This window comes from Mammaliicoccus sp. N-M50, from assembly GCF_022386995.1.
Classification (GTDB): Bacteria; Bacillota; Bacilli; order Staphylococcales; family Staphylococcaceae; genus Mammaliicoccus; species Mammaliicoccus sciuri_A.
In genome coordinates this window covers 115,343-230,198 of the sequence record NZ_JAJNJA010000005.1, presented here as the reverse complement: position 1 = coordinate 230,198, position 114,856 = coordinate 115,343, and the positions used below count along the sequence as shown (strand labels likewise).

The 114,856-nt window shown below is 32.7% G+C and carries 103 protein-coding genes and 1 pseudogene (1 of these 104 only partly in view); 71 read left to right on the top strand and 33 right to left on the bottom strand.

Going from position 1 to position 114,856, the window contains the following annotated elements:
- Positions 1–1,416, bottom strand: a 1,416-nt coding sequence (locus tag LQ622_RS09860; RefSeq protein ID WP_239775065.1) for a YSIRK-type signal peptide-containing protein, incomplete at its 3' end; no start/stop codon positions are given.
- A gap of 308 nt (positions 1,417–1,724) precedes the next feature.
- Here LQ622_RS09860 and LQ622_RS09855 point away from each other — a divergent pair.
- A complete protein-coding gene (locus LQ622_RS09855; RefSeq protein ID WP_239775063.1) occupies positions 1,725–2,765 on the top strand; it encodes an NAD(P)-dependent alcohol dehydrogenase in 1,041 nt (346 codons plus the stop codon).
- Positions 2,766–3,288: 523 nt separating this feature from the next.
- Here the strand turns inward: LQ622_RS09855 and LQ622_RS09850 are convergent.
- Positions 3,289–4,269, bottom strand: a complete 981-nt coding sequence (locus LQ622_RS09850) for a tRNA dihydrouridine synthase (protein WP_196307560.1) — start codon at positions 4,267–4,269, stop codon at positions 3,289–3,291.
- Positions 4,270–4,489: 220 nt separating this feature from the next.
- Between LQ622_RS09850 and LQ622_RS09845 the strand changes: the two genes are divergently transcribed.
- From LQ622_RS09845 to LQ622_RS09720, 26 genes are all read left to right on the top strand, one after another.
- Positions 4,490–5,887, top strand: a complete 1,398-nt coding sequence (locus LQ622_RS09845; protein ID WP_239775061.1) for an MDR family MFS transporter — start codon at positions 4,490–4,492, stop codon at positions 5,885–5,887.
- A 186-nt stretch (positions 5,888–6,073) separates the two neighbouring features.
- The gene (locus LQ622_RS09840) at positions 6,074–6,250 is read left to right on the top strand and encodes a hypothetical protein (RefSeq protein ID WP_191092304.1); all 177 of its coding nucleotides are present in this window, start codon (positions 6,074–6,076) and stop codon (positions 6,248–6,250) included.
- A gap of 2 nt (positions 6,251–6,252) precedes the next feature.
- Positions 6,253–6,870, top strand: a complete 618-nt coding sequence (locus LQ622_RS09835; protein ID WP_037589660.1) for a DUF6036 family nucleotidyltransferase — start codon at positions 6,253–6,255, stop codon at positions 6,868–6,870.
- Positions 6,871–6,948: 78 nt separating this feature from the next.
- The gene (locus tag LQ622_RS09830; RefSeq protein WP_239775059.1) at positions 6,949–7,818 is read left to right on the top strand and encodes an alpha/beta hydrolase; all 870 of its coding nucleotides are present in this window, start codon (positions 6,949–6,951) and stop codon (positions 7,816–7,818) included.
- A gap of 83 nt (positions 7,819–7,901) precedes the next feature.
- Complete coding sequence (locus LQ622_RS09825; protein WP_239775057.1) at positions 7,902–8,315, top strand: MerR family transcriptional regulator; 414 nt, start codon at positions 7,902–7,904, stop codon at positions 8,313–8,315.
- Complete coding sequence (locus tag LQ622_RS09820) at positions 8,308–8,871, top strand: NAD(P)H-dependent oxidoreductase (RefSeq protein ID WP_239775055.1); 564 nt, start codon at positions 8,308–8,310, stop codon at positions 8,869–8,871. The genes LQ622_RS09825 and LQ622_RS09820 overlap by 8 nt, the downstream gene beginning before the upstream one ends.
- Before the next feature lie 138 nt (positions 8,872–9,009).
- Positions 9,010–9,540, top strand: coding sequence for a GrpB family protein (locus tag LQ622_RS09815; RefSeq protein ID WP_239775053.1), 531 nt, complete (start codon positions 9,010–9,012; stop codon positions 9,538–9,540).
- A gap of 157 nt (positions 9,541–9,697) precedes the next feature.
- Positions 9,698–10,396: a hypothetical protein gene (locus LQ622_RS09810; RefSeq protein WP_239775051.1), complete on the top strand. Its 699-nt coding sequence runs from the start codon at positions 9,698–9,700 to the stop codon at positions 10,394–10,396.
- A gap of 857 nt (positions 10,397–11,253) precedes the next feature.
- A complete protein-coding gene (locus LQ622_RS09805; RefSeq protein WP_239775049.1) occupies positions 11,254–12,336 on the top strand; it encodes a hypothetical protein in 1,083 nt (360 codons plus the stop codon).
- 25 nt (positions 12,337–12,361) lie between these two features.
- Positions 12,362–13,876, top strand: a complete 1,515-nt coding sequence (locus LQ622_RS09800) for a class I SAM-dependent DNA methyltransferase (protein WP_239775047.1) — start codon at positions 12,362–12,364, stop codon at positions 13,874–13,876.
- A complete protein-coding gene (locus tag LQ622_RS09795; RefSeq protein WP_239775045.1) occupies positions 13,866–15,140 on the top strand; it encodes a restriction endonuclease subunit S in 1,275 nt (424 codons plus the stop codon). Before LQ622_RS09800 ends, LQ622_RS09795 begins: the two co-directional genes overlap by 11 nt.
- A complete protein-coding gene (locus tag LQ622_RS09790; RefSeq protein ID WP_239775043.1) occupies positions 15,124–18,246 on the top strand; it encodes a type I restriction endonuclease subunit R in 3,123 nt (1,040 codons plus the stop codon). The genes LQ622_RS09795 and LQ622_RS09790 overlap by 17 nt, the downstream gene beginning before the upstream one ends.
- Before the next feature lie 167 nt (positions 18,247–18,413).
- Positions 18,414–21,557, top strand: a complete 3,144-nt coding sequence (locus tag LQ622_RS09785) for a DEAD/DEAH box helicase (RefSeq protein ID WP_239775042.1) — start codon at positions 18,414–18,416, stop codon at positions 21,555–21,557.
- A gap of 188 nt (positions 21,558–21,745) precedes the next feature.
- Entirely contained in the window at positions 21,746–23,827 is a 2,082-nt protein-coding gene (locus LQ622_RS09780) for a DUF262 domain-containing protein (protein WP_239775040.1), read from the top strand.
- A gap of 150 nt (positions 23,828–23,977) precedes the next feature.
- Positions 23,978–24,295 carry an ArsR/SmtB family transcription factor gene (locus LQ622_RS09775; RefSeq protein ID WP_037589651.1) on the top strand — a complete coding sequence of 106 codons (318 nt, stop codon included), beginning with the start codon at positions 23,978–23,980 and terminating at the stop codon, positions 24,293–24,295.
- A 78-nt stretch (positions 24,296–24,373) separates the two neighbouring features.
- On the top strand, positions 24,374–25,297 hold the full coding sequence (locus LQ622_RS09770; protein ID WP_239775038.1) for an NAD-dependent epimerase/dehydratase family protein: 924 nt from the start codon (positions 24,374–24,376) through the stop codon (positions 25,295–25,297).
- Between the two features lies 1 nt (position 25,298).
- Positions 25,299–25,994, top strand: coding sequence for a type 1 glutamine amidotransferase domain-containing protein (locus LQ622_RS09765; RefSeq protein ID WP_239775036.1), 696 nt, complete (start codon positions 25,299–25,301; stop codon positions 25,992–25,994).
- A gap of 173 nt (positions 25,995–26,167) precedes the next feature.
- Positions 26,168–26,587, top strand: a complete 420-nt coding sequence (locus LQ622_RS09760) for a MarR family winged helix-turn-helix transcriptional regulator (RefSeq protein WP_239775034.1) — start codon at positions 26,168–26,170, stop codon at positions 26,585–26,587.
- A gap of 90 nt (positions 26,588–26,677) precedes the next feature.
- On the top strand, positions 26,678–27,424 hold the full coding sequence (locus LQ622_RS09755) for an SDR family NAD(P)-dependent oxidoreductase (RefSeq protein WP_239775032.1): 747 nt from the start codon (positions 26,678–26,680) through the stop codon (positions 27,422–27,424).
- Between the two features lie 41 nt (positions 27,425–27,465).
- Positions 27,466–27,807 carry a DoxX family protein gene (locus tag LQ622_RS09750; RefSeq protein ID WP_204257181.1) on the top strand — a complete coding sequence of 114 codons (342 nt, stop codon included), beginning with the start codon at positions 27,466–27,468 and terminating at the stop codon, positions 27,805–27,807.
- Between the two features lie 234 nt (positions 27,808–28,041).
- On the top strand, positions 28,042–28,731 hold the full coding sequence (locus LQ622_RS09745) for a class I SAM-dependent methyltransferase (protein WP_239775029.1): 690 nt from the start codon (positions 28,042–28,044) through the stop codon (positions 28,729–28,731).
- Entirely contained in the window at positions 28,731–30,287 is a 1,557-nt protein-coding gene (locus tag LQ622_RS09740; protein ID WP_239775027.1) for an ABC transporter substrate-binding protein, read from the top strand. The genes LQ622_RS09745 and LQ622_RS09740 overlap by 1 nt, the downstream gene beginning before the upstream one ends.
- Positions 30,287–31,237, top strand: coding sequence for an ABC transporter permease (locus LQ622_RS09735; RefSeq protein WP_239775075.1), 951 nt, complete (start codon positions 30,287–30,289; stop codon positions 31,235–31,237). The genes LQ622_RS09740 and LQ622_RS09735 overlap by 1 nt, the downstream gene beginning before the upstream one ends.
- Complete coding sequence (locus LQ622_RS09730; protein ID WP_481817265.1) at positions 31,234–32,001, top strand: ABC transporter permease; 768 nt, start codon at positions 31,234–31,236, stop codon at positions 31,999–32,001. Before LQ622_RS09735 ends, LQ622_RS09730 begins: the two co-directional genes overlap by 4 nt.
- Entirely contained in the window at positions 31,968–32,735 is a 768-nt protein-coding gene (locus LQ622_RS09725; protein ID WP_239775071.1) for an ATP-binding cassette domain-containing protein, read from the top strand. The genes LQ622_RS09730 and LQ622_RS09725 overlap by 34 nt, the downstream gene beginning before the upstream one ends.
- On the top strand, positions 32,728–33,357 hold the full coding sequence (locus tag LQ622_RS09720) for an ABC transporter ATP-binding protein (RefSeq protein ID WP_239762778.1): 630 nt from the start codon (positions 32,728–32,730) through the stop codon (positions 33,355–33,357). The genes LQ622_RS09725 and LQ622_RS09720 overlap by 8 nt, the downstream gene beginning before the upstream one ends.
- Before the next feature lie 429 nt (positions 33,358–33,786).
- On the opposite strand, the gene LQ622_RS09715 is transcribed toward LQ622_RS09720, so the two are convergent.
- The 8 genes from LQ622_RS09715 to LQ622_RS09680 form a co-directional block, all read right to left on the bottom strand.
- The gene (locus tag LQ622_RS09715; RefSeq protein ID WP_239762781.1) at positions 33,787–34,683 is read right to left on the bottom strand and encodes an ABC transporter permease subunit; all 897 of its coding nucleotides are present in this window, start codon (positions 34,681–34,683) and stop codon (positions 33,787–33,789) included.
- Positions 34,680–35,534, bottom strand: coding sequence for an ABC transporter permease family protein (locus LQ622_RS09710; RefSeq protein WP_239762785.1), 855 nt, complete (start codon positions 35,532–35,534; stop codon positions 34,680–34,682). The genes LQ622_RS09715 and LQ622_RS09710 overlap by 4 nt, the downstream gene beginning before the upstream one ends.
- 164 nt (positions 35,535–35,698) lie before the next feature.
- Positions 35,699–36,178 carry a GNAT family N-acetyltransferase gene (locus LQ622_RS09705; protein ID WP_239775026.1) on the bottom strand — a complete coding sequence of 160 codons (480 nt, stop codon included), beginning with the start codon at positions 36,176–36,178 and terminating at the stop codon, positions 35,699–35,701.
- 883 nt (positions 36,179–37,061) lie between these two features.
- On the bottom strand, positions 37,062–37,421 hold the full coding sequence (locus LQ622_RS09700) for a hypothetical protein (protein WP_239775025.1): 360 nt from the start codon (positions 37,419–37,421) through the stop codon (positions 37,062–37,064).
- 49 nt (positions 37,422–37,470) lie between these two features.
- Complete coding sequence (locus LQ622_RS09695) at positions 37,471–37,653, bottom strand: hypothetical protein (protein ID WP_037589639.1); 183 nt, start codon at positions 37,651–37,653, stop codon at positions 37,471–37,473.
- A 169-nt stretch (positions 37,654–37,822) separates the two neighbouring features.
- A complete protein-coding gene (locus tag LQ622_RS09690; protein ID WP_239775024.1) occupies positions 37,823–38,734 on the bottom strand; it encodes a hypothetical protein in 912 nt (303 codons plus the stop codon).
- 16 nt (positions 38,735–38,750) lie between these two features.
- Complete coding sequence (locus tag LQ622_RS09685) at positions 38,751–39,335, bottom strand: hypothetical protein (RefSeq protein WP_239775023.1); 585 nt, start codon at positions 39,333–39,335, stop codon at positions 38,751–38,753.
- 19 nt (positions 39,336–39,354) lie between these two features.
- Complete coding sequence (locus LQ622_RS09680; RefSeq protein WP_204188515.1) at positions 39,355–39,645, bottom strand: LptF/LptG permease family protein; 291 nt, start codon at positions 39,643–39,645, stop codon at positions 39,355–39,357.
- Between the two features lie 363 nt (positions 39,646–40,008).
- On the opposite strand from LQ622_RS09680, the gene LQ622_RS09675 reads away from it, so the two are divergent.
- Both LQ622_RS09675 and LQ622_RS09670 read left to right on the top strand, forming a co-directional pair.
- The gene (locus tag LQ622_RS09675; protein WP_239775022.1) at positions 40,009–40,839 is read left to right on the top strand and encodes a CPBP family intramembrane glutamic endopeptidase; all 831 of its coding nucleotides are present in this window, start codon (positions 40,009–40,011) and stop codon (positions 40,837–40,839) included.
- Positions 40,840–41,061: 222 nt separating this feature from the next.
- Positions 41,062–41,184: pseudogene (locus tag LQ622_RS09670) on the top strand (hypothetical protein); the annotation flags it as partial.
- Between the two features lie 373 nt (positions 41,185–41,557).
- On the opposite strand, the gene LQ622_RS09665 reads toward LQ622_RS09670, so the two are convergent.
- The 8 genes from LQ622_RS09665 to LQ622_RS09630 form a co-directional block, all read right to left on the bottom strand.
- A complete protein-coding gene (locus LQ622_RS09665) occupies positions 41,558–41,749 on the bottom strand; it encodes a hypothetical protein (RefSeq protein WP_196307744.1) in 192 nt (63 codons plus the stop codon).
- 383 nt (positions 41,750–42,132) lie between these two features.
- Positions 42,133–43,017: a GNAT family N-acetyltransferase gene (locus LQ622_RS15175; protein ID WP_239775021.1), complete on the bottom strand. Its 885-nt coding sequence runs from the start codon at positions 43,015–43,017 to the stop codon at positions 42,133–42,135.
- Between the two features lie 88 nt (positions 43,018–43,105).
- Positions 43,106–44,074, bottom strand: coding sequence for a hypothetical protein (locus tag LQ622_RS09655; protein ID WP_239775019.1), 969 nt, complete (start codon positions 44,072–44,074; stop codon positions 43,106–43,108).
- 238 nt (positions 44,075–44,312) lie between these two features.
- Positions 44,313–44,984 (bottom strand): hypothetical protein, encoded by a 672-nt coding sequence (locus tag LQ622_RS09650; protein WP_239775017.1) that lies wholly within the window; start codon positions 44,982–44,984, stop codon positions 44,313–44,315.
- A gap of 39 nt (positions 44,985–45,023) precedes the next feature.
- Positions 45,024–45,419: a hypothetical protein gene (locus tag LQ622_RS09645; RefSeq protein ID WP_196307729.1), complete on the bottom strand. Its 396-nt coding sequence runs from the start codon at positions 45,417–45,419 to the stop codon at positions 45,024–45,026.
- Positions 45,420–45,421: 2 nt separating this feature from the next.
- On the bottom strand, positions 45,422–45,964 hold the full coding sequence (locus LQ622_RS09640) for a hypothetical protein (protein WP_224658848.1): 543 nt from the start codon (positions 45,962–45,964) through the stop codon (positions 45,422–45,424).
- Positions 45,965–45,979: 15 nt separating this feature from the next.
- Positions 45,980–46,321: a hypothetical protein gene (locus LQ622_RS09635; RefSeq protein ID WP_126477135.1), complete on the bottom strand. Its 342-nt coding sequence runs from the start codon at positions 46,319–46,321 to the stop codon at positions 45,980–45,982.
- A 3-nt stretch (positions 46,322–46,324) separates the two neighbouring features.
- Positions 46,325–47,194, bottom strand: a complete 870-nt coding sequence (locus LQ622_RS09630; protein ID WP_037589627.1) for a hypothetical protein — start codon at positions 47,192–47,194, stop codon at positions 46,325–46,327.
- Positions 47,195–47,652: 458 nt separating this feature from the next.
- On the opposite strand from LQ622_RS09630, the gene LQ622_RS09625 reads away from it, so the two are divergent.
- The 22 genes from LQ622_RS09625 (at position 47,653) to LQ622_RS09525 (ending at position 73,375) form a co-directional block, all read left to right on the top strand.
- Positions 47,653–49,428 carry a CapA family protein gene (locus tag LQ622_RS09625; RefSeq protein ID WP_239775015.1) on the top strand — a complete coding sequence of 592 codons (1,776 nt, stop codon included), beginning with the start codon at positions 47,653–47,655 and terminating at the stop codon, positions 49,426–49,428.
- A gap of 15 nt (positions 49,429–49,443) precedes the next feature.
- Positions 49,444–50,451 carry a YheC/YheD family protein gene (locus tag LQ622_RS09620; RefSeq protein WP_126477138.1) on the top strand — a complete coding sequence of 336 codons (1,008 nt, stop codon included), beginning with the start codon at positions 49,444–49,446 and terminating at the stop codon, positions 50,449–50,451.
- Between the two features lie 164 nt (positions 50,452–50,615).
- A complete protein-coding gene (locus tag LQ622_RS09615; RefSeq protein WP_126477139.1) occupies positions 50,616–51,374 on the top strand; it encodes an SDR family NAD(P)-dependent oxidoreductase in 759 nt (252 codons plus the stop codon).
- 59 nt (positions 51,375–51,433) lie between these two features.
- The gene (locus LQ622_RS15080) at positions 51,434–51,556 is read left to right on the top strand and encodes a hypothetical protein (protein ID WP_275589930.1); all 123 of its coding nucleotides are present in this window, start codon (positions 51,434–51,436) and stop codon (positions 51,554–51,556) included.
- A gap of 113 nt (positions 51,557–51,669) precedes the next feature.
- Entirely contained in the window at positions 51,670–52,248 is a 579-nt protein-coding gene (locus LQ622_RS09610; protein ID WP_204253152.1) for an MptD family putative ECF transporter S component, read from the top strand.
- Positions 52,245–52,976 carry an energy-coupling factor transporter transmembrane component T gene (locus LQ622_RS09605; RefSeq protein ID WP_239762813.1) on the top strand — a complete coding sequence of 244 codons (732 nt, stop codon included), beginning with the start codon at positions 52,245–52,247 and terminating at the stop codon, positions 52,974–52,976. Before LQ622_RS09610 ends, LQ622_RS09605 begins: the two co-directional genes overlap by 4 nt.
- A complete protein-coding gene (locus LQ622_RS09600; protein ID WP_239775013.1) occupies positions 52,969–54,423 on the top strand; it encodes an ABC transporter ATP-binding protein in 1,455 nt (484 codons plus the stop codon). Before LQ622_RS09605 ends, LQ622_RS09600 begins: the two co-directional genes overlap by 8 nt.
- Positions 54,424–54,452: 29 nt before the next feature.
- On the top strand, positions 54,453–56,207 hold the full coding sequence (locus tag LQ622_RS09595; protein WP_239762824.1) for an ABC transporter ATP-binding protein: 1,755 nt from the start codon (positions 54,453–54,455) through the stop codon (positions 56,205–56,207).
- A gap of 34 nt (positions 56,208–56,241) precedes the next feature.
- Positions 56,242–57,975, top strand: coding sequence for an ABC transporter ATP-binding protein (locus tag LQ622_RS09590; protein ID WP_239762826.1), 1,734 nt, complete (start codon positions 56,242–56,244; stop codon positions 57,973–57,975).
- 210 nt (positions 57,976–58,185) lie between these two features.
- Complete coding sequence (locus LQ622_RS09585) at positions 58,186–58,851, top strand: ribulose-phosphate 3-epimerase (RefSeq protein ID WP_239762921.1); 666 nt, start codon at positions 58,186–58,188, stop codon at positions 58,849–58,851.
- Between the two features lie 2 nt (positions 58,852–58,853).
- A complete protein-coding gene (rpiB, locus tag LQ622_RS09580) occupies positions 58,854–59,303 on the top strand; it encodes a ribose 5-phosphate isomerase B (protein ID WP_239762828.1) in 450 nt (149 codons plus the stop codon).
- 80 nt (positions 59,304–59,383) lie between these two features.
- The gene (locus LQ622_RS09575) at positions 59,384–61,246 is read left to right on the top strand and encodes a beta-glucoside-specific PTS transporter subunit IIABC (RefSeq protein ID WP_239762831.1); all 1,863 of its coding nucleotides are present in this window, start codon (positions 59,384–59,386) and stop codon (positions 61,244–61,246) included.
- A gap of 39 nt (positions 61,247–61,285) precedes the next feature.
- The gene (locus LQ622_RS09570; protein WP_239762834.1) at positions 61,286–62,293 is read left to right on the top strand and encodes a LacI family DNA-binding transcriptional regulator; all 1,008 of its coding nucleotides are present in this window, start codon (positions 61,286–61,288) and stop codon (positions 62,291–62,293) included.
- Between the two features lie 456 nt (positions 62,294–62,749).
- Positions 62,750–64,567, top strand: coding sequence for an ABC transporter ATP-binding protein (locus tag LQ622_RS09565; RefSeq protein ID WP_345773282.1), 1,818 nt, complete (start codon positions 62,750–62,752; stop codon positions 64,565–64,567).
- Entirely contained in the window at positions 64,564–66,306 is a 1,743-nt protein-coding gene (locus tag LQ622_RS09560) for an ABC transporter ATP-binding protein (RefSeq protein ID WP_239762838.1), read from the top strand. Before LQ622_RS09565 ends, LQ622_RS09560 begins: the two co-directional genes overlap by 4 nt.
- Positions 66,307–66,382: 76 nt before the next feature.
- Positions 66,383–66,961, top strand: coding sequence for an MptD family putative ECF transporter S component (locus tag LQ622_RS09555; protein ID WP_196307735.1), 579 nt, complete (start codon positions 66,383–66,385; stop codon positions 66,959–66,961).
- Positions 66,958–67,692, top strand: a complete 735-nt coding sequence (locus LQ622_RS09550) for an energy-coupling factor transporter transmembrane component T (protein WP_239775011.1) — start codon at positions 66,958–66,960, stop codon at positions 67,690–67,692. Before LQ622_RS09555 ends, LQ622_RS09550 begins: the two co-directional genes overlap by 4 nt.
- 4 nt (positions 67,693–67,696) lie before the next feature.
- A complete protein-coding gene (locus LQ622_RS09545; RefSeq protein ID WP_239775009.1) occupies positions 67,697–69,139 on the top strand; it encodes an ABC transporter ATP-binding protein in 1,443 nt (480 codons plus the stop codon).
- A 343-nt stretch (positions 69,140–69,482) separates the two neighbouring features.
- Positions 69,483–70,604 carry an NAD(P)/FAD-dependent oxidoreductase gene (locus LQ622_RS09540; RefSeq protein WP_239762844.1) on the top strand — a complete coding sequence of 374 codons (1,122 nt, stop codon included), beginning with the start codon at positions 69,483–69,485 and terminating at the stop codon, positions 70,602–70,604.
- Positions 70,598–71,941, top strand: a complete 1,344-nt coding sequence (locus tag LQ622_RS09535) for a nucleoside recognition domain-containing protein (protein ID WP_239762847.1) — start codon at positions 70,598–70,600, stop codon at positions 71,939–71,941. Before LQ622_RS09540 ends, LQ622_RS09535 begins: the two co-directional genes overlap by 7 nt.
- A complete protein-coding gene (gene dcd, locus LQ622_RS09530) occupies positions 71,938–72,474 on the top strand; it encodes a dCTP deaminase (protein WP_239775007.1) in 537 nt (178 codons plus the stop codon). The genes LQ622_RS09535 and dcd overlap by 4 nt, the downstream gene beginning before the upstream one ends.
- A gap of 13 nt (positions 72,475–72,487) precedes the next feature.
- The gene (locus LQ622_RS09525; RefSeq protein WP_239762850.1) at positions 72,488–73,375 is read left to right on the top strand and encodes a CobW family GTP-binding protein; all 888 of its coding nucleotides are present in this window, start codon (positions 72,488–72,490) and stop codon (positions 73,373–73,375) included.
- A 520-nt stretch (positions 73,376–73,895) separates the two neighbouring features.
- Here the strand turns inward: LQ622_RS09525 and cobA are convergent.
- The 5 genes from cobA to LQ622_RS09500 are packed head-to-tail and all read right to left on the bottom strand — an operon-like array spanning position 73,896 to position 78,737.
- The gene (gene cobA, locus LQ622_RS09520) at positions 73,896–74,846 is read right to left on the bottom strand and encodes a uroporphyrinogen-III C-methyltransferase (protein WP_239775005.1); all 951 of its coding nucleotides are present in this window, start codon (positions 74,844–74,846) and stop codon (positions 73,896–73,898) included.
- Positions 74,837–75,154, bottom strand: a complete 318-nt coding sequence (gene nirD / locus LQ622_RS09515; RefSeq protein ID WP_037590293.1) for a nitrite reductase small subunit NirD — start codon at positions 75,152–75,154, stop codon at positions 74,837–74,839. Before nirD ends, cobA begins: the two co-directional genes overlap by 10 nt.
- 2 nt (positions 75,155–75,156) lie before the next feature.
- Positions 75,157–77,562 (bottom strand): nitrite reductase large subunit NirB, encoded by a 2,406-nt coding sequence (nirB, locus tag LQ622_RS09510; protein WP_239775003.1) that lies wholly within the window; start codon positions 77,560–77,562, stop codon positions 75,157–75,159.
- Positions 77,555–78,016, bottom strand: coding sequence for a precorrin-2 dehydrogenase/sirohydrochlorin ferrochelatase family protein (locus LQ622_RS09505; RefSeq protein ID WP_239762859.1), 462 nt, complete (start codon positions 78,014–78,016; stop codon positions 77,555–77,557). The genes nirB and LQ622_RS09505 overlap by 8 nt, the downstream gene beginning before the upstream one ends.
- Positions 77,997–78,737 (bottom strand): sirohydrochlorin chelatase, encoded by a 741-nt coding sequence (locus tag LQ622_RS09500; protein WP_239762862.1) that lies wholly within the window; start codon positions 78,735–78,737, stop codon positions 77,997–77,999. The genes LQ622_RS09505 and LQ622_RS09500 overlap by 20 nt, the downstream gene beginning before the upstream one ends.
- Positions 78,738–79,033: 296 nt before the next feature.
- Here LQ622_RS09500 and LQ622_RS09495 point away from each other — a divergent pair, with 296 nt between their 5' ends.
- On the top strand, positions 79,034–80,407 hold the full coding sequence (locus LQ622_RS09495) for a YfcC family protein (RefSeq protein ID WP_204255612.1): 1,374 nt from the start codon (positions 79,034–79,036) through the stop codon (positions 80,405–80,407).
- Between the two features lie 607 nt (positions 80,408–81,014).
- Here the strand turns inward: LQ622_RS09495 and LQ622_RS09490 are convergent.
- On the bottom strand, positions 81,015–82,634 hold the full coding sequence (locus tag LQ622_RS09490) for a PucR family transcriptional regulator (protein WP_239762869.1): 1,620 nt from the start codon (positions 82,632–82,634) through the stop codon (positions 81,015–81,017).
- 291 nt (positions 82,635–82,925) lie between these two features.
- Here LQ622_RS09490 and allW point away from each other — a divergent pair, with 291 nt between their 5' ends.
- The gene (gene allW / locus LQ622_RS09485) at positions 82,926–84,416 is read left to right on the top strand and encodes an allantoin permease (protein ID WP_239748769.1); all 1,491 of its coding nucleotides are present in this window, start codon (positions 82,926–82,928) and stop codon (positions 84,414–84,416) included.
- A complete protein-coding gene (allB, locus tag LQ622_RS09480; protein WP_126477155.1) occupies positions 84,406–85,767 on the top strand; it encodes an allantoinase AllB in 1,362 nt (453 codons plus the stop codon). The genes allW and allB overlap by 11 nt, the downstream gene beginning before the upstream one ends.
- A gap of 784 nt (positions 85,768–86,551) precedes the next feature.
- Here the strand turns inward: allB and LQ622_RS09475 are convergent.
- Together LQ622_RS09475 and LQ622_RS09470 are read right to left on the bottom strand one after the other, a co-directional pair.
- Entirely contained in the window at positions 86,552–87,799 is a 1,248-nt protein-coding gene (locus tag LQ622_RS09475) for a Zn-dependent hydrolase (protein ID WP_239739985.1), read from the bottom strand.
- A 3-nt stretch (positions 87,800–87,802) separates the two neighbouring features.
- Positions 87,803–88,642: an alpha/beta hydrolase gene (locus LQ622_RS09470; protein WP_239762871.1), complete on the bottom strand. Its 840-nt coding sequence runs from the start codon at positions 88,640–88,642 to the stop codon at positions 87,803–87,805.
- Positions 88,643–88,815: 173 nt separating this feature from the next.
- Here LQ622_RS09470 and allC point away from each other — a divergent pair, with 173 nt between their 5' ends.
- From allC to LQ622_RS09425, 9 genes are all read left to right on the top strand, one after another.
- Entirely contained in the window at positions 88,816–90,048 is a 1,233-nt protein-coding gene (allC, locus tag LQ622_RS09465) for an allantoate deiminase (protein WP_204258783.1), read from the top strand.
- Between the two features lie 42 nt (positions 90,049–90,090).
- Positions 90,091–90,879, top strand: a complete 789-nt coding sequence (allE, locus tag LQ622_RS09460; RefSeq protein WP_204258782.1) for a (S)-ureidoglycine aminohydrolase — start codon at positions 90,091–90,093, stop codon at positions 90,877–90,879.
- Between the two features lie 15 nt (positions 90,880–90,894).
- Complete coding sequence (gene allD, locus LQ622_RS09455) at positions 90,895–91,926, top strand: ureidoglycolate dehydrogenase (RefSeq protein WP_037590278.1); 1,032 nt, start codon at positions 90,895–90,897, stop codon at positions 91,924–91,926.
- A 154-nt stretch (positions 91,927–92,080) separates the two neighbouring features.
- Positions 92,081–93,130, top strand: a complete 1,050-nt coding sequence (allD, locus tag LQ622_RS09450; protein ID WP_239762875.1) for an ureidoglycolate dehydrogenase — start codon at positions 92,081–92,083, stop codon at positions 93,128–93,130.
- Between the two features lie 15 nt (positions 93,131–93,145).
- Positions 93,146–94,906, top strand: coding sequence for an acyl-CoA synthetase FdrA (gene fdrA, locus LQ622_RS09445; protein WP_204254915.1), 1,761 nt, complete (start codon positions 93,146–93,148; stop codon positions 94,904–94,906).
- A 1-nt stretch (position 94,907) separates the two neighbouring features.
- Entirely contained in the window at positions 94,908–96,173 is a 1,266-nt protein-coding gene (locus LQ622_RS09440) for a YlbE family protein (protein WP_049320214.1), read from the top strand.
- Positions 96,170–96,961, top strand: coding sequence for an oxamate carbamoyltransferase subunit AllH family protein (locus tag LQ622_RS15170; protein WP_204188493.1), 792 nt, complete (start codon positions 96,170–96,172; stop codon positions 96,959–96,961). The genes LQ622_RS09440 and LQ622_RS15170 overlap by 4 nt, the downstream gene beginning before the upstream one ends.
- On the top strand, positions 96,954–97,916 hold the full coding sequence (arcC, locus tag LQ622_RS09430; RefSeq protein ID WP_107576585.1) for a carbamate kinase: 963 nt from the start codon (positions 96,954–96,956) through the stop codon (positions 97,914–97,916). Before LQ622_RS15170 ends, arcC begins: the two co-directional genes overlap by 8 nt.
- Positions 97,917–98,659: 743 nt before the next feature.
- On the top strand, positions 98,660–99,874 hold the full coding sequence (locus tag LQ622_RS09425; RefSeq protein ID WP_126477162.1) for a CynX/NimT family MFS transporter: 1,215 nt from the start codon (positions 98,660–98,662) through the stop codon (positions 99,872–99,874).
- Between the two features lie 64 nt (positions 99,875–99,938).
- On the opposite strand, the gene LQ622_RS09420 is transcribed toward LQ622_RS09425, so the two are convergent.
- Positions 99,939–100,229, bottom strand: a complete 291-nt coding sequence (locus tag LQ622_RS09420) for a hypothetical protein (RefSeq protein ID WP_037590268.1) — start codon at positions 100,227–100,229, stop codon at positions 99,939–99,941.
- Positions 100,230–100,400: 171 nt separating this feature from the next.
- Positions 100,401–101,627: a pyridoxal-phosphate-dependent aminotransferase family protein gene (locus LQ622_RS09415; RefSeq protein ID WP_126477163.1), complete on the bottom strand. Its 1,227-nt coding sequence runs from the start codon at positions 101,625–101,627 to the stop codon at positions 100,401–100,403.
- 221 nt (positions 101,628–101,848) lie between these two features.
- On the opposite strand from LQ622_RS09415, the gene LQ622_RS09410 reads away from it, so the two are divergent.
- A complete protein-coding gene (locus tag LQ622_RS09410; protein ID WP_239762876.1) occupies positions 101,849–102,787 on the top strand; it encodes a TDT family transporter in 939 nt (312 codons plus the stop codon).
- Positions 102,788–103,029: 242 nt separating this feature from the next.
- Positions 103,030–104,520, top strand: a complete 1,491-nt coding sequence (locus LQ622_RS09405; protein WP_239762879.1) for an MFS transporter — start codon at positions 103,030–103,032, stop codon at positions 104,518–104,520.
- Between the two features lie 90 nt (positions 104,521–104,610).
- Here LQ622_RS09405 and LQ622_RS09400 read toward each other — a convergent pair whose 3' ends face one another.
- Together LQ622_RS09400 and LQ622_RS09395 are read right to left on the bottom strand one after the other, a co-directional pair.
- Positions 104,611–105,594: a tagatose 1,6-diphosphate aldolase gene (locus LQ622_RS09400; protein WP_239762894.1), complete on the bottom strand. Its 984-nt coding sequence runs from the start codon at positions 105,592–105,594 to the stop codon at positions 104,611–104,613.
- 11 nt (positions 105,595–105,605) lie between these two features.
- Entirely contained in the window at positions 105,606–106,532 is a 927-nt protein-coding gene (locus LQ622_RS09395; protein WP_239762899.1) for a 1-phosphofructokinase family hexose kinase, read from the bottom strand.
- Between the two features lie 161 nt (positions 106,533–106,693).
- Here LQ622_RS09395 and LQ622_RS09390 point away from each other — a divergent pair, with 161 nt between their 5' ends.
- From LQ622_RS09390 to LQ622_RS09370, 5 genes are read left to right on the top strand one after another with little or no spacing between them, the layout of a single operon-like run.
- Positions 106,694–107,479, top strand: coding sequence for a DeoR/GlpR family DNA-binding transcription regulator (locus LQ622_RS09390; RefSeq protein WP_232173986.1), 786 nt, complete (start codon positions 106,694–106,696; stop codon positions 107,477–107,479).
- Complete coding sequence (locus tag LQ622_RS09385) at positions 107,472–107,942, top strand: PTS sugar transporter subunit IIA (protein ID WP_232173985.1); 471 nt, start codon at positions 107,472–107,474, stop codon at positions 107,940–107,942. Before LQ622_RS09390 ends, LQ622_RS09385 begins: the two co-directional genes overlap by 8 nt.
- 12 nt (positions 107,943–107,954) lie before the next feature.
- Entirely contained in the window at positions 107,955–108,230 is a 276-nt protein-coding gene (gene gatB, locus LQ622_RS09380; protein WP_232173984.1) for a PTS galactitol transporter subunit IIB, read from the top strand.
- Between the two features lie 23 nt (positions 108,231–108,253).
- Entirely contained in the window at positions 108,254–109,609 is a 1,356-nt protein-coding gene (locus tag LQ622_RS09375) for a PTS galactitol transporter subunit IIC (RefSeq protein ID WP_239762901.1), read from the top strand.
- On the top strand, positions 109,609–110,643 hold the full coding sequence (locus tag LQ622_RS09370) for a galactitol-1-phosphate 5-dehydrogenase (RefSeq protein WP_239762904.1): 1,035 nt from the start codon (positions 109,609–109,611) through the stop codon (positions 110,641–110,643). The genes LQ622_RS09375 and LQ622_RS09370 overlap by 1 nt, the downstream gene beginning before the upstream one ends.
- A 320-nt stretch (positions 110,644–110,963) precedes the next feature.
- On the opposite strand, the gene LQ622_RS09365 is transcribed toward LQ622_RS09370, so the two are convergent.
- The 3 genes from LQ622_RS09365 to LQ622_RS09355 all read right to left on the bottom strand — a co-directional run bounded on the left by LQ622_RS09365 (position 110,964) and on the right by LQ622_RS09355 (position 114,190).
- A complete protein-coding gene (locus LQ622_RS09365; protein ID WP_239762907.1) occupies positions 110,964–111,692 on the bottom strand; it encodes an NAD-dependent protein deacylase in 729 nt (242 codons plus the stop codon).
- A 24-nt stretch (positions 111,693–111,716) separates the two neighbouring features.
- Complete coding sequence (locus LQ622_RS09360) at positions 111,717–112,868, bottom strand: ArgE/DapE family deacylase (protein WP_239762910.1); 1,152 nt, start codon at positions 112,866–112,868, stop codon at positions 111,717–111,719.
- Positions 112,869–113,446: 578 nt separating this feature from the next.
- Positions 113,447–114,190, bottom strand: a complete 744-nt coding sequence (locus LQ622_RS09355; protein WP_037590256.1) for an amidohydrolase family protein — start codon at positions 114,188–114,190, stop codon at positions 113,447–113,449.
- Between the two features lie 327 nt (positions 114,191–114,517).
- Here LQ622_RS09355 and LQ622_RS09350 point away from each other — a divergent pair, with 327 nt between their 5' ends.
- Positions 114,518–114,856 carry the beginning of a MucBP domain-containing protein gene (locus tag LQ622_RS09350; protein ID WP_275590381.1) on the top strand. The gene runs 4,473 nt beyond the window's last position, so the window shows 339 of its 4,812 coding nt (coding positions 1–339); its start codon is at positions 114,518–114,520; the stop codon falls past the right edge of the window.

Genomic DNA, 114,856 nt, shown 5'->3' with positions numbered 1-114,856 from the left:
CGGCGTGTCCGGGGTCTGCGGGGTGTCCGGGTTGTCTGGGTTGTCCGGGTGGTCTGGGTTTTCAGGGTTGTCTGGTTTCTCTGGGTTATCTGGGTTATCTGGGTTGTCCGGGTTGTCCGGATTGTCCGGGTTATCCGGATTATCTGGGTTGTCCGGGTTGTCCGGGTTGTCTGGGTTGTCTGGGTTATCAGGATTATCCGGGTTATCAGGATTATCTGGGTTGTCTGGAATTTCACATACTTCATTGATATATTCTACTTGTTTAGGTGTTAAACTTGATTTGATATAATCTAATTCTGCTTTATTAATCTCTTCTTCAGACATACCTTGTGCACGCATAGCTTCTTTTTTAAGTTCTAATTGTCTGCGTAAGTCTTCTTCGTTCCACTCTCCACTAACATTGACACTTGTAGTAAGCGGTCCGCCACTAAAGTCTTGTGGTGTATCAAATTGTTTATTAAATACAATACCGTAAGCACTATTTGCTACTACGTTACCTAAGTTAATGATTGCGATATTACCATCAAATGTGATGTTTTCAGGTGTAATGATATTCGTATATGAACTCTTACCATCCTTTGAAACAGCAGGATAATATCTATTCACTAACCAATCAGACGCATCAGAAGTTGTGACATTATCATAAGGCAACGTCACACGCATAACAGCATTATCAATTGCATAGTCAGTCGCAAAGACAATTCTCCAATTTTGTGCTGTTGTCGCTTCATTTGGACCACTTTGCCAATGGTGAACTTCTAAATTTCCCGGGCCATAATTATGAGCGTCAGTTGCATTTGGATGGTTATTTGGATTTTTCACTTTTTCTTGAAAACCATTGTTAGAATAGTCATCTAAATTTGTATCCATAACACTTTTAGCATTAAGATTAACTTTATTTGTATATTCAGTTGTCACTTCATCAGCTGTACAATGCTCGCTTGTTTTCACGCCGTTTTTAACAGTTTGTGTTTGTTCAGGCACATAACCATTTTGCGCATTGAAATACGTCAAAGTACCATCTTTATCTGTATCCTTTTTAGCATCAGCATCATTGTTTACTGCAATAGAATTTGTGTCTTGATCAGGATATTGCTTTGCAGCATAAGAAGTAGCTTCATCGTTATTATCTACAGGCGTCTCACTTGCTTCATTTGTTGTAACGTCTGTGTTCTCGTTCGATTCATTAGTCGTTTCTGGTTGTGTAGCATCGCTTGGTTGTTCCACAGCAGTATTTTCTGAATCTGTATTTGTAGTTTCACTATTGATGTTTGTATTGTCTGTTTCTACTGCGCTATTTTCACTCGCTTGTGCTTCATGTTGAATACCCATGACTAATAAAGTTCCCAATAAAATAGATCCCGTCCCGATTTTGAACTTCCTTAATGAAAATCTTTGATAAGTGTTCCTTTGCATTAAAATTCAACTCCATCCCGTATTATGTTACATATTACATCTATCTAATATATTTATACCTCACGGATATTAATAAAACAATAGGTTTTTTCATAAATATGTAACTGTTTACAAAATATTGAAAAATAAAGTTTATATATATAACAAACATTTTTGTTTTAAAGTAATTTTTAATATTTATAACAATGCATAATATGCAATAAAGTGCGTAAGTCATATGAATTGACGATGATTCCACACGAGTCTAATATAAGCAAAGAAGAATACAAATATAGTATTCTATCCAGTAAGTAACGGAGGAATTTATGATGCTAAATGCTAAAGCGAGAGCAGTAAGTAGTCCGGATTCTAATTTTTTTGCGACAGAAATTACGAGAAGAGATTTAGATAAACATGATATTTTGATAGAAATTAAATATGCAGGAATATGCCATTCAGATATTCACACTGCACATGGAGAATGGGGACCAGTGAACTATCCTTTAGTACCAGGTCACGAGATTGCAGGTATTGTTAAAGAAGTTGGTTCTGATGTAAGTAAATATCAAGTAGATGACCGTGTTGGTGTTGGTTGTATGGTTGATTCATGTGGCGAATGTGAACATTGTCAAAATGGAGAAGAACAATACTGCGTAAAAGGAATGATTGGTACTTATGCAAGTACTGACAGATATGGCGAACCTACTCAAGGTGGTTATTCAACACATATCGTCGTACATGAAGATTTCGTACTACGTATTCCAGATAATATTCCTTTAGATGAAGCGGCGCCATTACTTTGTGCAGGTATTACAACGTATTCACCTTTAAATCATTGGAAAGCATACGAAGGTAAAAATGTAGCTGTTATCGGTATGGGTGGACTTGGTCATATGGCCGTTCAAATTGCACATGCAATGGGCGCTGACGTAACAGTATTATCACGTACATTAAATAAAAAAGAAGACGGCTTGAAATTAGGCGCTTCTCATTATTATGCAACAAGTGATGAGTCAACATTTGAAGAACTTGCGAACTCATTTGATTTAATCATTAATACCGTAAGTGCTAATTTACCAATAGACGATTATCTTAGATTATTAAGATTAGACGGTACACTTGTAAACGTAGGAGCACCAGCAGAACCCGTATCATTACGCGTTGCTAATTTAATCGGTCACCGTAGATCATTTGCAGGTTCAGCAATTGGTGGTATAAGAGAAACACAAGAAATGTTAGACTTCTGTTCAGAACATAACATTCGACCACAAATCGAACTAATTTCAGCAGATCAAATAGACGAAGCATATGAAAGAGTCTTATCATCAAACGTTAAATATCGTTTCGTTATAGATACAAGCACAATGTAATAACGTAGAAAGTGTCCATATGATGGGCACTTTTTTTGATTTAAGGAGGGGGTTAGTAACAAATTAGGCGAGTTTTGTAATTAAGGCACCCGTTAGTAACACTTCGGTCGAGATTTGTAACTAAGGCGCCCGTTAGTAACAGTTTGGGCGAGTTTTGTAACTAAGGCGCCCGTTAGTAACACTTTCGGCGAGTTTTGTAACTAAGGAGGCCGTTAGTAACAGTTTGGGCGAGTTTTGTAACTAAGGGGCTCGTTAGTAACAGTTTGGGCGAGTTTTGTAATTAAGGAGGCTGTTAGTAACAGTTCGGTCGAGTTTTGTAACTAAGGATGCTGTTAGTAACAGTTCTACCGACTTTTGTAACTAAGGCGCCTGTTAGTAACAGTTCGGGCTAGTTTTGTAACTAAGGCACCCGTTAGTAACACTTTGGCAGAGTTTTGTAACTAACTCACCCAACAATCCCACACTACCAACACAAAAAATCCCCTGCTAACTCCAACGTTAACAGGGGATTCCTTTATTCTCTTTAAGATTCTACGACGTCTTCCATTTGGGCTTCGAATTCATCTAGTAATGCGCGTACTTCGTCTGTTGTTTCTGTACTCATTAATTGATGTCTTAATTCGCTAGCGCCTCTCATGCTACGTACGTATATTTTGAAGAATCTACGTAAGCTTTTGAATTGTCGTGTTTCACTAGTTGCGTATTTATCGAATAATGTGAGATGTAATCTAAGTAGGTCCAATAGTTCTTTACTTGTATGCTCACGAGGCTCTTTCTCAAATGCGAATGGATTATTAAAGATACCTCTACCGATCATAACACCATCGATGCCGTATTTTTCAGCAAGCTCAAGACCTGTCTGTCTATCTGGAATATCACCGTTTATCGTTAACAATGTATTTGGTGCGATTTCATCACGCAAATTCTTAATAGCTTCAATTAATTCCCAGTGTGCATCTACTTTACTCATTTCTTTACGCGTACGAAGATGAATAGATAAGTTTGCGATGTCTTGTTCGAAGACGTGCTTTAACCAATCTCTCCATTCTTCTATGTCATAATATCCAAGGCGTGTCTTAACACTTACCGGTAGACCACCAGCTTTAGCTGCTTGAATAATTTCAGCGGCACGTTCAGGTCTTAATATTAAGCCAGAACCTTTACCTTTACCTGCAACGTTTGCTACAGGACATCCCATATTCAAATCAATCCCTTTAAAGCCCATTTCTGCCATTCCGATACTCATTTCTCGGAAATGGTCTGGCTTGTCGCCCCATATATGTGCGACGATAGGTTGTTCATCTTCACTGAATGTTAAGCGTCCGCGAACACTGTGTATTCCTTCAGGGTGACAAAAACTTTCCGTATTTGTAAACTCAGTGAAAAAGACATCTGGTCTAGCTGCTTCACTGACTACGTGACGAAAGACGATATCCGTAACGTCTTCCATAGGTGCCAAAATAAAAAATGGACGTGGCAATTCACTCCAAAAATTTTCTTTCATAATATATTTTAACCTTCTTATTTATTAATTTATTAAATATTTATCCATGATGATATTACCATAAAAGTGCAACTTATACAAAAGGATATTTACTCATTTTAATTCAGATTACTTGTCATAACATTTAAACATTTTAATACGTAAAGCATGCATTTTGACTTTCTCGTGTGGCTTTGTATAACATGATGATATTAGAGAAAGATTTCGAGGAGATGTCGTCGTGGAAGAGTTGAAACACCGGGATAAGACTTTGCTTATTACGATTTTGATGGTAGGGTCATTTGTGGCCATTTTGAACCAGACACTCATGACTACAGCCTTACCAAGTATTATGAAAGAAATGCATTTAACGAGTAGTACAGTACAATGGCTAACGTCTATATTTATGTTAGTGAATGGTATTATGATTCCGATTACGGCATATTTAACACAGCGATTTACAACTAGAACGTTATACTTTGCAGCTTTAACATTCTTTATAGTAGGTTCTATAATTTGTGTTATAACGGATCAATTCACAGTCATACTCGCAGGCCGTGCAGTTCAAGCAATGGGTGCAGGTATTATGATGCCTTTAATGCAAACAGTATTATTCCTTGTATACCCAGCAGATAAAAGAGGACAAGCAATGGGGATGTTTGGATTAGTCGTCGGTTTCGCACCAGCAATCGGTCCAACATTATCAGGTTGGGTCGTATCTCAATACAGTTGGAAAGTAATATTCTACATTCTATTAGTTGTAGCTATTGTAGATTTATTATTTGCGATGAAGTTCGTTAAGAATGTAACAGATGTTACGAAACCTAAACTTAATAAACTATCTGTCACATTGTCTACATTAGGCTTTGCGGCATTGCTATTTGGCTTTAGTGAAGCGGGTAATTTAGGCTGGCATCATCCATTAGTGTATTCAATGATCATTGCAGGTATTGTCATCTTAACAATGTTTATCGTGAAACAATTAAGTATGACTGAGCCGTTTCTTAACGTACGTGTCTTCACCTATAAATCCTTTACGATCAATATGATTATCGTTTGTATCGTCTTTGTTTCATTTATAGGTAGTCAAACAGTATTGTCATTCTACTTACAAAATCTACACGGATATTCACCATTGATGTCAGGATTAGCACTTATGCCAGGTGGAATTATAACAGGTCTACTTTCACCATTCACAGGTAAAATATTCGATAAATACGGTGGTAAGTTATTATCCATCATAGGCGTTTCAATCGTTGTAATTACATCATTTGCTTTCACACAACTTGATGCACACACATCATTCGCTTATGTCACAATATTCTTTGCTATCTCACTCGCAGCAAATGCGATGGTATTCAATCCATTAACAACAGCTGCGTTAAACAATTTATCACGTGAATTAGTACCACATGGAACATCGATGAATAATACAATGCGACAAGTCGGCGCAGCAATGGGTTCAGCAATATTAGTAACAGTTATGAACACAGCCATCTTAAATCCACATGAATATGGAATAGAAGGATTAGTCCACGGCGTACGCATCGCATATGTTGTTATCTGTATCGTAGCAATACTCGGATTAATATTAGCAATTATCAACCCAACATCTAAAAAAGGCTATAAAGAAGCATAGCGAAATGAAGCATGGGAGCGGGACATACATAATGTCCCAGTCTTATGCTTATTTTTATAGGTCGAGCAGTGTGATATCAGACAACCCTCAGACTGACCCTATAGACCAGAAGTATATTATTGTAAAATTATCCTCGTTACTGTAAAATATAATTAATAAAATAGGGATAGAGGATGGTGAAAATCTATGAGTACTATATATTTGAAGGATTTACAGAAAGATAATAAAAAAAATAAAAGTAGGAATATTGATTTTATTAGAAAAAACTATGATCCAGATTTCTATTTAGGGAAAAGAGATTTTGATAAACCTCGTAAAAACCCTGAAAAACAAAAAGCAGTATTGAGATATGGAAGAAAGTAATTATGAGTTATACGTTAGAACAAGCACAGAAAGATTTGAAAAATATTTCTAAATCTGAGATTTTATATTATAGAATGATTAAGGTTGCAAGTATAATAACTAGATTAATAGATTCAAAAACAACAAATATATATAATAAGCCAATAGTTGTTGGAGGATTAAGTGTCGAGATATACACAGACAGTGATTATACAACTAGAGATATTGATTTTGTTACAAGTGCAAGTAAAGAATTGAATTGTATTTTGGAAGAATTGGGATTTATTAAAGACTCAAGAATGTATTTATATAAACCTTTAGAGATATATGTTGATGTGGTGAGTTCATCATTAGAACCATTAGAAGGTTATAAGCAGATTAATACATTACAAATTGATGAGGACAATTATATATATGTTATATCACCTGAAGATATCATTATTGATAGGACTTTAGATTATGCTTATGCTGATAATGAAAAATATATAAATTATATTTTGATAAATAGGTATGATGAAATTGATAAAGAATATATACGGAAAATTCTTAAAAGAGAAGATCCGGAAACATTAGAAATATTTGATGAATGGAATAAAAGAGCAAGAGATTATTTAAATAAAGATAAAGAGAGCCATAATTAAATTTATGGTTCTTTTTATTGGTTAGAAAAACTGATTACTTTATACTTAAATCAAAATGACAGAATAGAGGTTATCGTAGTGAAGAAGTTATGGATTTTAGGGTTAGGTATCATTGTTGTAATGATTGTTGGAATTATGATTATGACGAAACCATCTAACGAACACCATTCAACAACAGTTAAATCAACAGACTCAACTTATATAAATAGCCAAATACCGACATTATTTCTACACGGTTATGCAGGAAGTGCGAACTCTGAGAAATATATGGTTCAACAAGCAAAGAAAAAAGGTGTCACAAAAGAAATCATCACAGCATATGTATCTGGAGATGGAGAAGTTGAATTAAAAGGCAAACTTAAAAAAGATGCGACTAATCCTATTGTACAAATAGAACTAGAAAATAATAAACAAGGCGATCTAGATCTTAATGCAGAATGGTTTAAAAACGTACTAGCGAAATTACAAAGTGAATATGGTATTAAGAAATTTAACTTTGTCGGACATTCAATGGGGAATTTATCATTTGCTAAATATATGTTGAAATATGGTGATGATGAAACATTACCTCAGTTGAATAAAGAAGTGAACATTGCTGGTACATTTAATGGTGTATTAAATATGAATGAACAAGTAAATGAAATTAGTGTGGATAGAAGCGGTAAACCAAGTCGCATGAATCCACCATATCCAGAACTTCAACAATTGAAAGACATCTATAAAGGACAAGAAATAGAAGTATTAAACATATATGGTGACTTACAAGACGGCACCAACTCAGACGGCCGCGTATCCAACAGCTCATCGAAGTCTTTAAAATATTTACTAGGAAATAGTCCGAAAAGCTATAAAGAATCCAAATACGAAGGCAAAACAGCCCAACACAGCGAACTACACGAAAACAAACAAGTCGCGAATGAGATAGTGGAGTTTCTGTGGGGGAGGTAGGGAGATTGAATAAGTAAATCGAAAAAGTATTTGACCTTAAAGTGTGGTTTAATGATAGGTTTTAAATGAAGGGGGTATATTGTATGAGAATTGACGATGTTTCCAAAAGTTTAAACATTACTAAATCACAAATTAGGTATTATGAAAAAGTAGGTTTACTAAAGATTCCGAGAGATGCGAACCAATATCGTTACTTTGATGAACAAACGGTGATTGATCTCAAAATGATTATGAACTTAAAAGCATTAAATATTGATTTAGAGGATATCAAATATATCATTCAACTATTTCACGAACCAGCTACAGAAGCATGTAACGAGACTTCTATGGACTATATCAATAAAGTTATTCAAGAAAAAGAAGAAGATTTAAATAACCAAATATTTATCCTTAATAAACTAAAGAACATTCATGACTTATCTAAAAATAATCAGTATGCCTTAAATAAAGAATTGATTTTAAATGAGCTCAATCAAAGGAGAGGATCTGATGATTAGTGTCATTTATGGCGGTAATCAATCTGGGGTATGTTTTAAAGTGTATGAATCTATTATAAAGAATATTAATCAAAGTAATCGTTACGTGTTTAATTTACAACAAATGAACTTACCTCTTATATTAGAGAATGGCTATCATTCAACAGTCACAGATGAACATCAAGAGATACTTAATAAACTAGAACAGTCTGATACATTGATATTTATATATCCACTTTATTGGTTTAATGTCACACCAATCATGAAAAGTTTTATAGATTTAGCATTTTGGCCAGAATATGCATTCAGCTTTAAGAAGAAGCGGTATTTCAGAAAAGGATTCTGGAAAGGTAAAAAAGCAATTATTGTTTACACACAAGGCGGACCAGAAGTATTTCATAGAATGAAAAAAAGAATGGGGTACCATGTACTCAAATATCCATTAAACCTATCAGGTATTTATACAATATCTACTTATCATATTGATAATTTAAATAGAAGTAGAAATAAGAATAAAACTATGGATAAAGTGATAGATGAAATTGCGAAGAAAGTAATGAAAAAGCTAGAAGAATAGTTAAAAAATAAACTGTGTAAGTTGTGAAGTTGAGTACTAGTTGCACAGTTTTTTTAATTTGAATGTACTTTAATTTAATAAAAAAGAGCAAAAACTTCTATGCTATGATAATACAAAATACTCTTAGGAGGCATGACTATGAATTTAGGATTAAAGAATGATGAAATTAGGTTAGAAAAATATACAGATAAATGGCAAGATGAATTTATTAAAGTCAAAAATGAATTATTAAAACAGACTCAGCTTGAAGAATGTCGCATTGAACATATCGGAAGTACATCAATTCAGGGGATGTCAGCTAAACCGATAATAGATATTGTCGTAGGTGTTGATAATCTTAAGACAGTAGACGAAGAACTATTTAATAGTTTTAGTAAGGCTGGTTTTTTAAGACTAAGAGTTGAAAAGCCAAATGAGATCGTACTTGCGAAGTTTACAGATGAAACATACCAAGTAAAAACCCACTTTATTCATTTAGTTGAGTATCAACAAGAAATATGGAATAATCTTATCTTTTTTAGAGACTACTTGAATTCAAATGAAGAAGCAAGAAAAGAATACTTGGATATAAAAACGTCTTACTTAAAAAATACTTCTTCAGGTATCAAAGAATATACGGATTTTAAAGAGGATTTTGTTAAGAATATTTATAATAAGAAATCTAAGTAAGTATATAGAAAATTGATAATGGTTTATTAATTAATGTTGATGTAATAACAATTTAATATAGTCGCATTTTTAATACAGTCGATCTTATAGATTAAGAAAAACTTTAATCATACTGTTAGAAGTAAAGTTAAATAAAATATATTTTTAGGGTGATAAAATGGATTTTCAGTTTGATAGTTCAATAATTTCAGCAATAAGTGCTATATTTTCTGCAGTAGCTGCTATATTTTCTCTATTAATTGCGAGGAGTAATTTGTCTCACATTAAAAATAAAGAAGCACCAAATATAGCTATTACAAGTAATTTCAAATACTTTAATACATTCATTGACCAACCAGACATGTATTACAAAGAGTTTATTAAAAAGCATCAATTTAATATACAAAACTTATCACTATTGCAGATTGACTTACTTTCAATAGAGATTACAGACGTAATTGACAGAGGAAAAAAAGAGCTGTATAAAAATTCTAGTGATAATCCAGAATTTTCATTTTTAGGTGGTGCCTCAGATTTAAACCCAATTATTAAAAACATGCAATCTTATCAACCTTCTTTACACCAAAAATTTAACTCTATAGAAGCAAAATCAGCAGAACGATATGATATACCATTGTTTATACTACAAGATTTTGTTCAAGCTACATATAAAATGAAAATTGATGAAAGAATTAAAATAAAAAGAAGAGCTAATTTAAATATAAGGTTTTATGATATTAGTAGAAATAAAATAGTGAAAAAGAAATCTAAGTTAATATATTATCTAGAGTATCAAGGAACTATCGGCAGAATAAGCTTTAATTTAGAACCAAAAATTATTAAACTCAGTAAATCTTTCTTCTTTAGAGGTTACTAAATTTTCAATTCAATTTGTATTAAATCTTTACAATAGGTAAATATCAGGTTCACTAGGAATTGATAATATATATCGCATACATGAATTAAAAGACCTACAAAGTAGCTTGTGATATGTTGTAGGTCTTTTATAATAAATATTATTGATTGAAATTATAGTATTATCAATAAAACATATTTAAGATTTTATAAATATTAAGCATTTTTACATAGTCTAATACTCTTTGCATTACCATATAATATTTGAGGCAGTTATTAAATTATTAACATCATATTCAATATAGAGTATGCTCACATTTTCTTCATGGTCTAGATTAAAATAAGTTGTTTTGTATACTACCTATGTTGCCAAATAACGATTAAATTAAAAATTATAATTATTTTCTTATCCTGATATATAGGCTTTTTATCGTTAGAAGATTTAAGTAATCTCAATTCTAAATTTACTTCATCATTTACTATAATTAAATGCTTATTTAAAGCAAAAGTCTATCAAATCCATAAAGATTATAATCATTACCAGTAATATTGTTGTTTGTATTTTCTATGAGAAAATTTTGGTATTGGATATTCTTATAAAATTTCAACTTTATAAATAATTTGCAGAATGTATAATTCAGCATAACTATCATATTTATAGTTTATATGATTATAGTTCCTTAATCTAAAAACTTACTTTTCAATAACTAATTTTTTTATAAAATTCGTTATCCCTGATAGCGTAATACTCATATTCTTATCAATATTTTTGAAAAAATTCATAATTTTATTAATATTCCCGATATTATATATGCAAAGTAACAATTTTCAATATTTTTCTGATATATTAAAAGAAAACTCTTTTTTCAGGAGGATATTATGGAACTTAATGAAATTAATAATAATGAATTTGAACTTGATACTGATAATAATGATGTGGTGTTAAATTCATTAAATATAGCTTTAAAATCATATTTTAGTAGTTATAAAAGTATAAGGGAAAAATTTGATAAAAGAACTTATGAAGATAGTCATACACGAGATTACTATGAAAATTTTTCAGAAACTATTCTACATTTTCATCACTTTTTTGAATTAACTTTAAAGAATCTATTAAGGAATGAAAATAAATTATTACCATTAGTTTTGTCTGATAATACAGAGTTGGTAGTGAAACTTATACAAAATACACCAATTTCAGATGAAGAATATAAAACACTCAAGAGCTTAAGTTTTAGTCAATTACTGGATAGGGTTTGTAAATTAATTAAATTAAAGCCAGAAGTGAATTTCAAATTCATAAAAGAATTTGAAAATGAATTAAAAGAATTAAATCGTTTAAGGAATAAAATATGGCATCAAGGAAAAGTAATGCTTAAATATAATGCATTTGACTTTTTTATAGGTAAGCATATATTACCTATTGTTTTAATGTGCTTAGATGTTTCAGAATATAGAGAAAAATATAGAAGTCGTCAAATTTGGAAATTTAATAAGAACAGTTTAAAAATCAATCCTTTGCAAGCTCTTTTAGAAGAATTTCAAAATGAATCTCCGGCGATTGATAAAATAGCTGTTCTAAAAGAACTTGGTAGGGCATCTTATTATAGTCATTATGATAAGGGGTTTGGTTCTTATATTGATAATAAAAATAAAAGTGCAAATGAACTGGCACAAGCAGAGTTAGAAAGTATTTTTACAAATACTAATGGAATATTAAAATGTCCATGTTGTGGGGCATTATCGTTAGTTACATATAAAAAAGATATAATTACTGATTTTAATGAACAAGAATATGAGGATGAAAATGGAAATATTCGAATCTTTCGTCAAGAAGAAGGGTATCAATGTATATATATGGTAAAATGTGCAAATTGTAGTTTCCAGTTAAATAAAAATGGTATTAAAAACTTGAAAGAATATGGTTTGAATATTGAAGATTACTGGTTAAAATTAGATTAATATTAATGAGATGGAGTGTATGATCATGGCAACTATAGGATTCGAAGAAAAGTTATGGCAAGCAGCAGATAAATTACGTGGCAGTATGGATGCAGCAGAATATAAAAATGTAGCATTAGGTATTATATTTTTAAAATATGTTTCTGATTCTTTTGAGGAAAAATATGAAGAATTATTGAATGATGAATATGCTGATGAAGAAGATAAAGATGAATACTTAGCAGAAAACATTTTCTGGGTACCTAAAGAATCAAGGTGGCAATACATAAATGATAATTCTAAGAAGCCAGAAATTGGTCAAATTATCGATAAAGCTATGATAGCAATTGAAAGAGAAAATGAGTCTTTAAAAGGTGTATTACCTAAAGATTATGCAAGACCAGCTTTAGATAAGGAAAAATTGGGAGATATTATTGATTTATTTACTTTCAAAGTCGGAGACTCTGAAAGTAAGAAGCAAGATGTCTTGGGACGTGTTTATGAATACTTTATTGCAAAATTTGCGAGCGCTGAGGGTAAAAATGCTGGGGAATTCTACACACCAGCTTCAATAGTTAAATTACTTGTTGAAATGATTGAACCTTATCAAGGTAGAATTTATGACCCTTGTTGTGGGTCGGGCGGAATGTTTGTACAAAGTGAACATTTTATAGAACGTCATCAAGGCCGTATAGATGATATTGCTGTTTATGGTCAAGAATCTAATCCAACTACTTGGAAATTAGCAAAAATGAATTTGGCTATTCGAGGTATAGATAATGATTTAGGTGATCATCATGCAGATACATTTCACAATGATTTACATAAAGATTTGAAAGCTGATTTTATATTGGCTAATCCACCATTCAATGCAAGTGATTGGGGACAAGAAAAATTATTAGATGACTATCGCTGGAAATTTGGTATTCCACCTAAAGGTAATGCCAACTATGCATGGATTGAACATATGATTTCTAAGCTTGCACCAAGTGGTACTGCAGGATTTGTATTAGCGAATGGTTCAATGTCTACAAGTAGTAAAGATGAATTAGAAATACGTAAAAACTTAATTGAACAAGACTTAGTAGAATGTATAGTTACATTACCAGGGCAACTATTCTATTCAACTCAAATTCCAGTATGTTTGTGGTTCGTGACAAAAAATAAAGCTAAAAACGGCAAGAATGAACGACGTGGAGAAGTACTATTTATAGATGCAAGAAATATCGGAAGCATGGTATCAAGAACATTAAAAGAATTTTCAGATGATGAAATAAAAGATATAGCAAATGTCTATCATTCATGGCGTGGAACAAACGATAATCAATATGAAGATAAAGCAGGTTTCTGTAAAGTAACAAAGACAGAAGAAATAAAAGATAACGAATATATCTTAACACCAGGACGTTATGTAGGTTTAGCAGAAGTAGAAGAAGATTCAGAACCATTTGAACAGAAAATGGAAAGAATCACAGCAGATTTAAGTGAACAATTTGCAAAATCAAAAGAACTCGAGGATCAAATCCGCAAATCATTGGAGGGTTTAGGTTATGGAGTTTAAAAAATATAAGATACAAGAAATTGGGGAAGTAATAGGAGGTGGAACACCTTCAACAAAGAAAAGCGAATATTACGGAGGTAATATACCCTGGATAACACCTAAAGACTTATCTAATTTTAAAGAGGTATTTATATCAGAAGGAGAAAGAAATATAACTGAAGAAGGTTTGAAAAATTCGAGTGCAAGAACACTACCTTCCAATACAGTCCTAATGACTTCTCGAGCACCTATAGGATATTTAGCTATAGCTAAAAATGAAGTAACTACTAATCAAGGGTTTAAAAGTATAATTTGTAATGAATCACTGGTAAAACCGTTATTTCTTTATTACTCATTAAAAAATGACATGGATAAAATAAAGTCCTTAGGTACTGGGTCGACATTTAGTGAGATATCAGGAAAAGTTGTAAAAAATATTGAAATAAATATACCCAGCATAGAATATCAAACTATTATCGAATATATTCTAGGTAACTTTGATAAAAAAATTGAGTTAAATCAAAAAATCATAGCAAACCTTGAAGAACTTTCACAAACACTATTCAAACGGTGGTTTGTAGATTTTGAATTCCCAGATGAAAATGGAAATCCATACAAATCAAGCGGTGGAGAGATGGTTGATAGTGAAATAGGGAAGATACCAAAAGGATGGACAGTAAAACCTTTAAATGAATTTATTGATATTATTGATAATAGAGGGAAGACACCTCCCCTAGTTAATGAAACGAGAGCACATCCTATAATTGATGTAAAAGCACTTAGCGGAGATACTAGAGTTATTGATTATAAAAAATGCTTGAAGTTTGTTAGTAAGGAAACATATGATACTTGGTTTAGGAGTGGTCATCCTAAAAAAGGGGATACATTATTATCAACTGTAGGAAGCATTGGAGAAACAAAAATGTTTTATCATGATATTGGTACAATAGCTCAAAATGTCGTTTCATTAAGGAGTGAAAATTCATATTTCACTTATGATTTAATTAATAACGTTAAAAGTTCTTTTTTAACTTTTAATATAGGTTCCGTTCAACCTAGTATTAAAATTACTCATATAAATAAGATTAAAGTAGTTTACCCTTCCAAAATAGTCATTGAAAATTATGAAAAAATGGTTAAAAAATTTATTTCTAATTTATATGTAAGAGATTTAGAAAATCAAAATTTAATCCAACTCCGTGATACATTACTACCAAAATTAATGTCAGGTGAAATTGAGATACCTGATGACATCGAGGTGAATGAAGATGAGCTTTCAATTTAGTGAAGATGATTTAGAACAGGTTGCATTGAAATGGTTTGAGGGTCTTGGTTATTCTGTTAAGAATGGTCGAGATAGTAGTGACAATGGGATTATGAATGAACGGGAGAGCGACAAAGATGTTTTGCTTGATGATCGTTTGGAAGCGGCTTTGAGACGTATTAATCCTGAACTAAATAATAGTGCAATTGAACAGGCAATTCGTGAAATTTCCATTGAGAAGTCTCCTAGTTTATTAGAGAATAACCGTTCTTTCCATGAAATGATTACAAATGGTATTGAGGTTGAACATTATAATGATGATGGTGAAACGATTAATGATTTGGTGTATGTATTCGACTTTGATAACCCGGGAAATAATGATTTTTTAGCGGTTAATCAGTTAACTGTTGTAAATGGAGATTATAAAAAGCGACCTGATATTGTGTTATTCATAAATGGATTACCGGTAGTGGTAATTGAACTGAAAAATTCTACAAATGAATCTGTTGGTATTGAAGACGGATATCATCAGTTAGAAACTTATAAAATGAGAATTCCGCAATTATTTAATCATAATGCAATATTAGTAACGAGTGATGGTGTTAATACAAAAGCTGGTTCTTTAACTGCTGATTATGATCGTTTTATAACTTGGCGTACTAAAGATGGAAAAACTGAAGATTCATCAACATTTCGTAGTTTAGATATATTGATTCACGGTATGTTAAATAAGGAAGTACTATTAGATTTAATACGTCATTTTGTTTTGTTCCAAGATGATGGTAAAGGAAATATAGTTAAAATATTAGCTGCATATCATCAATATTATGCAGTGAATAAAGCTGTTGATCGTGCTATGGAAGCAACATCTGAACATGGTGATGGTAAAGGTGGTGTTATTTGGCACACACAAGGTTCTGGTAAGAGTTTGACAATGGTCTTCTTCTCAGGAAAGTTAATTCAAAAATTAAATAATCCAACATTAGTGGTCGTAACAGACCGTAATGACTTAGACAATCAATTGTATGGTACTTTTGTTAAGTCCAAAGGACGTTCAGGTAAAGGATTACTAAGACAAACACCTAAACAAGCAGAATCACGAAAAGAATTGAAAGAACTATTATCTGTAGAATCAGGTGGTATCGTATTTACAACTATGCAGAAATTCGAACCTGAAGAAGGTCAAGTGACAATGGATGCATTAACAGAACGTAAAAATGTAGTAGTTATGGCAGACGAAGCACACCGCACACAATATGGTTTTAAAGCAACTTACGATGAAAAAGGTGAAGGTATCAAATATGGGTATGCAAAATATTTAAGAGATGCTCTACCTAACGCTTCGTTCGTTGGTTTTACTGGAACACCTGTATCTTCTACAGATAAGAATACGCAAATGGTATTTGGTAATTATATTGATGTATATGATATGACACAATCTGTAGAAGACGGTAGTACGGTTAAAATATACTATGAAAGTCGTATTATTCCATTAAATTTACCAACCGATTTAGATATTGATGAAGCATATGATGTCATTACTTCTGGCCAAGAAGAAGATACTAAATCTCGATTGAAATCTAAATGGTCACGTATAGAAGCTCTATCTGGTGCAGAACAACGTGTACATGCTTTAGCGACTGATATTATTAATCACTTTGAAACAAGACAGAAGGCAATGAAGGGTAAGGGTATGATTGTCACAATGAGTCGTCGTATTGCAGTCGATTTATATGATGAAATTGTAAGACTTAAACCCGAATGGCATTCAGATGATGATGACAAAGGTGTTATCAAAGTAGTTATGACAGGTTCATCTAGTGATCCGCAAAATTTCCAAAAACATATAGGTCCGAAAAAGAGAAGAAATCTTCTAGAGAATCGTATGAAAGATGTTAATGATGAACTGCAACTCGTAATTGTGCGAGACATGTGGTTAACAGGATTTGATGTACCTTCAATGCATACAATGTACATAGATAAACCTATGAAAGGTCATAATTTAATGCAAGCTATTGCGCGTGTTAATAGAGTATTTAAAGATAAACCGGGCGGATTAATTGTTGATTATGTAGGTATTGCTGAAAGTCTGAAGGAAGCACTAAAAGAGTATACGGACTCTGATAGAGAACAAACAGGTATAGACACAGAAAAAGCGCTAGAACTAATGTTAATGAAATACGATATCATTCAAGATATGCTATATAACCATGACTATTCTGACTTTGAGTCAGAAGATCAATTAAATCGTTATAATGCTATCTCAAATACGATGGATTATATTATTGGATTAGGTGAGAAAGAAAGAGAACGATTTGTAACAACAGTGACAGAGCTTTCTAAGGCATTTGCATTATGTGCAACTGAGGAAGCGGCTCAAGAACTGAATAGTGAAATTGCGTTTTTAAAAGCAGTAAAATCCGGACTTGTTAAATTATTAGCTCCACCTAGTGAAGGAAGCAACCGTAAAAAGACACCTGCTGAAATAGAAGCAGAAATAAATCAATTGATTTCAAAATCAGTTGTAACTGAAGAAGTTGTAGATATTTATCAAACACTCGGAATTGAAAATCCAGATATCTCAATCTTGTCAGATGATTTCTTAAAAGATGTAGAAGGACTACAGCAAAAAAATGTTGCAGTTGAGTTGTTGAACAAATTACTTAAAGGACAAGTTAAGTCATTAATGAAAACAAACGCTACAGTGTCTAAGAGATTTTCTGAGATGTTAAGTAAATCAATACAAAAATACAATAATCGTTCTATTGAAGCTTCAAAAGTAATAGAAGAATTAATTCAAATGGCTAAAGAAATTAAGCAAGAACAAAAACGAGGTAATGACTTAGGTTTAAGTACTGAAGAAATTGCATTTTATGATGCATTAGCTTCACATGAAACAGCAAAAGAGGCAATGGGCGATAAAGAATTAAGGGCCATTGCACATGAACTAACGAAGCTTATAAAAGAAAATATGACAGTGGATTGGGTCGTACGAGAAAGCTCGAAAGCAAAAATGAGAGTACAAGTTCGTCGACTGCTTAAAAAATATGGATATCCACCAGATTTACAAAAAATTGCCGTTGAACAAGTAGTTGAACAGGCAGAGTTAATGGCGAGTAATTTATAATTTAGAAGACCTGCAATATAGCTTATGCTATGTTGTAGGTCTTTTGTTATAAATAGTATTTAATGACTTTTTAATATATTAATCAATAAATTTCATTCCTTTTATGATTTTATGTCAGAATATTGTTAAAATAATATATAAAATCATAAGAGTTAGGATGGAACTTAATGGATAATTTAGTGAATAGTACATTATCAGCTTGGTTGCTTATTGAGTCTTTAGAACCTGGAGAAGTTAAATATACAGATCATAATGTCTTAAATAAGAGTGTGTTTTTAAACAATGAAAATCAAGAGCAGCTACAGTCGTTTCCGCGTTATTATGATATCTGGAATGCAAATGAATTTAAATTATCTGAGCGTGCAAAAGAGGAAGGTAAACTCAATTTTGTTTTATATAGAAATTGCTTTATGTATAAAGAAATAGATAAAGAAATTCGAAGTATATTTAAAGATGATCGAGAAATATTTAACCTTAATAAAACAAAGTGCTATGGATATAAATTTAAAACTGATGATACTGGTAATGTTATTCCAGGTAGTTTACATATTCCTATGATCATGAGTGCTTTGAAGGAAATTAGAAAAAATAAAAATGCTGATATTGAAGAAATCTTCAATGACTTTAAAGGGAAATTTGAGAAAAAATTCTTCGAAATTGTCGCAAATGAACCAATTGATGAAAATAAATTAAATCGTTTGGATAAAGCTTATAATGAATATTTTGAAGTATTAACTTCAAATAATTCAGGCATGTATAACCACTATTTTGCTATCGAGTACTTAAAAAAAGATATATCTCCTAAACATGAATTTAATAGCTTTTATGTAAGTGATATTGAAAGAGCGCGCAAAGATCCTAATGCAACATTAAAAGCTTTTATTGAAGGAGTAGATTATTCTAAGAGAATAGATGTTAATGAAAATAAAGAAATGATCGAAAGGTTTTTAAACCCAGAAAATTTACCTGATGGTCGATGGCCGTCACAAATAGAGCATCAGTTATCTTTGATGCAACAAGTTGCTGTAAATAGTATTACAAATAATAATGAATATATTAGTTCAGTAAATGGTCCACCTGGTACAGGTAAGACAACTTTATTAAAAGATATATTTGCACATTTAGTAGTTGAAAGAGCAAAAGCTTTATCAAAACTATCTAACCCGAAAGATGCATTTGAATCCAAAAGATTACATGATACAGACTCAAAACCAGTCCATGTATTAAAAGAAGAATTCGCTCAATATAAAATGACTGTTGTTTCTAGTAATAATGGTGCAGTTGAAAATATATCCAAAGATTTACCCAAATTAGGCGAAATTGTTCGAAAAGACATGGAGACAGAATATCCAGAATGGGAAAAAGTATATACAAAAGAAATTGAAGCAGTAAATAGTTTAAGTGGTGTTGCATCTGATTTAATAGGAGAGCCAGCATGGGGGGTATTTTCAGGAGCACTTGGTAATAGAGATAATACTGATTATTTTATGAAATATGTTGTTGATGGTGATCCGAAAAACAATAAAGAACCTTTAGTAAGAATACTTCAAGATGAGAATGAAAAAATAAAAAATTCCTTCATATCGAAATGGAAAGCATGCAAGAAAGAATTTGAAGAAGAATTGAAAATAGTTCAAGAACTGAAAAAATCAGCTATTGAAGACTTCAATAAATATAAAGAAAATGAAGAAATATTAACAGAGGAAAAAGATTTAAAAGAAGAATTACATATTCTTTCTGAGCAAAACAAGAAATATGAGAAAAGTTTAGAAGATTTAACGAGTGATTTACAGCATGTAAATAAAGATATTCAAAGGATAAAAGAACGAATTAGTAATATTGAAGAAATCTATAAAACAAAGAATCAAAAGGGATTTCTAGATAAAATCATTGCTAAATTTAGTAATAATGAAATTGATGATGAACATAAAGAAGAGAAAATTAGGTTACTTGAGGAAAAGAAGGAATGTCTTACTAAACGTAGTAAAATCGAAGAAAAAATCAGAAAAATAGAAATCAATATCAAAGAAAACGACCAAGAAATCGAAAATAAAGAAAAGAATTTAAATATTTACACTGAAAAACTATCCAAATTTAGAGAGTATAAAAAGAATAGCAAAGTGAAGTTTCCAGAAGGCGATTTTTGGAGTGAGGATAATTATAATAAACGTCAAACAATGAATTTATGGAATTCTGATGAATTACAATATCATCGAGGTTTATTGTTTATAAAAGCAATGAAACTTCATAATTTATTGTTAAAAGCAAATAACGGAATAATTTATTATGCATTAAAGAATTTTAAATTACGTAATGTGATTATAGATTCAGAACCAGAGCGTGTAAAGAATGCATGGAATATATTGCATCTTATTTTCCCATTAGTTAGTACGACTTTTGCAAGTTTCAATAATTTATATCGAGGACTACCGAAAGACTTTATAGATTATCTGTTTATAGATGAAGCGGGTCAGGCTAAACCACAACAAGCCGTAGGAGCACTTTATCGTTCTAAACGAGCGATTATAGTTGGTGATCCAATCCAGTTAGAACCAGTTGTGACATTAGAACCGAACTTAATAGAGAATATAAGAAAAGGCTACAATATACATGAGCACTTATTGTCAGTTGAATCTTCAGTCCAATCAATAGCAGATTTAGCAAATAAATATGGGCATTGGAAACCGCAAAACGACAGAGATGAAAACAATAAGACTTGGATAGGTATACCATTATGGGTACATAGAAGATGCTTAGATCCAATGTTTACAATTGCTAATGAGATAGCTTATAACAACAAGATGGTTCAAAGTAGTACTAAAAAAGGTAAAGTGGGTTGGCTGGATATTAAAGGTACTGCAACATCAAGACAATATGTTAAAGAACATGGAGAAAGAGTAGTAGAATTATTGATTAATGACTGGAAGCAAGCAGTTGAAAATGGTGAGCAGGAACCAAGTGTATTTGTCATTACTCCGTTCACAGAAGTACAAGCCAGAATTAAAAGTTTAACAGGGAGTAAGTTATATCGTATTTATAAAAATGATAAAAAGAAAATTAGAGATTGGATAAAAAAATCTATTGGAACTGTTCATACATTCCAAGGTAAAGAAGCGGATAAAGTATACTTTGTAGTTGGTACTGATGATACACAAAATGGCGCAGTTAATTGGTCATGTGAAAAGCCAAATCTATTGAATGTAGCCGTAACAAGAGCTAAAAAAGAATTTTATATAGTAGGAGATCAAGACAGAATTAAATCAAGACCATATTATAGTACGATCAATGAAAATTTGAATGTTGAACTATAAAAATAGAGAATCTATCCAAATAATAAAAAGAACTCAAGATTTACAGCCTAAGGTTTCATGACCTTAGGCTGTTTTTTGTGATTCTCAAATTATATATAACTATCCTCATACATTAAATAATTGCGTTCTATATAATACATCTTACGTTATAATGAATTTATACATTAATAAAAATAAGGGTGATTATTATGGATGGTAATGTTCGGTCAGCGATTGAATTTTTAAGGGGTGCGGTTAAAATTTATATTCCTGTTTATCAGAGGAATTATGACTGGAATATTGAAAACTGTAAATTATTGTTTGATGATTTATTAGACTTAGAGGTTAATGATAAGAGGACACATTTCTTTGGTAGTATCGTTGTTAAACCTGGGAACTATTCTCAGGATATTATTGTAATTGATGGTCAACAGCGATTAACGACTTTGTCACTATTGATGTTAGCTATAAAGAATTGGTTAGATAAGAATGAAGAAAAAGCACAACATGTTCGTTTAACAGCAGATTATGTATTAAATACGTTTTTACAAGATCAGTATTTAAGTACGCCTGATAAATATATTTTACAATCTAACCCTAGAGATTATAAGTCATATAAATTATTGTTCGGTAATGAAAAGTTTTATGATAAATCTTCAAATATTACATTAAATTATAGTTATTTCTATGAATGTATTGATAGTATGGATATTTCAGTTGATCAGCTAATGAATTCAATCCAGAAACTACAATTTATGGTTGTTAATCTGAATTCACCAGAAGATGATCCACAATTGATATTTGAAAGTCTTAATTCAACAGGTGTGGCGTTAACAGATGCAGATAAAATACGTAACTTCTTACTTATGAACGAAGACTTACCCGAACAAGATAAATATTTCCAAAATTATTGGCAGCCTTTAGAAGAAAATACACACTTTGAAGTTAGTAAATTCTTTAGATATTATTTAACAATCAAGAATGCCGAATTTCCAAAAATCTCTAATGTTTATAATGAATTTAAGACGACTTACTTTGATTTAGAATTTAATAAACATGATTTATTTGAAGATATCAATGATTATTCCAATACTTATAAGATGATTCTTGAATGTAATACAGGAACAAAGCAGATTGATAGAATTTTAAATCGATTTTTAGAATTGAATGTAACAGTTATAAGACCATTTATTATGGCAATTATTAATGACTTCACATCTGATAGAATTTCTGAAGAAGAAACTATAAGAATAGTGGAGATTATAGAGAAGTATATAGCTAGAAGGATTATAACAAAGACACCTTCAAATGCATTAAATAAAGTAATTGCTACTTTATATAGAGACTTTAGACATTTTCAAGATACACATGATAATGAATACAAAGATTCAGAAGTTATCACATATTTATTACTTAAGAAACAAGGTTCTGGTAGAGTACCAACTGATGAAGAATTAATAAGAAACTTCAAAAATAATGACTGGTATAACATTAATTCATCATATCGTTCATATATATTTGAAAGGTTAGAAAATTATAACCATATTGAATCATTATCAATATATGAAGGATTAAAAAATAAAGACTATAGTATTGAACACATCATGCCACAGAAGTTGAGTTCTGAATGGAAGAAAGCATTAGGTGTTCAATATCAAACGATACATGATAGTTATGTAAATAGTTTAGGGAATCTTACGATAACAGGTTATAATTCGAAATATAGTAATAGAAGCTTTGAAGAAAAGCAAAATATGGAAAAGGGATTTAAAGAAAGTCATTTCGTTAACTTAAACAAGTTGCCAGCAAGAAGTGAAAATTGGTGTGAAACAGAAATTATTGAAAGAACAAATCAATTAATTAACACAGCAATTGAAATTTGGGAATTCCCTGAGTCTACGATACAAGAAGAAATAGAAGAAAATGAATTATTTGTTTATGACGGTGAAGAGAATTTTGCTAATTATAAAATACAAGGATTTACGTTTTTAAATGATGAGTATATACCGGCTAAGACATGGAAAGGATTTTTCTTAGAACTATTTAAGTTGCTTGCCAAAATAGACTTAAACCCATTAGTCGAATGCTCAAAAATAGATACTAATTTTGGTTATGAATCAGTTATTCTTAATAAGAAAACAGAAGATACTGAAGAAATCGTTCCAGGTATATACTTATTCTTAAAAGTATCTAATGAAAGAAAGATGAACTATATCAATAAGTTCTTCGATAAATATAATATCTCATACGATCAATTATCATTAGATGTAGAGTATAAAGGACAGAGCTAGGTTAAAAATAAAGTTTTCATCATAGATTACTATAGTACAACACGCTCTTCATCATATTTGAAGGGCGTGTTTTCAATCTTCTCTTTTGACTTACACATGCTATACGTGGTATATAATAATCATTGAAACGATTTGTTGAGGAGAGACGATATGGAAGACAAGACGATGGAGGTATTTAAGAGAGGTTCGAAGTTATTAAATATTCTTCAAGACGAGAAGCGCCAACAAATTCTTGTTCTGTTATGTAGAGAAGAACAACTAACGGTTAATCAAATTACTGAACGACTTACGATTTCACGTCCTGCTGTATCTCATCATTTGAAATTAATGTATGAAGTGGGCTTGTTGAGTGTCGAGCAAGTTGGGTTGGAAAGATATTATCGTTCTGATTTAGACGATGCATTACTGTGGTTGAAAGAACTGACAGCTTCTTTAGAAGAAAATATTAAAAATAAAGAAAAAGCTTAAAAAATTTTAGTCACTATGTTTATATGTTTAAACCTATTGAAACAAGGAATTAATAAATAATAAAAAGGAGCATTCGATATGCAAACAATTTTAGGAAGTAACGGACAAATTGGTCAAGAAATTGCTAAAGAAATTTATAGAAATTATACGAAAGATATACGATTAGTAGGTAGAAAACCTAAGAAAATTCATGATACAGACGAGTTAGTAGCGGCTGATTTAATGAAATATGAAGATACACTTAAAGCAGTGGAAGGTAGTGAAATAGTCTATTTTGCTGTTGGGTTACCTGCAAATTCAGAAATGTGGGAAGAACGCTTTCCAGTGATTATGAAGAATGTCATTAAAGCATGCCAAGAAACAAATACGAAACTCGCATTCTTTGATAATACGTATATGTATGAGAAAAACGATAACGTACAGGTTGAAGAAAGTCCATTTGTACCAGAAGGTCGTAAATCACAAGTACGTGCGGATATAGCTGAAATCTTGTTATCAGCTATGAAAGATCAATCTATTCAGGCTGTTATTGGCCGCGCTCCTGAATTCTATGGACCAGGATTGACGCAAAGCTTTACCAATTCATTAGTATTTAATCGTGTGAAAGAAGGGAAACGTGCATTAGTACCGGTTAATGCATCGGTGTTACGTACACTTATATGGACACCTGATGCAAGTCGTGCCTTAGCATTGCTCGGTAATACACCTGATGCTTATGGAGAAACTTGGCATTTACCAATAGATGGTAGTGTGTCTTATAAAGATATTTTGAAAAAAGCAGAGAAAGTCTTAAATAAGAAGATTAAGTATACGACAGTACCAATGTGGGTATTTAAATTAGGTAGTCTATTTAATCAACAAGTTAAAGAACTTATTGAATTATTACCAAGATATAAATATGATAACGTCTTTAAGTCCGATAAATTTAAAGAAAGATTTCCTGATTTTAAAGTGACAACTTATGAAGAAGGCATTAAAAATATCTTAAAAGGAGAATCGTAATATGAAGAAAATCATGATAGTTAATACAAGTGCAGAATATTATGAAGGAACACGTAAACCAACAGGACTGTGGCTAGGTGAACTCGTTCATTTTTATGATTATTTTAATACAAAAGATTATCAAATCGATTTATTTAATATAAACGGTGGTGAAACACCTATTGATCCGGTAAGTCTTAATCCACTAATGTTAGATAATTTAACAAAGTCTTATTATAACGATCATACTTTTATGGAGAAGCTTAAAAACAGTCCATCTATAAGTGAAGCGAATCCTGAAACATATGATGTCATTTACTTTACCGGCGGACATGGTGTGATGTTTGATTTTCCGCATAATACGTATATTCAAGATGCTGTTAATGAAGTATATCGTCACGGTGGTGTTGTCGCAGCAGTGTGTCATGGCATCGCAGCATTATTAAATGTGAAAGATGAAAACGGCAGGTACTTTATCGATCGTAAACAGATTACAGGATTTTCAAATGCAGAAGAAATATTAGCCAATCGTAAGCGTCTAGTTCCGTTTATGTTAGAAAGTGAACTTAAAATCCGAGATGCCAAATACAGTAAAGCAAAAGTACCATTCAGACCATATGTACAAGTAGACAATAGACTCGTTACAGGACAAAATCCACAATCACCAAAGCAAGTCGCACAAGCCGTTGCACGCATATTGAGTGGAGAAAGAAAGTAGTACAGGAAGACTGAGGTTAGTGTAAGAGTAACACAAAATAAGCTGAGACATTCAACGTGTCTCAGCTTTTATTATTATATAAAGGTATACATTAAATCTGAAACTGAAATTTTGACAAATGTTATATATCTATTTAAAATACATGCTATGGCATATATTTTTAGAGGTGGTACATGAATTTACATGATTTAATAGGTTATTTGATTCACCGTAATGATGTCAAAATGACAAATTACTTTACGAAGAGGTTAAAGCCATATGGTGTGACGCCTGAACAATGGAGTATTATGAGTATTCTTTCTCCTAATAAGTCGACGACTCAAAAAGACTTAGCAAAAGCGATTCATAAAAACCAAACGACAGTAGTGAGAATGATTCAGTCAATGGAAAGAAAGGGCATTGTTAAGAAGACTTTCAATAAAGATGATAGACGTGCTCATGACATCATGTTGTCGCAAAAGGGTGAAGAGTTGAAACAGACGTTACTTCCAATTGTTACAGATGCCCATAAATTTGTGACAAGTAACTTAACCTCAGAAGAAACTCTAGAGCTTAAAAGATTATTAGATAAGCTTTATGATACTACATATTAATATCTATTTCTTATGATTTATAAGGAATAGATATTTTAAAGGCATAATACATGCTATAGCATGTATTAATTTAAGGAGGATATTTAGACGATGCTAAACGATAAAGTAGCGATTATTACAGGCTCAAGTAGAGGTATGGGTGCTTCTACTGCCAAATTATTTGCTAAACAAGGTGCGAAGGTAGTTGTTAACTTTGCTCAGAATAAAGAAGCGGCTGAAGAAGTTGTTCGTACTATTCAAGATAACGGTGGGCAGGCTATTGCTGTTCAAGCAGATGTAAGGAATAAAGAGCAAATGGAAGCTTTAGTGAATCAATCAGTGAAACAATACGGCAAAGTGGATATATTAGTGAATAATGCAGCCATTCATTTTACTTTTAAACCTTTCGAAAATATGGAATGGGATGAATTTATCCCTAAGATTGAAGAAGAAATGAAAGCAGCTTTTGTTTCAACTAAAGCCGTATTACCGATTATGAAAGAACACGGTAACGGAAAGTTAATTTATATTTCAAGTTCATTAAGCAATCAACCGTTGCCTGGCTTTATTGCGCACGGAACTGCAAAATCTGCGCTTAATGCTTTTGTAAGATATATTGCACAAGAATATGGTGGTCAAAATATTAAAGCTAATGCTATAGGACCAGGTATGGTCGATACAGATTTAACGAAAGATACACCACAAGAAGATAAAGAGCAAACAGCAATGTTTACACCATTAGGAAGAATCGCACAGCCAGATGATGTCGCACAAGTCGCTTTGTTCCTAGCAAGTGATCAAAGTGAATTTGTAACAGGCAGTTACATACCCGTTTCAGGTGGCATGGAAATGAATTAAACATTAAACTTCAAAAAATATAGAAAAGAGTGAATAAGAAAATGAGTATCATAACTGTAATTCTTCAAATATTATTAGGCGGATTTTTCATAATGACAGGTACTAAAATCGCATCAGGCAAAATGGCAGATGAGTTTAAACGATTTGGTTTCCCATCGTTTTTTAATATCTTAACAGGAAGCTTTGAAATTATAGGAGCGATAGGTATGATTGTCGGCATATGGGTACCAATCATTGCTGTTTTAGCAGGAATATTATTAGGTGGAACAATGTTAATCGCAGCACTTACATTAATATTTATCGCAAAAGATCCATTCAAAAAAGCCGTACCAGCCATCGTATTATGTGTACTAAGTGTGCTAGTGATATTCTTAAATCTTTAATAAGTGAAATTAGGATATATCCCAGTACGAAGACTATGAGATATCGTGCGCTTATACTACTAAATAAGCTGAGACATTCAACGTGTCTCAGCTTTTTTGTGTCTGGATTTATTTGTGTATTTTGATGTCACTTTCTAACCCCATACCTCCACAAAATTCTTATTGCTTTTCTTTAATACATGATATAACATATAAAACGTAAATATTACGATTTAGGAAGTTGAGGGAATATAAATGGTGAAAGAATACGATGTATGGTGGCAGAAGGGACAAGAAACAGATGATGACATGGCAAATGATCATGTTGATGGATGGGATAGAACGATTCAATTGATGGATGATTCTGATGTTAGAGGTAATACGATATTAGATTTCGGATGTAATCAAGGTGGCTTTCTACGTAGATTATATGACACCGTTCCATTTGAATATGGTGTAGGAATGGATTTAGCGAAGTTATCACTTGAGAAAGCGAAAGAATTAAAAGGCGATCGTCCATTGGAATATGTGTTAACAGATAAACCTCAAGATACAAACAGAACATATGACACAGCAATTAGTACATCTGTACTTTATTTAATTGAGGATGTACCTCAACATGCACGTGATTTGAAAGCTGTACTTAAGCCAAATGGCGTCTACTATGCGACATTCTCAGATTTAACAAACAATCCAAGTCAGCAATTTATGGAAGACGTGATAAACAAATACGGTGCGACACCGTCTCAAAATCATTCTTTAAAACATATAGTAGATAGCTTTGTAGCTGAAGGATTTGAAGTGGCTGTTATTAAGGAACCTGTTCCTAATGTGATTGATTTAACGCATTATGATGACTTTTATTTATCACCAAATGATTATTTACAAACATTATTCCATGAATCATTTTTAGTAAAAGCAACATTGAAAGAAGGCACGAAGTAATGAAGAAGCGGTTATTAATGGTATTGTCAGCAAGTGCTTTACTGACATTAGCGGGATGTTCTAATGAACAGAAAGATAGTAAGCAAGTGACGTTATCACTACCAACAGAAGCGAAAGCAGATAAATTAGATGCACAAGGATATGAAGCAGCAATGCCTGTTTATAGTGCAGTTTATGAACCTTTAGTAAAGTACGATAAAGACAAAGGCGTATCAGCAGGATTAGCTGAAAAATGGGAAGTAGATAATGAAGGTAAAGTTTATGAATTTCATTTGAAGAAGGGCATTAAATTTTCAGATGGTTCTCCTTTTAATGCTGAAGCAGTGAAGTTCTCAATCGAACGCGCAAAAGCAATCAATAAAGATTCGACAGTTGAAACATTAAAGAAATTAGATCAAGTCGTGGTGAAAGATGACCATACCGTTCAAATTAAATTAAAGTCACCATCTAACCAAGTATTGAACGAATTAACGCAAGTACGTCCATTACGTATGATGAGTCCTCATGCTGTTGAAGGTGAAAAAGTCGACGGTAAGTTCAAAGAAGCAATTGGTACAGGTGCATTTGTCGTTGATAAGAACGGTAAAGAAAAGACAACATTGAAACCTAATAAACATTTTAACAATGAACATCCTGTTAAATACAATTTAGCCTTTCAAACAATTGAAGATGGTGATTCTAGAAATTCAGCAGTACAAAGTGGCACTGTAGATATATCAGGCGGTGCTTTAGGTATGCTGACAGACCAACAAATTAAAGAAGATAAAAAGAATAAAGCATTAACGATTGAAGATAAACCGAGCACTGTCAGTCACTTTATGGCATTTAACCCGAATCATAAAGTATTGAAAGAACCTGCGATACATGAAGCAATCAGCAAAAGCATTAATACGAAAGCTTTATCTGATAAAGAAATGAAAGGTATATTCCAGAAAAATGTTCAATTTGTAAATGATGATAATCAACAAACACATGAATACGATGTTAAATCTGCTGAAAAGTTATTAAAAGATGAAGGATATACTAAAAATAGTGACGGCATGTTTGAAAAAGACGGCAAAGTCTTATCATTTAATTTAGTTATCCAAACGGCAGAGTTCCCGAACTGGAAAGATAAGTCTGAACAAGTACAACAAGATTTGAAGAAAGCCGGCATTAAAGTAAATATTAAAACGTTAGATGCACAGACTTATTACGATACATTATGGACGAAAAAAGATTATGACTTAATCTTCTATAGAACGTATTCAGATGCATTAATGCCTTATAACTTTATGAGTTCAGTATTCGAAAATGTTGACGGTAAGTCTGGTGTGTTAGCAAACGATGATACTTTAACAAAACAACTAGATGATTATACAACGAAGATTTCAAGAGATGAACAACAACGCGCATTTGATGATATCTTTAAACATTTTAATAAACAATATTTTGGTGTGCCGATTGCTTATCCAAATGAAACATTTGTTGTGAGTGATAAAGTTAAATCATTTAAATTCACAGGTTTAACAGATGCACCAGTTGACTATAAATCGCTGAAAGTGAATGAACAATGATCATTAAGCGAACACTGAAATTACTATCTTATTTAGTAATCAGTTCGTTTATCATCTATGTGTTAGTTGAGAAGACAGCAGGTAATCCGGCCATACTTTATTTACAACGACATGGTTATACGACAATTACACAAGAGCATATCGAATTAGCGGAGCATAAATTAGGACTAGGACAAAATATATTCTTGAGATATATAGACTGGCTTGGTCATGCACTAACAGGCCATCTCGGATATACATTTAGTTCAAACGAACCTGTTACAGATGTCATCTTAGCGTCATTAAGTCCAACATTGATATTAATATCTGTATCAGCCTGTATATTATTATTGTTTGGCTATTCTATTGGATATATTATCGGGTCACATGCAGAAACAAAATATGCTCGAGTAATTCGTGGATTTGCTCAAGTTATGACGTCCATGCCCGAGTATTGGATAGCAATCTTACTCATTTATTATGCAGGCGTACGATGGCGATTAGTGCCATTTGTAGGCAGTGATTCTTGGCAACATTTCTTATTACCGATTATAACAATCGTCATAATTGAAGGGTGTCATGTGTTATTAATGACAGCACATCTCATTGAACAAACGTTAGAAAGCGATGCATATCAACTTACAGTATTAAGAAAAGTGAAGTTACGTGCACGTATTTATATACAAATAAAAGAAATATTTGCGCCATTAATGACGATATCAGTGAATAGTATGATTCATCTAATCGGTAAAGCCGTTATATTAGAAGTGATATTTAGTATGTCAGGTATCGGTAAGTTGCTGATTACCGCCATAAATCAACGTGATTATCCATTAATTCAAGGTATTGTTGTGATTATTATGGTCTTTATTATGTTGATTAACTATTGGGGAGATTTAATTATTTTGAAAAGTGAACCGAGATTACATATGCAGCGCGTAATGTCTCGTGAAAAGAGGCGTTCATTATGATGAATAAACGATTAATAATAGCGGTTAGTCTAGCAGTAGGTGTTCTGTTGTTATGCGGTATTTATGTTCAAATGCATGGCGGTGAAACGGATGCACCACTTCAATCACCTAGCCTTAAACATTTCTTAGGTACCGATCAATTAGGTAGAGATCTCTTAAATAGGTTAATGCTAGGTTCGGGAGTTACGTTATCTTTATCAGCAGTTGTGATGATTATAAGTGTAAGTATTGGATTAACACTTGGCATGATTGCTGGTATCGAGAGAAAGTGGATGGATAAAGTACTCATGTTTATCGCAGATATGATTTTAGCGATTCCAAGCTTTATTATCGCGCTAGTTGTCTTAAGTTTAATTAGCAATTCAACAGTTGGTCTTATATTGGCGTTAACCATCGCATGGGTAGGGCGCTATTTACGTTACTTTAGAAATTTAACACGTGACATTCAAAAGCGCCCGTTTATTTCTTATGCGGTGTTAAGTGGTAATTCAACTGTACAAACGACCATTACACATACATTGCCACATTTAATGGGTAATATATTAGCTTTGATAACAGCAGATATCGGTAAAATTATTTTGAGTATTTCAGGTTTAGCTTTTCTTGGTTTAGGCATTAAGCCACCTATACCAGAACTTGGAACGATATTATTTGATGGCAAAGGTTATTTTAACAGTGCACCGTGGCTATTCTTCTTCCCAGGTATGTTGATAGGAGGTTATGCATTATTATTTCAAATGTTGAACAAAAAAATAACGCAATAAAACGCATTTTAAATGTTCAAGATGTGAGTATTTTTGACGGAGATCATCCGTTAATTCAATCTATTTCACTATCGGTTAATCAAGGTGATTTTCATTGCATAATCGGTGAGAGTGGTAGTGGCAAATCATTGCTGACAAGGACGATATTAAATATGAAACATCGTAAACTTCATTACCTGGGAAATATTGATATCGATTTAAATAAGACGGATGCAGTATTCCAAGATGTGCACAGTAACATGTTTCAAAATATAACTTTGGCGAAACAGTTTAAATATTTGTTTGAGGCTAGTCATTCTAAATTATCAGCTGAAGAACAGTACGAAGAAATTCTAAAGTTGATGAAAGTATTTGGTTTAGAAAATGGTGAGGCGTTATGGAATTGTTATCCGTTCGAACTGAGTGGTGGTATGGCACAACGAGTAGCGTTTATTATGGCACTTATAAGACGTCCGAAGTGTTTAATACTTGATGAACCTACTACGGCACTAGACAAAGAAAACTGTCACAACTTAATGCAATACTTAGGCGATATGTATCGACAAAATGAAATGACAGTTATCTTTGTGACACATGATATTAATTTAGTAAAAGCATATGCGACACATATTAGTATTATGAAGGATGGTCAAATCATTGAGAGTGGCGATAAAGAAACGGTATTAAATCATCCGAAGCATGAGTATGCTAGAAAGTTAATGTCTATCGCACGTAGGAGAGAAGCGTATGCTTGAAGTAGAGAACTTAACTAAAACGATTAATCATCGGCATATATTAAATGGATTGTCGCTTACTATTGAAGGTCAGAATTTATTGATTAGTGGGAAGAGCGGAAGCGGGAAATCAACGCTCGCTAAAATGATAGCAGGATTAGATTCAAACTATACAGGTTCAATCAAGTTTAATCATCGACCGCAAGAAAGCATACCTCTTAAACAGTGGATGAAGACGATTCAATATGTACCACAATATCAACGAGATACATTAAATCCACGTAAGACAGTTGAATATATTTTAAGAGAGCCACTGAGAAATTATCGTGTTGATAAAGAGGATTATGGGCATAAAATTGAAACCGTACTGGAGCGATGTTTACTACCTAAAAGTATTTTGAAGCAGCGCATTAGTACATTAAGTGGCGGGCAATTCCAGCGAGTATGGATAGCAAAAGCTTTAATCGTAGAACCTGAAGTACTTATATTAGACGAAGCCACGACGAACTTAGACGTTATGAGTGAAGAAACCATTATCCAAATGTTAAAGACATTAGAACAAGTGCAGCTTATCATCATATCTCACGATCCATACGTACTGAATTCATTTGAAGGAATGGAACTTAAGTTAGGTGGGGAATAGTTGGTACTTAAGTAGATGTTATAAGATAGGTATGGGCGCACGAAGACTGAGAGATATCGTGCAGTTGGGGGTCAAAAAGGGCTGTATCGCACGAAGACTACGAGATATCGTGCGTTATGGGGTGAAAACAGGTCGTATCGCACGAAGACTGAGAGATATCGTGCGTTAAGGGGTGAAATCAGGCAGTATCGCACGAAGACTGAAAGATATCGTGCAGTTGGGGGTCAAATAGGGCTGTAGCGCACGAAGACTGAGAGATATCGTGCGCTAAGGGGTGAAAACAGGTCGTATCGCACGAAGACTGAGAGATATCGTGCAGTTAGGGGTCAAATCAGGCCATATCGCACGAAGACTGCAAAAATATCGTGCGCCAATTTCATACAACCCAGTAATATAGTTAAAAGCCGAGACATCCGTCGTCTCGGCTTTTTAATATTTAAGTATTGATCTCTTCAATTCATTCGACATCAAATTAATAATGATAAATATATATAATATGCCAACTAATGGTGCGTAGAATGTCCACCAGTTTGTTGTTAGCTCATTAGAGTGAAAGCCTAATAAACTGCTTAAGTCATTGATGCTTGGTCGCTCTATTATTTCGCATGCGGGTCCATAGCAAACCTTCGTACCTCCGAAGAATATTTTGAAGAAGGCTAGATGAGTCATGACGAGTAAAGTTTGAAAACATATTCTCAAAAATATGATCAAATATTGAGTTTGTATGTTAGGTAATACATGTTTGATAAATATATGCTTATCGTTAGGACTAATGGTATATGCAGCTTCGATATAATCTTGATTTAATATATATTGGGTTGATTCTTTTATCAGCATAGTTGTTGTCGGTATCATTAAGATTGTCAGAATAGTGATAGTGTAAGTCATTCTAAATTGCATAGTAGTTGTAAAGCCATCTATTGTTTCATATAGCAAAGGTTGCAATAAGATATACGCCAATATAGATTGTGGAATATAAAATAAAGCATTAGAAAAGACACTGTAAATACTTGTTGTCTTCCGATTAAATGCTAAATAAGTTCCAATTACAATTGAACAAAGAACCGATAAACTTGATATGACGATAATAATCAGTAAAGTGATACGATATCCAGATAACACTTCAAATAACATGTTTTTAGAAGCGGCATCCACACCAAACAATGCTTTAAAGCTAGGTGCAAATGGAGAACTTTTCATAATATCCCCATTAGAATTGTATAGAAAGTTCATAGGTTTAGGCGTGATGTTGAGTAAATCAAAATAAATCACACCAACTAGCGTAGGTAAGATAAGTAACGTTAATAGTATATAAAATTTCTTCATGATAACCCTCCCCGTACGCCAGTGAAGGCAAATAATACTTTATGACTCATAAATATGGCGAGAGATACAGGTACATAAATCAATATAAACGTGACAAATAATACTTCTGGAGAGCCATAATCAAATATAAATGATGACAAACCGTGCATGTTAAAGATTCTTTCCAAAAGTAATAAACTTGAAAGCGTGATCCAAATAATGTGTTTAAAATTGATTAGATATGATGCAAACAAATTCCTTAATATGTGTTTAAAATATAACTCTATATTTGATAAACCTTTCGCTCTAGAAAATTCAATATAATCTGCACGAGATACATCATCTAGAATACTACTTAAAAATGTCACACTACTCACTAAAGGTATAATCGATAGCACCAAAATAGGGAATATTAAAGCTTTATCTTCGGAACTATTCGCTACATTAAACAATAGAATATCTGTATATCGATAAAATAATATCACCAATGAAATAGAAAAAGGTATGTAAAAAATATCCGGAATAATAGATAGAACTGTATTAATTTTTAAATACCATTTTTTAATATGATCATTAACATATAGAATGTATGTAAATAATAAAGATACGATAAAAGCTAACAATAGCGCAGCAAACAAAATCACAATAGTATTTATCCAAGGTTCAATAAAGAATGGAAATAAACTACGTTCAACATGTGATATTTTATTTGTAAATATAATATCTTGAGGATGAAATATGTATAAAAACGTCGACTTCAATGCATTAAGATAATTCAAGAAACTAAAACGTTGATCATCAAATAAAGCTGGTAAACACGCTAATAATAAGAACGCAATAATCGTCATGATGAAATTGAATAATTTTCTCATAAGGCATTTACCTACTTTCTAAAATAATATGTATTACTTCTAGTGTAAAATGATACTTATATTTAATTTACATATTTTTGAAGGTAATGACAAGGGTGTATAGAAAGTATTGTTGCTGAGAAGAGAATTAATAAAAGCCACGACGTAATTTGTCATGGCTTTTACTAATCTTCTTTAGACTTTATATACCACGCATTCATATCTGAGTGGTCAGAACCTGGGAGTGGTTCGTTTAATAGTGTAAATCCAAATTTCTCATATAGGATACATGCTGCTTTTAGTTCATGCATTGTTTCTAAATAACAATGTTCATAATGTTCAAAGGCAAAGGATAGTGCTGTTTCCATAAGTTTCTTAGAAAGTCCTAGTCCTTGTGCTTTTGGAATTAAATATAACTTTTGTAATTCGCAAATTTTATCATGTTCGTTAAACGGTGCTATCCCAACGCCACCAACAATTTCTCCGTCAATTTCAGCTACCCAATAGTTCGCATGTTTTAAATTCGTATAATATTGATGAAGATCGTTAAGTTGAGGATCATAATAAGCAGACCCAGGAATCGCAAGGCCAAGTGATTCTAATGAATCTTGTATAATTTCTTTTACTTTTGCGTTATCTTCTTGTTTCATCTCTCGAATAATCATAAAAGAACTCCTTCGTTTTGGGCTTAATCTAGATAATGTTAGGTTAATTTATTTCAAATAATATTAGGACTCATTATATATGAACCCAATCATTTTGCCCAATTATTAGTGAAAACACCTAAATATCAAGACGACAAAAAAGCCGTGACGTCATTTGTCACGGCTTTTGCGTACTTGAGTATTTCTTCTATTTATATAAAGAATAATAACGCCAATTACAACAAAACAATAGATAAGCATTGTATAAGTATTTGCCCAATCAGCTGCGTTTAGCAGTATAAAACCTAAAGTCATACTCATGTATATTGAGAGATTTATAAATAAATCTTTAATCCTTTGTCTTCGTGTTTTATGTATTTGACTCTCATGAAATTGATATCTTAAATATAAACCAACACTGTAGGCAAATAAACATATCATATATGAAATGTTATTATGCGTCATATAGACAATTACATCATAAATAACATTAATCAAAATAATCCCCATTACAACCAATATCTCGACCATCTTGTATCACCTAAATATAAGTATAGAATTTGTTAATAGTGTTATTAAGTTAATTATTTGATAATGTTGTATATTGTTAAGCCTAGTACAATAGCACTTGCTATTAAAATTACTATAGATGTGTAGTATTGAAACATGGTACTTTTCATATTGATCACCTCGTGTTATGTTATGATTAGATAAGATTAGGAAGGGTGCGACCCTCTAATGATTTAATTGTGTGAGAAGATAAGATTTAGGATAGTACTTATTAGACTAAGTATTGCTGACATTAAGTTGAAAACTTTTATTTCTATGTCTATCCTATCTTGTCTTCTTTTTTTGTTCATTTTTAATATCTACTAACTTACATTTTCTATTAAAATTTATAATGTTATTTGTCACGCCTATCGTGTATTTGAGCATTTCTTCTATTTACATAAAGAATAATAACGCCAACTATGACAAAATAATAAATTATCGTTGTATAAATATTTGCCCAACCAGCTGCATCTAACAGAATATCACCTAAAGATATACTCATGATTATCATGATATTTAAGTATAATTCTTTAACCCTTTGTCTTCGTGTTTTATGTCTTTTACTCTCATGAGTTTGATAGCTTAAATATAAACCTAAGCTAAATAAGATAAGGAGTATCATATATGAAATATCGTTATGTGTCACATAGACAATTACATCATAAATGATATTGATTAAAATAATACCCATTACAACCAATAACTCGATCATCTCGTACCACACCCAAATAAGATTTTTGAATTTTTAATAGTTTGTTAGTTTACTTATTTTTATCATCTAATCGATAATATCCTCCTAGTATAAACAATGAGACCGTTAATAAAAGAGTTGGAATTGCAAATAGTAATAAACTTATATAACCTTCCTGAAAACCAACCATTACTGCTACAAAATATAAAATCATTGATATGCTAAAACTAAATGTAAAGTCGAAATATTTCATATTCTTTCTCCTTTTTTTTCCTATATTACCTATATTAACCATAAGTCTTAAAAAGTGTAAACCTATTTTAAAAAGAATATCTTTTAAAATTTTCGGATTTACTCATAATACATATCTCTATAAAAATATCCTGAACACAACTATCAGTGTTCAGGATTATTAGAAGTATTTATTTTTCTTTAACACCTTTATCATCTGGTTGATCTAATTTGAATTTTTGTGTTTTATCTCCAACTTCTGTTATTAGGTACTCATAGTCACTATATGCTGGTTCATCATAATCATTATCTTCTTCAATTAAATCAATGTTACTTAATCCTGCTATTTTTTTGTCATATATTTCAGTAGGGCTAACAACGTTTGATAAATTTACTCCATAGTTCTTAGAAGATTCCTTTGAATATCTATAAATACCATTTTTGCTATCTTCATCAAATGTTTGAGAACCAATATTTATAAATTCGGATTTCGTATTATTTCCTGAACCATCAGTTGTTATATTTATTTTTAATTTATTAAAAGTAGGTTCTTTATATTTAATATTTGATATTTTCTTTAATTCCTTTGTTAAATTAGTAAGTTGTTTGGAGTAAAATTCAACTTCTGGTACGCCTTCAATTTCATATCTTTCAGGATCATAATCATCTTCTTTAGCTCTTTTTTTAGCATTATCTAGGCTATCTTCGACAGATTCAATTTTATCTTTAGTTTCCTTTATTTTATAATCTTTTTCTACATTAAAGCTTTTTTTATCCATTTTTTTAATATAATCAAGTTTTTTATCGTCATCCATTTTTATCATTTTTCCTACATCAGTAGCATACTCATAGCTATCAGAATCTTCATCGCTATAATCCCTATATACTGCAATTTTACCGTCTTTACTTACTATGAATTTTGTAATTTTAGAGTCTTTTCCTAACTCTGCTGAATCGTCAGAACTATTTTCCACTAAGTAAGATATAGTTTCTTTTTTGTCATTCATAACATCGCTGAATTTGACTTCTTTTTCCTCAGTAGCCTTTCCGCAACCAGCTAATGTAAATACTAATAATCCAATTATTGTTAATATTTTCTTCATCCTAAAGTCCCCCATGTTAATATGCTTCACTATGCAAAATAAGATTGCCTTTAATATATTTTTCTAAGTCATTAAAACTATTGATAGAATAAAAATCGTTTACATTCATTTGAAAATAGTTAGTATAATTTATACTTACTTTACAGTCACCGGATTTTAAATCGGTTATTTCACAGTTACAATAATGTGTACTTACGTTTAAATCGATTGGTATAGGGTCATTAATGATATTTTTTAATTGATTTCCTAATTTATCACTGTTATATATAAAATCATTAATTGATTTTACTAAATCATAAGCATCATATCCGTTAAAAGTTTTTAGCCCTTTAAGACTATCAATTTCTGAGTACCCTCTTAATACTTCCACTACTTTTTTATCAACAGCTGATTCACTAGGAGGTTCCACATCTTCAAATTGTTCATTAAATGTTTCATTAAGTTCGTCATTCTCATTGAAATTCATTTCTTTATTAATTTGGTATAAAAACTTCAAAAATTTAAAAGCTATTATAGTAAGTATTACTATAATAATTAGAAGAACAATAATGATGTTATAAAACCCATATAAATCATTTGTAAAGAAATCCACAATTAACAATTCAATAATCTCCATTTCACTAATCGATTTTTTTGAACTTCATATTATCAATAATGAGCTTATCGTCTTGATAATCTACTTTAGCTTTTTCTCCATCAATATCCGCTTTTAAATTGCCATCTTTATCTTCTTCAATTTTACCTTTTAAAGTTAGACCACTTTGTGTAATTTCAAAAACATTGTCCTTTATTTCTACTTGATAACCTTCATTTTTAGTATCCTCCCAATTACCTTGAATTTTATCTTTTGTACTTCCACAAGCTGATAAAATTAAGGCGAACAATAGTATAGGAATTAATAATTTTTTCATTTTTTTCATCTCCTATATAACATATAAATATTAAATGATTTTTTACAATGTAATGCTACCATAGATGTCTTTTTACACTCAATACTTTATTTTTTGATTATTTTTATATTAGAATATTTTTTAATGCCACTTTTTATATTATAAATACTTTTGTTATTAGACATAAATTAGAATATGAATCTGTAGTTTGATAAAATAAAAAATGAATAAAGAAACATTTGTAAAAAATAGATAAAGGTGGATTATATGAGAGAGAGGGCTTTTAAATTTAATTTTTCCAAATAATGAGGATGAAAATTAAGAGTACTTTTTAATATAAATATCAATGGAGAGGTGAATGTTTTGGAACATAGAAGTTTTAGTATGTTAAGAATCATATTATACATATCATTGTGTACTGGAATATTAATTTTTTCAGCGGTATTTAGTACATATTTACAACATGCCATCCACATACCAAACAAAATTCAGCAGCTTTTAAGTGGACTAATATTTACGATAGGAACAGTTATAACACTTATCTTAATTAAAAGAAAGCGTCCAAATATAATATCTGATTTGAATTTAGAAGTACCTATAATAAACAAGTCATTTGTTATCGCAATATGTCTGCCACTTATCTTAATGTTATTGGTATTTATTGTGACTGGGTTAGCTGGTATGTATGATCAAATACATATAAATTTAAATAGTAGAGTATGGTTAAGTTTTCTTTTTAATATCGTCTTTGCAATTTTATATGAAGCATTTCCTGAAGAAGTCTTTATAAGGGGATTAATTTTGAATGAGTTGAAAAATAAGATGTCATTTAAAAATACTTTAATCATACAGCCTATATGTTTTCTAATCATAGCTTGTCTAGCACAATTGCTTACGCCAATCTTTTTTGGCGAAAAAGGGCAGCTAGATTTAAGTTATATTATCATCATTTTCACGTTTGGCATTGCACTGCAATTGTATAGAGAGTATGCACAATCACTATGGGCAAATATGTTTTTCCACATTGTATATTTAGAAGCAATGAGAAATATTTTCCCGGGTAATAGTGAATCACTCATTATCTTTCGTGAACAATTACCAGGGCTTGTTGCACTTGTTGGAATAATGACATTATATATAGGAAGTATTGTGATACTAGGTGTATTATTATGGCGAAGAAATAATACAAGTATAGATACGATGTCACGGAATTAAACTGCTTTATAAAACAAATAGGAGGAATTTAATATCATGAAAAAATTCTTAGCATTTATATTAGTTCTTTTAAACACAATCACTTTTGTTATAGGATTAGGATTTCTATTTGGTGAAGACGAAGAATCAAAGAAAAAGGCACACTAAGCTGAGAAGAAAAGAAACTTTTGAAAAAAGGGAGCTAATTCGAAAAATATAAAAGGTCAGGAGGTCTAAGAATTAATGAATAATGAGGAATTAGAGTCTAGGTTATTATTGATCAAACAGTCTATCGATGCTTTGCAAGAGCATTTAGCACCTGATTTAAAGACTAAAGATTTAGTTTTATTACGTTATGGTTATAATGTTGATGTAATTAAGTATGTATTAAATCATGAATAGAGGAGGAACTCTTATGAATGTTGGTGTTTTTGTAATTGTTCTTATTTTTTGTATAGTATTACCAACTATAATGATGGCTAAAAATAAGAAGGAATAGGTGATGAATATGGATAGAATCATATACATATTTAAAATAGGATTAATTTCATTTTTAATCATTTGTACGTTTAGATATATTTTCCCTTACCCAGAAAGTACTCTTGGGATTATTATTTATTCTTTCTGTTTAGGGATTTCAGTAAGCATCGTTTCTTTATTTTTATTAAATAGTCCACCTAAGAGAAAAAAATAAGTTCAAAAAACACCCTAATGAACTAGGGTGTTTTTGAGTTGTTGTTTATTGATATTTATTTTTCATTTTTAAAACTTTAACAAGTAAATATATCGCATTCACTCCTGCTATTATAGCTAATACGATAGACAAAGTTAAACTCTCTATTGGCATTGTAAAAATTATAGCGAATAGAAGAATAATATTTAACACCGTTGCCATAGTAAAATCATTATTTAAACTGTTCTCTTTTTTCATAATCGTTCCTCCTTAACTTCACTTAGACTACTAAAATTTATTGTTTTATTTAATCAGTGTGATAATGTTTAGTATTCCAAAATACAAAGATTAAAAAAAGTACTGTAAAGATAGTAAACGAAGTATCTAAATGATCTTGATTCATTTGTTTATAAGCAAAAAATGCTAAAAATATTGCTAAAATCATTTGTATAGTGAACAAAAACCACTTCAAAAAACCATTCTTTTTTTTATCAAACTTTAGCACAATGACGTACCTCCATAATATTAATTGAATCGATTAAGTGATGCACACTATACTTTTAGGTTATTTGATAATGTTGTTAAGCCTAATGCAATAGCACTTGCAACTATTACTTGTCGTTACTAACATTATTTGTATATTAATATGGCCTAATTGTATATGATATATTTGAATCCTCTATATTAAAATTAAGCTTTTTAAACATATTTAAGGCTTTATTATTATCACTATTCACACATGTTCTAATGTATTTATATTTATTTCTATCAACTGATTTTAATAAATGATATAACAATTCTTTGCTATAATATTTACCTTGATACTTTAAATCTATACCAATATAATCAATATAAATTTCTTGGTCTTCATCAGATTTTTCACAATATAAGTATCCTATATCTCCAAAATCATCATGTTCTAAAATGTATATTTTTACTTCCTCTTTTTTTAAATTTGAAAACAACTTTTCACCGTTATAATAACTATCTTTAAATAATGTATTATGGATAGATATTATATTTTCACTGTATTCTTTCTCTACAACTTTAACAGTTTTAGTATTCTCATACATATCTATCTTATCGTCTAATTTATAAACTAAATCTACATGTTCACCTTGTCTATCAGATTTTAAATATTGATCAACAAAGTTTATTCCCATTTCGTTTTCTTTATTAATAAAAAATAAAAATTTATAACCTTTAAAATTAGAATGTAATATATACTGCCAAACTTTATCTATATCTTCTATTGAAGTTTTATCATTATAATAAGGACCCCATACTTCTACATTTTGACTTTCTTTGTCCACATCTAAAGCAAATAAGACTTTTATTTCTTCATTTTCAGTTTGTAAAAAAATCGATTCATGTAACGCTAAATCAGAAAAATCTTGCTTAAGTGTTTCTTCTATCTCATCTTTAACAATTCCAGCATAACCTATTTTACTTTTTGAATGTTTATTATTTGAATATATAAAATTCACAACATTTTTAAAATCACTATCTTCAAATTTTCTAATCACATTATCTACTCCTTCAATAATGACTTAAGAGACTATTTTTAAGTAGCGTAGTTATTTTAATGTCGTACAAAATTGTATTTTCTTCCGTTTATTGATGTCTATTTTCTATATGTTTTTGCTCAATAATATTGCCTTCAGCATCTTTTTTTACGATATCTTCGCCTTTCGTTGTGTATGTACCAAGTATTTCACCGTGTTCATTACGATAGTTTACGTACCAATTACCGTTATCGTCCTTTCTCACGATATCTATTAAATATTTACTTTTTCCTATTGGTTCTCCTTCAAAATCAGAAATCATGCCATACACTTGTGATCTAAAGTGTGCTTCTGTTCCTGGGTTTTCTTGATCTTCAAACGCTTCTATTGTTTTATGGTCTGGATGTTCTTTCTTTATTTCAATTTTATTTGCGACTTCTTCAAGTGACGTATAATTTTTATTTTTATCGTATAAGTCTTGTAGGTTATATTCATTACCTGTTTTTAATAAATCTTTGTATATTAATACAGCTTGAGTTCCACCGACATACAATTTATCTTTACTCAAACCAACTACAGTTGCAAAGCTACCTTTGGCTGGGTATACAGTATAGAATTTCATACCATTTGGTGCGTCTTGGATATTTTTTTCTTCTATTAACAATAGTTTATGTAGTTTCTTTTTTTGTTTTTCACCTTGAGAAAATTGTTCAAAAACACCAGTTAATACTTCATCTTTCGTTACGATATATTCTCCATCTTTATCAGCAAAAAAGGCTAAAGCTAACTTTGTCTTATCTGAAACTTCATTAACATCTGATTTTACATTTTCAACTTGTTTAGGTTTATCTTCATGAGCTTTATTTTCATTCTTTGATTGGTCATTTTCATTTTCTTGTGAATCAGACTTAGAGTTGTCTTTATCTTTTTGCGTACGCTCATTTTTAGAACTATCATTCTGCTTACTTTCAGTTTTAGTACTTTCATCCTTTTGATGAGCAGTTGATTTTTCTTTATCACTACTACACGCAGCACATAATAGTACTAAAATACTTGTTACGACCATTAATTTCTTCATATTGAATAATCCTCCTTTGTTTGAGTGAGTTACCTAAAATAAAAAGAATAAAGTTATCTATATTATGTATAACTATTTTAGCAAAAAGAGTATGTTGTAATAAACCCTAAATTTTCCAAATTATAGTAGGTTAAAATAAAACAACCTGAACTTCAGTAAATAAGTTCAGGTTGTTTATCATCATATAAAAGATTCTATCTTAGTCATTTATGTGATTTCCCAGGCAATAATGTATCATTTATTCTCCGTCATTATTAATAGATGCATGTAACGTTTCTTCTGGGTAGTCATCTTTTTTAATTTTGATTGTATTATCGTCAATATACGTTATTATCAGTTTACTATTTTTAAGTACAGGGTTACTTACTTCATGAAGTTTTGATTCTGGTGTTTTTGCTATAACACCTTCAACAGAATGATCATCGATTTTTTTAACCTGATACATTTCACTCTCCTTGTCTTTAAATAAATCTTTATTTTTCCCGTCATAAATAATACTCTGTCCATCAATAGTGAATGTTTGATCATGTCTGTCTTCTTGACCATATTGCCATATGTGGTCAATGTCAGTAATCTTTCCATAAGCATTCGTGTCTTTATATAACAATTTTTCCAATTGATCTTTTTCTTTCTTAGATACTACATAATTTAGATCATATTCAAATTTGTTGAATTCTTCATCTTCATCGTCTTCTGAAGATGCATCTACTTTGTTTTCATTTTCTTGCAGTTCCTTTTCCAGTTCTTTATCTATACTGCTGACTTTACTATTTGATTCCGAATTATTTTTCTTTTCATGCTGTGAATTAGAAGTGTTATTTTCTTTAGACTTTTCATCATTTTTACTATCAGATCCGCAAGCAGCCAATAAAATAATCAACCCTAAACATATGCTTAATAATTTTTTCATGTTAAATCTCCCATTTAAGTTATTAATTCGGTGTTCTAGTTAAATTAAACGTATGAACATTGCGAGTTTATATAATAAAAATATAGTTATAATACATGTCATTATGATAGTGATTATCATTTTTCGGGATTTTGTTGGCGTTTCTTTGTAGAATTTTTCTCCCAAATATAGTGATGAAATGAAAATGTACTTCACTATAAAGAATGACATGATAAGGAATATTGGCGTAAATATGACTCGATAGATTTTATATAATCCAGCACCAATGTCTTTAAACCAATTTGCAGCTTCAGTATCACCGCCTAGTGCACTAAGTGCGCCTAAAAACATTAAAAATGTAAATGTACCTAACATTCCTAAAATACAACCACATGGCGTTTCTTCTTCCACGGGTCTGTGTACATAACCAAAGATTTTACCTCTATCGTCAAACACCTTTATACCTCTTCCCAAGGTTCAATATCTTCTAATTCTTTAATTCTTTTGTAGTATTTCTTCATAACGATAGGATGTAGGAATATTGAAATCGTAAATACGAATAAAAACATCCAAGCTAAAATATACTTAGCAATTATATTTATAATAAATCCAAAGAAAACACGTTTGATATAAGTTTCATGAGCTTCACGCCAAGTCCATTTATTGCCTTGAACATGTAATTTACTAGTAGGCATTGTTTGACGATTATAATCATACGACATTCGAGCAAGCGTACCGAAGTCTCTTCTAAAAATGACGCTTCTCATAAAGAAGTACCTTAGAAAAACATTACTTTTAAATTGTAAGACGTAATCACTCATCCATGCGAAAGTATAGCTACCTAGAAGAAACAGTATTATATTGTAAATCCAACTCATTAAGCTATACGAGCCATCAAACGTCATATAAATAAACTTCGTCAAGAATACATAGATATAAGGTGTGTAGTAAAAAGTAATAGGTACTTTCGGTGTATTAAAATATTTTTTGAATATGTCCATTTATATTCTCTACTCCTATTCTTTAGTCAACTCTACTTCTTCATCGCCATTCCCTGGACTATCAATGATGAGTTTGTCTCCTTTGACTTTATAGTTAAGTTGTAAATCTTGACCGTCTTCTGTTTTAAATGTCATGACTTTATCATCTGAGTTGACTTTTCCGTCAATGTTCCCGTCATTTGCACCTATGCCAAATAGTCCGCCTGATTCTAGTGCATCCATATGTAATGTTGCTTCTCCAGTCTCGCTATTTGCTGTAATACTAATGTCTTTATTCGAATATGTACCGTCTACATTCTTTCCGCATGCTGCTAATAATAGAACTAATACTAAACAAACGCCTAATAAATTCTTCATAAATCATTCTCCTTTGTATGTGTGTTTTATTTTGTCTAAACGGTTTATAAAGGCATCGATATAAGCTTGTGGACCTAACATGCGTGCGAGTGGTGCTAGTTGATATGCTATGTAATAGGAGTCTAGTTCTGTACATGATACTAAGACGATAATTTTATTATCTTTGTATTCTAAGATTTCTTTGATTGAAAATTGCTGTTTAAACTGATCCCAAATAGATACGTCTATTTCAAATTTAACAGGTTGTAAGTTGGGTACATTTTCATATGTAGAAGCTTCTAAAATATATACTGATTTAATATCTTGAACTTTAACGGTATGAATTTTAGCTTCATACTCATAAGTTAACCAGTAATCATAGTGCATATACATAAGAGACAATGGCTTTACAACCAACTTTTCATCTAATTCAATACGAACTTTTAACCCTTTCGTAATACATTCTTGCAAATTCATTAAATGAATACCTGGTAGTGGTTCGGAACGTAAATTAAAGTGATTCAAAACACTTTTTAGAATGTATTTATCTTCAATACGGTTAAGCGAAATATTATCTAAGAAAAGGTTATAAACACTTTTGTGCAACATAGGTGTTAAGCTTTTGATTTTAATTAATAGACTTAACAGTGCTAAGCTATCGGCTGAATATGAACCATTTGAAAGAACGTATCCATCTAGGGAACGACTATAAACGATTTTAGTATTCTTGTTATTCCAATAATCACTCTCATAGAAAAACATATTTAAATCATTAATATCCCTTTGTATCGATTTTTCTCCAACATTAGCAATATTGCTAAACTCTGACTTGTTCACAACATCCCCGTTTAATAGACGCGTGAGTAATGATAATACACGAGTGGCTTTGTCCAACTTAATCAACTCCTGATGTATAATATATATATTTAAATGGACATTATAAGTCCATTTTTCAACTTTATTCAAAATTCACTTCTATTTTTATTTATTTATATTGGTATATAAAGTTTATATAATTATTATATTAAATGTGCAAGCTGAAAAAGTGAATATTATGAGGATAGAGAAAATTTTTAATATATATAAAATGTAAAATATTATTAAAACAAAACAATATCCGGACATTTTAGTTCGTAAAATAACATTTAATTAATATAGTAAAGGGCTAATAATTGTAATAAAATGTAAATGTAAAAATGCTTAAAAGAGGATTAACATGAAAGCAGTGTAATGTTATTTTTATTTGGTATATTTAATTTAAATTCTTTATCTTTTACACTATTCAATTTAGTAAGTTCAAAAAGTGATTATAGATTCTTTCTATTAATTTTATTTATGAAGGAGTTAAGTGTATGAATAATTATAAAGTCGTGGCGATGCGTCTAAATGATAAAAAAGTACTATATGATAAGGGCAATAAAGACAAAAATGATTATGGACTGGGTAATGCTCTATTTTTAAATTATGTTTTAGATTTGCTTAAATATAAAAAGATTAAACTACAAGCAAGTGTGAAAATTAGTGAATTTATTTCTAAAACTTCTAGAAAAGATAAAGTGTTTTTAGAAGAAGGGAAAGAAATTACGATATATAAGTTATTACAATTAGTCATTAATCTTAATTGTAATGCAGCTGTATTGGCTATCGCAGAACATCTAGATCCTACTAGAAATAATCCTGCTATCAAAGTGAAAGTGAAGCGAGATGAGTATGATTTAGAAAAGCAGGTTGCTATAAATATTAGTGGTAGAAAGATGAAAAATAAGCCTCAATCTTATACGATAGAAGATCTTTTGAAGATTGGAGAAAAAATGTTTGGCCAATATGAAAAAGATTTTAAATTATATAATAGTTCATTAGTTGATTATCGTGGCACTGTTTATGAAAATCCAAGTTTCATAGATACTGATGATCGTGTCGTATGCAACTACTTATTTGGGTCACATGATAATAGTGGGATTGTCTTAACTAACATTAATAATGAGCGTGTGTTACTAGCTGTAATGGGTGCAGATAACGCGTTTCATAGAGATTTCTTACTGAAAGAAGCAATGGACGAAATTCAATTCGATATTAAAGCGCCTAAATTAGAAGTTGAAACATTCACAGGTGAAAAAGAAATTAATTTTTTAGGTGATACATACTTTGGAGAATTTTATACAGAACGTCGAAAAAAACGCAATCAAGAAGATGCATTAATGCGTTATGGTTATGATCATTCATTGAAGCATTTAAAGACATTCTTTAATCCAAATGGATATAACATTATCAATTTTGAAGCAGTATTTACTGAAGAAGGTGAAGTATCAAATTTAGAAGGTGCGAAACCATTTTTATTATGGGCAAATGAAGAGAAAACATTAAATGCATTAAAGTCATTAAATTTAAATGCTGTTTCTTTAGGAAACAATCATGCGATGGATTTCGGACTTAATCGTTTAAAACAGACTATTGAAGGCTTTAAAAATAACGATTTAAAAGTATTTGGTGCTGGTCTGAACTCTAAAGAAGCTTTAGCACCGATACATTTAAATATAAATAATAGAAATGTATATATTTATAATGGCTATTGGTATCGCAAAATTGCATATCGTAAATTTGATTTTTACGCTATTGGTCATGATGCAGGTGTGGCACCATTATATTTAATAAATGAAGAAATTCGAAGAAAGAAACAAGAAGATCCTAATTGTTTTATCATCGTACAACCACATTGGGGCGTTGATTTTAAACAAATTTTACCGTATCAAGTTGAGAATGCAGAACAATTAATTCATAGTGGTTGCGATTTAATACTTGGACACGGTCCTCATACGATTCAAAAATTAAGAAGGTATAACAACACAGTGATTGTTTATAGTATGGGAAATGGGATTTTTAATAGTAACGGTGAATTTGATAAACATGATGCATTACCATATGGTTTCTTAACAAAATTGAAGTTTCTTGAAAATGATGAAATTAAACTTAGATTAGTGCCATTCTACGCAAATAATTTGGATACTTTTTGGTGTCCTGATTATGTGAATGATGAACAATTTAAAGAAATAGTAGAATTTATTGCTGAAGGTAAAGAATATATTGAAACAGACTGGGAAAATCGAGCATTTGAAATAAAAATTAAATAAGAGAGGATTTTGTTTATGAAAGTAGGATTATTACGAGAAAAGCATAAAAAAGGTGTGCTTGGAAGAACACTAACATATATAAGTAATTTTTATAATATAGACTTTTTTGTATTTACTTATGATGATGTTGATCTTGAAAATGAGACAATTGATGGTTTGTTTTTTGAAGATGGACAATGGGTAAAAAAGCGTACAGAATTTCCTGATATAGTGGATAATGTACCGATGGATAAACGAAAATATCCTGAAATATTTAAAGCTTTAAAGAAGAAAGCTATATTTACAACACCAGGTTTAGGGTCTAAATCATTTATTTTTAATAAGATGCAAGAAAGTAAAAGATTTGAAGATTTAATTATTCCAACTGATGAAGTGGCTTCTTATGATGATTTAAAAAATCATCTACAAAAGTATAAAAAAATTGTATTAAAGCCGACTCTTGGCAGTAAAGGTAGAAATATATTTGTTCTGAATCAAAGCGATGAAAAAATCGATGTTCTAAACGATGATAAAAGTTGGACAATTGAAATTGATGAGCTACAAACTTTTTATAATGAGAATATAAGCGAAGAGAAGTACGTTGCGCAACCTTTCATAAAATCACAAACAATTGAAAATAACCCATTTGATATTCGACTTCATGTGAGAAAAAATCAAAAAGGTCAATGGGAAAAAGTTGAAATCTATCCACGCATAGGTGTAGGTAAAAATATCACATCAAATGTAAGTCAAGGCGGTGGTGTAGCAATGTTAACACCATTTTTAGAACATAATTTCGAGAAGAATTGGAAAGATATAAGGATTGAACTCAATAATTTATGTAAAACGATTCCGCTCAATTTTGAGAAGCTTTATAATTTCGATATTGATGCATTAGGTATAGATATTGGTATAGAACCTGACGGAAAAATATGGCTGTTTGAGGTTAATACGTTCCCAGGACAGCATTTCTTCTATGCTAGAGATTCTGAAGTGAGAGTGGCTTATTATAGATATTTATTAGATTTAAAAAATAAAAAATAATACAACTTCAATTCATTTCCCAGGCAATATTTTTCCATTAATTAAGAGATAAAGATTTAAAATAAATAATTTAGAAAAATTCATATTTCACCCGAGTTACTTTGCAACAATTATGTAAAATTACTTGATATGATATAAGTATAAATATTATAGGAGTGATTCGGATGATTAAGTATAGTGAATTTGAAGGCAAAACGGTTCTAATTACGGGTGCGTCTTCGGGTATTGGTAAGGCTACTGCTTTAAAATTTGCTGAAAATGGTGCCAATATTGTAATTGGTGATGTCGATGAACGTTCTGAACAAACGGTTCAAGAAATCAAAGACAAAAATAGTAATGCCATTTTCGTAAAAACAGATGTTTCACAACCTGACCAAGTGAAAAATTTAGTCGATAAAGCAGTTGAAACATTTGGCAGTTTAGATCATGCATTTAATAATGCGGGTATTCTAAATAAACCAAATAAATTTGCTGATATCGATGTTGAAACTTTTGATAAAGTATTAGATGTAGACGTTAAAGGTGTCTTCTTATCTATGAAATATGAAATTCCACAAATGCTTGAAAACGGTGGAACAATTGTAAACACAGCTTCTGTAGCTGGATTGATTGCAGACCCTGAAATGGGACCATATGTTGCAGCTAAACATGCTGTAGTAGGTATGACAAAATCAGCAGGATTCGATTACGGTGAAAGTGGCGTTAGAATTAATGCAATTGCTCCAGGACTAACAGAAACAGAAATGACAAAATCTTGGAAAGACGATCCAGAGAAATGGCAACAAATGATATCAGGCGTCCCAATGGCTAAAGCAGCACAACCTGAAGATATCGCAGAAATGGTATTATTCCTATCTTCAGACGCAGCCAAATTCATGACAGCACAAGTTTATCTCGCAGACGGCGGACAAACAGCACACTAAATGAAGTTGAATATATTGATTAAATGACAGAAGTCTCGATAAGAGGCTTCTGTTTTTTTATGGATAGAAAGTCTTATCCTACTGTAAATTCTTTACATAATGTCATTGATAATGATTATCAACTAGGTTATCATATTATTGTAAGTTTCTATAAAAAAGTAATATTAACATTAAAAAGATAAATATATTCATTGTAGTAATGAAATGTTATATAAAAAGAGGTGAATTATTTATTTTTTAAATCGTAATGATTATGCTTATAGATTCAAAATTTTAACAGACGGGGAGTTAGATTATGAATAAATTATCAGTTAAAGATTTAATTACAGTAGGTATTTTTACAGCGATATATTTAGTAGTGTTCTTTGTTACGTTTATGATTGGTTACATACCATTTTTAATACCGTTTGTAGGATTCATTTGTGCGATTGTATGCGGTATTCCGTTTATTTTATATGTTATGAAGACAGATAAATTTGGCATGGTGACATTGTCTGGAACGATTTTAGGTATTGCTTTTACAGTGATGGGCAGTGGCTTAATTATGATTCCGTTTGGCATTATCTTTGGTTTGATTGGTGACTTCATTATGAAATCTGGTGGATATAAAGAGTGGAAATCTATTGCTTGGGGCTATGCTATTTTCTCGTTATGGATGATGGGATTTGTCGTAAGAATGTTTATTGCAAGAGATCAATACTTTAAAGAGATCGGGAAGTCTTACGGTCAAGATTACGTTGATGTATTAGAATCTATTACACCTTTATGGACATTACCTGTGATGTTTATTTTAACAGTGATTGGTGGTCTTATTGGTGCTTGGTTAGGCAAGAAAATGTTTAGTAAACATTTTAAAAAGGCGGGACTTGTGTGAAGACGGTTGTTGGTTCTTTAAAAGATCATAGGAACATTGTCGCAAAGTTAGACCCTAGAACTAAGATCGCTTTAACGATTACGATAAGTACGATTTTAATATCAAGTGGTAGTTCACAAAGTATTTTAAGAGTATGTTTAACGTTATTTTCACTTGCATTATTATTATCTATTCATAAGATCAGTTTGTTTATTAAATGTGCAGTTACTTTTTTGGTGCTGATAGGCATTCAATATTGGGTTATCCCTTATGCAGAAGGCATGATTAAATTTATTCTGCTCGCATTTGTTGGAATCTTTATGAATATGTTTCCTGGGTTTATCGTTGGCTATTACACGTTATTCTCTACAAAAGTAAGTGAATTTATAGCAGCTATGGAAAAAATGAAATTACCTAGAAATATCATCATTCCAATATCTGTGATTTTTAGATTTTTCCCGACGATTGCTGAGGAATATCGAAATATTAATTATGCTATGAAAATGCGAGGTATAAACTTTTCGAATCATTTTTTTAAAATGATTGAATATAGAATGATTCCGCTTATTATATCTGTTGTTCAAATAGGGAATGATCTTTCTTTTACAGCGATGACTAGAGGGATTGATTCTCCCTTTAAACGGACGAATGTATGCGTCGTGAAATTTAAACTACTTGATATATTGTTACTCATTGTCATGGTGATATTATGGATTATTTATTTTAAGGAGAAGTTGTTTAATGATTAAATTTGATAATGTAACGTTCAACTATGCTTCTTCAGAAGAACCAGCTATTCAAAATGTCTCACTTCAAATTAAACAAGGTGAATTAGTCGTGTTCTGTGGTAAATCAGGTAGCGGGAAGTCTACCATTGCTAAATTGATAAATGGCTTAATACCTAAAGTTCAACATGGAGACATCAGTGGACATGTTTACTTGGATGGACGCAATATATCGGAAATTGAGATGTATCAATTATCACAAATGGTAGGTAGTGTATTTCAAAATCCGAAGACACAATTTTATAACGTTGATACGACAAGTGAGCTTGCATTTAATTTGGAAAATCAAGGTATTGATCAAACGGTCATTATTGAAAAGATAAAAACAGTTATGAACCAGTTTAAGATTGAGCACTTATTGGATCGCAATATATTTGAGTTATCAGGTGGCGAAAAACAAATCATTGCATGTGCGACAGTGCTTATTACTAATCCAGATGTTGTCGTATTAGATGAGCCATCTTCAAATTTAGATATGTATAGCATTAAGAAATTAAAAGAAATGATTTGTTATTTGAAAGAACGTGGTAAAACGGTCGTACTGATTGAACATCGTTTGGACTATATTATGGATGAGGCAGATCGTGTCTTTTATATGGAAGACGGCTCGTTACATGCACGTTATCCAATAGATGCATTTAAATCACTAGATCGTGATGAACTTGAAAGCATGGGTATTCGATACGGACAAGAGGATCGATTACAACATGAGCCACAGTTTGGTGATCATGTCATGGAAATGCATAACTTTACTTATACGTATGACAAATTTAGTAAAGAGAAACAATTAGATGTGAATGAAATAGTCATACCAAAAGGTGAAGTAGTCGCGATTATTGGCGATAACGGAAGCGGTAAATCAATCTTTGCTAAATGTTTATGTGGTTTGCTGAAGGATTTTAAAGGTCATGTGACGTATGACGAGAAGCGACTTAAACAGAAACAATTATTAAAGCAGAGCTATATGGTTTTCCAAGATGTAAACACACAATTATTTACGGAAAGCTTGGAACAAGAATTACAGCTATTAAATGTTCAAGTAACGGAAACACAAGTTGATGACATGTTAGAAAGTATGAATTTGTTAGATAAAAAACATGAACATCCATTGTCACTTTCTGGTGGCGAAAAACAAAGAATGGCCATTGCTACGGCAATATTGAGTGGTAAGGAAATCATTATATTTGATGAACCTACTTCAGGGCTTGATTTATATCATATGAAAAAAGTCGCGAAAATGATTAATGACATCCATGACAAAGGAAAGCAAATCTTTATCATTACACATGATAAATCATTGATATTAGAGATTTGTACATATGTCTTACATTTTGGAGATGGCCGTCTTATTAATCAGTTCGCATTGAATCATCAAGGCATCGATCAATTAAATCATTACTTCGATGTATAAATCGCATCAATGAGAGGAGTCAGTAAAGTATGAACACCGATGAACATTGGATAAAATCATTACTCATATTTGGACAAGATGCTAAATGGAAGATTGTCTTATCTGTTGTATTGTCTATTATTAGTGTGTTTTCAGGATTAGTGCCTTATTGGACGGTATATAAAATCATACTATTAATGATTGATGGAAATACAGAGATGAATCAAGTTATTTATTATATAAGTATCGCAGTAGGTGCTTATGTGATACAGGTTATTTGTTTCGGAAGTTCGACGATGTTATCGCATGTGACAGCTTATGATATTTTATCTAATATTAGAAAGCAATTGGCACATAAATTAATGCGTTTACCTTTAGGTGTAGTAGAATCTAAAAAAATTGGTGAACTTAAAAGTCTATTTGTCGATAAAGTAGAAACGATTGAATTACCGTTAGCGCATATTATTCCAGAAGTAGTAGGTAATTTATTACTGTCTATTTCTATATTTGTTTATATCGTTATTATCGATTGGCGTATGGCTTGTGCCATGTTGATTACGGTGCCGATCGCATTTTTTGCTTTCAAAAAAATAATGTCTGGATATAATGAGACTTACGAAGAACAAATGGCATCGAATAATTACATGAACAGCTCAATTGTTGAATACATTGAAGGTATAGAAGTCATAAAAACATTTAATCAATCTCAAAACTCTTATAAAAAATATAAAGATGCTGTTAGTGCATATAAGACACATACTTTAAATTGGTTTAAAAGTACATGGGGCTATATGAACTTAGGAACTAGTATTCTTCCATCGACTTTTCTAGGTGTGCTACCACTAGGTATGTATTTAATTTCAATTGACCAGTTGAACTATGCAGAATTTTTTATTTGCTTAGTACTGTCTTTAGGTGTTGTCGCACCAATCAAGAACTTTACGAATTATGTTAATCAATTAAAATCAATCCAATATGCGATTACTGAAGTACGCCAAGTATTGAATTTAGAAGAACTTGAAATCTCGAAAGCATTTAAAGAACCTAAAAATCATCAAATCACATTTAATGATGTTGGGTTCTCTTATTCAAATGATAAAGATAACTTAGTATTTAATCATTTGTCGTTTGATATTCCGGAGAAGACTTTTACAGCAATTGTTGGTGCATCTGGTAGTGGTAAGTCTACGATTGCGAAATTATTATCAAGATTCTGGGATGTAACGTCCGGAGAAATTGATATCGGTGGTGTAAATATTAAAGATATTGAACCTAAGAAACTGAACGAATTAGTTGGTTTTGTAGGGCAAGATAACTTCTTATTAAATCTTACGTTTAAAGAAAATATTAAATTAGGTAATCCGGAAGCATCGGATGAAGCGGTTGAAGAAGCGGCTAAATTAGCGCAATGCCATGAATTTATTACGAAATTGCCAGAGGGCTATGATACGAATGTAGGTTCAGTTGGTGATAAATTATCGGGCGGTGAAAAACAACGTGTCACAATAGCGAGAATGATCTTGAAAGATGCACCGATTATTGTATTAGATGAAGCGACAGCTTATGTTGACCCAGATAATGAACAAAAAATTCAAGCTGCATTAAATGCTTTAACTCAAAATAAGACGCTCATTGTGATTGCCCATCGATTATCTACCATTAAACAAGCAAATCAAATTATTGTGTTAGGTCATCAACAAATTCTTGAAAAAGGTGACCATGCAAGATTATTGGATATGAACGGTCACTATAAACAAATGTGGGATATGCACATCGGTGCGAAAGATTGGGGGGTCTCTTCTTAATTTGTAATGCATTCAAATATAAAGGAGGATTAACATGTTTCAGATTACATTTAAGATTTTAAAGTGGGCGACACCTTATAGATCAAGAATGATTTTAGGATTTGTAATGTCATTTATTAATTCTATTTTTATCGCCTTACCAATCTTCTTAGCTGCCCAAGTGTTTAACCGTGTGCTATCTCATAAACAAATTGAAATGTATGAAATTATGAGCGTGTTAGGCATCATGATTTTATTAGTATTAGCAAGATTTGTGACAGCTTATTTAAAGAATAGACTTCAAGAAAGTATCGCCTATGAAATGAGCGCGAAAGAACGTTTAAATATTGGTGATAAACTTAAGAATGTAAGACTAGGGTATTTTGAAGACCATCAAACAAACGAACTCGCAACGGTTGTTACAACAGATTTAACGTTCTTAGAAAATTATGCCATGAAGATGATCGATATTGTCGTAAACGGCTATATATTAATTACTGTATTAATTTTGTCGCTTTTAGTTGTATCTTGGGAAGTGTCACTATTAGCACTTATTGGCGTAGTTCTATCTTTACTTTGTATTCATTTATTAGAAAAGAAAAGCCACCAAAACGCACCTCATTATCATCATGCTCAAAATCAACTTGTTGAAAAAGTGCTAGAAGTCGTTCGAGGTATTCAAGTTATTAAATCATTCTCAAAGGAAAATACAAGTCTACAAAGTTTTAACAAAGCAGTAGATGAAAGTAAACGCGTGAATACAAAAATTGAATTACAATACATACCGTTTAATTTATTACATTTGTTGAGCTTAAAGATTGTTTCTATCGTCATAGTATTAATCGCATGCTTATTATATATTAATCAAAGCATTGATTTACCAACACTCATTATGATTTCAATCTTTTCATTTGTAATATTTGAAAGTGTGGAGAATGTAATCAGTGCAGCACACGTGTTAGAAATGATTGATATGACGTTAAATGATATTGAAGAAATTAAGAATGCACCTATATTAGATGAAACAGGAAGAGATATCGAAATCGATAACTTTGATATTGAATTTGATCATGTCAGCTTCTCGTACGGAGATCACCAAGTGATTAATGATGTGAGCTTTAAAGTAGGGTCGCAAACATCTACAGCAATCATTGGACCGTCAGGAAGCGGTAAGTCTACCCTCTGTAATTTGTTGTTAAGATTTTACGATGTAGACGAAGGTACGATTCGAATAGGCGGTATCGATATTCGAGATATGACACTAAGTACACTGATGTCTCATATTAGTGCCGTGTTTCAAAAAGTCTACTTATTTAATGATACAATAGAAAATAACATTTTATACGGTAAGCCAGATGCAACTAAAGAAGAAGTTATCGCAGCTGCGAAACAAGCATGCTGTCATGACTTCATCATGTCACTACCGGATGGCTATCAAACAATGGTCAATGAGAAAGGGAATAATTTATCTGGTGGAGAAAAACAACGTATATCTATTGCAAGGGCAATATTAAAAGACGCACCAATCATCATACTAGATGAAGCAACTGCGAGTATTGATCCAGAGAACGAACATCTTATACAAAGTGCAATTGATGAATTAAGCAAAGGTAAAACAGTTATCACAATCGCACATAAAATAGGAACAATTAAAAATGCCAATGAAATCATCGTATTAAACGAAGGAGAAATCATACAAAAAGGGGATCACGAAACACTCGTGAATCAATCAGGCACTTATCAGAACTTCATCCAAATCAAGACACAATCAGAAGGTTGGAGATTGTAAGAATAAACCAGTAGCATCCCATATGTGGAATGCTACTGGTTTTGGTGTTTTAGGAGAAAATACATTCCTATTCTATTTAATATAATCAGATTATGTTGCAATAAAAAAATAAGTGTGATAGTATTTATTTAACTTTTAATAGTTGAGTAAACGATTACTCAACTATTAAAAAATATCATTTGAGTAATCGTTTACTCACAAGGAGGGGTTATTTTGAAATTAGCATTATTTCCATCTATGATGTGTGCCGATTTTAAAAATTTAGAAAAAGAAGTTAAAGATTTAGAAGATGCTAATGTAGATGGATTTCACATTGATTTCATGGATGGTCAATTCGTTCCTAATTTTGGCATGGGACTACAAGATTTAAATATTATAAGAAAATTGACTCATAAGATAGTTGATGTGCATTTAATGATAAAAAATCCGGGAGAATACATTGATTTATTTGTCAAAGAGAATGTGGATATTATTTATTTTCATCCTGAAACAGATATGCATCCAGCTAGAACGATTGAAAAAATAAAAAATAATAATATTGAAGCTGGTATCGCAATAAATCCAGATACATCTATTAGTACAATTGAACCACTTTTAAATATTGTGGATAAAGTAATGGTAATGACTGTTAATCCAGGATTCTCAGGACAAAAATATTTAGATTTTGTAAATGAAAAAATTGATGTTTTAACATCTGAAGATTATTCAAAAAAATTTAATTATGAAGTATTTGTTGATGGTGCAATATCGCCACAAAAAGTAAATGAATTAAATAAAAAAGGTGTTAAGGGATTTGTTTTGGGTACTTCAACTTTATTTGGGAAAGATGAATCCTATAACGAGATTATTAACAAATTAAGAAAGGTTGCTAATTAATTATGAAAATTGCTATCGGAAATGATCATGTTGGATTTGAATTAAAGCCAACAATTAAAACATATTTAGAAGAATTAGGTCATGAAGTCATTGATATTGGAACAAATAGTTCAGAAAGAACTAATTATCCTGATTATGGGAAGCAAGTTGCAACTAATGTAATCGAGAAAAAGGCGGATTTAGGTATATTGATTTGTGGTACAGGTGTAGGGATTTCTATAGCTGCTAATAAAGTGAGTGGCATAAGGGCTGTAGTATGCAGTGAACCTTATACTGCTAAATTGTCTAAAGAACATAACAACACGAACATCTTAGCATTTGGCTCACGAGTCATTGGAAGTGAGTTAGCAAAAATGATTGTTAAAGAGTGGCTAGATGCTGAATTTGAAGGTGGACGACATCAAAACAGAATAGACTCAATTAGAGATATTGAAAGTGATTATCTATGCTAAATAGAAGCATTATTATGATTAGACATTGTTACATTTCTTTGTCTGATCGTAATAATTAAATTAAAGATGAAGGTGATGTTATGAATTATAAAGAAATTGCTGATTTTGTATTGGAACAAATAGGTGGAGAAAGTAATATATCATCTGTAACACATTGTGCAACTAGATTACGCTTTAGATTACGCGATGAAACAATTGTTAATGAAAATGCTTTAAATGAATCAGATGATATTATTCAAGCATTTAGTAAAAGTGGTCAATATCAAGTTATTATTGGGACAGAGGTTCCAAAAGTATATAATGAATTAATTAATAATTCTAATTTAGATGAGAGTAAAGAAGAATCTCCAGAAAAAGAAAAAGGTAATTTAGTAGCAAGGTTTTTTAATACAATTTCAAGTATATTTACCCCATTATTACCAGCGTTAGCAGGTGCTGGTATATTAAGAGGTATACTACTTTTGATAGAACAATTGGGTTGGATAGACAATAAATCTGGTACGTATGTTATTTTAACTGCTGCTTCAATGTCTGTCTTTTATTTTTTACCAATTTTGTTAGCGTTTACATCTGCGCAAAGATTTAAAGTGAATCCTTATATTGCAGCAGTTATTGGTGCAGCATTAATTCATCCAGAGCTTATCAATTTATTAGGTGATAGTGGTAACGGGAAGATGACTTCATTTATGGGAATCCCTATTATTTTAATGAATTACTCATCTACTGTTATTCCAGCTATTTTAGCTATATGGGTATATTCATATTTAGAAAAGTTTTTAGAAAAACATATTTGGAAAAGTGTCCAAATTATATTTGTACCACTAATTTCTCTGGTTATAATTGTTCCTATTACAGTTGGACTATTTGGTCCATTTGGCGTGTATGTTGGAGAAGGAATTGCTAATTTAATTAATTGGCTAAGTGAATCTAATGGTTGGATTACTGGATTAATTGTTGGTGGAATTTGGAATGTATTTGTTGTATTTGGTTTACAATGGGCAGTTAATCCAATCATGATAAGTAACATTAGCGCAATGGGATTTGATAAAATTGTTCCATTAACAGGTGCCGCTAATTTCGGTATCGCAGGTGCTGCATTTGCTGTACTTTTAAAATCCAAGAATAAAAAAATGAAATCATTTAGTTTATCAGCTTTACTTTCAATCTTCTTCGCAGGTATCACAGAGCCAGCAATTTACGGTGTTGGAATGAAATTGAAAAGACCATTTATTGGTGCATTAATAGGTGGTGCAGTAGGTGGCGCATACATTGGAGGAATGGGCGTAAAATCTTATGCATTTGTATTTGGTGGATTAACAACTCTACCAGCATTTGTTGGTACTACTTTCGTTCACTATGTTATTGGTTTAGCTATTTGTTTCGTTGTAGGTGCTATCGCAACTTATATGTTAGGGTTTAAAGAGCAAGAATTAGATACTAGTAAAACACAAAATATTAGTAATGAAAAATCAGAGAATACCATCAAAACTGTAGATGTATGTAGTCCGATAAATGGAAAAATAAAAGAACTGAAAGATATTCAAGATGGTGTTTTTTCAGAGGGAATGTTAGGAGAAGGCATAGCAATCATACCTGAAAAAGGAGAAATATATGCTCCAGCTGATGGACAATTGACAACGCTATTTCCAACGAAACATGCCTATGGTCTAACGTTGGATAACGGTGCAGAAATACTTGCACATATTGGAATTAATACAGTAGAATTAAATGGAAAGTATTTTGAAACTTTTGTAGAACAGGGACAAAGAGTAAAGAAAGGTCAATTATTAGCTAAATTTGACATAGATCAAATTGGTAAAGATTATGATATTTCAACCCCTATATTGTTAACAAACAAAGATAATTATAAATTAGAATTAACGAAGCATGATAATAAGGACGTTTCCACAAATGATATACTTTATAAAGTAAGTAAAATATAAGTCCTTATACAAAAGTTTTATAATTGAGGAGTAATTAATTTGGATAAGAAAAACCTTTCCATTAAAGAAATTGCTGAAATAAGCGGTGTATCCGTGGCAACTGTTTCAAGAGTTATAAACCAAAATGGTAGATTCTCTAAAGAAACAGAAAAAAAAGTATTAGAAGTAATTAAAAATAATAATTATAAAACGAATTTAGTAGCTAAAAGTTTGAGAATGAAACAGACGAATACTATTGGTGTAATCGTTCCGGACATAAAAAATGAGTTTTTTGCATCTATAGTTTCTGAAATTGAGGAATATTTTTTTGAAGAAGAAAATTATACAGTATTTATTTGTAACTCAAATGGTGAAAAAGAAAAAGAATTAGATTATTTAGCTAGTTTAGATTCTAAAGGTGTAGATGGTTTAATTTATATTTCTGGTTATGATGATACTTTGCATACCTCGGTAAGAAGAAATATCCCAGTGGTTTGTATAGATAGAAAGCCTAAAGAAAATAATGAGGTAGCAATTATTGAATCAGACAACTTAGATGGTGGTTATCAAGCTACTAGTTTACTTATTGAAAAAGGTTGTAAAAATATTGTCATTTTAAAAAGTGAAAAAGACACTTCTACGAATCTAGATAGATTTGAAGGATATCGAAAGGCTATAGAGGAATCAAGTAATCATCTAAATGAAGAATTAATTATTAGTTTGAAAAAGACACATTTTAATTATGCTAAAGATGCTATAAACAAGTTGATTGAAAAAAATATAAAGTTTGATGGTATATTTGCAATTAATGATTGGTTGGCGTTAGGAGCACTTTATGCTTTGAAAGATAATAACTTTAAAATTCCTGATGAAGTTAAAATTGTCGGATTCGATAATGTTTCAATATCTAAATACAGTTATCCTAATATTACAACAGTAAACCAAAATAAAAAATTAATGGGTCGAACAGCAGCAAAGACGTTATTGGATCTGATTAATAATAAACAAACAAAAAATAAAATCCATACTAAGTTACCTATAGATATTGTCTATAGAGGTACAACTTAAGTAAAAGCTTAATAAATAAGAAAACCAGTAGCATCCCATACGTGGAATGCTACTGGTTTTTGTTTGGGAATGCACGATATCTCGCAGTCTTCGTGCACACTAAGTGAAGTTGAATAGTTAATATAAATGACAGAAGTCTCGATAAGAGATTTCTGTTTTTTGTGGATAGAAAGTCTTATCCTACTGTAAAATCTTTACATAATGTCATTGATAATGATTATCAACTAGGTTATTATATTATTGTAAGTTTCTATAAAAATTTAATAATAACATTAAAAAGATAAATATATTCATTGTAGTAATGAAATGTTATATAAAAAGAGGTGAATTATTTAATTTTTAAATCGTAATGATTACACTTTTGATTAATTTATTTGTTAGTAATCGATATTAAGATATGGCTGTGCTAGTACGAACAGCCGGAATAAACGGTATACCTATTAACAGGAAAGGAGGATGTGTAATTTATTAACTAAGTTACATACTGAGACTATGAAGAATAAAAATCTAACTAAACTTACAAAAATCATGGGGAATTATGTTTATCTGTTTTATGCTTCTATCGCAATATCTATCATTTCAAGTGTAGTGAGTCTTGGCGCTTATTTGAATGTTTATTATGTAGTGAAGGAAATGTTGACTGCAAAAAATGGATTAACTGAGCCAGTTTTTGACAATATGACGCAGTATGGTTGGAATGCAGTATTATATGTGTCGATAGCTTTTGGTTTATATGGTCTTGCACTTTTATTGTCACATATAGTTGCTTTTAACACAGTAGCGAAATATAGAATTCAACTCATTTATCACATGAAATCATTACCGTTAGGATATTTTCAAAAGCATCAAACTGGTAAATTGAGAAAACTTGTAGAAAAAAATACAGAAGAAGTTGAACATTACATAGCCCATCAAGTGCCTGATATGGCACAAGCACTTACGACACCTATAGCGTTTTTAGTACTTATTTTTATTTTTGATTGGAGATTATCACTTGTTTGTCTCATACCGGTCATCATTGGATTTATGTTGCTACGCTTTATGATGGGTGGAGAAAGTGAAAAATTCCTGGAACAATATCAAGCAGCATCTACTAGTATGGGTAATGATGTTGTGGAATATGTTCGAGGTATTTCTGTTGTAAAAGTTTTTGGACAAACAGTATTTTCATTTAAAGTCTTTAACAAGGCTATAGAGAATTATCGAGATTTTACTATAAAATACGCACTTTCAATGAGAAATGCGATGAGTGGTTATATCGTTTGTGTTTATGGAATATTTGCATTCTTAATTCCAGCTGCAATTATCTTCTTTAATTATAAATATAATCAAGTTGATATGTTATTAAGTTATATATTCTTTGCGATTTTCACACCTTTAGTTGCATTTATGTTAATGCGAATTATGGAAAGTTCGTATAAAGCAATGATTATTTTTAATGCAATGGATAATTTAGAATCAACTATTTATAGCGCACAACCTCTACCTACACGTAATAGCTTAAGAATAGACGAAAACTACGACGTAAAATTTGAAAATGTAACATTTACTTATGAAGGTATGACTAATCAAGCCATTCATGAATTAACATTTAAAAGCCCTTCAAACTCTGTCACAGCTATAGTTGGACCCTCTGGAAGTGGGAAATCGACGATATTTAATTTGATTACACGATTTTATGATATTGACGAAGGCAACGTAACCATTGGAGGTATTGATGTACGTGATTTAGAATATGATGATTTAATGTCAAATATTAGTTATGTATTTCAAGAAACAAAATTATTTAAGATGAGTTTGCTTGAAAACATTAGATTTTATCGACCTGATGCAAGTATTGAAGAGGTAGAACGTGCAGTAGACCAAGCACAGTGTCGTGAAATTATAAACAAAATGCCTCAAGGTTTAGAGACAGTATTTGGAACGAAAGGTGTATACCTTTCAGGAGGAGAAATTCAACGTATTGCAATTGCTCGTGCAATATTAAAAGATGCTCCAATTGTACTATTAGATGAAGCTACCGCTTTTAGTGATGCAGAAAATGAATACAAAATACAAAAAGCATTAAATTCAGTAATGAAAGGTAAGACGGTATTAATGATTGCGCATCGACTATCCACAATAACTCATGCGGATCAAATATTAGTAATGGATGCTGGATCTCTTGTCGAAAGAGGAAAACATGATGAGCTGATTGCACTAGATGGCGTCTATGCCAAGATGTATCGAAATTATCAAGAAAGTGTGAGCTGGAAGATAGGAGTGACAGGATGAATATTCAGCAATTATTTTCATTAACTCAACAAGGTAAGAAAGACTTATATAAAACGACGTTCTTAACAACATTACATCAAATCTCAGTTGTGTTGCCCGTTATTTTATTAGTCATGTTGGCTGAGGATATGATTAAACACATTCAAGAGTCACAAGAAGAACCCATTCTACTTTGGGGCTATTTAATTGCTTGTATTATCCTATTAGCCATAATCTTTGTTATTTATTTAGTAACGTACCAACAAATGTATATTAATTCTGGGACAGAATCAGCGAAAATGCGATTGAGAATGGCCGAGAAGTTTCGTAAATTGCCACTATCATATTTAGGAGAAAAAGATTTAAGTGATTTTACAAGTACATTGATGGATGATGTTTCTGTTATAGAGAAACAGTTAACAAGTGATTTTGCAAACTTAGTGTCTGGTATTCTATCTAGTGGTTTTATTACAGTGATATTGGCATTTTATAATTGGCAGATGGCTTTAGCACTCTTCCTATGTATGCCTGTTTCTTTACTTTTTATTATACTTTCGAAATTTGTTACAACACCAACTAATAAGAAAAATAGACAACTCAAACTAAATATTTCTGAAAGTTTGCAAGAGTTCTTTGAGAATATCAAAGTGATTAAATCTTCCAGTCAAAAAGAACAATATATTCAAAAATTAACACATACAATTAAATCTGTAATTCCATGGGCAGTCCTATATGAAGTTCTAGTAGGGATCTTTATCTCTATCTCTTATAACATTTTAAGAGTTGGTTTAGGTATCGTTGTTCTACTTGGAACTTATCTATTAGTACAACAACAGTTGACGGTACTTGGATTTATACTATTTATCTTTGTAGCAGTACGTATTTATGACCCCTTAACGAATTCGTTATACAAAATTGGTGAATTTATTTATTCACTTGTTAGTGCAAGGCGCATTAAAAATATTTTTGAGATTGAAGAACAAGGTGGTTCTTCAAATGTTGAATTAACAAAATTTGATATCGAGTTCCGAAATGTTGCTTTTGGTTATAACGATAAAGAAGTTATCCATGGCGTTTCTTTTACTGCAAAGCAAGGTGAAATCACGGCTTTAGTCGGTCCATCTGGTTGTGGTAAGAGTACATTGGCTAAATTGTCAGCACGCTTTTGGGATACCCATAGTGGAGAAATTTTAATTGATGGTCATAATATTAATGAAATTCATCCAGAAAAATTATTATCTTACTATTCCATTGTATTCCAAGATGTCATCCTTTTTAACGATACAGTATTTAATAACATAAAGGTTGGTAATAGTAATGCAACGGATGAGGAAGTTTATCAAGCTGCCGCAATGGCAAATTGTACGGACTTTATTACACGTTTACCAGATGGATTTGAAACCGTAATTGGAGAGAATGGACAAACTCTATCTGGAGGTGAGCGTCAACGTTTATCGATTGCGAGAGCTTTCTTGAAACAAGCACCAATCGTGTTGTTGGATGAAGCGACTGCATCACTCGATCCTGAAAATGAAATATTGATTCAAAATGCTATAAGTGAATTAATTAAAGATAAAACCGTCATGGTAATTGCACATCGTCTTAAAACGATTGAACACTGTGATCAAATTGTAGTGCTTAAAGAAGGAATAATAGAAGAAAAAGGTAAACATGAACAATTGATGGCAAATGAGCATTTATACCATCATCTTGTATCCCTTCAACGTAAAAGTGGTGATTGGCAAGTAAATGAAGTATAAACAAAAGATTAATTAATTTTTATAATAATAAAACTGAGTCAAATAAGGACTAGTTGAAAAGAAAAGAGTGAGTAAAATGAAGAAAAAAATGAATACGAAAGATTATATTTTTGCCGGTGCTTTTGCTGCAATATATATCGTAATCTTAGTGGCAACTGGCATGCTTTTTGGTCTTAATCCGGTTACGTTCTTATTAACACCTTTAATAGCTGGAATTATTTTAGGGCCAGTATTTATACTTTATATTTCTAAAGTTCCGAAGAGAGGTGCGGTGTTTATTTTAGCTATATTATCTGGATTAACATTGTCATCTTCTACTATAGCACCTTTATTTATTGCTATTGTCGCAGGTATATTAGCTGAAATTGTATTAAAAGACAGAAGTAAATATACTAAGCTCAAAAATATAGTTGCTTATAGTATCTTTAATATTATTGTAGTTGGTCCTTTTACAATGCTAATATTTGCTCGGGATCAATTTATGAAGTCTTCGGAATATTATTATGGAAAAGATTATGTTGAACAATTTTCTGCACTTACACCAAATTGGATTATCCTCGTAATAGTTGCTCTTGCTATTATTGGCGGTATCATTGGAGCAATTATAGGTAATAAATTAAATAAAAAACATTTTGTGAAGGCCGGCATTGTATGAATATGATGAACACTGTAAATGTGCCATTGTATTTTAAAAAAGATGCTTTCGTAGATATTTCACCTATTACAAAAATTATCGTTTTTATTATTTCATCTATAATAATGATGCGAAGTGGATCGATACTGGGAGAATGTATTGTAGGAGGACTAACATCATTATTTTTATTGAATACTAAAGAAATGATGAAGTGTTATCTATTTGTCGTGATATTCTTTGGGACGATTGCTTTAGAAGGAATTGCTGAATTAGTTCATTTAAGTCAAAACTTTTCTTTTATTTTTATAATATTTAATGTTGTTAGAGTATTTTTACCAGCGATTGCAATGTTTTATATTTTAGCAGAAAAAACAACTACTAGTGAATATTTGGCAATGTTTAAAACCATACATATTCCAGATGCTTTTGCAGTCGCTTTTGTAGTAATGTTACGTTTTATTCCAACATTATTAGAGCATTTAAAAAATATACGACAAGCATTGGTTTTTAGAAATATTAATATCGGTCCAATTTACTTTTTGAAACATCCAATCTTATCCATAGAACGATTGGTAGTTCCGATGTTGATTTCATCCGGTAAAGTGATGGAAGAACTCTCGGCAGCTGCAATGACACGTGGATTAGATGTCGGAAGAAAGCGTACGACCATCATCAAATTCCGACTAAATATTGTAGATTATCTTGTGATATTTATAGCTATTGCACTCGTCATTATTTTTAAAGGGGGATGAACGTATGAATGCGATAGATCTTCAAAAGATTAGCGTAACAACATCTGATTCTACTAAAATTATTGATGAGTTTTCACTACAAGTAGCACAAGGTGAGTGTGTCGTTTTATGCGGAGAAAGTGGTTGTGGCAAAACAACGATTACCCGGGTAATAAATGGGTTAATACCTGAATTTTACGATACCTTAAGGTTGGAAGGTGAAGTAAAGCACTTTGGTGCATCAATTAACGGCCAGACTATTAGTGATATAGCTAAAAATGTTGGTTCTGTATTTCAAAATCCAAAATCTCAATTTTTCAATTTAGATACTTCTAATGAATTGATTTTCGGATGTGAAAATTTAAATTTAACGCGAAAAGAAATTCTAGAGAGAACAGAAGAGACAATAGCTGATTTAAACTTAAAAAATCTAATTAATCGAAGCATATTTGAACTTTCTGGTGGAGAAAAACAACGTGTTGCCTGTGGCTCTATAATTTCTATGAAGCCTAAAATACTGCTTCTTGATGAACCTACTGCTAATTTAGATTATGAATCAATTGAATTATTAAAGATATTACTGACTAGTTTGAAGAAACTTGGCTATACAATTCTACTATCTGAGCATCGGCTATTTTGGTTAAATGGCTTAGCAGATAGATTTATATATTTGAAATCCGGACAACATCAAGCAACTTATACATTTGATGAACTATATGTGAAAAGTGAACAAGAGTTATCTACAATGGGTCTCAGAAGTATGAATATTGATTCTTTATCTAAAAAATTGAACCAATTAACAAATGAAAAATCATGGGAATTATGTCAAATTCAAAGAAATGTTGACGAAGATTCCTCACTATCTATTGAACTTGAAGAAGTAGAAGTATCTTATCACGATAAGACTGTGTTTTGTATTCCTCACCTTCAATTTTCAGGTGGCAGTATTATCGGTGTTATTGGAGAGAATGGTGCAGGAAAAACGACATTTATAAATACATTATTAGGGTTTATCAAGTATAAAGGTGCTATCAAAGAAAATAAACAGATATTAAAGAAGAAAATGTTGAATAAACAAGGATTTATGGTCATGCAGGACGTAAATCAACAATTGTTCTCAAATACACTTTTAAATGAAGTTCGTTTAGGTACAGATGCAACAGAAGAACAAGTACAACAAATCTTAAAGCAATTAGGTTTGTCTCATTTAGAGACGCGGCATCCTGCTTCTCTCTCGGGAGGAGAAAAACAACGTACAGCAGTAGCATCTGCATTGCTATCTGATAAAAAAATCATCGTATTTGATGAACCAACTTCAGGGCTCGATAGAAACTCATTAGATCAATTTTGTAATGAGATAAAGTCACTATCTTCGCCAGATAATATTATTTTTATAGTGACTCATGATATGGAAATGATATTTCAATTAGTAGATTTTGTACTACCTTGTACTAAATATAATCAATAATTTGCTTCATTGTGAAAAGTGGCGGGTAATGATACTAGAATAGTAGAAACAGAGGTGAATAATGATAACATGCAACCTATAATAAATTTATCAGATTTAGAAGAACGTATACCGGAAAATGACGTAGCACGTATAATGAAAACTTAATAAACAATATTTTCTAGGCGGCTTATTCTATATGATCTATAGAGGATAAGTCGCCTAATTTTAATTTAAATACTATTTACCATCATTATTATATTTGATTAATAATATGAATTTTCTAAACTTGCGTATTCATTTTAAAAATGTTACTTTATTTATATCGTTAAATAGTAATTATTACGATTTAGGAAGTGTTTAAATGGAAAAATCAAATAAAGTAGTGATTATTGGTGCGGGTCCTGCTGGTATAGGTATGGCTATTGCATTAATTGAAATGGGATTAGATGATATTCTTATATTAGATAAAGGACAAGTTGGTGAATCTTTTAAAAATTGGCCATTATCAACTCGTTTTATCACACCTTCGTTTACAACAAATGGATTTGGAACACCAGATATTAACGCAATCACACCTCATAGTTCTCCTGCTTTTACTTTTAAAAAAGAACATATTTCAGGTAAAGAGTATGTTCAATATTTAGAAGCACTTGTACAGATTTATAACTTGAAAATTGACCAACATACAAATGTATTAGATGTATCCAATAATATAGCCAAAGACACATATAAAATTTATACAGATCAAGGGACTATTGATGCTGAATATATCTTTGTTGCGACAGGGAATTTTTCATATCCTTATAAACCGTTTAACCATGGTAGACATTATAGTGAGGTTGAGAAATTTTCAGATATAAATGGTGAACTGGCTGTCGTAATTGGTGGTAATGAAAGTGGGTTTGATGCAGCAATCAATTTAGCATTATCCGGTAAAATTGTTGATATTTATACTAATTCTACAAGTTATAAACAAGAAGATGCTGATCCGAGTATTCGACTTTCTCCTTATACACACCAACGATATGAAGAATTAAAGGAACTTGGTTATCCCATACGTATTCATACCGAACATGTGGTGAAAGAAATAGAGTATAAAAATGGTCAATATGTTATTCAATTTAACGGCGTACATGACGATGTGAAAATTTCCGAAGAACCAATACTTGCTACTGGATTTAATCCTGTTCAACATAATCGACTAACCCGAATATTATTTGAAAATGATGGTACAAATTTTATGCTAACTGACGATGATGAATCAACAATTAATCCTAATGTCTTTATGATAGGAGATACGGTTAAGCATCAAGATGTGATTCTTTGTTATATTTACAAATTTAGAACGCGTTTAGCTGTTCTAGCAAAATTAATATGTGATCGAGAAAGCTTTGAAGCAAATGAGGATGCTATTGAGTTCTATCAATCAAATCAAATGTTTTTAGATGATTATACTTGTTGCGATGTGAATTGTTCATGTTAAAAGTTGAATATAATATTAAAAATGGAACTTGTTCACCGATACCAGACGGTGAACATTATATTGTGATTAAGCAGCTAAAAAAACTATCAACAGAACAGAAGTTGCAGTTCAAAAGGTATATCATTCAAAAGCAATTAAAGCTGACTATAGATGAAAACTTTAAACAAAAGATAGATGATCCTGACGAATCAAAATATATTATCTCTGAATTGGATATCTTAAGACAGGAACAAGCGAAACATATCCCTAAAATAAAAGATATGTTTTTAGCTTTTGCTTTAATTATATTAATGTTTATGTTGCCAATATATATTTCATATTATTTATCTCAATATATTCAAAATCATTGGGTAGAGCAGTTTTTAGACTATGTAATACATACTGTTCAATTCGAAGAAAAGGCTTTGAATGAATTATTATTTGGAGATTATGGGTTATTGTCTCTCGGTATATATTCAATCATTTGGGCATTACCCGTTGTCGTTTTCATTAGTATTTCTACAAATATTATTAGTGAAAGTCATTTGAAATCTTATATCGTTTGGTCAATCGATCCAGTTATGACAAAAGTAGGATTAACTGGTTACGATATTGTGCCAGTTATAGAGGGATTTGGTTGTAATTCTGCAGCAGTATTGCGCGCCAATCATGATTGTAGTACTTGTACTAAAAATAACTGTATAAGTATGGTTAGCTTTGGATCATCATGTAGTTATCAAATTGGCGCAACACTTTCACTGTTCAGTGTAATCAATGCCCCATGGTTATTTATTCCTTATTTAATAATCGTATTTATCGGTGGTTTAATACATATTAAACTATGGTCCCCAAAAAGTATGATACCAACTCATTATTTTGTGTTAGATAAAGTTAGAAAGCCTTCAATTAAAGCTGTTTGGAAACAATCCAAACAGACTATTCTGTCATTCTTAGCTCAAGCTTTACCAATATTTATGATGATTTGTGTATGTGCGAGTATCCTTTCTATGACACCTATTTTACTGTGGACTGCAAATATCTTTAATCCAATTTTACAGTTGATGAATGCACCTCAAGAGATGTCAACGGGTATTCTATTCTCAATGATTAGAAAAGATGGTATGTTGTTGTTCAATATGAATCAGGGTTCATTATTGCAAGCAATGCCATTAAAAAGCGTATTCTTATTAGTATTATTTAGTTCAACATTTTCTGCATGTTCTGTAACAATCACTATGATAATTAAAAATTTAGGGTGGAAACAAGGTCTAGGAATTGTCGTAAAACAAATGATAACAGCGACAATTTGCTTATGTATAACTGTATTGATTATGAATTTTTTGGAGGGATTTAATTGATATTATCAGATCAAGATATTAAACAGTCTATTAGTGAAGGTCAAGTGAGTGTTACACCTTATCGAGAACAACTTATAGAACCAGCTTCTATTGATTTAACATTAGGCAATCATTTTCTACTACCCATTTCACCGAAAGATAATGTGCAATCGTTGAAAGATCCTATTCAGTATGATGAAGTTGTTGCCAAAACTTTTACAATACCAGGTAAATCATTTGTATTAGCGACTACACAAGAATATGTGAAACTTTCAAATATGATGACGGGTTTTGTAGAAGGGAGGAGTTCAATTGGCAGAGCGGGTTTATTTATACAGAATGCTGGTTGGGTAGATCCGGGGTTTGAAGGTCATATTACTTTAGAATTATTTAATGCGAATGATTTTTCATTAAAAATTGAAGAAAATCAACGGATATGTCAACTTGTAATAGCACGTACACATTTAACTGCTATTTCTGGGTACAATGGAAAGTATCAAAGACAAGTCAACACAACAGGTAGTAAAGTGTTTATGGATTTTGACAAATATTAAAGGTGGATTTGGTATGGAAATTTTTATCATTACTGGATTTTTAGGAAGCGGGAAGACTTCTTTACTGAATCATTTAATTAAAGATGTCCATAAAGAAGGTAAACGAATTGCTGTCATTATGAATGAGTTTGGTAAGAGGACAGTCGATTCTGAGTTAATTCAGTCAGATGTTACAGTGAATGAAATCATCAATGGCTGTATATGTTGTGAAATGAAAGATGATGTTGCACATCAATTGCATATGTTATATATTGAACAACAACCAGAAATAGTTTTAATTGAATGTAGTGGTATTGCACACCCATTAGAAGTACTAGATGCATGTTTGACACCTGTGCTTTCGTCATTTATAACAATAAGAAGTATCATCGGCATCATAGATATACCGGAATATCAAAAAATAGCAACCTATTCAAAACAAACACAACAACTTATCGATGTTCAACTAAAGTATTGTCAGGATATTATAGTAAATAAGCTTGATTTAATCGATTCGTGTGAGGCAATCAATGTTATTAAATCTATACAAGAACAATATCCAAGAGCAGAAACATTTTCAACAACTTATGGAAAAGTAAGTTATCATCACTTATCTAAAAAAGTTGAAAACATCCCATTTAAGAATCAAAATCAAAATTTTCATAATCATATTTACCATAAATACTACTCAATTGAAAAGCCAGTTCAAATGGAAAAATTCAAATTATGGTTACAGAATTTACCCCAAAAGGTATATCGTGTAAAAGGATTTATAACATTCGAGAATAGTCCTAATAAATATTTAGTTCAAATTTCTAATAGTAATGTGCTTATTGAAAAGTATGATATAGACATAGATGATTATCTAATTTTAATTGGAGAAAAGATAGACGAAGAGAATATCTTTTTTAGTTTATATTGAGGAAGAGAGTACTCACAAAAAAACACTTTTGTAGAAATTCACATTATGTGAATTTAACAAAAGTGTTTTTTATCAAATGGGCCTAACTCAATTAGAAATTTCAAAGCGACAGCTGTTTTTTGATTAGATTATTTGAAAGTACACGATATCTCGAAGTCTTCGTGCGCCAAGGTACTATTTTAGGGCATAACGCACGATATCTCGTAGTCTTCGTGCGCCAGGGCACTATTTCAGGGTATAACGCACGATATCTCGAAGTCTTCGTGCGCCAGGGCACTATTTTAGGGCATAACGCACGATATCTTGTAGTCTTCGTGCGCCAGGGTACTATTTCAGGGTATAACGCACGATATCTTGTAGTCTTCGTGCGCCAGGGCACTATTTCAGGGCATAACGCACGATATCTCGAAGTCTTCGTGCGCCAGGGCACTATTTCAGGGCATAACGCACGATATCTCGAAGTCTTCGTGCGCCTTCACCTCACCGCCTTAGCTCTCTTAACTCACCAAACTCTACCATCCTACACATTCACGACTTCTGTATCTACAACTTTTGTAAATGTTGTTTGATTGATGAGCTCGGTGAGGATGCTATGTTGTGTTGGGTGTAGGTTGGGGTGGTCGCGATCATCTATGATTGCCCATCCGCCTGATTCATACACTTCTAATGCATCATCTATTATATTCTGTCGATCACCTATAAACTTTACGTACTCGACTTCTTCTTTACTTGATATATCTTCAACTAAATCTCTAACAACATGACCTACGATTGTGATGCCGGGTCCTGGTATATGTGAGAGTGACTGTACTTTTTCGACGATATTAGATACGTTGCCTGCGATGACCGTTTGTTCTGGTCGTGTTGCACTGAAGATAACGGCTACTGGTATATCGTCTGTTATTTCTGCTTTAATTTCTTTAACTAAAGTTGGTAATCTCTTAACACCCATATAAATGGCGAGCGTGCCACCATTTTTGAGTGTTGTGATATCAATGGATTGTTCTTCATTATCTTTGAAGTGGCCTGTTGTAAATGTAATATTAGTTGAAATGTTGCGTTCTGTTAACCCTCGATTGAGTTCGCTCATCGCAGCTGAAGCGGCTGTTATACCAGGTACGACTTCAAATGTAATGTTGTGTGATTTTAATGTGGAAACTTCTTCTGCAAGGCGTCCAAATATTGCTGGATCGCCGCCTTTTAGACGGACGATCGTCTTATTTGTGCGTGATTTTTCGACAAGTAATTGGTTAATATCTTCTTGTTTCATAGATTTATAATAAGGTCGTTTACCAACATGAATCCATTCCGTTTCTGGTGATGAAAATTGTAATACAAATGGATTTACGAGTTGATCGTATAAAATAACATCTGCTCGCTTAATGCATCGTTCTGCTTTTTTAGATAGTAATAAAGGATTTCCTGGACCTGCACCGACTAAATATACTCGAGGTTCTGCGATTATAGACATACGTATATGTCTCCATCGACCACTTCTACAGGATAAGTTGCGACACATCCTTCATCTGGTTCTTGAACTTGACCAGTTGATAAGTCGATTTTTTGGTCATGAAGGGGACAGTATACATAATCTCCGCTCACTGTACCTTCTGATAATGGACCTTGTTTATGAGGACAAACATTATTAATCGCACGAATGTTACCTTCTTCAGTTAAAAATAAACCAATTTGCGTATCTCCAACGATGACTTTCTTACCGATTAATGGTTCAAGATCTGAAATATGCGCGACTCTTACTTTTTCATTTGTTAATGTCATAGTTACACCTTCTCCACTTCAAAAATGTGACGTTTATCTTTATTGAGCACGACTTCATGCCATGGCTCTGTATCGTATGCACGTTTTGCATCCATTATGCGTGCGTATAGTTCATCTTGTTTTTCAGGATCAAGTACAACTGATTTCACTTGATCAAAGCCAAGTCTCTTGAGCCATGGTGCTGTACGTTCTGCATAAATACCTGTTTCACGATAGTATTGCATGTATGCACCACATAGTTTGACAACGTCATCTTCAGTTTCAACAGTTGTCAGTAATTCACCTGCGACGACATCTGTACCACCATTACCACCAATATAAATTTGGAAGCCATTTTCTACACAGATGACACCGAAGTCTTTGACACCTGATTCTACACAACTACGTGGACAACCTGAAACACCCATTTTGAATTTATGTGGTGTGTCGATATATTCAAATGTTTTTTCTAAGCGGATACCTAATTTTGTTGTGAATTGTGTACCAAATCGACAGAATTCTTTACCGACACAACTTTTAACTGAACGTGTCTTCTTACCATAAGCAGATGCTGAACGCATATCTAAATCTTTCCAAATTTGCGGTAATTCTTCTTTTTTAACACCGTATAAACCGATACGTTGTGCACCCGTGATTTTGACTAATGGGATGTTGTATTTCTTCGCTACTTCACCAAGTCGAATCAGTTGATCGGCATCAGTTACACCGCCACGCATTTGTGGGATGACAGAGAATGTGCCGTCTTTTTGAATGTTGGCATGGTAACGTTCGTTCGCAAAGCGTGAAGCTTTTTCATCTTCGTGGTCATGAGGATATACCATGTTTAAATAGTAGTTAATCGCAGGACGGCATTTTGGACAGCCACCTTTATCTTTAAAGTCCAATACGTGTCGAACTTCTTTAGATGTTTTTAAACCTTTCGCTCGAATTTGCGTAACGATTTGATCTCTTGTAAGGCTTGTACATGCACAAATACCTGTTGGCGCTGCAGCAACAAAGTCATCACCAAGTGTATATTCTAAAAGTTCTGCAATTTGACCTTTACACTTACCACATGAGTTACCAGCTTTCGTCACACGTGTGACATCAGCTACAGACGTTAAACCTTGGTCTTTAATCGCTTCAACGATGACACCTTTAGAAATACCGTTACATCCACAGATTGTTTCATCGTTATCCATTTCAGCAACGCTAATCGCATCAACTTCTCCTGCTTTATGAAGAATTGAAACGAGTGTATATTCATCGATTGTATCGCCTTTTTTCATCATATTATAAAAGCGATTGCCTTCTTCTGTATCACCATAAAGTACTGCTCCGACAATCGTCTTATCTTTGACGAAGATTTTCTTATAAATGTTATCGACACCGTTAAAAGTTTCAATACCACGGACACCTTCACTTTCAGTAATCCAACCAGCACTAAATAAATCACAGCCTGATACTTTTAAAGAAGTAAAGGTTGTTGAACCTTTGTAACCTTCAGTTGGAATGCCTGTAATATGATCTGCCAGGACTTTACCTTGGTCGTATAGTGGGGCAACAAGACCGTATACTTTTGAACGGTGTTCTGCACATTCTCCAACTGCGTAAATATCTGGGTCACTCGTACGCATGAAATCGTCTACTACGATACCGCGTCCAATTTCTAATCCAGCGGCACGTGCTTCTTTCGTTACTGGACGAATACCAACTGCCATCACGACCATGTCTGTTGCGATGACACGTCCATCTGATAAACGAATACCTTCAACATGGTTTTCACCAATGATTTCTTGTGTATTGGCTTGTAATTCAAATTTAATACCTTGCTTTTCAAGGTCTGCTTTTAAAAGTTCACCGGCTTTACGATCCAGTTGAACTTCCATCAGCCATTCTGCTAAATGTACGACTGTAACGTCCATACCTTGATCTACAAGACCTCGTGCGCATTCTAGACCGAGTAAACCGCCACCTATAACGATGGCACGTTTTTTAGTCTTAGCTGTTTCTAACATCTTTTCAGTGTCATCGATGGTTCTGAAACCGACAACACCTTCTAGACGAGAACCATCAATTGGTAGTATGAATGAATCAGAACCAGTCGCAATAATCATTTGGTCATATGATACTTTTACCCCATGTTCTGTTTCGACTTGTTTCAGGTCACGATCAATTTTTACAACTTTATCACCTGTTATTAATCGAATGTTATGTTCTTCATACCATTCATAAGTGTTCATAATTGTTTCTTCTTTTGTCATTTTATTTTGAAGAATGTTTGATAACATGATGCGGTTATAGTTTGGATAAGGTTCTTTACCGATGATTGTGATTTCAAAGCGGTCTGGATCACGTTCTAGAATTTCTTCAATTGTACGGACACCAGCCATACCATTACCGATCATTAAAAGTTTTGTTTTACTCATGCATATCCTCCTTCGTTGAATCTAACCATGCTTTAATTTTCGCTGCATAGTGTTGTGTTCGTTGAATATCTTGGCCATGTGAGCTAATGCTGATTGTTAGGCAATTATGTTCAATATCTAAGCTGTTATAAAAGTCGGATTGTTTGCGATCCCCGGTATGATTGACCCATTGAGAGGGTAGGGCGTCTTGAGCAACTCGGTCATTCGTTTCGGGATGGTTTGTTGCGATAATAATTAAATCTGCATGGGCAATATGTTCTCGTTGATAGTCCGCTTGAATAAGGCGAATATGTTTCGTTGGTTGAATCGTATCAAAGTGCTCATGAAATTCACGTGCGATAACATCGATTGAGCAAGGCTCTGATTTCAATTTAGAGAACTTTCTCCATGCAATTTTGCCGCCACCAATGATTACGACATGTTTACCTTTAAGGTTAAGTTGAACTGGATACATCCGGCACCGCCTCACATTCAGCAATTCTTAAATGTACGATGTCTTTTAATAAAGGATGAAAATTAATAGCCGTCGTATATGTGATAGGGTTCGGTAAACCGAGTGATTCTATTTGACGTTTCGACTTGTTTACAAGGAAACCATCATAGAAGAAAAATGGAATAATTAATAATTTACGATGCTTTTTAGCAATTTTCGGTAACGTTTCTTTAAAGCGAAGTTCACCATAGACCATACTTGGGTAACATGGATTTTGAGCCGTTGATAGTTCGCGACAAATGCGTGTAAGTGCAACATCTGGTTCATCAAAGCGTGCATTACCGTGAGCAAGTACGACAATGCCAGTTTCATCATCAATGTCATCTTTATAAGCTTCAAGTTGAGAAGCAACCCAGTTTGTCATAATCGGGTGTGTGCCTAGAGGTTTACTTAATATAAACTGCACGTTCGGGTTATTTTCTTGAAATGATTCATATAACGCTTCGATATCTTCGTAATAATGAGAAGCGGTAAACAATAATAACGGCACAAGATGAATACGAGAATATCCAGCATCAACCGTTTGTTGAATCACTTCATCTAATAAGATTTCTTCACTTTCTAAAAAGGCCACCTCATAATCAATCTCATCACTATTAAAAGTTTGATGAATAAAATTTAATAACGTTTCATTTAACTTTCCCTTTCTCATACCATGAACAACTAAAATCGTCTTTCGCATGACAATCCCTCCTACATCTTTATTCTAAAACAATATAACGAAAGTTTGTGAATTTTTTCTCAAAAAGAAGAAAAATAGGGAATTCCCTATATAATAACGTGAAAAATAATTTGTGCATATGATTTTTTGTAATAACTGACAAAAATATTTTTTAAATTTTCTGATTTGTATAATTATAAATTTTCCTAAACGTGATAGCATGAAATTGTTTATCAAAATAAGCAAAGGGGTCGTGCACATTGGTAAAGGAAAATGATAAGGTAAAGAACGAAGATAGGTCGAACAAAAAGTTTAGTATGCCACATATATATGTGATTTTATTTGTTTTCGGTGTGATTGCAACTATTTCTACATATTTAATTCCATCAGGCGAGTTTGATAGGGTTAAAGGGCCTGAGGGTAGAGAAATGGTAGACGCAGATTCATTCCATTACATAGATTCCGCACCAGTTGGTTTGGTTGATTTTATATCGATTATACCACGAGGTTTAATTGAAGCAGGAGAAATTGTCTTCTTTACACTTATCATCGGTGGGATGTTTATGGTGTTAAGACGTACAGGTATTATTGAAATCGGAGTGGATAAACTTGCACGTCAGTTTATAAATAAAAGTATTTTGATCATTCCAGTGTTAACCACAGTATTTGCAATTATTGCTACATTAATCGGTACAGCAGAGTTGTCACTCGTTTATATTCCGGTTATTATTCCGCTCATTATTGCATTAGGTTATGACTCTATAACTGCTACATCTATTGCATTGTGTGGTACTGTAGTCGGCTTCACGGTCGGTGTGTTAAACCCGATCAATACTGGATTAGCTCAAAAATTATCCGGTATTCCAACATTCTCAGGACTTGGATTACGTTTAGTTATTTTTGTGATTGTACTATTTGTAACGGTATTATTTATTATGAAATACGCTAAAAAAGTTAAAAAAGATCCTTCAATCAGTTTAGTTTATCATGATGATACTGAGAAGCGACATATGTACAAAGATATTACGAATCAAGAACCGCTCGTTGCGACTAAACGACAAAAAATTGGTATTGGTGTCGTGCTCTTATTCTTTATCATTCTTGTATACGGGGTTATTACACAAGGATGGTTTATGGTAGAAATGTCAGGTCTTTTCATAGTTATGGGTATTGTAGTAGGTCTCGTAACTGGATTGAATACGCGTGAAATATGTGAGTCTTTTAATGATGGTTTCAAAGATGTATTAATGGGTGCGATTATTGTAGGGCTCGCACGTTCAATCGCTGTTGTACTTGAAGACGGAAAAATTATGGACAGTATCGTTCATGGATTAGGTTCTGTTATCGATGGAGCAACACCAACAGTAGCAGTAGTCGGTATGTATATCGTGCAAGTGCTGATTAATTTCATTATTTCTTCAGGAAGCGGACAAGCTTTAGTGACAATGCCAATTATGGCACCATTAGCGGATATGTTAGGTATTACTAGACAGACCGCAGTCTTAGCCTTCCAATTAGGAGACGGCTTTACACATGTCTTCTATCCAACTAGTGGATACTTTATGGCAGCATTAGCAATCGGAGGCGTATCATATACAAAATGGATCCGATTCTTCTTCCCACTCTTTATCGTATGGGGTGTCATTTCAATCATTTCACTAATCTTTGCACAGTTGATAGGTTGGTCGTAGGGAGAAGGACTTAGTAGTTAAATTATAAAAGGTAGACATTCAATTTTGAAATTGAATGTCTATTTATGTATGAATAAATGTTCTATCTTATTGGAAAAGTGAATATATAGGGACTGGATATTGCAAGTGAGGTGTGACAAGCAATGTTGGAGCCCTGAATGTTGCAAGTGAGATGCGACAAGCAATGTTGAAGCCTCGAATGTTGCAAGTGAGGTATGACAAGCAACATAGAGTGTCCGTATGTTGCAAGACTGACTAAACAAGCAACATAGAGCCCATCTATTTATCAAGACTGACTAAACAAGATAAATACAGCGTCTCTATTTATCAAGACTCATCAAACAAGATAAATACAACCCTTCTATTTATCAAGACAGCCCAAACAAGATAAATACAGCGTCTCTATTTATCAAGACAGACCAAACAAGATAAATACAACCTCTCTATTTATCAAGACTGTCCAAACAAGATAAATAGGCGCCTTGAATTTATCAAGACAGACCAAACAAGATAAATTCACCCGCCCTATTTCCAACTCCACGCCATCATCCAATAAACAAAAGCAGTAGTGGCCACCACAGCCACTACTGCTTTTTCATATTTACACTTAATCAAATGTAATCATTTCTGACACATATAATGCGATGCGTATGTTTAATGATTGTGATGGGTCTTCGATGTTTGTACCAATAAGATTACTACATTTGTTTATACGATATTTAACGGTATTTCGATGGATATATATTTTCTCTGCTGTCTTGGTAATATCGCACTGATTATCCATATAGACTTTTAATGTTTGTTTTAATTCTAAGTCTTTTTTAGTCTTTGGATAGCTAAGTGGACCGAGTGTATGTTTCACAAATGGTAAAAGTTTCTCTTGTGGTATGAGTTGCAATAATTCTTGTATATCTTTCGAATGGTACTGAGAAATGAACGCTCTCTCATTGTTGAATAAGCCGTTCTCGAATGCTTCGTTTGCTTCGAAAAATGATGAAGGTAATTGCGCGAACTCAGTTACTTCATTGCCGACACCGAAAGAAATTTGGTCTTCGAAATAATCATTGTAGTTGATTTGTAATTGTTTAATCATATCCAGATGATTGTCTTGTTTGTTCTGTATTAAAATGGCGAATCGATCATTACTCGGTAATCGATAAACGCTGATGTATGAGTCGATTTCGGATAATTTATCTGTTAACCATTGAAACGTTAATTGGTGTAGTTCGTTTAAATAATAACTATTTTCTAAATTATTTTTAGCATCTATGCCACAAATGATGATTTGATAATAGTCTGACGGATAGATGTAATATTGTCTTAATAAATCTGCATGTTTTTTAATAGATAATGCTTGTTCACTCTTGTTGTAGACGAGTGACTCGAAGAAGCGGTTAATGTCATTTTTTTCGACTTCTTGAATTTTAGTGTTTTTGTACAAGGCGAAACTAAGCACGCTCACAACTTGTTCGATTGTTAAAAGGCTAAATGGATAAGACAGCTTATTCACTTGAGATACCATTAAGTAATATGGGAAGTACGTGTAACCCAATACTTTAAAGATCACATGGTCTTTATTTTCGAATACTAAGTTATTTTTATCTTGCGAGAGTTCCTCTTGTTGATGTGCAGTGAAATAAGCGACGTGTTCAGATAATAATGACTGACTTTGTCTATAATGATGGCTGATCGCCTCAGGTTTCTTAAACGGATTAAATAATATGATAGGTACACCAAGTAATTTACTCATGCGTTCGATCATATTATCAATGCTGAACCCTTTAATTAGCAGTTGGTTCAGTTCTTGTTGAACTTGTAATGCATAATTTAATTTGCCTGTTTCAGAGTCAGATATAAAGGATGAAATTTCATGCGTAATCTCACCTAAGTTCCAACTTTCAGGAATTTCTATTAACGGAAACTGCAATTCGTCTGCAAAATCAATCACATCTTGGTCAATTTTATGTAAAAATCTTGAGACTTTAATACCAAGACCAGCTGTTTGAATGTCACTCAAGTCTTTAATTAATTTCTTTAAATTCTCCTGATTATCTTGAAAAAGTACGCCCGTTGTTAAGATGAAGGCATTGCTAGAAGTGAAATGTTTAATGTCATTGTTCTCAGTAATGTCTAGACTTGTTACTTCAGAAGATAAATCTCCTTTTCTATTAATTAGCTCTAAACCTTTAAATTGAGGTATAGATAATATTTCGTTTAGAGTTGTCATCATAAGACCTCCCGTTTTTGTTTATCTTTCAATGAAGATTATATAAAAGTGAAAACGATTTTTTAATAAATGAAACCGCTATTTTTTGTCAAAATGTTATGTGTTTTGTTCAAAATGACCAATAATTTTTATTTCTAAAATTTATTATACACAAATTTTGTACGAAACCTATAATTTTAAATTCTATATATGTTAAGAACTACAAAGAAAAACGCTTACATAAGTCTTACACTTGTATATGAAGAGTTCATAGCTAGTTATTAGCTGATTAAGTCAAAGGAGACATATAGAATGGCAAGAGAAGCAAACGAGGTGGCATTAACTCCAGCTGAATTTGAAAAACGTGGCTATAACAAAGATATAATGCCCAAAACGTCAGCACAAAGAAATAATTCGGCATTTAACTTTTTTACATTATGGATGGGTGCCGTTCATAATATACCGAACTATACTGCAGTAGGTGGATTTTTATTAATCGGATTATCACCATTACAAGTTATATTCGCATTAATTTTAAGTTCATTTATTATTGCATTATTATTAGTAGCAAATGGTTATGCTGGTTCTAAATATGGTATACCTTTTGCGATGCAATTGCGTCATACATACGGAGATGTAGGTGCAAAGTTACCAGGTATTCTACGTGGTGTTGTAGCTGGTATTGCTTGGTTTGGACTTCAAACCTTTGCTGGTTCACAAGCACTATTAATCTTATTGAATAAGATTTTCCCTGGATTCGCTGATATCGGAAGCGGTGCGACGATACTAGGTATTTCAATTCCTGGATTAATCGCATTCTTAATATTCTGGGCAATCAGTTTCGCAATTGGATTTGGTGGTGGAGAAATTCTTAATAAATTCACTGCCGTATTAAACCCACTGATTTACATTGTATTTGGTGGTATGGCAATCTGGGGCGTTATGGCTGCAGGAGGCGTTGGCAACATTTTAGATTATGAAATTTCAACGAAGTCTAGTGGGATTATTTACCCAGCGATTTTATCATTTATTTTAATCTTTAATTCATTATTAGGTGTATGGGCAGGACCTGGTGCAAGTGTATCTGACTTTACTCAAAATGCGAAATCTACGAAGACGCAAATTGTTGGTCAAATTTCAGGTATTGTTGTTGCACATATCTTATTCGCGATTGCGAGTGTATTCATTATTATCGGTGGTTCTATTTATTTAGGTCACCAAGAGTGGAACATCTTAACAATCATTAATGAATGGGATAGTTTCTGGGCAATTCTCATATCAACTGGTGTATTATTAATGACAACGATTTCTACAAATGCGACAAGTAATATTATTCCAGCGGCGTATCAATTAAGTGCGCTATTACCGAAATGGATTAATTATCGCCGTGGTGTAGTCATTGCTTCAGTATTGAGTGTTGTGATTATGCCATGGAAAATGATGGAGAACGAGGATAGTATCTTCGTATTCTTAAATGCTATTGGGGCAATACTTGGTCCTGTAGCCGGTGTCATGATTGTACATTTCTATATTGTGTCTAGACGTCACATTGATATAGATAAATTGTATTTTGATTTACGTGTAAAAGATCAAAAAATACCACGCATTAATATTTCAGCATATATCGGAACGATTGCTGGTGTTGTGATTTCATTACTTGGATTCTTACCAGGATTCACAGTGATTTCAGACTTTTCATGGTTTATCGGCTTTATTGTAGCCGGTGGTGTTTATATCATTTTACATTATGTATTTCATGCAGATAAAAGTAAAAAAGAAGGAGTGGCATATAATGAAGTATGATTTAATTATCAAAAATGGTTTAGTTATTTTAGAAGATGGCGCGCAAAAAGTTGAAGTTGGTGTCAAAGACGGGAAAATTGCAGCAATCGGACAAGAATTAGGAGAAGCTGAACAAATTGTTGATGCTAAAAATCAAATCGTTTCACCAGGTATGGTAGATGCTCACGTGCATATTACTGAACCAGGTGGCGGTTACCGTGACGGATGGGAAGGTTACGTGACGGGTACAAATGCAGCTGCTAAAGGTGGAGTGACATCATTCGTTGAAATGCCATTAAACCAAGTACCCGCTACTACAGATAAAGCTTCTATCCAAGCTAAATTTGATGCAGGTAAAGATGAGTTAGCCGTAGATGTTGCAAGTTACGGAGGATTAGTACCTTATAACTTAAACGGCGGTATTCAAGAATTAGATGAAGCGGGCGTTGTTGCTTATAAAGCATTCTTAGCAACTTGTGGTGACCGTACAATCGAAGGTGATTTTGAAAATGTTGATGACTATTCATTATATGAAGGTATGAAACAAATTGCTAAAACGGGAAAAATCTTATCTATCCATTCAGAAAATGCTACAATTACAGATCGTTTAGGTGAAATCGCTAAAGAAAATGGCGAAACAACATTAAGTGCATATGTGGATTCTAGACCAGTATTTACAGAAGTTGAACCAATCCGCAAAATCGTATTATTCGCTAAAGAAACAGGTTGTCGCGTGCATATCGTACACGTTGCTTGTGAAGAAGGCGTTGAAGAAGTAATCAAAGCTCAACAAGAAGGTGTAGATATTACATGTGAAACATGTACACACTACTTATACTTCTATAAAGAAGAGTTAGATTCAATCGGACCAGTTGTTAAATGTTCACCACCAATCCGTGAACAATCTCGATTAGAAGGTATGTGGGATCGCGTATTAAACGGAGACATTAACTTCGTAACATCTGACCATTCACCATGTACGCCAGACTTAAAAGATACTGACAATGCATTCGAAGCATGGGGCGGTATCGCAGGATTACAAAATAACGTAGACGTACTATTTGACGAAGGCGTTCAAAAACGTAATATGTCATTACAAAAATTTGCTGATATTATTGCAACAGCACCAGCAAAACGCTTTGGACTAGATACAAAAGGAAGCATCGCACTAGGAAAAGATGCAGACTTTGTATTTATTAAACCAGAAGCACCATATACATTACAAGCAGAAGACTTAGCATATAGAAATAAAATGAGTCCATATATTGGTCGTGAAATCGGCGCACAAGTTACAAAAACAATATTAAGAGGACAAGAAATTTATGATCAAGAAACAGGCGTAACAGAAGAACGCTTAGGACGCTTTATTTAAGAATTATAAATAAGGAAAGGCAGGGACCATCGTGGTGTCCCTGCCTTTTTTCATGTTGGATGGGGTGGATGGTATGAAGATGTGAGTTAAAGAGGTAATAAACTCACGAGATTGAGAAAGATGTGAGTTAAAGTTGTAGTAAACCCACGAGATTGCAAAACATGTGAGTTAAAGTTGTAATAAACTCACGAGATCGCCAAAGATGTGAGTTAAAGTTGTAGTAAACTCACGAGATCGCCAAAGATGTGAGTTAAAGAGGTAATAAACTCACGAGATTGCCAAAGATGTGAGTTAAAGTTGTAATAAACTCACGAGATTGCCAAACATGTGAGTTAAAGTTGTAGTAAACTCACGAGATCGCCAAAGATGTGAGTTAAAGAGGTAATAAACTCACGAGATTGCCAAAGATGTGAGTTAAAGTTGTAGTAAACTCACGAGATCGCCAAAGATGTGAGTTAAAGAGGTAATAAACTCACGAGATTGCAAAACATGTGAGTTAAAGTTGTAGTAAACTCACGAGATCGCCAAAGATGTGAGTTAAAGAGGTAATAAACTCACGAGATCGTGAAACATGTGAGTTAAAGAGATAGTAAACTCACGAGATCGCCAAAGATGTGAGTTAAAGTTGTAGTAAACTCACGAGATCGCCAAAGATGTGAGTTAAAGAGGTAGTAAACTCACAAGATAGCCAAAGATGTGAGTTAAAGCATAAGTAAACTCGCATCTCCGAAAACCCCGCAACCAATCCCCGCAACCAACTCCCAACCAACACCCCCAAAACTCCCTACTCCAACACGGTGTCGAGCTTGGCTAGTTCGATTGTTGTTTGTATGAGGAGGTTAATGCCTTTTTCGATTTGGTCTGCTGTTACGGATTCTTTTGGTGAATGACTAATGCCTTCTTTACATGGTATAAAGATCATACTTGTTGGACATACGGGTGCGATGATCATAGCGTCATGTCCTGCACCACTGTACATATAATTATATGTGTATCCTAATTGCTGACAGTTGTCTTCGTTGATTTGTGCTATTTTATGATTGAAACTGCGTGGTGCATCTTGACCTAAATCTTCCAATTCATAATGTGCATTGCGATTATCTGTTATGCGTTCGATTTGTGATGTGATTTCATCAACGACTTGTTCTCGCACGGCTTCGTTCTTTCCTCTAATATCTATTAAAAGTGTGACTTCTCCTGGTATGGCATTCATTGTATTTGGATATACATTTGCATAACCGACTGTTGTCACAATTCCTTTGTCATGATAAGCACGTCCAATTTCTTCGATTTTTAAAATGATTTCTGCGGATGTTGTCAATGCATCTATTCTCATTGGCATTGGCGTTGAACCTGAATGACTCGTCACGCCTTGAATTTTTAATTTGAAACGATGCGGACCTGCGACATCTGTCACGATGCCGATATCTTTATGTTTCTTCTCTAAAATTGGACCTTGTTCGATGTGTAATTCTAGAAATGCTTTAATATTGTTTCTTTCAAATAATGCTGCTTTACCATGCATGTCTTGAGCGAGTGGTGCGACAATATCATAAAGTACATTCCCGTCGTTATCTTTAATATATTTCATATCTTCTTTCGTCATATTACCCGTGAGATATTTACTACCTAATGTCGCTTCATTAAATCTTGTAGATTCTTCACAAGCAAAAGCAATAATAATAATTGGATGATCCGTTTCTATTTGATGTTTATTTAAATATTCTACAACTTCCAACGCACCAACAACACCAAGTAGTCCGTCATATTGCCCGCCGTCTTTAACCGTATCTATATGAGAACCTAATACGACTGGTTTAAGGTCTGGATTTTTACCTTCTCGACGCGCAATAACATTTCCGAAGAAATCAAAGTAGACGTCTAAACCAGCTTTTTGGCAAAGCATTGAGAATTTAAGTGCTGCTACACGTTCTGAATGTGTAAAAGCAATTCGGTTAATACCACCATTTTCAGGATTACGCGCAAATTGATTAAATGTTTCTAGATTTTCCATGACATTTTGAATGTTCATCATTTATCCCCCTTGAACTAAGTTTGATGATTGACTTAAAAATTGTACGGCTTGTTTATACAGTGAAATACTTGTTGGTGTTACGTCACGATCAAAATCATGTTGGTCTAAATCGAGCGTCTCTAATTGACTATGTTCTATTTGTCGGTGAATATGTTCACTTTCACTATACGGAACATCTGGATCCCCTTTGCAATGTACAATAAAAGTCGGTGGAAATTGTTTTAATTCTTTAGGTGAAATATTATACGCACTTGCTGTAGAAGATTGAATACCTAAATAAGATAACCATTTCGCTTGGCCACGTACATATAAATAAATCGGATATCTCGTTTGTAATGAGCCAAAAGTTAATGGATTAGGTTGTATAAGCTGATTTAATATCGCTGGTGTAATTTGAGTTGATAAAGCTTGGTATTGTGCGTTCGGTCTTAAAAATGCAGGAACATGTACACGTGAATAGCCATAAAAATCAATAATGCCTGCAACTTCGCGATAACGAGCAACCATTAAACTTAAGAATCCACCCGCTGAACGACCAAACGTATAGATTGGTAATGCCTCATATAAGGCACTGATTTCATCATATTGAGCTAATGCATCTGAGATAATCGTATCAATCGGGCTTTCCGGTGCCAATCGATAAGAAACGAGTACAAGATGGTAGGACTCTGTCAAAATATCTATATACGCTTGTGGTAAGTCATCACGTTGACCAAAAATTAACCCGCCACCATGAAAGTATATGATAGCCCCTTGAGGATTTTCATTTTTAGATTCGATGATGGTATAAGGTAATTGAAAACCATCATTTGATAAACACATTGAATGATTTTGAGTCAAAACAACTCAGCCTCCTAGAAGATATATTTTCCTAATCATAGTATCTCAAATTAAATTTAGGTCGTATTTGTATAAAACATATAAAAGTTAAGCTAATTATTGTATGTTTTGTGAATGATAACAAAAATGTAACCGCTTATAATAGTAAGTGACATGAAAAGGAGATGAATTATATGGACATCCGTTCTTCTTTCGAAGCGCTAGATAAACAGTTTACTTCATTTGGAGGTTTGACAGGTGGCGGTATTACACGCTTACTTTATTCAAAAGAATGGTCAGACGCTGTTCGCGCATTAAAAGAAACATTAGATAAAGAAGGATTTGAAGCACAATTCGATGACATTGGTAACTTAAGAGGTCGTATAGAAGGTAGTAAATACCCAGAAGAAACGATTATGTCTGGTTCTCATATAGATACAGTTGTTGAAGGTGGCCATTTAGATGGTCAATTCGGTGTATTAGCAGCACTTGTAGCGATGCAATCATTGAAAGCAGAATACGGACAACCATTACGTTCTTTAGAAATTTTAGCTTTAGCAGAAGAAGAAGGCAGTCGCTTCCCATTTGCATTCTGGGGTAGTAAGAACTTCTTCAACTTAGCAGGTAAAGACGATGTAGATACAATTGCTGATGCTGAAGGTGTTCAATTTAAAGATGCAATGCGTGAAGTAGGATTTGATTATCGTACTGAAGACAATGACTACAGTCGTATTAAAGCATTTATCGAAGTTCATATTGAACAAGGAAAAGTGTTAGAAACAGAACAAAAATCAATTGGTGTCGTTAACGGTATCGTTGGACAAAAACGTTATACAGTTAATTTAAAAGGTGAAGCAAACCATGCAGGTACGACACCAATGGGCTTAAGAAAAGATGCTGTCATCGCATTTAGTAAAATCGCGACACAATTGACAGAACGTGCAAGAGAATTAGGAGATCCATTAGTATTAACATTTGGTCGCGTCGACCCAGTACCAAATACCGTAAATGTTGTGCCAGGTGAAGTGACATTCTCAATCGATTGTCGTCACATTGACCAAGATGCATTAAATCAATTCGCTGAAGAAATTGATGCATGTATTAAACGCGTATCTGAAGAAGAAGGAGTTGAACACGATATTGATTTATGGATGGACGAAGCACCAACATTAATGAATGAAGATTTAGTTAAGACAATCGAACACGCTGCTGAAACAGTCGTTGGCAAATCAGATTGGAAACTGATGTCTTCAGGTGCAGGTCACGATTCACAAATCTTCGCACATTATGTACCAACTTCTATGTTGTTTGTACCATCTATAAATGGTGTGAGTCACAACGTTGAAGAAGAAACAAATGTTGAAGATTTAGTAAAAGGTATCGAAGTATTGAAACAAGTCTTATATGAACTTGCTTATCAAGAATAAATAAATTTTAAAAAATAGAGATAGAGAAAAGGAGTATTGATCATGGGTTACATTAATCATAATCAAGGTTATAGAGAAGGACTATTAGAAACACGTTCAGTTATTAAGAAAGACAACTATGCAGTTATTACACCAGACGGCTTAGTAAACAACGTTGTACCAGGTTTCGAAGATTGCGACGTTACAATTTTAGGTTCACCAAGACTAGGTGCTCGCTTTGTAGACTACTTAGTAACATTAAAAAATCAAGGCGGAAATAGACAAGGCTTTGGTGGAGACGGCGTTCAAACATTTATTTACGTTGAATACGGTAAAATCAACGCATACGCAGATGACAAAAAATATGAATTATCAGCTGGTGGATACTTATACGTACCAAGTCACCAAGTAATGACTTTTGAAAACAGCAATCAAAACAATGATAGCCGCGTATTCTTATACAAAAAACGTTACCAACCTTTAGAAGGATTCACACCTGAAGTTGTAACTGGAAATGTGAATGACATGGCTCAAGAACCTTATGAAGGTATGGAAGAAGTTACAATTCTTGATTTATTACCTAAAGAATTAGCTTACGACATGAACATTCATATCTTGTCATTTAAACCAGGTGCTTCACACGGATATATTGAAACACACGTTCAAGAACACGGTGCTTATGTATTAAGTGGTCGCGGTATGTACAACTTAGATAACGAATGGCAACCAGTTGATAAAGGTGATTACATCTTTATGGGCGCTTATGCACCACAAGCAACTTACGCTGTAGGCTTAGACGAACCATTCGCTTATATTTACTCTAAAGATGCAAATAGAGATATCGAAATTTAAGGAAGGTTGTTAAGAATGGCAGAAGAAGGATTAGTATACGTAGAACGTGGAAAGCTGCGCCAGTTATTTAAAGACAAACTGACAAATGCAGGTTTATCTGAACAACATGCTGATAAGACAGCAGATTTGATGATATTTGCAGATGAGCGTGGTATTCATTCACACGGTTCTGTGCGTACACAATATTACGCAGAACGTATTGCAAAAAAAGGATACAATTTGAATCCAGCATTAACATTCACAAAGACAGGTCCATCATCAGGTACTTATTTTGGAGATAATGCAGTTGGTCACTATGTTGCTTATGAAGCAATGGAAGAAGCGATCAAGTTAGCTAAAGAAAGTGGTATCGGCATGGTCGGTATTAAAGAAATGGGCCACAGTGGCGCGATTGGATACTTTGCTGAACAAGCGGCGAAAGAAGGTATGGTCGCTTTAACAGTATGTCAGTCAGATCCAATGGTTGTACCATTTGGTGGTACAGAGCCATACTTCGGTACAAATCCAATTGCTTTTGCAGCGCCACGTAAAAATGGTGAACCGATATTGTTTGATATGGCGACAACCGTGCAAGCTTGGGGAAAAATCCTAGATGCGCGTTCTAAAAATAAATCCATTCCAGATACTTGGGCAGTAGACAAACAAGGCGAGCCAACGACAGATCCATTTGAAGTCGCTGCGTTATTACCAGTCGCTGGTCCTAAAGGTTATGGATTGATGATGATGGTAGATATTCTAGCAGGTAGCTTGTTAGGTTTACCTTTCGGAAAACATGTTACATCAATGTATGAAGATTTAAGTCAGTATCGTAGATTAGGACAATTTCATATCGTCATTAATCCAGCATATTTTGGTGATGAAGAACAATTTTTAACACACGTTTCTGAAATGGTTGATGAACTTCATGATATTAAACCGGCTAAAGGCTTTGATCAAGTTTATTACCCAGGTGAAATTCAAGAAGACGTTAAAAAACGCTACAAAGAAAGTGGCATACCGATTGCCGAAAGTATTTATGAGTATTTAATATCTGATGACATTTATTAAATAGCTGAGAAGAAGTGAAAGAGACAATTGAATGTTATGAATGACGACTGTCGACATTTAATATCGTACGTCTTGAGTACCTTCTTTTTTTACGGCTAAAATCATGATTTTATGTATATAAATTACACTATTCGAGTAATAAGGAGGTTAAGATATGCGTGTTTCAAAGAAAGATTTATTTGATTTAATGAAGAATAAATTAGTTAAAGCGGGCTTAAACGAAGGTGCTGCAGAAGATGTATCAGACGTTTTAACATTTGCGGATCATAGAGGTATTCATTCACATGGTGCAGTTCGAGTAGAGTACTATGCTGAGCGAATTGCTAAAGGTGGTATAACAGCCAATCCGAATTATCAATTCGAACAAACGGGATCATCAACAGCTGTATTTGAAGGAGATAATGGTCCTGGTCATCAAGCGGCTAAACAAGCAATGGAAAAAGCAATCGAGATGGCTAAAGAAAATGGTGTTGCTGTTGTTGGTGTTAAGCACATTTCACATAGTGGTGCGTTAGGTTACTTTGTAGAAATGGCAGCTAAAGAGAATATGGTCGGTTTAAGTATGTGCCAATCAGATCCGATGGTTGTGCCATTCGGCGGTACTGAACCATATTTCGGAACAAATCCAATTGCATTTAGTGCACCTTCAAACGATGATCGCATCATTACTTTTGATATGGCAACGACCGTTCAAGCATGGGGTAAAGTGCTAGATGCAAGAGCGAAAAATCAATCCATCCCAGATACATGGGCAGTTGATGCGAATGGTGAACCAACGACAAATGCTAGAGATGTTCATGCACTTGTACCAGTTGCAGGACCTAAAGGATATGGCCTTATGATGATGGTAGATATTCTATCAGGTAGTTTACTAGGCGTACCACATGGTGTACATGTTTCATCTATGTATAAAGATTTAACGAAAGGCCGTGACTTAGGCCAATTACATGTCGTAATTAATCCAGCATTCTTCACAGACTTAGAGCAATTCAAAACAAACATTTCAACAATGCTCGATGAATTAAAAGCACAACCAGCAGCACAAGGATATGGAGAAATTTTCTATCCTGGTGAACGTGGCCGATTACGTAGTGAAAAATACGACGAAGAAGGCATTGAAATTGTTGATGATATATACAACTACTTAGTTTCAGACGATGTGCACTTTGATCGTTATCACGGAAAAAATAGATTTGCAGAATAATAACGGAGGAATAGTATGTTACACACAATTATTAAAGAAAACACTTACCAAGATTCGATTGTATTAATGTTATTATCGAATAAATTATCTGCTATTGATGGTATTAACCAAGTATCCATTATGATGGGAACACCTGCCAATAAAGATATTTTTAAATCTTCAGGATTAGGTACGGATGAACTAGAAGCAGCGAAACCAAACGATATTATTATCGTTGTTGATACAGAAAATGAAGAAAAAGTTGAAGAAGTAAACCAAGAAGTTGAAGCAGAATTGAAAGGGAAAGGTGAAAGCGAAGACCAATCTCAAAAACAAAACGAAGCTTCAAATTGGAACCGCGCATTAGAATTAGCGAACAATCCTAACTTAGCATTAATTTCAATTCCTGGGCAATATGCAGCGATGGAAGCTGAAACAGCATTGAAAAATAATTTGAATGTATTTATGTTCAGCGACAACGTAGCAAAAGAAGACGAAGTACGTTTAAAAGAAATGGCACATGACAAAGGTTTACTTGTAATGGGTCCTGACTGTGGTACAGGTATTATTCACAGTTTACCACTTGCATTCACAAACACTGTAAATGAAGGTGACATCGGTGTTGTAGGTGCTTCAGGTACAGGTATTCAAGAAGTAACAACAATCATTGACCGTGAAGGAAAAGGTGTTACAAATGCTATCGGTACAGGTGGCCGTGACTTATCTACAGAAGTAGGTGCGATTACGATGTTAGACAGTATTAAAGCACTTAATGCAGATCCAAAAGTGAAAGTCATTACAGTTATTTCTAAGCCACCAGCTAAAGAAGTAGAAGAAAAAGTATTGAATTTATTACGTAATATCGAAAAACCAATCGTAACGTTATTCTTAGGTTCTAAACCTGAATATACAGAAACAAACATTTACCACGCTTATACATTAGAAGAAGCGGCACGCGTATCTGTTCAACTTTCAAACGGAGAAACACCTCAATTTAGTACAGCAATTCAATCAGATATTAATATCAAATTTGCTGATAACCAAGATGGCGTTAAAGGTTATTACTCTGGCGGTACGTTAGCTTCTGAAGCAGCAATGTTATTAAAAGATACTTTAGGCGACAATTCAGATGCAGAAACACCAGAAGGCTTTTCATATAAAGGTGGTCACCACGAAATTATCGACTTAGGTGATGATATTTATACACAAGGTAGACCGCACCCTATGATTGACCCATCTAAACGTATCGAAATGTTAGAACAATCTGCAGACGATCCATCAACAGCTATTATTATGTTAGATAACGTAATCGGATACGGAAGTCATGATGACATGGCAAGTGAACTTGCGCCAACGATTCAAAAAGTGTTAGACAAAGCACAATCAGAAGGTCGCAGTTTAGCAGTTCTTGCTACAGTTGTAGGTACTGAGCATGATCACCAAGGTTACGACAAACAAGTCAATATCTTAAAAGAAGCTGGCGCAATCGTATGTGAAACAAACAATCAAATGGTGACGACAGCACTTCATTTACTAGGTAAAGATGTTGAACAACCACAATTAGAAACAAAATCATTCGAAGCAGAATCTGTTGACTTAACAGTTGATGAAAAAGTCTTGAACTTAATTAATATGAAACCAAGTGTGATTAATATCGGATTGAAGAGTTTCACAGAAGCTATCCAAGCTAATGATGCACAAGTTGTTCAGTTTAACTGGCAACCAATCGCAGGTGGCGACGAGAAATTAATGAAAGTACTTCAATTCTTAAACAATTACGAAGGAGAGACAGTATAAAATGGCTTATAAAACAATAGATGAAGCTAACCAAGCAGTCATTGATAAGATGATCGCAGCAGCACCATTTTTAGTAGATGTGGTGCCTGCTAAATCTAAAATTCCAGAACTTAAAGAACATGTATTACTACATGCTGGACCACCAATCAAATATGAAAACATGACAGACCCTATGCAAGGTTCATGTGTCGGTGCGATTTTATTTGAAGGATGGGCTGAGAACGAAGAAGCGGCACGTAAGTTGTTAGAAGAAGGACAAATTACGTTCATTCCTTGTCATCACGTTAACGCTGTTGGACCAATGGGTGGTATTACATCAGCTAACATGCCTGTACTTGTTGTTGAAAATAGAGAATCAGGTAATGAAGCATACTGTCAAATGAACGAAGGTATCGGTGCTGTATTACGTTTCGGTGCTTACAACGAAACAGTTGTAAACCGTCTACACTGGATGAAAGATGTATTAGGTCCAGTATTAAGTAAAGCACTTCAAAAAATGGATGATGGCTTAAACGTTAACGTATTAATCGCTAAAGCAATCGCAATGGGTGATGAATTCCACCAACGTAACATTGCAGCATCATTAGCATTCTTAAAAGAAGTGACACCTATCATTGCGTCATTAGAAGATGTAGAACCTGAGAAACGTACAGAAGTATTACAATTCTTAGCTGATACAGATCAATTCTTCTTAAACATCGCGATGGCTACAGGTAAAGCGATGATGGACGCTGCTCGTCAAATCGAACACGGTACAGTTGTAACAGCAATGTGTCGTAACGGTGAGAACTTCGGTGTACGTATTGCAGGTATGGGTGACGAATGGTTCACAGCACCTGTTAACACACCTCAAGGTTTATATTTCACAGGTTACTCAGCAGATGATGCGAACACAGATATCGGTGACTCAGCGATTACTGAAACAATCGGTGTCGGTGGTATGGCAATGATCGCAGCACCAGCTGTTACAAGATTTGTTGGTACTGGTGGATTTGATGATGCATTACAAATTAGTAATGAAATGACTGAAATTTGTATTGGTGAGAACCCTAACTTTGCGATCCCAACATGGAACTTTAAAGGCGCATGTTTAGGTATCGATGCACGTAAAGTTGTAGAAACAGGCATTACACCTGTTATCAATACAGGTATTGCGCATAAGATTGCTGGTTACGGACAAATTGGTGCAGGTACAGTACATCCACCAATCGAATGTTTCGAAAAAGCAATCACAGCGTATGCTGAAAAGTTAGGATTTAACGCGTGATTCTTCAAGCAACTGCAATAGGACAGGATGCTAAGAAACACTTAGAACAACATAAACAATTTTATGTGCATAGCATATTTAATAAAGGTTTCAATATCGTCAATGAATCGAATGACCTTATCTTTATAGGTACAGATGAAAATGGAACATTTCCTTTTGGTATAGTAGTCGATTCACAAACAAAGCAAAGTTTATTTAACGAAATCGAATTAAATCAACACATTGTAGTGGGTCCTACTGCTATTCAAATAAGTAAGGCATGCCAACTCGTTTGGCATGTTCCAACTTTAAAGGCATCTGACTTTTCGGAACAGACTGATATACAAAAGCTTAAAGAAAATATCGCATCTTATGACTTTGCCATGTATGAGCAAGGCGATTTTAACAAAGAGAAGATGCAACATGTATTAAACGCATTAGAATTTGGAAATGATGAACAAGTTGAGGAACAATACCGATATCTGATTGGTAGAGGACAAGGTTTAACACCATCCGGAGATGATATGCTGACAGGTATTTTATTTATTCATTTTATCCATCCTTTTATTAACAATAATCATTTAGAACGATTAAACATATTGCTGCAATCATCTCTAACCACACTTGTAGGCGAAACATTTTTAAAATGTGCTTTGCAAGGTCAATTTAGTTCAAAAATTTCTAACCTACAACATGATCCATCAATCGCGCGTCTAGACCAACTTTTAAAAGTAGGTTCTTCATCTGGAAGAGACACGTTATATGGCATGTATGTAGCATTAACATTAAGGAGTGAGACGTATGGGTAAGCGAGTTGTACTTGCACTAGGTGGTAATGCGATATTACAACCTAATCAAGAAGCGTCATACGATAATCAATATAACAACGTGATGTCTGCTACACGTAAAATGGCAGAATTGAAGAAACAAGGACATAACATTGTGATTACACACGGTAACGGGCCACAAGTTGGGAATATTATCGCTCAAAACGAAGCGGCGAAAGATATTGTGAACCCACTTCCAATTAACGCATGTAGTGCAGAATCTCAAGGATTTATCGGCTACATGATGGAAGAAGCTATTAAAAATCATTTAAACGATTTAGGTATTAGTAGTGATGTATTAACATTATTAACAATGGTAGAAGTAGATAAAGATGACCAAGCATTTAATAATCCAACTAAACCAATTGGTGTATTTTTCAGTGAAGAAGAAGCTAAAAGATTAGAAAAAGAACATGGGTTTGTCATGGTAGAAGATGCTGGTAGAGGATACCGTCGTGTTGTACCTTCTCCAGAACCACTTGTTATTCATGGCGTAAACCAAATTAAGAAATTAATAAATCAAGCGATTGTGATTTCTTCAGGTGGCGGTGGCATACCTGTTTACCGTGATGAACACGGTGATATTAAAGGTGTAGAAGCTGTTATCGATAAAGACCGTTCTGGTTTGAAACTAGCTCAACAAGTTGAAGCAGATACATTCATGATGTTAACAGACGTACCAAATGTGTGCGTGAACTTCGGGAAAGAAAACGAAGAAAAGCTTCAAACAATATCAGTTGAAGAAGCAAAACAATACGTAGCAGAAGATCAATTTCCAGCAGGAAGTATGTTACCTAAGATAGAAGCGGCAATTCAATTTGCAGAATCAGGTAAAGAAGCTATTATTTGTTCATTAGATGATGCAATCGATGCATTAGAAGGAAAAGCAGGTACACGAATTTTATTAGATCCTTCAGCAAAACCAGTTTCTTGTTAATATGAGGGGTTTGATTGAGTGTAAAAGGAGGTTGTTAGGAATTCTAACGCTCAAGAATGCAAAACAAGATCGTTAGCGGGTCAAAAAATTTAAAAAAAGTAAAAAATAGGTGCGCTAACGCTCAAGAGTGAAAAACAAGATCGTTAGAAATTCTAACGCTCAAGAAAGTGAAACAAGATCGTTAGCGGGTCAAAAAACTCAAAAAAAGCAAAAAATAGGTGCGCTAACGCTCAAGAAATCAAAACAAGATCGTTAGAAATTCTAACGCTCAAGAAACCGAAACAAGATCGTTAGCGAGTCAAAAAACTTAAAAAAAGCTAAAAATAGGTGCGCTAACGCTCAAGAATGCAAAACAAGATCGTTAGAAATTCTAACGCTCAAGAAACTGAAACAAGATCGTTAGCGAGTCAAAAACTCAAAAAAAGCAAAAAATAGGTGCGCTAACGCTCAAGAAACCGAAACAAGATCGTTAGAAATTCTAACGCTCAAGAAAACAAAACAAGATCGTTAGCCGACATACTAAACTTTATAAACCGAAAATAAACCCATCCCCCTATGGCTAACGATCAAGTCACTCAATTTAGCAGCATTGCACTCAATCATATCTCTGATATACTATTAAAAAAGTCTGGGACAAAGTGTTGTTCCAGACTCTCATATTATATACACTTCAATATGAATGAACTATACTAATGTTGCGTTGATGTTTTATAAGAAAATTTTTAGAAATAAGGTGGTATAAGATGATTGAACCCTATAATACACATAGAATTCAAAGAAATTGGGGTATCATAATTGCGATTGTATTTATCGCATCTACGCTACGTGCACCACTAACATCAGTAGGTCCGGTAGTTGATGAAATTAAAGATGTTATGCAAATTAATAACAGCCTTGCTGGTTTTTTAACAACAATACCACTCATTATATTTGCAGTCGTTTCGCCATTAGTATCTAAAGTAACTAAACGTTTGACGATGTCTAATACAATTGTACTTTCAACGATATTAGTAATTATTGCTTTGTACATACGTGTTGCTGGTGGTTTTAATTTATTTATTATTGGTACAGTTCTACTAGGTATTGCGATCGCATTTGGTAATGTTGTATTACCAAGTTATGTGAAATGGTATTTTCCATTACAAATTGGATTAGCAACAGGTATTTATAGTGGGACAATGAACTTTACTGCAGGATTAGGTGGGGGACTAAGTTTCCCAATGTCTCAATCTCCATTAGGATTTAGACTGTCCCTTGCTTTTTGGATCGTACTAGGAATTATCGCATTAATTTTATGGATTCCAAAAGCAAGTAAAGGTGCTAAACTAGAACGCCAAGATAAACTATCAGAAGCACAGAATCAACATACAAAATTGAACATTACGAAATCTAAATTAGCATGGTTAGTAGCCTTAACAATGGGATTCCAATCAATGGTATTCTATACAGTTGTTGCTTGGGTGCCTTCTATATTAGTAGATAGAGGTCTAGATCCATCAACAGCAGGTTATTTACTCATGCTTAACCAATTTTCACAAGTGCCAATGACATTTACATTCCCGATTATTGCGTCTAAATTAAAAGACCAACGTATATTAGTTGTGATCATCACAATGCTATTCTTAGTTGGATTTGGGTTATTCTTTACGCAATCGTTAGTATTACTCGTAATCGGTATTATTATTGCAGGTTTAGGTATGGGTGCATGCTTTAGCTTATGTATGACATTCTTCTCTATACGTGCACGTACAAGTGACGGAAGTATCGCATTATCAGGATTCGGGCAATCTATCGGATATTTAATTGCTGCCATCGGACCATTCTTTATTGGTTATTTACACGATGCGACAGACAGTTGGATATCAGGCATCATCGCCTTAATCGTTATGTCTATTCTGTTCTTTATAGTAGGTTATCCAGCATCTAAAAATAGAGTCGTAGAAGATGAAACGATATAAAAATACAAAAAAGTCTGAGACAAAGTTACTGTCTCAGACTTTTTGTATTGAATTTATTTTAGTACTAAGCTAATAATAAATCTAATTCTTTATTGATGATTCTATAATTTTCATCAGTAAAGTTTGTGAAGTTATACCACTCATTATCATAAAAGATTTTGATATGTTCTTTTAAAATACCTTTTTTAAATTCTTTTTCTTTAATGTTTACAATGTCCAAAGTATAAGAAAACTCTGTGCCTATACCATCTTCTTTGAAAATTAATTTTTTCGACTGTTTGTCTAATTTCAATGTACCAGGTTTATGAACATGTCTAAAATTAAAAACTTTTAATGAGCATTTTGTTGTAATCATAGCCATCACCCTTAAAAATGTAATTTTTTATATAATATGGTAATTATTAGCTAAAATCAACTTATGTAATGAGATTTATAAATAATTAATAGAATCTAAAAAACACTTTCGTCCAATTCATCTATCATGAATTAATACGAAAGTGTTTTATTTTACTTCAACTTGGTGTGACTAGATTTCATTTTGTTCATAATAGTCTAATAATGTCTTGATAGACTCTGCGACATTAAGGTGTTGCTGGCTGTCATGTGATACTAAATATGTTGAGAAGATTGATAAGAATGTTAGGATGTTTTGTTTTTGAACGCCGTAACCCATAATACCAATTCTCCATATTTGTCCTTGTAAATCTCCAAAAGATCCGGCAATTTCTACACCGTAATTTTGTAATAAGCCATTTCTAAATGCATTATCATCGATGCCTTCTGGAATTTTAACGCAAATGACCATTTTCATCTCGTTAGATTCGTCACCGTAAATTTCTAAGCCAAGTGCTTTTAAAGCTGTTTTTAAAGCTTCTTGGTGATAGCTATGTCTTTTCGCACGTGCTTCAATGCCCTCTGATAGTGCTAATTTTAATCCAGTATATAATGCATAAACAGATGTTGTAGATTCTGTGTGATGATTGAGACGTTTAGGGCTCCAGTAGTCTTGTAACTGTGTTAAATCTAAATAGTTACTGCTAATGAAGTGTTCTTTTTCGGTAGATTCATTTGAGCGAATCCCTAATTCTACACGTTTGCGTTTATTAATTTCTTCGCTGAAACGCTCGTTAAACGTAATCGGTGTAATACCTGAAGGAATAGATAGACATTTTTGAGCGCCACCAACGACTGCATCTAGTTCCCATTCATCTACAGGAATAACCATACCTTGATAAGTTGCGACCGCATCTACTACTGAAAAGATGCCTCTTTCTTTACAAGCACGTCCTAATTGATCGATAGGTTGCAATCTTCCTGTTGATGTTTCACCATGTACAATCGCAAGTACTTTAGGTTTATATTCATCTAAAGCTTCAATAATTTCTGCTTGATCAAACACTTCGCCCATCGGTTTATGTATATTGTGGACGATACCTCCTGCACGTGTTACGAGTTCAGTAAATAAATAACCAAATCGACCAATTACAGGTACGAGTACTTCATCACCAGGTTTCACGATATTTGATATAACGGCTTCTAAGCCAGCACGGCTAGTTCCATCAATTGGGAATGCCCATTTATTTTCTGTTAAGAATGACTGACGAATTAATGACATTGTTTCATTCATGATATTTACAAATTCATAATCGAATTGACCGAGTATAGAATTCGACATTGCTTGAGAAACACGTGGATCTACACTTACAGGTCCAGGTGTCATAATTAATCGTTTGTTCACTTTTAAAGTATCCACATTGCTAACCTCTTTTTCTATAAATTTTGTCATTATACATTATATCTTAGATTTTCATACAATTATTCGTCAAAAATGCTGATTATTTTATTACTTTTTGTCAGAATATTACAAAAAAACGCTATGTATTTAGTATACACTTGTAAGACAATATTAAATTAAATCAAAAACAATGGTATGATTAATGAACGAATATTACATAGATAGAAGGGCTTTTGAAAATGTTAAAAATAGCTTTAAAAAGAGCACCAATCGCAATAAGCGGATTGGCATTAGGCATCATGGCATTGAGTAATGTATTTTATCATATTAATTTTAAGACGCTCGGCCTATGTAGCTTTATTATTTCCTGTGCAATAATGTTATTATTTATCATGAAATGGATCATTTATCCTAGTATGTTTCTGAAAGAACTTAAAAATATCCATACATTTGCGATATCACCAACATTTCCTATGACTTTCATGATATTTGCATCCATTATAAAACAGGAATTTGCCGTACAATCTCAGTTGTTAAACGTGCTATGGTATGCAGCCATTTTATTACATATAAGTTTGATTATTATTTTTATAAGTCGCTATGCATTTAGAAATTTTAAATCATGGCCAAACACAAGCTGGTTTGTGATGTTTGTCGGAACAGGGGTTATAAGTGAAACATCAGCAGCATTTAATGAAACACTCGGACATGTATCAACAATCTTTGGAACGGTATGCCTAGTGTTGATTTTAGCGTATGTACTAATCAGCAAGTCGTGGCAAACATATAACCAAGAACAATTTCCGATGGTGATTATTATGAGTGCACCAGCAGCACTATGTTTAAATGGTTATATCTTAAACAATACAAGTTATTCAAATGTATATGTCATCGTCTTATTAATACTTTCCCAAGTGTTGTTTGTATTTACATTAATATTCTTACCGAAAATATTACAAAGAGATTTCAAAGTATCCTTTTCAGCAATGACATTCCCATGGGTAACAACAGCCGCATCACTTTATAATGTCACTCAACACAGTCACGCAAGTAGTAGCATCATTACATTCGGAACAATATTTTCTGTAATTGAAATCACATGGGCAGCAATCATCGTATGCTATGTGTTATATCAATATGTCGTATTCCTAGCAACAAAAGACGTCGAGTATAGTTAGGATGTGGATTTATGGACCGATAAAAATAATTATCGGTCCATATTTCGTATTTCTGTACCGATAAAAAAATTTAACGGTCCATATTTCGCATTTCTGTACCGATAAAAAATAATATCGGTCCATATTTCGTATTTCTGTACCGATAATTCGCTCGTAAACTCTTAAATAGCCAGTTAAAAAGTTTATGTTTGACTATATAGTAACTATACACCTTACCATTATTTGAGTAAGGAGGATTTATCATGAAATTTAATAAATGGTTCTCGTTAATATTGGTTTCTAGTGCGTTATTTTTGATTGTTATAGATATGACAGTTTTATATACTGCTTTACCTACGATAACGTATGAATTAGAAGCGACTGCGTTTCAAAAATTATGGATTGTAAATGCGTATCCGTTAGTTGTTGCAGGGCTCTTACCTGGTTTAGGTACGTTGGGTGATAAAGTAGGGCATAAGAATATGTTTTTATCTGGATTAGTAATCTTTACTTTAGCATCAGTTGTCGCGGCTTTTTCTCCAACATCTGGCACTTTAATTATGGCTAGAGTCATATTGGCTGTTGGTGCAGCAACAATGATGCCGTCAACACTTGCTATTATTAAACAGGTCTTTGATGACAAAAAAGATAGAGCACTTGCGCTAGGTATTTGGTCTTCTATTGCATCAGCAGGTGCTGGTTTAGGACCTTTAATAGGTGGTTTATTATTAACTAAATTTTGGTGGGGATCAGTATTCTTAATTAATGTTCCTATTACGATACTTGTTATTGTCGTTGCTTTTATACAAATTCCTAATATTAAAGGAAACAAAGATAAAAAATGGGACATCACAAGTTCAATTCTGATTATGATAGGGCTTATAGGGACTGTCTACGCTATAAAAGAAATCACAAAAGAAAATCCTTCAATTGTACTGATTATACTGACATTTGTGATTGGATTATGGTCGTTGAAATTATTTATTAATCGACAAAAACGTCTATTAAATCCTTTAATTAGTTTAGATATATTTAAAAATAAATACTTTTTATCAGGTGTGATAGCTGCATTTACATCAGCATCTATATTAATTGGCTTTGAAATGATTTTATCTCAACGATTACAATTAATTTTAAATCTGACACCTTTAAAAGCAGGATTAGTCTTAATGTCGATGGCAGCAGCTGCTTTTATAGGGGCAATTGTACAGGGAAGTATCTTAACACGATTTGATAGCATCAAAATACTCATTTATAACTTACTCATTTCATTAATCGGTATTGTAGGATTCACAGCATTTCTTCACAATGATTTATGGATTCAAATACTGTTCCTTAGCATCGCAGGATTAGGGTTAGGCGGTGCAATGACTGTAGCATCAAATGCAATCATGACAAACGTTGATGACGATAAAGCAGGTATGGCAGCATCAGTAGAAGAAGTTTCATATGAACTGGGAGGCTCAATAGGAATAGCTGCACTTGGTGGCGTATTTTCATTTACTTATACTTATTTAATGGAACGCTCAATGTCGATAGCAGAAATACCAGCAAAAGCAAAAGGTAGTTTTGAAGAAACGATGATCGTAGCAGAAAATTCAAATGGTCTTTTAAAAAGTAAATTACTAGAATTGGGTACAAATGCATTTGATCATGCATATTCATTAATCCTAATCATAACAATCACAATTATCGCTGCAATTATCCTATTATTGTGGAGAATATTAGCAGAAACAGGTAAGAAAATAACATAAAAAAAGACTACTTATTTCCCAGAAAATAGAGGGGTAAGTAGTCTTTTTTAAGTGTTGAAGTGGAATTTTGTATATAACTTTTGTTATTAATTAAAATTGAATAGGTGATGCAGTACTGTGAAGTGTTTCTTTGACTCTATTTAGGTTCTCTAATCCTTGATGTTGTAACCATTCAATGTATTCATTCCAACTTTGAGTGGCGTAAGTTTCAATTCCATCTTTCCAAATAGCTCTACCGCATAAACAACCGTTAAATTCGGAACCTGAATTTTTCGCAAATTTAAGTGTTTCTATGAACTGTTCATTTGAAACACCTCCACTTAAATAGATGAATGGTATTTTTGATAAGTCAGAACATTTTTTATATGATTTTTGTGCATCATCTTTGCTAAATACAGGGTTATAATTTTCATATATATCATAACCTTCTATATTATATATAGATATTGGTACCTCAACTTTTAAGACATCAACTCCATATATATCCTTAGAGAATTCCGACATAAAGTATTCAACGATTGCAGGTTTCACTTTAGCAAATTCTGTACTTTTAGCATCTAATCCTTCATGACTATATGCAACTGGTTCTAGAATAAATAATATATCATTTTGTTTACATTCGTCTCCCACGCGTTTTATGAAAGTTTTCTTAATTTCATTAATCTCAGTTTCTTCATTATGATCATAATATACGAGTAGTTTAATTGCATCGGAACCATTGTTTGCTAAATCTTGAATCGCATAAAAATCTACCAAGTTAGGCAATCTTCCTTTTTCCTTTGCTTCATAACCTGTTTTTTCATAAGCCATTATAAGGCCGATTTTATCGTTTAATTTTTTAGCAGCATCCCATCCAAATTCAGGATCAAGTAAAAGTGATGAAGATTCATTACCTAATATTTGAGCTACACCTTCTTTGAATTCACTAATGCTTTTATCATAAGATTTTTGACTGTTAAAGTTCTGAATCATTTTACCTAATGAGCCACGCTGATCCATAGCTGTTGCAAAAATAATGTTATTCTCATCAGTTATATTTTGTAATCCTCTTTGTTTACCTTCTGTTAAAATCATGAAAATGCCCCCTAAATTTGTTTGATTTTAATTTCATTTATAAAATACTGAATTTCTTTACTATCTATATTCGGATACCAATGCAAACAGTTTGAGAGTGAATAACTGCAAGCTTCAATTAAAGTTTCTTCTAAATCTGCTTTATCTGTTAATTTTTTTGCAAGTATACCTAAAAAAATGTCCCCTGAAGCTATAGGATTTATTGCTTTTATTTTTGGTTGATCAACTTTGTAAATAACATCGTCAAATTTTGCAATAATCCCCTTACTACCCAAAGTAACGATTAAATTATTTGTTAGTGAATATTGTTTGATAAAGCTAATCATATCGTCTTCCGAATAATCTTTATTTTCTCCTATTAATTCTAAAAACTCTTCGTCATTTATTTTTACTAACCAAGGTTTTGATTGAATACCACATTTTAGAGCGTCAGCACTACTATCTAGAAAACATTTAATGTTTTTCTCTTGAAGCTTTAATATAAGAGATTTATAGAATTCAGCGGAAACGCCAATTGGTAAGGAACCAGAGAAAATGACTATATCATTTGGTTTTGTTTGGTCTAATATTTTTTGTGTAAAAATATTGAGTTCTTCATTCTGTATTTCAGGTCCTTGTTCATATACCTGATAAGTGTTGTTTTCATTTTCATTAATAACAATAGAACAAACACGATTATTTTCAGATATGTGTGTTACTTCAACGTTTACTTGGTTATCACTAATCATTTTTTGTAAAGAATGACCAATATATCCACCAAGTAAAGTATGTACTTTGTAATCTGTGTAGTTAAGATGGAAAAATGGTCGTATAACATTAAAGCCTTTTCCACCTAATACATCCCTTACACTGTTGGGTCTAATAATCGTATTAGGCTCAAAAGAGGAAACAAATATTGATCGATCTAATGCTGGATTAGGACATATTACATGAATCATATACTAATACTCCTTTCTCATTTATTTAAGGTAATAGTAATTCAAAAGCCAAAATAATGCAAACTTTAATTTTGCTTTTTTGTTTAAATGCAAAAAAATAGTTGCAATTTAAAAAGATATGATTTATTATGAATGCAAGCGATTACAAGGAGGTGTAGTTTATGGCTAGACACGAAAGGCAAAATGAAATATTAAAAATGTTACGTGAAACTAGGACGGTAAAAATAACTAAACTGGCAAACTACTTCGAGGTGACAAGGGAAACAATTAGAAAAGATTTATATGATCTAGAAGAAGAAGGTTTAATTGAAAAAGTACATGGTGGCGCGATTTTGAGTAAAGCAAACAATGAAACTGATTATTTTAATAGAAAAACTGAGAATGATGATGAAAAAAGAATAATTGCTAAAGAAGCTGCCAAGATAATTGAAAATGGGGATACATTATATGTTGATTATGGCACGACAACTTCTTATTTTGTAAATGAAATAATGAATAAAAAGAACCTTACAATTATTACGGCATCAATACCATTGGCTTCAGAATTAGTTGATTATACAGATTTTGACGTTATTTTATTAGGTGGAATTGTTAGAAAGAATGAAAAATCATTATATGGACCAATTACCCAAGAAATAATTTCGAATTTATATGTTGATTATGGAATTTATAGTGGAAGTGGTTTTGATGTTCAAAGAGGTCTGAGTAATTTTCATATGGGAGAATCTAAAGTTTCTAAGGAAATGATTTCACATTGTAAACGCAAAATTTTATTAGTGGATTATTCAAAATTCCATACGACTTCGATGAATAAAATTGCTAATGTGAGTGATTTCGATTATATCGTTACCGATGATAAGACACCTTCTCATATAGTAGAAGACCTTGAGAAAGAAGTTAAGAATGTAATTGTTACTCATTTGAAAGGTGATAAAGACTATGAATAATGTCGTAGAAAAAGAACTGATATTTTTCAATTATAAAGCTAGTAATTATGAAGATATTTTAGAAGTACTAGGTAATAAAGCTATAGAGGTAGGAATTGCAAAATCAAATTACGTTGAAGGTTTAAAAAATAGAGAAATTGAGTTTGCAACTGGTGTCCCTGTTGAACCTATAGGTGTTGCTATACCACATACGGATTCAAGCTATGTGAATGATAATAAAGTTGCTGTTATGACTTTAGAAGAACCAGTTAAATTCAATCTAATGGGCGGCTCAAGTGAGGACACTATTGATGTTAAATTGGTTATACTTTTGAGTTTTAAAGATGGAAAGAATCATATCTCAGCTTTGCAAAATATTATTGAAAAAATACAAGATGAAAAATTTGTTGAATCATTAATAAATGCACAATCGAAAGAAGAATTATACAAATTAGCTGAAGGAAATTTAAATCAAATTTTATAGGAGGAATTTATTATGAAAAAAGTATTAGTAGCATGTGGTGGAGCAGTAGCAACTTCGACGGTAGCAGCAAATAAAATTAAAGATTTATTAAAGAAAGAGAATATTCAAGCTGATGTACAACAATGTAGAGTGAGTGAATTATCATCAAAAGCTCAAAATGTAGACTTAATTGTTACAACAGCAAAAGTAGATAGGGATTATGGAGTACCAGTTATACACGGTATTGCATTTATATCTGGTGTAGGTATTGATAAAACAAATGAACAAATTATTGACGCACTAAAATAAATAGAACTTGGGGGTGTTAAAATATGGCAGTAATTGAATATATTCTTGATCTTGGTCCAACAGTAATGTTGCCCCTTGTCATATTCATTATTGGTTTAATTTTGAGACAAGGCATAGGGAAGTCTCTACGTTCAGGTATTACTGTAGGTGTAGGATTTGTAGGTGTTAACTTAGTTATTAGTTTGTTAACAGATAATCTAGGACCAGCTGCTCAAGAAATGGCAGAAAGGTTTAATTTAGGATTATCAGTTGTAGATGTAGGTTGGCCAGGAGCTTCTCCAATGGCTTGGTCTTCTGTAATAGGAACAGTAGCAATACCAGTTGCCATTTTAGTAAATGTGATTATGTTAGCAACAAAAATGACTAGAGTTGTTAATGTAGATATTTGGAATATTTGGCATATGACTTTTACCGGAGCTATATTGTACACAGCAACAGGTAGTTTCTGGATTGGTATTGTTGGAGTAGTTATTCATTCTGCATTTGTATATAAACTTGGTGATTGGTTTGCGCCAGTTACTAAAAATCATTTTGGTTTAGAAGGTATTGCAATACCTCATGGAAGTGGCGCATGGTCAGCTCCATTTGCTGTTGTGATAGATTCGATTATTGATCGTATTCCTAAAGTAAGAAAAATTAATTTTAATTCAAATAAGATAGAAGAAAAATTTGGCGTAATCGGTGAACCAGTTATTATTGGTGCATTTCTAGGTGTTGTTATAGGTGTGTTAGCAGGGTATTCTTCACAAGAAGTATTACAACTTGCGATTCAAATGTCTGCTGTTATGGTACTTATGCCAACAGTTGTGAAATTTATTATGGAAGGTTTAATGCCAATCGCTGACGCAGCTCGTGAAATTCTAGATAAGAGATTTCAAGGCAAAGATTTCTATATTGGTTTAGATCCAGCGTTGCTACTTGGTAATTCTCAAGTAGTAGCAGCAAGTTTATTATTTGTTCCTTTAACTTTAGTAATAGCTGTTTTATTACCAGGAAATGAAGTATTACCATTTGGTGATTTGGCAACGATAGGTTTCTTTATTTCAATGGCTGTTGGTGTCCATAAAGGTAATTTATTTAGAACTTTAATTTCAGGTATATTTATTATGGCTATCACAATTTGGATTGCGAATATGACAATTGATATTCATACAAAATTAGCAAAAGATGTTGGTTCTCTTGGAGACAAAGGACAAGTTATATCACTTGATCAAGGCGGTAGTCCAATTACATTTATACTACGTGAACTTGTATCCTTAGAAAACGCATTGCCATTACTTATAATAGGCTTGTTATATGTACTTTCTGTCATATTTACTTACTTTAAATTTAAAAAAGGAAAAATCTATCCAGATCATGAAATGGAAGGTGAACATTAATGAAATCATTATCACTAGTTGATGAAGAGAAATTTGAAATAATAGAGAAAAATATTCCTGAAATTAATGAGAACCAAGTATTAATTAAAGTAGCATATTGTGGTGTTTGCGGTTCAGATTTAGACAGATACTTCAAAGGAAAGGTTCACTTTTTCCCAATTACGTTAGGGCATGAATTTTCAGGAACAATTGAGAAAGTCGGTACAGGTGTTAAGAATTTTAATATTGATGATCGTGTTACCGCTGCACCTATTGTTCCATGTGGTAAATGTGAGTACTGTGAAAGAGGAGAATTTGCACATTGTACACATTATAGTTTTATTGGGTCAAGACAAGATGGTGCAATGGCAGAGTATGTAGCTGTAAATGCAGAGAATGTAATAAAGGTTCCAGATAAAGTGACATTAAAAGAAGCGGCTTTAATAGAGCCACTTACTGTAGCATTACACGGTGTTGAAAGAATTAACATGCATGCAGGTAGTAATGTATTGATATTTGGAGCAGGTACTATTGGAATGATGACTTTGCTTTCTGTTAAAGCATTGGGAGTAGGAAATGTAACAGTAGTGGATCTTAACTCTGAAAAACTCATTAAAGCACAAAAACTTGGTGCTGATACAGTTATTAACCCACTAGAAATAGATTTATCAGAGTATTTCCGAGAGCATGATAACCCTGAAATAGTATTCGAAACAGCAGGAGCAAGCCAAACACAATTACAAAGTATAGAGTTTGTTAAGCATTTAGGTAAAGTTGTATTTATTGGAACAGCAACAAAAAATGTGAACTTTGATCCAAAACTGTTTGAACAAATACTTAGGAAAGAAATTATTGTTACAGGATCTTGGATGTCATACTCAGCTCCATTTCCAGGTTATGAATGGACAGCTGGTTTAAATTACTTATCGCAAGGTAAAATAGATGTAAAACCTTTAATTAGTGAAGTCTTTACTTTAGAAGATAAAAGTAAACCATTTGATAGAATGATTGATAAAGAGTTACCTTCAATTAAGTACTTATATGAAATAAAATAAGTAATATAGGTAATAAAAACATCAATGCGTAAGATTTATTTCCAAGGAAATGGTGAGGTAAGTAGTATGTTTTGATGTTAAGAATAATGACTTACGTAATAATATAGTTTATTGATTTCTCGAAAAATCAATAAAAAATAGCCGTTTATGCTCGACCATAAACGACTAATGAAATATAGCATAGACTATACGCCTTAATTTTTACACTCAGCCGACCTTCCAAAGTTGCTGAGTGTTTTTTAATACTTAAATAATACCATGGGTGTATTTTGTTATCAAGAATAAAAGGTGACACTTAGATGTCATATTATATGTTTCACTTACCCCAACAACTCCTGTACAACAGCTACCATGTCATCGTGTATAACGATGTTTGCTGTAGCATCATAAGGTGTTTCGTCTTTGTTTATAATGACGAGATTTTGTCCTTCGAAGTTTGAGATCAGTCCTGCTGCGGGTTGTACGAGTAGGGATGAACCGAGTACTACGAGTGTGTCTGCTTCTCTTATTTTGTTTAATGCTTTGAATATTGTGTCTTGATCTAGCATTTCACCGTATAATACGATGTCTGGTCTAATGGTATGATCACATGATTCGCAATGGTGTAAGTGGTTATCAATAACATAAGATTTAGTATATGTTTGATGGCATTTCGTACAATAAAATCGATTTAAAGTGCCGTGCAATTCGTCTGTTTTTAGACTGCCGGCATTGCTATGAAGTCCATCTATATTCTGTGTGATGACACCGAGTGAACGATGGTCTTTTTCGAGTTGGGCTATCCATTGATGTACGATATTCGGTTGTTTATCGGTGAAGAGTAAATATTGAAAACAAAAGTCCATAAATCCTTCTGGGTCACTTTGTAAATAATCAGTGCTTAATAAATATTCAGGGGAATAGCCGTTTTCTGAGATTTGATCATATAATCCACCGAGTGAGCGGAAGTCAAGTATACCACTAGCAACCGAAATACCTGCTCCCGTAAAAAATGTAATATTTTGAGATGAATCAATGATGTTTTTAAGTTGTTGAATTTGTGTATTCACGTTTATCACTCCGGTTATAATGAATTACTTTTCTAAGTATTTAGGGAAGAATTCTGTATATAAATCAATAAATTTAAGATAGGCATCTTTAGATACATGTTCATCTACTTGATGCGCTTGGTCTACTGTACCAGGACCGTACATTATAAATGAGAAGTTCTCATCTTTAGAAACTAATAAATCAGATGCGTCGGTAACACCTGGCGATGCTTCAGTTGGAAGTGTTGTGTTTAAATGTTTTTCTCCCATTTTTACAGCTAACTCGATCAATGAATTTTGACCAGTTGTGTAAACAGGTGGTCTAGACATATACGTATCAATTTCAATATCTGTTTTATCTGTTTCTATTTGTTTTAAAATTTCATTGAAATATGAAATGAATTGATCATTATCATGTTCGGGAATCGTACGTATATTGAATTCCGACTCTGCATGTTCAGGAATTGAGTTAACTTGGTTACCACCATTGAAAATAGTCGCATTCATAATTGGTTCGCCAAGTAGTTTATTGGTTTGATTGAATTTCGTAAAGCCTTCATCTGCTTTATAAATAAATTTTACAAGCGGTGAAATGGCATTAAATCCAAGATGTGGCATTGAGCTGTGTGATGCTTTTCCTCGAGAAGTGATGCGAATATCCATTGAGCCTTTATGTGCATAAATAATTCTATCTTGGGAAGGTTCAGCAATAACGAGTGCTTCTACATCATCCATATATCCTTTGTCGTGAAATGCTTTTGCACCTTCACCAGCAATTTCTTCACCAGCCGTTGCAAGTAGACGGATTCTACCATGCTTTAATAAACCTTGATCATGTATGTCTATCATGCTGATAACAAGCGCAGCTAATCCAGACTTCATATCAGCAGAGCCACGACCAAATAAATTACCATCTACTTCAGTTAGTTTAAACGGATCATATGTCCATTTACTTTCATCACCAGCAGAAACGACATCCATATGTCCAGAAATACCTAGAATAGGACCATTTTCACCAATTTCAGCAACTAAATTTGCACGCGTTTCACTAATTTTAATGATTTCGGATTCGATGTTATGGTCTGCTAATAATTTCTGTAAGTACTCACATACTTCAATTTCATTATCATTAACAGATCGAATACTTACTATATCTCCTAAAATGTCTACTTTCTCTTGATCAGTAAATATACTCATAACCAAAACTCCATTTCTATATAGTTTTTATCTCAATTACTATTATATAGCTGAAATCTTATACTTTGAAATTAAACACATTGAGGAGATGGAGATATGTGAGTGAAGGATTTGATGAAAGTCGTGGCTTAATGTGTGAGTAAAGCCAAGAGAAAGCTGAAGTCATGGCTTAAGTACTGAATAAAGCCAAGAGATGGCTGAAGTCGTGGCTTAAGTACTGAATAAAGCCAAGAGATGGCTGAAGTCGTGGCTTAATGTGTGAGTAAAGCCAAGAGATAGCCGAAGTCGTGGCTTAATGTGTGAGTAAAGCCAAGAGATAGCCGAAGTCGTGGCTTAAGTGCAGAGTAAAGCCAAGAGATGGCTGAAGTCGTGGCTTAATGTGTGAGTAAAGCCAAGAGATGGCTCAAGTCTTGGCTTAAGTTATGAATAAAGCCAAGAGATGAGTAAAGTCATGGCTTAATGTGTGAGTAAAGCCAAGAGATTATAAAAGATGTGAGTTAAAGGCTGAACAAACTCACATCTTTCCCAAATATAAACTTCTAGACAAACTGAATTATTACATTACTATCAGCATCATCTTACTTTCGATACCATTCTTTAGCATTTTGATAAAATATTTTATGAGCTGCGGCTTCGTCAAATGTATCTTGAACGAGTTGGATATCTTCAGAAGTAAAGCGTTTAGGTGCACGTGTTGATGGTAAATCTGTACCAAACATTAGTGCATCTGGATTAGCATGATAAATTTCTTTCAATGTATCTTGTACATTTAAATCAACTCTACTGAAACCTGTTGCTTTTACATGAACGCCTTTGTCGACTAATCTTAAAAGGTTTGGAAGACCTTCCTTAGACAGACCGAGGTGATCAATGGATACGGCTGGTAAAGATAATATCGTTTCTTCAATGTCTGGTAAATTTTTTGAATCAATATACAATTCACTGTGCCATCCTACTAAGTCATGTACACGTTTCGCGAAATCACTTAAATGTGCTAAGTCCTCTGATCCACCACGTTTAACATTAAATCTTAAAGCACGAACGCCTTTGTCATTCAAAGAAACAATTTCTTCATCTGAAACACTATAAGGCAATTGGGTCACTCCACAGAATTTAGGACCTAAGTCACTTAGTGCTTTAAGTAAATATTGTTGATCAAACCCTTGAAAAGAACCGGATACAATTGCACCACCAGCAATATTCATATTTTGTGTTTCTTCTTGATAATCCTCAGTTAGATAACTCGGTGGCATATAGCCGTTATTCTCTTTTACTTCATAATTAAAATCAATAATATGAAAATGTGCATCAAAAATCTTCATCAAAAATTCCCCCTTTTAAAATCACTATACTATACGAGAAACAAGTTAAATAATATCAATTCATTATGATAGGTTATTTGGAAACGTTATAGAAAAACATCACAATTGTTGTTTTTAAAATATAAAATCATTAAAGAAGTTAATTTGTAAATAAAAACGTTTATAAAATAAGTTTGACAAAACTAGTAATGATAACATTTTAAAAAATATTTTAAAATTTTTTCAAAAATAACTACCATTAGTTAGGTATAAATAGTATAATATGTAAACTTGAGTGAAACATAATTAACAACAGAATATTTATAAATAGTGAAGGGAAAAAGAAAGATGAGAAAAATAAAACGGGATCTTAAATTTTCTATTAGAAAGTTCAAAGTAGGTATTGGTTCAGTTGCAATCGGGGCGATATTTTTAATCTCTAGTAATGGAGAAGTAGAAGCAGCTAAACTTACGAACGAAAGCCAAACGACAATTAAGGGTACAGAGCAACAAGAAAGTAAACAAGAAGAAGTAACGGGAACAAAACAGGGAAATGAACAGACGATACAAGATACAGAGCAAGTAGAAACAAAAGAAGTACCAGAAGTGCAAGAATCTGAAGTTCAAGAACCGGTAGCAGAAGAGTCGCAAGAAACAGAAGAATCACAGCAAGTTGAAACGGCTGCT

Excerpts from the sequence above, each read along its gene's own strand:
- LQ622_RS09820 (WP_239775055.1), top strand. The coding sequence starts at position 8,308 with ATGATTAGTGTCATTTATGGCGGTAATCAATCTGGGGTATGTTTTAAA.
- LQ622_RS09560 (WP_239762838.1), top strand. The coding sequence starts at position 64,564 with ATGAATATTCAGCAATTATTTTCATTAACTCAACAAGGTAAGAAAGAC.
- arcC (WP_107576585.1), top strand. The coding sequence starts at position 96,954 with ATGGGTAAGCGAGTTGTACTTGCACTAGGTGGTAATGCGATATTACAA.
- cobA (WP_239775005.1), bottom strand. The coding sequence starts at position 74,846 with ATGTCTATAATCGCAGAACCTCGAGTATATTTAGTCGGTGCAGGTCCA.
- LQ622_RS09385 (WP_232173985.1), top strand. The coding sequence starts at position 107,472 with ATGAATAATGTCGTAGAAAAAGAACTGATATTTTTCAATTATAAAGCT.
- rpiB (WP_239762828.1), top strand. The coding sequence starts at position 58,854 with ATGAAAATTGCTATCGGAAATGATCATGTTGGATTTGAATTAAAGCCA.
- LQ622_RS09355 (WP_037590256.1), bottom strand. The coding sequence starts at position 114,190 with ATGAAGATTTTTGATGCACATTTTCATATTATTGATTTTAATTATGAA.
- LQ622_RS09545 (WP_239775009.1), top strand. The coding sequence starts at position 67,697 with ATGAATGCGATAGATCTTCAAAAGATTAGCGTAACAACATCTGATTCT.
- LQ622_RS09390 (WP_232173986.1), top strand. The coding sequence starts at position 106,694 with ATGGCTAGACACGAAAGGCAAAATGAAATATTAAAAATGTTACGTGAA.
- gatB (WP_232173984.1), top strand. The coding sequence starts at position 107,955 with ATGAAAAAAGTATTAGTAGCATGTGGTGGAGCAGTAGCAACTTCGACG.
- LQ622_RS09805 (WP_239775049.1), top strand. The coding sequence starts at position 11,254 with ATGGAACTTAATGAAATTAATAATAATGAATTTGAACTTGATACTGAT.
- LQ622_RS09370 (WP_239762904.1), top strand. The coding sequence starts at position 109,609 with ATGAAATCATTATCACTAGTTGATGAAGAGAAATTTGAAATAATAGAG.
- LQ622_RS09575 (WP_239762831.1), top strand. The coding sequence starts at position 59,384 with ATGAATTATAAAGAAATTGCTGATTTTGTATTGGAACAAATAGGTGGA.
- LQ622_RS09640 (WP_224658848.1), bottom strand. The coding sequence starts at position 45,964 with ATGGACATATTCAAAAAATATTTTAATACACCGAAAGTACCTATTACT.
- LQ622_RS09600 (WP_239775013.1), top strand. The coding sequence starts at position 52,969 with ATGATTAAATTTGATAATGTAACGTTCAACTATGCTTCTTCAGAAGAA.
- LQ622_RS09775 (WP_037589651.1), top strand. The coding sequence starts at position 23,978 with ATGGAAGACAAGACGATGGAGGTATTTAAGAGAGGTTCGAAGTTATTA.
- LQ622_RS09525 (WP_239762850.1), top strand. The coding sequence starts at position 72,488 with ATGGAAATTTTTATCATTACTGGATTTTTAGGAAGCGGGAAGACTTCT.
- LQ622_RS09770 (WP_239775038.1), top strand. The coding sequence starts at position 24,374 with ATGCAAACAATTTTAGGAAGTAACGGACAAATTGGTCAAGAAATTGCT.
- LQ622_RS09850 (WP_196307560.1), bottom strand. The coding sequence starts at position 4,269 with ATGAAAGAAAATTTTTGGAGTGAATTGCCACGTCCATTTTTTATTTTG.
- LQ622_RS09410 (WP_239762876.1), top strand. The coding sequence starts at position 101,849 with ATGTTAAAAATAGCTTTAAAAAGAGCACCAATCGCAATAAGCGGATTG.
- LQ622_RS09760 (WP_239775034.1), top strand. The coding sequence starts at position 26,168 with ATGAATTTACATGATTTAATAGGTTATTTGATTCACCGTAATGATGTC.
- LQ622_RS09565 (WP_345773282.1), top strand. The coding sequence starts at position 62,750 with ATGTGTAATTTATTAACTAAGTTACATACTGAGACTATGAAGAATAAA.
- LQ622_RS09680 (WP_204188515.1), bottom strand. The coding sequence starts at position 39,645 with ATGAAAAAATTATTAATTCCTATACTATTGTTCGCCTTAATTTTATCA.
- LQ622_RS09540 (WP_239762844.1), top strand. The coding sequence starts at position 69,483 with ATGGAAAAATCAAATAAAGTAGTGATTATTGGTGCGGGTCCTGCTGGT.
- LQ622_RS09765 (WP_239775036.1), top strand. The coding sequence starts at position 25,299 with ATGAAGAAAATCATGATAGTTAATACAAGTGCAGAATATTATGAAGGA.
- LQ622_RS09720 (WP_239762778.1), top strand. The coding sequence starts at position 32,728 with ATGCTTGAAGTAGAGAACTTAACTAAAACGATTAATCATCGGCATATA.
- LQ622_RS09615 (WP_126477139.1), top strand. The coding sequence starts at position 50,616 with ATGATTAAGTATAGTGAATTTGAAGGCAAAACGGTTCTAATTACGGGT.
- LQ622_RS09495 (WP_204255612.1), top strand. The coding sequence starts at position 79,034 with ATGCCACATATATATGTGATTTTATTTGTTTTCGGTGTGATTGCAACT.
- LQ622_RS09500 (WP_239762862.1), bottom strand. The coding sequence starts at position 78,737 with ATGCGAAAGACGATTTTAGTTGTTCATGGTATGAGAAAGGGAAAGTTA.
- allW (WP_239748769.1), top strand. The coding sequence starts at position 82,926 with ATGGCAAGAGAAGCAAACGAGGTGGCATTAACTCCAGCTGAATTTGAA.
- LQ622_RS09625 (WP_239775015.1), top strand. The coding sequence starts at position 47,653 with ATGAATAATTATAAAGTCGTGGCGATGCGTCTAAATGATAAAAAAGTA.
- LQ622_RS09650 (WP_239775017.1), bottom strand. The coding sequence starts at position 44,984 with ATGAAAAAATTATTAAGCATATGTTTAGGGTTGATTATTTTATTGGCT.
- LQ622_RS09855 (WP_239775063.1), top strand. The coding sequence starts at position 1,725 with ATGCTAAATGCTAAAGCGAGAGCAGTAAGTAGTCCGGATTCTAATTTT.
- LQ622_RS09535 (WP_239762847.1), top strand. The coding sequence starts at position 70,598 with ATGTTAAAAGTTGAATATAATATTAAAAATGGAACTTGTTCACCGATA.
- LQ622_RS09815 (WP_239775053.1), top strand. The coding sequence starts at position 9,010 with ATGAATTTAGGATTAAAGAATGATGAAATTAGGTTAGAAAAATATACA.
- LQ622_RS09710 (WP_239762785.1), bottom strand. The coding sequence starts at position 35,534 with ATGAGAAAATTATTCAATTTCATCATGACGATTATTGCGTTCTTATTA.
- LQ622_RS09705 (WP_239775026.1), bottom strand. The coding sequence starts at position 36,178 with ATGATTATTCGAGAGATGAAACAAGAAGATAACGCAAAAGTAAAAGAA.
- LQ622_RS09635 (WP_126477135.1), bottom strand. The coding sequence starts at position 46,321 with ATGAAGAATTTATTAGGCGTTTGTTTAGTATTAGTTCTATTATTAGCA.
- LQ622_RS09620 (WP_126477138.1), top strand. The coding sequence starts at position 49,444 with ATGAAAGTAGGATTATTACGAGAAAAGCATAAAAAAGGTGTGCTTGGA.
- LQ622_RS09715 (WP_239762781.1), bottom strand. The coding sequence starts at position 34,683 with ATGAAGAAATTTTATATACTATTAACGTTACTTATCTTACCTACGCTA.
- LQ622_RS09745 (WP_239775029.1), top strand. The coding sequence starts at position 28,042 with ATGGTGAAAGAATACGATGTATGGTGGCAGAAGGGACAAGAAACAGAT.
- LQ622_RS09475 (WP_239739985.1), bottom strand. The coding sequence starts at position 87,799 with ATGAACATTCAAAATGTCATGGAAAATCTAGAAACATTTAATCAATTT.
- LQ622_RS15080 (WP_275589930.1), top strand. The coding sequence starts at position 51,434 with ATGGATAGAAAGTCTTATCCTACTGTAAATTCTTTACATAATGTCATT.
- LQ622_RS09785 (WP_239775042.1), top strand. The coding sequence starts at position 18,414 with ATGGATAATTTAGTGAATAGTACATTATCAGCTTGGTTGCTTATTGAG.
- LQ622_RS09755 (WP_239775032.1), top strand. The coding sequence starts at position 26,678 with ATGCTAAACGATAAAGTAGCGATTATTACAGGCTCAAGTAGAGGTATG.
- LQ622_RS09795 (WP_239775045.1), top strand. The coding sequence starts at position 13,866 with ATGGAGTTTAAAAAATATAAGATACAAGAAATTGGGGAAGTAATAGGA.
- LQ622_RS09835 (WP_037589660.1), top strand. The coding sequence starts at position 6,253 with ATGAGTTATACGTTAGAACAAGCACAGAAAGATTTGAAAAATATTTCT.
- LQ622_RS09810 (WP_239775051.1), top strand. The coding sequence starts at position 9,698 with ATGGATTTTCAGTTTGATAGTTCAATAATTTCAGCAATAAGTGCTATA.
- LQ622_RS09730 (WP_481817265.1), top strand. The coding sequence starts at position 31,234 with ATGATGAATAAACGATTAATAATAGCGGTTAGTCTAGCAGTAGGTGTT.
- LQ622_RS09610 (WP_204253152.1), top strand. The coding sequence starts at position 51,670 with ATGAATAAATTATCAGTTAAAGATTTAATTACAGTAGGTATTTTTACA.
- nirD (WP_037590293.1), bottom strand. The coding sequence starts at position 75,154 with ATGACATTAACAAATGAAAAAGTAAGAGTCGCGCATATTTCAGATCTT.
- LQ622_RS09395 (WP_239762899.1), bottom strand. The coding sequence starts at position 106,532 with ATGATTCATGTAATATGTCCTAATCCAGCATTAGATCGATCAATATTT.
- nirB (WP_239775003.1), bottom strand. The coding sequence starts at position 77,562 with ATGAGTAAAACAAAACTTTTAATGATCGGTAATGGTATGGCTGGTGTC.
- LQ622_RS09595 (WP_239762824.1), top strand. The coding sequence starts at position 54,453 with ATGAACACCGATGAACATTGGATAAAATCATTACTCATATTTGGACAA.
- LQ622_RS09750 (WP_204257181.1), top strand. The coding sequence starts at position 27,466 with ATGAGTATCATAACTGTAATTCTTCAAATATTATTAGGCGGATTTTTC.
- LQ622_RS09425 (WP_126477162.1), top strand. The coding sequence starts at position 98,660 with ATGATTGAACCCTATAATACACATAGAATTCAAAGAAATTGGGGTATC.
- LQ622_RS09675 (WP_239775022.1), top strand. The coding sequence starts at position 40,009 with ATGTTAAGAATCATATTATACATATCATTGTGTACTGGAATATTAATT.
- LQ622_RS09800 (WP_239775047.1), top strand. The coding sequence starts at position 12,362 with ATGGCAACTATAGGATTCGAAGAAAAGTTATGGCAAGCAGCAGATAAA.
- allC (WP_204258783.1), top strand. The coding sequence starts at position 88,816 with ATGGACATCCGTTCTTCTTTCGAAGCGCTAGATAAACAGTTTACTTCA.
- LQ622_RS09740 (WP_239775027.1), top strand. The coding sequence starts at position 28,731 with ATGAAGAAGCGGTTATTAATGGTATTGTCAGCAAGTGCTTTACTGACA.
- LQ622_RS09375 (WP_239762901.1), top strand. The coding sequence starts at position 108,254 with ATGGCAGTAATTGAATATATTCTTGATCTTGGTCCAACAGTAATGTTG.
- LQ622_RS09655 (WP_239775019.1), bottom strand. The coding sequence starts at position 44,074 with ATGAAGAAATTAATGGTCGTAACAAGTATTTTAGTACTATTATGTGCT.
- allD (WP_239762875.1), top strand. The coding sequence starts at position 92,081 with ATGCGTGTTTCAAAGAAAGATTTATTTGATTTAATGAAGAATAAATTA.
- LQ622_RS09690 (WP_239775024.1), bottom strand. The coding sequence starts at position 38,734 with ATGAAGAAAATATTAACAATAATTGGATTATTAGTATTTACATTAGCT.
- LQ622_RS09555 (WP_196307735.1), top strand. The coding sequence starts at position 66,383 with ATGAAGAAAAAAATGAATACGAAAGATTATATTTTTGCCGGTGCTTTT.
- LQ622_RS09840 (WP_191092304.1), top strand. The coding sequence starts at position 6,074 with ATGAGTACTATATATTTGAAGGATTTACAGAAAGATAATAAAAAAAAT.
- LQ622_RS09825 (WP_239775057.1), top strand. The coding sequence starts at position 7,902 with ATGAGAATTGACGATGTTTCCAAAAGTTTAAACATTACTAAATCACAA.
- LQ622_RS09695 (WP_037589639.1), bottom strand. The coding sequence starts at position 37,653 with ATGAAATATTTCGACTTTACATTTAGTTTTAGCATATCAATGATTTTA.
- LQ622_RS09440 (WP_049320214.1), top strand. The coding sequence starts at position 94,908 with ATGGCTTATAAAACAATAGATGAAGCTAACCAAGCAGTCATTGATAAG.
- LQ622_RS09405 (WP_239762879.1), top strand. The coding sequence starts at position 103,030 with ATGAAATTTAATAAATGGTTCTCGTTAATATTGGTTTCTAGTGCGTTA.
- LQ622_RS09360 (WP_239762910.1), bottom strand. The coding sequence starts at position 112,868 with ATGAGTATATTTACTGATCAAGAGAAAGTAGACATTTTAGGAGATATA.
- allD (WP_037590278.1), top strand. The coding sequence starts at position 90,895 with ATGGCAGAAGAAGGATTAGTATACGTAGAACGTGGAAAGCTGCGCCAG.
- allB (WP_126477155.1), top strand. The coding sequence starts at position 84,406 with ATGAAGTATGATTTAATTATCAAAAATGGTTTAGTTATTTTAGAAGAT.
- LQ622_RS09420 (WP_037590268.1), bottom strand. The coding sequence starts at position 100,229 with ATGATTACAACAAAATGCTCATTAAAAGTTTTTAATTTTAGACATGTT.
- LQ622_RS09665 (WP_196307744.1), bottom strand. The coding sequence starts at position 41,749 with ATGAAAAAAGAGAACAGTTTAAATAATGATTTTACTATGGCAACGGTG.
- LQ622_RS09490 (WP_239762869.1), bottom strand. The coding sequence starts at position 82,634 with ATGACAACTCTAAACGAAATATTATCTATACCTCAATTTAAAGGTTTA.
- fdrA (WP_204254915.1), top strand. The coding sequence starts at position 93,146 with ATGTTACACACAATTATTAAAGAAAACACTTACCAAGATTCGATTGTA.
- LQ622_RS09505 (WP_239762859.1), bottom strand. The coding sequence starts at position 78,016 with ATGTATCCAGTTCAACTTAACCTTAAAGGTAAACATGTCGTAATCATT.
- LQ622_RS09550 (WP_239775011.1), top strand. The coding sequence starts at position 66,958 with ATGAATATGATGAACACTGTAAATGTGCCATTGTATTTTAAAAAAGAT.
- LQ622_RS09590 (WP_239762826.1), top strand. The coding sequence starts at position 56,242 with ATGTTTCAGATTACATTTAAGATTTTAAAGTGGGCGACACCTTATAGA.
- allE (WP_204258782.1), top strand. The coding sequence starts at position 90,091 with ATGGGTTACATTAATCATAATCAAGGTTATAGAGAAGGACTATTAGAA.
- LQ622_RS09780 (WP_239775040.1), top strand. The coding sequence starts at position 21,746 with ATGGATGGTAATGTTCGGTCAGCGATTGAATTTTTAAGGGGTGCGGTT.
- LQ622_RS09790 (WP_239775043.1), top strand. The coding sequence starts at position 15,124 with ATGAGCTTTCAATTTAGTGAAGATGATTTAGAACAGGTTGCATTGAAA.
- LQ622_RS09700 (WP_239775025.1), bottom strand. The coding sequence starts at position 37,421 with ATGATCGAGTTATTGGTTGTAATGGGTATTATTTTAATCAATATCATT.
- LQ622_RS09400 (WP_239762894.1), bottom strand. The coding sequence starts at position 105,594 with ATGATTTTAACAGAAGGTAAACAAAGAGGATTACAAAATATAACTGAT.